Here is a 111,562-nt window from a genome sequence, read left to right as displayed (position 1 = left end):
AACGGCTTGCAACACCCGGCCACCTGCGTCAGCAGGTTGCCGACTCCCTGGATCTGGATATCGCCGCGCTTGCTCGGCTTGAAGCCCGTGGCCTTGCGCGGGATCAGCTCGAGCTGCTCGCTGCCGCGCTCCGGCTCGACCAACTGCTGCGCCAGATTGATCAGGTGGGCCAGGCGCAGGTCGCCGGCACCGAGGCTGGCGAACAGGTCTTCGGCATTTTTCAGGTTGGCCTTCTCGGCCAGTTTCTCGAAGTCCACATGCGGCAGCGCCAGACGGCCCAGCTCGCGCTCGAGCATGGCCTTGCCGGCGGCGACGTTCTGGTCGCGGTCCTGCAACTTGAACCAGTGGACAATCTTTGCCCGCGCCCGCGAGGTGGTGACATAACCCAGGTTGGAGTTCAGCCAGTCACGGCTTGGCGTGCCGTGCTTGCTGGTAATGATTTCTACCTGCTCACCGGTTTGCAGACTGTAGCTGAGCGGCACGATACGTCCATTGATCTTCGCGCCACGGCAGTTATGGCCGATCTCGGTGTGCACCCGGTAGGCGAAATCCAGCGGCGTAGAGTTTTTCGGCAGGTCGATGGCGTGACCGTCCGGGGTGAACACATAGACCCGGTCCGGCTCGATATCGACGCGCAACTGATCGGCCAGCCCACCGATATCACCCAGTTCCTCGTGCCACTCGAGCACCTGACGCAACCAGGAAATCTTCTCTTCGTAATGGTTGGAGCCGGATTTGACATCGGTGCCCTTGTAGCGCCAATGCGCACAGACACCCAGCTCGGCCTCCTCGTGCATGGCGTGAGTACGGATCTGTACCTCCAGCACCTTGCCTTCCGGACCGAGTACCGCAGTGTGCAACGAGCGATAGCCGTTTTCCTTGGGGTTGGCGATGTAGTCGTCGAACTCCCTGGGAATGTGCCGCCAGAGGGTGTGCACGATGCCCAGCGCGGTGTAGCAATCGCGCACCTCTGGCACCAGCACGCGGACCGCACGCACGTCATAGATCTGGCTGAATTGCAGGCCCTTTTTCTGCATTTTCCGCCAGATCGAATAGATGTGCTTGGCCCGCCCGCTGATATCGGCCTTGACCCCGGTGGCTTCCAGCTCCAGGCGCAGGTGGCCCATCACATCATTGATGTACTGCTCACGATCCAGCCGACGCTCATGCAGCAGCTTGGCGATCTGCTTGTACTGCTCGGGCTCCAGATAGCGGAAGGACAGGTCTTCCAGCTCCCACTTGATATGGCCGATGCCTAGACGGTGCGCCAGCGGCGCATAAATATCGAAGACTTCGCGGGCCACACGCTCACGTTTCTCGTCGTCGGCATGCTTGACCGCGCGGATTGCACAGGTCCGTTCGGCCAGCTTGATCAGCGCCACGCGCACGTCATCGACCATCGCCACCAACATCCTGCGCAGGTTTTCCACCTGGGCCTGGGAGCCGAGTACCAGCGAGTCGCGCGGATTGAGGCTGGCGCTGATCGCCGCCATGCGCAGCACGCCGTCGACCAGCTTGGTCACCACGGGGCCGAAGCGCTGCTCCACCGCGGCCAGGGTCACCTTGCCCTCACGTACGCCACGGTAGATGACCGCGGCAATCAGGGAGTCCTGATCGAGCTTGAGGTCGGCGAGAATCTCCGCGATCTCGAGGCCGGCGCGGAAGCTGGAAGCACCTTCCGACCATAGATTCTGTGCGGCGTTAGCCTGCTGCTCGGCCTCGCGGGCGAACTCGCAGGCGTCGAGCAAGGCATCGTGCTCCAGCGCCGGGTCGACGCTGAGTACATGGGCCAGCCAGGCCTCTAGGTTGATGCTGCCGTCATCGTTGATCGGCTGGTGCGCTCTAACCTGAACCATCTTGCTTACCTTCCCTAGGGTGCGCGCCACGCACACCAAACAGTCGCCGGATTTCTTCGACCCGGTCGGTTTAACCACTTTAAGGCACAATCCTTATGCGCCCCTGCACAGCGTAGATAAGGGCTGATGACGCCAAAGCCAAGTGCTTTGGCTGGCCGTTCATCCCTAGCTACGCTCTTTCAACCTATTGCCTGACAAACAACGCCATCGCCTCGACATGCGCCGTTTGCGGAAACATATCGAGGATGCCGGCCTTTTCCAGCCGATAACCCTGCGCCAGCAACTCGGCGCTGTCACGCGCCAGCGTAGTCGGGTTGCACGACACATAGACCAGGCGCTTGGCGCCCAGTGCGCCAATCTGCCTGACCACCTGCAACGCACCATCACGCGGCGGGTCGAGCAGCACGGCGGCAAAACCGCCTCGCGCCCAGCCACTCTCGATCAGCGGATTCGCCAGGTCGGCCTGGAAAAAATGCAGGTTGTCGATGCCGTTGCTCGCCGCATTCTGCGCCGCCCGCTCGACCATCGCCTGCACCCCCTCCACCGCCACTACTTCACGCGTCAGGCGCGCCAGCGGCAAGGCGAAATTACCCAGACCGCAGAACAGATCCAGTACCCGTTCATCCGCCTGCGGAGCCAGCCAGTCCAGCGCCTGGGCGATCATCGCCTCGTTCACCGGCGCATTGACCTGAACAAAGTCGCCGGGCCGATAGGCCAACTGCAAATCCCAGCGCTGCAGGCGGTAGCCCAGGCTTTGCTCTGGCTCGAACGGCTGCGGCTCACCGATACCATGCAGCCAGAGTTGCGCATCATGGGCCACGCAGAACGCCTGCAAGCGCGCCAGATCGGCCTCGCCAAAGGCGGCAGTGTGACGCACCAAGACAGCGCTGGCACTGCCATGGAATAACTCGACATGGCCAATGGCCTGGGGGCTATCCAGCTCAGCCAAGACCGCCGGCAACGCGCGCAGAATCGGCTGCAAGGGCGGGACCAGCACCAGGCAATCGACGATGGCGACGATGTCCTGGCTGGCCGCCGCGCGAAAGCCAACGTCCAGTCGTTTGTGTTTGACGTCCCAGCGCACGGCGATGCGCGCGCGGCGACGGTAGGCGAACTCCGGCCCGACCAATGGTGGTGCCCACTCATCCGGTTGCAAGTCAGCCAACCGGCTGAACTGTTCGCTGAGCATGCGCTGCTTGAGGGCCAACTGATCGGCATGGCTCATGTGCTGGACGCTGCAACCGCCACAGATGCGCGCATGGACACAAGGTTCCACCCGCCGCTCGGGGCTGGCGCTGAGAATCCGCTCGCTGCGGGCCTCGACCACCTGACTGCGTGCGCCCAGCACCCGGGCTTCGACCTGCTCGCCGGGCAGGGCGCCGCTGACGAACCAGGTGCGCCCCTCGACAAAGGCAATGCCGCGACCATCGTTGGCCAACCGTTCGATGTTGAGCTTCTGCTTCTTGCCGACCGGTATTTGCGCCGCGCGCACGCCGCCACTGGGCTGGAAGCGTAAACCGCTGATTTTCTTGGCCATCAGAGCTCCGGCGTGTCGTACACGCCCGTCGACAGGTAGCGATCGCCGCGATCGCAGATGATCGCCACCATCACCGCGTTTTCCACTTCAGCCGACAGGCGCAGCATCGCCGCCACCGCCCCACCGGAGGACACGCCGCAGAAGATGCCTTCTTCACGCGCCAGACGGCGCGTCGCATCCTCGGCTTCGCGCTGGGCCATGTCGATAATCCGGTCAACGCGGCTGGCCTGGTAGATCTTCGGCAGATACTCCTCGGGCCAGCGGCGGATACCGGGAATGGTCGCGCCTTCCATCGGCTGCAAACCGACGATCTGCACCTGCGGGTTCTGCTCCTTGAGGTAGCGCGATACCCCCATGATAGTCCCGGTGGTACCCATGGAACTGATGAAGTGGGTGATCTGCCCCTGGGTCTGGCGCCAGATTTCCGGGCCAGTACCTTGATAGTGCGCCTCGGGGTTGTCGCCATTGGCGAACTGATCGAGCACCTTGCCGCGCCCCCCGCGCTCGAGACTGTCGGCCAGGTCGCGAGCCCCTTCCATGCCCTCCTCGCGCGACACCAGCACCAACTCGGCACCGTAGGCGGTCATCGCCGCCTTGCGCTCGGCGGTGGAGTTGTCCGGCATGATCAGGATCATCTTGTAACCCTTGATCGCCGCGGCCATCGCCAGGGCAATACCGGTGTTACCGGAGGTGGCCTCGATCAGGGTATCGCCGGGGTGGATATCGCCGCGCAACTCGGCCCGGTTAATCATCGACAGCGCCGGCCGGTCCTTCACCGAGCCAGCAGGATTGTTACCTTCCAGCTTCAACAGCAAGGTATTGGACGTATTGCCGGGCAGGCGCTGCAAACGCACCAGCGGAGTGTTGCCGACGCAATCGGCGATAGTAGGGTATTGCAAGGTCATGGCGGCGATCAGGTCCAGGTAGCTGGAAGGGTCCCTATGATAGCGGCAAACGGGCAGTGGCCATAACCGCCGATGGGCCGCCTTGTTGCAGCATGCTGCCAGGGCGACGCCACTGTTGTTCCGTCAAGACCAGCCGCTACACTGCCAGCTTGAGTTCAGCCAACAGGCAACGAGGAAGGAAATTTGTGTTCAAGGATCTAGGCATTAAAGGCCGTGTGCTCATGCTCACCCTGCTGCCCACCAGCCTGTTGGCACTGGTGCTGGGTGGTTATTTCACCTGGGTGCAACTGTCTGATCTGCAGGCGCAACTGCTGCAACGCGGGCAGATGATCGCCGAACAACTGGCGCCGCTGGCAGCGCCCGCCTTGCAACAGCATGACGCCGCCCTGCTGCAACGCATTGCCACGCAGACACTCGAGCAGCCGGACGTAAGAGCCGTCAGCTTCCTCGGCGTTGAGCGCGAGAGCCTGGTCCATGCTGGCCCGAGCATGCTCGATCAACCGCCCAGCGATGAGCCGAGCCAAATGGTCCGGCGCAGCAGTGCGGATGCCACACGCTTTCTCCTGCCAGTGCTGGCACAACATCTAACACTTACTGGCGAGCCGCTGACACAACCTGACAGCGACTTGCTCGGCTGGGTCGAGTTGGAGCTGTCACACCACGGCACCCTGCTCAAGGGCTACCGCAGCCTGCTTGCCAGCCTGCTGCTGATCAGCACCGGACTGATTGTCACCGCCCTGCTCGCCCTGCGCATGAGCCGCAGCATCAACGGACCCTTGCGGCAGATCAAATACAGCGTCGCCCAGCTCAAGGATGGTCACCTGCACACCCGCCTGCCACCACTCGGCAGCCATGAACTGGATGAACTGGCCTCGGGCATCAACCGCATGGCCGAATCCCTGCTCAACGCCCAGGAAGAGTTGCAGCACAGCGTCGACCAAGCCACCGAAGACGTACGGCAGAATCTGGAGACCATCGAGATCCAGAATATCGAGTTGGACTTCGCCCGCCGGGAAGCCCTGGAGGCCAGCCGGATCAAATCCGAATTCCTCGCCAACATGAGCCACGAAATCCGCACCCCACTCAACGGCATTCTCGGCTTCACCAACCTGCTGCAGAAAAGCGAGCTGACCCCACGCCAACAGGATTACCTGGGCACCATTGAAAAATCCGCCGATAGCCTGCTTGGAATCATCAATGAGGTGCTCGACTTCTCCAAGATCGAGGCCGGAAAGCTGATCCTGGAAAACATCCCCTTCAACCTGCGCGACCTGCTGCAAGACACCCTGACCATTCTCGCCCCAGCCGCCCATGAAAAACGCCTGGAGCTGCTCAGCCTGGTCTACCGCGACACGCCACTGACGCTGCTCGGCGACCCGCAGCGGCTCAAGCAGATCCTCACCAACCTGGTCAGCAACGCGATCAAGTTCACCCGTGAAGGCAGCATCGTCATGCGCGCCATGCTCGAAGACGACAACGCCGACCGCGCCCAACTGCGCATCAGCGTGCGCGACACCGGTATCGGCCTGTCCAACGAAGACCTGCGCGCACTGTTCCAGGCCTTCAGTCAGGCCGACAATTCACTGTCGCGCCAGGCCGGCGGCACCGGCCTTGGCCTGGTGATATCCAAGCGCCTGATCGAGCAAATGGGCGGCGAGATCGGTGTCGACAGCACGCCTGGCGAGGGCTCGGAGTTCTGGATCAGTCTGAGCCTGCCGAAAGCCCGGGATGACGCCGAAGACCTGCCCCGCCCGCCACTGCTCGGTCGCCGCGCGGCCATCCTGGAAAGCCACGAGCTGTCACGCCAGGCCTTGCAGCATCAACTGGAAGATTGCGGCCTGCTGGTCAGCGCCTTCGACAATCTCGACAACCTGCTCGAGGCGGTCGCCAGCGCGCACCACAGCAGCCAACCGATGAGTATCGCCGTGCTCGGCGTCACCGCCCAGCACCTGCCGCCGGAGCGACTGGGCCAGCGCATCTGGGATCTCGAGCGCCTCGCCTGCAAGACCGTGGTGCTCTGCCCGACCACCGAACAGGCGCTCTATCACGAAGTACTGCCCGACGGACACAACCAGTTGCAGGCCAAACCCGCCTGCACACGCAAGCTGCAGCGCGCGCTGGCCGAACTGGTCAGCCCGCGCCAAGCACGCGCGGAAACCAGTCCGCCCGGGGCCAGCCGCCCACCGCGGGTGCTCTGCGTCGACGACAATCCGGCCAATCTGCTGCTGGTACAAACCCTGCTGGACGACATGGGCGCTCAAGTCAGCACCGCCAACAGCGGTTACGAAGCCCTGGAAAAATACCAGCAGCACAGCTTCGACCTGATTCTCATGGACGTGCAGATGCCTGGCATGGATGGCCGCCAAACCACCGAAGCGATTCGCCAGCATGAGGGCGAACACGGCCAGTCCCCCGTCCCCATAGTCGCCCTGACGGCCCATGCCCTGGCCAACGAAAAACGCGCCCTATTGCAAAGCGGCCTGGATGACTACCTGACCAAGCCCATCAGCGAACGGCAACTGGCCCAGGTCGTGCTCAAATGGACCGGGCTGGCGCTGCGCAACCAAGGCCCCGAGCAAACCAGCGAAAGCGCCAACGCAGACCGTGCCCTGCGGGTACTGGACAGCGAAGAAGGCCTGCGCCTGGCAGCTGGCAAAGCCGACCTGGCTGCCGACATGCTGAGCATGCTGCTGGCCGGGCTGCCGGCCGACCGCCAAGCCATCCGCCAGGCCCGCGGGGCGGGCGATCGTAATGCCCTGATCGAACGCGTGCACCGCCTGCACGGCGCGACCCGCTATTGCGGCGTACCACAACTGCGGGCCGCCTGTCAGCGCAGCGAAACCCTGTTGAAACAGAATGACCCCGTCGCGCCCAGCGCACTGGACCTGCTCGATGCCGCCATCGAACGATTGGCCAAAGAGGCGCAGATCAGTGCCTAGGCGCCTGATCGGTTAATCCGTTTATCCATGTTCCAGAGCCTTGCGGGAGGCCGTGACCGCTCGCGAAATGTACCCGACATTTTCCTACCCTCCCCACCCATGGGGGCGCCGGCGGCGCTTGCGGCATTTTCCACCTCCGGGTGGCTCGTGCGCCCCGCGGCGAATCCAGCCCACAGGACTGCCAGGCGGTACTGGCGCGGTGCAGGACAACCGAGGGCGGGCCACCCACAGATGCGGCTCAGACCGGCGAATTTGAGCTAACCAACTAACCGTACAGGCCACCTGGAGTCAGCATGCGAATCCTCTTTTTCAGTAGCAAGCCCTATGACAGCGACAGCTTTAATGCCGCCGGCGCGCCCGCTGACTATCAATTGCATTTCCAGCAGGCGCGCCTGACCACCGACAGCGCCACCCTGGCGGCGGGCCATGACGTGGTCTGCGCCTTTATCAATGATGAACTCTCGGCACCCGTGCTGGAGCGCCTGGCTGCCGGCGGCACACGCCTGATTGCCCTGCGCTCGGCGGGCTACAACCATGTCGACCTCAAGGCAGCGCAGCGGCTTGGCCTGTGCGTAGTCAGGGTGCCCGCCTACTCATCGCACGCGGTGGCCGAGCATGCGGTGGCGTTGATCCTGGCACTCAACCGGCGCATTCACCGCGCCTTCAACCGCACCCGCGAAGGTGATTTTTCCCTGCACGGCCTGACCGGCTTCGACCTGCACGGCAAGAACATTGGCATCATCGGCGGCGGCCAGATCGGCATGGTCTTCGCACGGATCATGGCCGGCTTTGGCTGCCGCCTGCAGGTGTTCGACCCGTTCCCCGTGGCTGGTTTGGGGGCATTGGGCGGTAGCCAGGTATCACTGGCGCAACTGTTGGCCGACAGCGACATCATCAGCCTGCATTGTCCGCTGACCGAGAGCAGCCACCATTTGATCAACGCCCAGAGCCTGCAGCAGATGAAACCTGGGGTCATGCTGATCAACACCGGACGCGGTGCCCTGATCGATACCCCGGCGCTGATCGGCGCATTGAAAAGCGGCCAGCTCGGCTTCCTGGGCCTAGATGTTTATGAGGAGGAGGCCGAGCTGTTTTTCGAGGACTGTTCCGACCTGCCGCTGCAGGACGACGTATTGGCGCGCCTGCTGAGCTTCCCCAACGTCATCATCACCGCCCACCAGGCCTTCCTCACCCAAGAAGCGCTGGCAGCTATCGCCCACACCACCCTGGACAACATCACCGCCTGGGCCGACGGCACACCGAGCAATCAGGTGCAGGCCGGCGCGTGATAGCATTTGCGCTGACTTGGAGGAACCATGGCCGAACACGACTTTCGCTACACCCTGCTCAATCCTGAACATACCCTGACTGAATGCCGCGCACTGGCACCGGGCCGCTACCAGGTCACCGGCAACGGCGGCTCGATGCGCAGCGGCGACAGCCTACTGGTCACCCTCAAAGGCAGCCGTGAGCTGAGCATGCGCTTAGAGGTCGAAAAGGTGCGCCACCTGATCAACCCTCACGGGCAATGGGTTGCAGTGGCCAAAGGCCCGGTCTTTGGCGAATTGGCAATCTTCAATTGGCAGGTCAAATGCGACGGCTGCGCCACCCAGCTCGACTTCGAGTTTGCCGTCGATGCCGCACTTGGCAAGAAAGCTCAGGCGCCAGCAGCCGAAGCACGGATCAACCAACTGGGCTGGCGCAGCCAGAACGGCCACCACCTGTGCCCTAAATGCCGAAAGGAAGCCGCATGAAACGCGCCCTCGCGGTCAGCCTGCTCAGCGTCAGCCTGTTCGGTTGCGCCAGCGCGCCACTGCAACTTGAGAGCGAACGCACCTATCAAGTGGAATGGATTGGCGAACGCCCGCTGATCGACCGCAGCCACCTGAGCATCACGTTCGGCGAGGATGGTCGCGCTTATGGCAACGCCGGCTGCAATCACTGGTTTGCCAGTTACAAGCTGACTGGCGCACAACTCAGTTTCGGCGCCGCCGGCAGCACCCGTAAAATGTGCGCCCCGGCACTGATGGAACAAGAAGCGCGCTTCCTCGATCGCCTGAGCAAGGTGCAGCGCTGGGATGTCTCGCCGATCGAGCAACTGCGTCTGTGGCCCGCAGAAGGCAAGCCGCTGCGCCTGTGGCCGGAACAAGGCTGACCTTGAGTAGGGTGGGCCGGGCGGCGACCCCAGCTCACCTCGATTACCGCTCCGGTGGGCTGAAGCCCACCCTACTCGCCCCTACCCATAGATCGTGGCACGCAGATGTATCCGCGGGGCCACCTACCGCGCAAACAACTCCAACTGCTCATGCCGCCCACGCAAGTCGTGCAGGCGCACGCCGACGCCCAACAAACGCACCGGCTTGTTGCCGCGCGCGAAAGCCGCGCTCAGCAGCAGCCGGTAACTGTCCAGATCCCAGCGCGCCCCGGCCTGCTCCAGGGTGGTCTGGGTGAAGTCGTGGAACTTGATCTTGACGAAGGGCTTGTCCGGCCGATAACTGGCATCCAGCCGCGTCATGCGCCTCGTCAACTCGTCGAGCAACTGCGGCAGTTGCGTCAGGCAGGCCGGCAGATCCGGCAGATCCTGGTCGTAGGTGGTTTCCACGCTGACCGTTTGCCGGCGGCTGTCGGTCTGCACCGGGCGCTCGTCGATGCCACGGGCCAGCCCCCAGAGGCGCTCGCCGAAGCTGCCGAACTCTTTCACCAAGCCCAACTTCTGCCACTCGCGCAGATCCGCGCAGGTGCGGATGCCGCGCCGCGCCAGCTTGTCGGCGGTTACCTTGCCGACCCCGTGCAATTTACTCACCGGCAAGGCAGCCACGAACGCCTCGACCTGATCCGGGGTGATCACGAACAAACCGTTGGGTTTCTTCCAGTCGCTAGCGATCTTGGCCAGGAACTTGTTCGGCGCCACGCCCGCCGAAACGGTGATGTGCAGTTCCTGCGAGACCCGCCGACGAATATCCTGGGCGATACGCGTGGCGCTACCGGCAAAGTGCGGGCTTTCCGAAACGTCCAGATAGGCTTCATCCAGCGACAATGGCTCGATCAGCTCGGTGTACTCACGGAAGATCGCCTGAATTTCGCGCGACACCGCCTTGTAGGCGTCCATCCGCGGCTTGACGATCAGCAAGTCGGGGCACAGTTTCAGCGCATGCCCGGAGGCCATCGCCGAACGTATCCCATAGGCACGGGCCTCGTAATTGCAAGTAGCGATCACCCCACGGCGGTCCGCAGCGCCCCCCACCGCCAACGGCTTGCCGGCCAGGCTCGGGTCGTCACGCATCTCGATAGCGGCATAGAAGCAGTCACAGTCAACGTGGATGATTTTTCTTTCACTCATAAATCATTGATTTTTCTTGTATAAATAAAAGAATTGCGCCAACCGATACCCGCCTTTATACCCGCTTTTTTCTCGACTGGATTTTCTGCGCTGGACACCACGAGAACCACTCATCAACCGACGAACGGTAGCTAAACATCATACCGTTTATCCCCTCTTTACAGACCAGGAGCCATCAAGACTTGTGGTCAAACTCCGACGTATCACGCCGCATTATCCACCCCGGCGTCGACGGCACGAAGCCTGAGCGCAAGGCGTCCCAACCCCAACCGCACTTCGCGCCCTCCGAATCGAGCACTGCCATCACCTTCTGCGATTCCTCTTGTTGGGTCTCGGGGTGCAGGTTGACGGTGTACTCGCCGAGCGGGCACAGGACGAGCAGCAGCACCTCGACCTTGGAGAAGGCGAAACCCGAACCGGTACACCTGCTCCAGGCAGGCCAGGGCGCCTGGGTAATCAGTTGAGTGTCATCGCTCGGGTATGGTAGCTCGCACAGCACGCCACTGGCACAGCCACGGTGCTGACGCGCAGCTACAGCCACCAGTGGCGATCTGCACACGCACTGCCGAGAGGCGTCTGCGTACCCCAGTTTTCGGCACCGCCGTCGAAGTGTGGGCAAACAGTCTGGCTAGGTGGTTCTTGAGCCTCCCAAGCTCATGACGATGGTTCGATTCCCTTCGCCTCCAACATTCTGTTTTTAGGTGCTCTGGGCCAAGCCGTCGATGCTGTTATTAGCCACGGTGATGCCGCGAAAGCTTTCGGGTAAAGTCGCGAGTCGCCGTATTGAACGACGGTACTGGCAGGGAAGACGTTGCCGGCTTTGATAACTGTATCCATGAACAATGAGTGGGCGATCAGATCGTTTTACCGCTTTCAAAATCGGCGCAGACTGACGTCAGCCAGAAATACATGACTACTTCAGATCATCCCTAGAGCAAGTCAACCTGACAGAGGCCTGAAGCTAGGATTACATTTTCGTAAGCTTCTGGTTGGACAGAGCGACACACATGGCAATCGCTGCGCATGCACACCACAGGCTCTTGGTGGGTGTCGATATCCATGCTCACCAGAACTAACAGGGAGTTATCGTCCATCGTCATCTCCAGTTAAGGCTTGCGTTTTGTCCCAGGCGGCGTTTGATGGCAGCTCCAGGGCTGGTGCGCGGCGTTGTCTTTGATGTTCTGATCGACAAAACGGTAGTGCCCCTCCTTGAAATGCGTCCACCAACCGTGACCCACCTCAATCTCGAACTTGCTCAACACTTCCTCAACGCAGTCGATGCTGACACGTGCGGCATTGTAGGCCAGGTTCAACACTTGTGTTGGCGCTGATGGAAAATTGACCCACCCTGCCGATTGAAATTTGACCCAGGGCGGATTGCTGATTTCTTTACCAGCAACTGTGGATAAGTCTATCAACGCAGCTGCTCTTGATCCCCCTCTTTCGTTAGCCCAGTTCAGTTGTTGAAAACCTGCCGCATGCTGTCATGCAGCAGGCCACTCGTTCGGCATGGTCAAAACGGTTCGTCGTCCTCCGGTTCCTGGCCAGCCTTACGTTTTCGTTCCCGTGATTTGATCTTTGCCTGGGCCGCCAAGCTGCTGTGTTGCAAGCGATAGGACTCGTTGCCGGTTTCGACGATGTGGCAGTGGTGGGTTAGCCGATCCAGTAGGGCGGTGGTCATCTTGGCGTCGCCGAACACGCTCGACCATTCGGCGAAGCTCAGGTTGGTGGTGATCACCACGCTGGTGTGTTCGTACAGCTTGGACAGCAGGTGAAACAACAGGGCGCCGCCGGCCTGGCTGAACGGCAGATAGCCCAGCTCGTCGAGGATGACCAGATCCATGCGCTGCAGGGCCTGAGCGATCCGCCCGGCTTTGCCGTCGTGCTTCTCGCGCTCCAGCAGATTGACCAGATCGACCGTGGAGTAGAAGCGCACGCGCTTGCCGTGCCGGGTGATGCCGGACACGGCCAGCGCGGTGGCCAGGTGGGTTTTACCGGTGCCTGGCCCACCGATCAGTACCACGTTCTGCGCGGTGTCGGTAAAGGCTAGGCTGGCCAGCTCGCTGATCAGGCGGGCGTCGGCGCTGGAGGAGCTGAAGTCGAAGCCGGCCAGATCGCGGTGCATCGGCAGCTTGGCCATGTTCATTTGGTGGCTCACCGAGCGCATGGCGCGATCTGTGTGTTCTTGTTCCAGCAGGTGTTCGAGCAGCCACTTGGACGAGGCTGTGTTCGACTCACCCTGCGCAGTCAACTCCGCCCAGGCAGTGGCCATGCCGTGCAGGCGCAGCTCCTTGAGTTCCGCCATGAGATCACGCATGACCGGTCTCCTCGGTCTGGCCACGCAGGCGGTCGTAGCGCGCCGTGTTGGCCATGGGGACTTCCTTGAGCGACAAGTGGGTCTCGACGCTGGGCGGTGGCTCAGCCGCTGTCAGGCGCGCCACGACATTGAGGATATGTTCGGCGCTCAGGCTGCCGCTCTCCAGTACCAGGTCAACGGCCACCAGCACGGCATCGAGACCGGCGACCGGTACGGCAGCCAGGACTTGCGCCATGATCCGGTCACCGCCGGCATGCCGGCCCAAACCGTGCTTGAGCTGACGCAGCGGCGCTGGCAGATCGGCAAAGGGCGCGCCGTTACGCAGCGCGCCGGGCTTGCGCTCGATCAGCGGGATGTAGTGCTGCCAGTCATAGCTGACCTGGTCGCGGTCCAGCAAACGCCCGTGGTTGGCGATCAGTGCGTCATCCGCGACTACTTCGATTCGGGTCGTATACAAACGGCTGCTGACCCACTTACCTGCGTACTCACAAGGCACCGAGTAGCGGTTGCGCCCGACGCTGACCAGGCAGGTGCTGGAAACCCGTGCCGCCCGCTCGACGTAACCATCGAAGGGCGCAGGCATAGGCATCAGTTCGGCCCGCTCCAACTCCAGCACCTCGGCCACGCTCAGGCCGCCGTATTGCGGGTGCGCCAGCTCGCTCCAGAGTGCCCGGCAGCGCTGGCCCAGCCAGGCATTGAGTTCTTCGAAGGAGTGAAATTGATGATCTTGGGCGTCTAACCAGATACGCCTGCGGCTGTCCTGCACGTTCTTTTCAACGATGCCCTTTTCCCAACCCGAGGCGACGTTGCAGAAGTCCGGGTCGAACAGGTAATGCGCGCACATCACCGCGAAGCGCGCATTCACCGTGCGGCCTTTGCCCTTGTTGACCTTGTCGACGGCGGTCTTCATGTTGTCGTAGATGCCCCGGCGCGGCACGCCACCCAACGCGCCGAACGCTCGCGTATGGGCGTCGAACAGCATCTCGTGGCCCTGGCTCGGATATGCCACCAGCCAGAACGCACGGCTGGCGCACAGCTTCAGGTGCGCCACCTGCATGCGCCGGTAAATGCCGCCGATCAGCAAACCCTCTTCGCTCCAGTCGAACTGAAACGCCTCGCCCAAGGCAAAGGTCAGCGGCACAAAGGCCTGCAACGCCTTGCCCTGCTCACCACGCCAGGCACGGACAAACGCGGTGAGCTGGCTATAGCCACCGTCGTACCCCTCGGCTTTGATTTGCGCCAACAGCGCCTTGGCACTGCGCCGCTGTTGCTTGGGCCGCAGCGAATCGGCTTTTAGCGCCTGCTCCAGCGTGGAGTGAAAAGCACTCAGCTTGTTGAAAATGGCCTTACGCAGGTACACCGGCTGCTTCGCCTCCGGTGCTCTGACCCACTTGCGAATCGTGTTGCGCGCCAACCCCGTGCGCTTGGCTATCTCATGCAGCGACAGCTTGTCGCGGAAGTACATCCGGCGAATTTTGCCCATCATTTCCATACTGATCACCCTGTGTTCTCCTGCTCAAAAATTGAGCAGGAGCAGTTGAACACCTGGGTCAGTTTTCAGTCGGCAGAACAGCCTCTACTGGGTCAGTTTTCGGTCAGCGGCAACAAACACTTGTGTTTTCTCGTCGAAGGACACGCCATCCAAGCCATAAATGTTATCGATTTCTTTAATCGCATCCCCAACTTGCCCTAGGTTCTGAGGTGCAAGCTTGAGATGACGCACAACCAAATTGGTTTCTGAAACGCCTAGACGATGCTTGTTTTCGCTCATCATTCATCTCCCATTGGACTCAATACGTATGACGTGTACGTCGCTGGCTGGCAGAGGCACTTGCGGGCGGATCGAGGCGCGCCAGCGGCACTTTGGTCAGCCGCGTCGGTATCCCTACCCATCAGGCATATCGGGGTGCAGCCGTCATTGCCGGCGCCCGGAAATACGACCGCCTGTGATTTTTCATGAGCAACAGCAGCCGCCTTTGCTCTTACCACTACCGGAACCGCACTGCCCTGCCTGGACGGGAACGGATTCAGGTTCGACATTGGTGCGGACCGAGTAACCAGCAGCCACGACTGCCGAGACAAGAGCGGTTGCACTGACGTGAGTCGGATCGTAGGTAACAGTCGCTTGCCCCGCCTCCAGCGAAACGGCGGCTGATTGCACGCCGTGTGCGTGGTTGAGCGCTTTTTTCACACCGGTCACGCAGCCGCCACAGTGCATGCCATCGATATTAATAATCAAAGTTTCCATAGATTTTCCCTCTGTCTCTTTCACGTCATTACCTCCATCTCTGCAGATAGCCTGCTGGTCGTCATCTTTCAGTCATGGGCATGGTCAGCCTGACTATTATTTTTCGTACCCATGGACATCATCATGTTCATATGGGCCTCCATTTCATTCAGGCCTTTTTCCATCAGCGCTTGGCGTACTTCCACATTCGTTTCTTGCTTTATTTCAGTCATCATTTTTTTCATTAAATTCATGTGCTCATGCATTTTCATCATCTGCGCCGGATCCATCATCATGGCACCAGACATGCCTTCGTTTGGCGCGCTATTGCCATGCTGATGATCCTCGCTGGCAACTACGGGGGTCGCTAGTGCGGCGGTGATGGCGATACCTGCAATTAATTTTTTCATAGTGGTCTCCTCAGACTTTATCGGCATTGGGTTGAAGGGTTTTGATAGTGGGAATCCAAGCTGGCGTGTTGTGCATATACCTGCGGTATTCGTCGCCAAACTCGGCTAGCGCCATTTGCTCTTCGCGTTTGGCCAGTCGCACATACACCACTACCAATATTGGAAACATCACCAGCGTGGGGAGCGTCGGCCACTGCAATAAGAAGCCGAACATAATCATAATAAAAGCGACGTATTGCGGGTGGCGGCAGCGGGCATACCAACCCGCGCTAGCCAGTGATCGGGTTTGTTGGGCCTTGTGCAATACCGCCCACGCCGAGGCGAGCATAAAAAACCCCAGTACGATGACTACGTTGCTGGCAATATGCAGTGGGTCCCAGTGGGCGTTACCTTCAAAGCCCAAGAGGGTATGCCACAGATGGCCGTTTTCATGGGAAAGGAAATCCACCCCCGGATATTTTTCAGTCAGCCAGCCCGACAAAAAAAAGATACTCAGTGGAAAGCCATACATTTCAGTGAACAGCGCGACCACAAACGCAGAGAATGCACCCAGGCTGCGCCAATCGGCCTTGGTTTTCGGCTTGGTAAAACTGAACGCAAAAAAAATGAAAATAGCGGAATTTAGTATGACTAAAGTCCAGAGACCATAAGAGGACTCACTGTGCATAGCCTAGCTCCTTAGTGTTGATGGTGGTCAGACTGGCGCTTGCCTACTTCCAGTCCACGCTGATAGGCAGCACGCTCGGCATCACTGCCGTCGGACATGACCTTGGGCGTATCTTCGCCGCCCTGCCCCTTCTCGCTATGCCCTCCATGCCCTCCATGCCCTCCATGCATAAAGATATGCATCAACGGGCATAGCAAAAAGATCAAGAACGGCAGAAATACAAACACATGCTGGCTATGTTCCATCAGCAGAAAGTAACTGACCGCTCCAATCAGACCCAGCGCGGCGAGCCCTTTAGGCGACCACCAGAAAGAGCCTTTTCCGTTACTCATAGTCCGCCTCCACTCTAAAATAACAATTCTTATCCAACCTCTGCCTTACTTAACGTGCAAGATACCCGATACATTAGAGAACCATAGTGCGTTACAGCAACTATTCAGTTGATGCAGATCAATTTACCGAGTCAAATCTAGGATTAACTGACTAACTCGCAACCAAGTCGTTTTTTACACCTGCGTGTAAGACACAGGCCAAGCACCGAGCCCTCTGTAAAAGATACTTAAGTACGAATCAGGACTGTGTGCAGCATCCAAAACAATGAATTCAGTCTCCTACCCAACAGCGGTGGTCGGCCCTCTTGCCAGAGGGCACCAGCATTTAATCAAATACTCATGGCTACAGCCTAGGCAACCTTTCCTTACAGGGGGCTTAGACCAAGATTACATTTCTGTAAGCTTCAAGTTGAGGTAGCCGATTCACCTACCTTTACAGCACCGAATGTAATTTCTGATAGCGGATGATAAATCCTAAACCGGAACGTCCTAAAAACACGGTTTCAGCGACGTAAATAGACTAGTGATCGGTACTAATGCCCTCCACATGCTCTCGGCGAAGCTTATGACTTGTTGTTCCTGGACATGATGATGCTGGGCCTGGAAGGCTGGTTAGTACTGCCGGAGGGGTGCCCAGGCGCTTTTGTGATCAAGGATCAGTCGAGGGGCTCGAATTAGGTACGGACGGCAGTGCTGCTGTCGCAACTGCTCATGCTGTTTCCGCTGCGTTTTGGCCAGCCGCGGCGAACAGCCAATACCACACATCCTGAAAGGAGCTTCTTCAGGAGGGAATGACTGACACAAAACTGGTTCTGAGTCCTGATATTCGTCGTCTTCATCTCGATGCACCTGTCCGGCCACGGTCATGGCGGCCAACGTGTCCCGCTCAGGTTCTGGCGAGCCGTACAACGTCGATAATGCCCGCTCTCTGACGTCGCTTTTGGATTTCTCCATCCTGTTAGTATTTCCGTACCGTCTGCTATCCAGCGATAGCAGCACACTGAATGTGTTGTCTACTCTGATGCTGGGTCTACTGATCGCCTGGCGCGTGCATCACCGCGGTCGTGATGGCTTGATCCTTGGTGTAGTGAGCTTGGGCGTGGCGTCAGCTCTGCACGAGGGTCTGATGCCTGGTGCATTTGGCACGTTGTTGCCTGCCGCCCTGGCGTTAGCCATATCGCACCCTGACTCGACGTGGTTGACGATGTGAGCCAACGTTCCCGGGTCGACTGTTGGATGCCTTTGAAAGGCATGAAAAAACTGCCCCACGTAACCAGTCGGGTAGTTCCGATCACGCAGCCCGACCTCCAAGCAGCCAGGCTTACTTGCGCCGCTATAGAAGGTTCCAAGCAACTGATCCCACACCAGCAAAAACTCTCCGAAATTGACCTGCGCATCCTCGAAGTCGCGCTTGTGATGCCAACGATGCATTTCTGCCACACCGATGACGCGACTTAGCCAGCCCAGCGAGTAGTTGAGGTTCGAGTGCTGAAAGGCCAAATGCACTGTCAGGATGCCGAACCAAGTGGCCACGAGTGCCGACGGAGCGCCCATCGCAAAGAGCACGAGCAGCCCGGGCCCCGCCATGATGGCCGCATGCAAAGGGTGCCGGCGCTCGCCGTTCATCCAGTAGAGCCGTTCCGCGCTGTGATGCGGCTCATGCAAGCGCCACAGCCACGGAACTCGATGGCTGATGCGATGCATGGCGTACAGGCTAAGATCCAGCACCGCGGCGACTATGAGTAGTTGAACCCACAGCGGCAACTCTGTTGGGAAGACACGCAACTCTGCCGGCACCCAATCTCCCAGCCTGGCCAAAACGGTTGCCGTAAACTGAATCACGGACAGGTTCACGACCATGTGGATGAGGTCGGTAAGGGTGTCGAGATGATCTTCCAGCCAGTCTTCACGAAACGGCTGCACGCGCTCCAGTAGCGCCAGCAACAGAATCCCTACGGCGGCGATGATTGGCGTGCTGGGCCAGTACGGGATACCCCTGTAGAGCAACCAGATCATGCTAGCTGCCGCGCCGCCGAATATAACTGGGTAACTGAACCAGCGAATCATGAACCTGAGTGCATTGCTCATCGTGAAGCCCTCCCTAAGATGACTCCACTTTGTGCCAATCAGCGGTGATGGCGCTTGAACGAAAAAGCTGAGTTCAGCCTTTCAGGCTGACATGACCTAACGCCGATGACGGGTCGAGGCCAAACAGCTCGCGGAAGGTACGGGAAAAGTGCGCCGCGTCGGAGAAGCCGGCAGCGTGGGCCGCTTCGGTCAGGTTGGCGCCGCTGGCGATATGCTGCAGCGCCATGACCAGGCGACTCCATTTTCGGTAGCTGCGCAGCGGCAGGCCGGTCTGCTCGACGAACCAGTGGGAGAACCGGGTCGGCGACAGGTGCACGCGTTTGGCCAGTGCTTGCCGGCCATTGATTGGCTCGCGCAACGCCTCGATGATCGACTGCAGGCGCGGATCGGATGGCGCTGGGGTCGAGAGGTTGAGGACGCGACGCACCCTCTGCCGAATATGCTGGGCCAAGGGGGCAGCACTACTCAGTAACTCTAGTAGAGGCCCGGTATCCCCCAGTTCGATCGGCACGATGGTTCCGGTGGTGTTGGGAAGGGCTCGCGCCTCATCCGACAGCGCATCGAGGTAGATCGACAACACTTCATCAGCTTCGATCTGATGGGTCACCCCTGCCCTGATGCAAATGGCCTCTGCCGTTACAGACTCGGATGGGGACTTAACAGTCAGGCGGGCATTCAAGCTGATGGTGATTTGATGCGCCATGTGGCTATGCCAATCATGGCTGCCGGCGTGCCCCAGAAAGATCCCGAGCCCAGGTGAGATCCAGGCTTTACCGCGCCAGCAGACCCCCTGAGGTGCGGTCATCGGCGGGCCCCCTCAAGCGTCCCCATCTCCAGACTCTCGACCTGCCGGAGTTCCGCTTGAAATGCGTCATTGAGCCGGCTAGGTGACTTTCGCCAAGGGCGCTTATCGGGCTTGGTCTGGGCGGCATACAGCGTTACTTCGCCACCGCCCCTGTCGATAAGGCTTTTAGCTTTTCGTTCCAGCTCTGCACGCAACTGTTCTTTAGTCATTCAGTTCCTGAGACAGTCCTGATTGGGGAACTCCATGTGGAAAGCCGTCCTGCCATTTGCCGAGGTGCACCAGATCCTGCCCTGGTGGGCCTCAACGATCGAGAGGGTGATTGCCAAGCCCAAGCCGGCATTGCTCGGGCTGCCCTCTCGGCGCGCAGGATCGGCACGGTAAAACCTGTCGAACAGCCGGTCGAGGTGCTCCGGCGGGATGGTTTCCCCAGGATTCTCCACGCTCAGTCGTGCAGAGGAACCCGACTGCTGGATCTTCACCGAGATGCTCTGCCCTTCGGGGGTGTAACGCAGCGCATTGGACAGCAGGTTCGATATGGCGCGGTGCAGCATCAGTACATCGCCCCGAACACAGGCAGAACCAGTGACTCTGAGCTCGATTCCACGGTCGTCGGCCAGCAGCTGATAATAGTCGAGCAGCTTGCCAACCACAGTTTCGAGGGCGATTTGCTGGTGCGCTGGGCTGATCAGCCCATTGTCCGATTTGGCCAGGAACAGCATGTCATCAATCATCCGCGCCATGCGCTTCAGATCTTCCAGATTCGAGTAGAGGTTTTCCTCGTAGGCGCCGACGTCGCGCTTTCTGCTGAGAATGACCTCGGTGTGGGTCATCAGGCTGCTAACCGGCGTTCGTAGCTCGTGGGCGATGTCGGCGGAGAAGTTAGAGAGCCGAACGAAGGCATCGTCCAGTCTGCCCAGCATGGCGTTGAACGAAGACACCAGTTGCTGCAACTCCAGCGGCACAGGCTCCAGCGGGATGCGTTCCTTGAGCGACTTGGCCGACACTGATGTGGCCATCTGGGTAACCTGGCGCAGCGGCCGCAGGCCGCTACGGGCAACGATCCAGCCCAGCCCCGCACTGACCAGGGCACTGATGATCAGGCCGATCCAAAACCAGCGCTGCAAGGTCTCGAAAAACGACATGTGATGAGTGACATCGAGAACCAGCATCACCGTGAGCGGCTGGTCCTGGCCTGGCGCAGCCACCTGTGCAGTGATGCCGCGGTACATCTGTTCTTGGCCACTCCACTCCCAAAGTCGTCTCTCAGGGTACGCGCGAAACTGTGCAGGGATGTTGACCGGAGCAGGGTCGGCGAACAGCACGCTGCCGTCGCCGGCCAAGATGATGCCCGTCAGATCGTGGTGCGCGCCAAGTAAGGCGCGCAGTTGCGGTTGCAGCTCAGCGAAGTTCACTCCACCTTCCGAGCCACCGAGAATGGCCTGAGTGGACTCGAGTTTCTCAACCAGGATCTGCCGATCCAATAGCATAAAGTGATGCTGGCTGAGTCGATTGAAACTTAGCGCTGCAACGCTCAAGACTACCGCCACTGCCAGCATGAACATCAAGCTCATGCGGGTGGTCAGGGACAGTCGGTTCATTGCGCCCCCGGCTCGTCGAGCATGTAGCCCATGCCTCGCACGGTGTGGATAAGCTTCACCGCGAAGTCGTCGTCGATTTTCGCGCGCAAGCGCCGGATCGCGACCTCGATGACGTTGGTGTCGCTGTCGAAGTTCATATCCCAGACTTGGGAGGCAATCAATGACTTCGGCAGCACCTCGCCACGCCGACGCAAGAGCAGCTCAAGCAGGGCAAATTCCTTGGCCGTCAGGTCGATACGCTTGCCGCTACGAATGGCCCTGCGCTTGAGCAAATCCACTTGCAGATCGGCAATCTGCATACTCGACAGGCTCGGCGCGCTGTTGCCGCGGCGCAGCAGCGTCCTGACCCGGGCTAGCAGTTCCGAGAAGGCGAATGGCTTGACCAGGTAGTCGTCCGCTCCCAATTCGAGTCCCTTGACCCGATCCTCGACCCCATCACGGGCTGTGAGGAATAGCACAGGGACATCCTTTCCGGCCGCCCGCACCCTGCGCAGCACTTCCCAGCCATCCAGGCCCGGCATCATGACGTCGAGGATCAACAGGTCATAGGCTTCGTCGATGGTGTACTGGAGGGCATCGGTGCCGGTCATTACCCGGTCTACATTGAACCCCGCTTCGCGCAGGCCCTGCTGCAAGTAAGTGCCGGTTTTGGGTTCATCTTCGGCTACTAAAATTTTCATGCGGCGATTCCCAGGTTGCAGAAGCCCTGAGTGTGCCGCTAATCCATCACACCAACCAGAAGCTTACAGAAATGTAATCTTGGCTTCAGGTGGCTGTCAGGGAACGCTGTCTAGGCTGTAGTAACGAGTACGGGATAAGTGAACAGCGCTTGTTTTCGTAAACCTTTTCAAGGCCTTTCTCCAATTGCTCCCTTGGCCTAGCGGCGCCTCAATGGCGCCGCTCTTTATTACTGAAACAAGCTGTAATCCACAGTCGGGAATGCTCGGCCAAGTCAAAGTGAAACGATGCTGGCTTAATTTGCATCAGCTGTTGGCAAAGGCGGCTGTCTATTCTGAGTGGCTCCGAACCGAGCAACGCGCACTATTGCTGCGGTAGGATTTGAATCATGCGAATACGCAGCATCACTCCCATGACCCAGCTCTGCCGTTCTGGAAAATCAAGGCAAGCATCGCCTTGATCACGCCGCCAGTTATCCGCCCGTTCTATCTGGCCCAGGGACAATATGCCCACACGCCCCTGACCCTACCTACCTGATACTGTTGCTGTGCCCGCTGATGTACCTGGCCACCACCATGGCGCCCATAGACTTCGTCACGGCGAAACCGATGCCCTGAGACGAGATAAGGAAATAACCCATGCCCTCCTCTGCCGGCCATCACGACCACAATCACAAGCATTCGGCGAATCAATCGCTGGAAAGTGCCCACGACCCGGTGTGCGGCATGCAGGTAGAATCCGACAGCCCGTTCAGCGAGCAGTGCGAGGGCGAGACCTATCGTTTCTGCAGCCAGAAATGCCAGGACAAATTTCACGCCGACCCGACCCGCTACCTGAACCAGCAGCACGCCGCCGAGCCGACCGAGCAACCGCCTGAGCAGGCCGGAGCAACCGAGTACACCTGCCCCATGCACCCCGAGATCCGTCAGCCAGGTCCGGGGGCGTGCCCCATCTGCGGCATGGCCCTAGAGCCGCTTATGCCGGAACTCGATGAAGAGGAAAATCCAGAACTGAAGGATTTCACCCGGCGTTTCTGGTGGACCCTGCCGCTGACAATCGTCGTGACAGTCCTGGCCATGGCCGGGCACGCGCTACAGTTGTTTCACGGCAGCACACAGAACTGGGTCGAACTGCTCATCGCCAGCCCGATAGTCCTTTGGGCGGGATGGCCATTCTTCGTCCGTGGGGTCGCCTCTATCCGTCAGCGCAGTCCGAACATGTGGACCCTGATCGGCCTCGGTACCTCCGCAGCCTACCTGTACAGCGTCGCCGCCACCCTGTTCCCGCAACTGTTCCCGCAGAATTTCATGCAGGACGGACGCATCGGCGTCTACTTCGAGGCTGCCGCGGTAATCATCTCCCTGACACTGCTGGGCCAGATGCTAGAACTCAAGGCACGCTCGCAGACCTCGGCCGCGATCAAATCCCTGCTAGGCCTGGCGCCCAAGACGGCACGTCGGATCAACCCGGATGGACAGGAAGAGGATGTGCCCCTGGGCGATGTGCACCAGGGTGACCACCTGCGGGTGCGTCCCGGCGAGAAGGTCCCGGTCGATGGCACCGTGCTGGAGGGCGAAAGTGCCGTCGACGAGTCGATGCTGACCGGCGAACCCGTGCCGGTGATGAAGAAACCAGGCGACCCACTGATCGGCGCCACCCTGAATGCCAACGGCAGCCTGGTGATGGAAGCGCAGAAGGTTGGCGGCGACACCACTCTCGCCCAGATCGTGCAGATGGTAGTTCGCGCACAACGCTCGAAAGCGCCAATGCAACGCATTGCCGATACCATTGCCGGCTACTTTGTGGTCGGCGTCATCAGCATCGCGCTGCTGACCTTTCTCGGCTGGGGGCTGTTCGGCCCAGAGCCCGGCTGGGTCTTCGGCCTGATCAACGCCGTGGCTGTGCTCATCATCGCCTGTCCCTGCGCCCTTGGCTTGGCCACCCCGATGTCGATCATGGTGGCTACCGGCAAGGCCGCCAGTAGCGGCGTGCTGTTCCGGGATGCCAGCGCCATCGAAAACCTGTGCAAGATCGATACCCTGATCGTCGACAAGACCGGCACCTTGACCGAGGGCCGTCCAGTCTTCCACAGCGTCGAAGGCACGCCATCGGTCGAAGCCAATGAAGTGCTGCGCCTGGCCGCCAGCCTCGACCAGGGCAGCGAGCACCCATTGGCCCACGCGATCGTCGAACACGCCCGAGCCGAAGGGCTGGAGCTGGCCAAGCCGGACAGTTTCGAATCCGGTTCGGGGATCGGTGTGCGCGGGCAGATCGAAGGCAAGCAGCTGCAGCTGGGCAATAGCGCCTTGATGGAAGACGCTGGCGTCAATATCAGCGCCTTGCAGGACCGCGCCGAACAATTGCGGGCCGATGCCATTAGTATTATCTACCTGGCGGTGAACGGTGCGCTGGCAGGCATACTGGCCGTATCGGACCCGATCAAGCCCACTTCCAAGGAAGCTGTCCGCAGACTGCAGGCCGAGGACGTCAAGGTCATCATGGCGACAGGCGATGGGTTGACCACGGCGCGCGCCGTGGCCAGGCAACTGGGTATCGAAGAGGTGCATGGCGAGGTAAAACCCCAGGACAAAGAGAAGCTGGTGGCGGACTTGCAAGGATACGGCCGGCGCGTGGCCATGGCCGGTGATGGCATTAATGACGCCCCGGCCTTGGCCCGATCCGATGTGGGCATCGCCATGGGAACAGGCACCGATGTGGCGATGAACAGCGCCCAGGTGACCCTGGTGAAAGGCGACTTGATGGGCATCCTACGGGCACGCACCCTGTCCGTCGCCACGGTGAAGAACATGCACCAGAACCTTGCTTTCGCCTTCCTCTATAACGCCATGGGCATACCGCTGGCAGCTGGCCTGCTGTATCCCCTTACTGGCCTTCTGCTTTCCCCGATGATCGCGGCGCTGGCCATGAGCGTGAGCTCTGCTTCGGTTGTGTTCAACGCCCTGCGCCTGCGCCGAGTGGTAATCGACTGATGACAGCAGTGAGCTCAGTTGACGTTTAGACTCGAGTTGAATTGATCAACAACACGGAGACACGCTATGCATGACTCAACGATGTGGCCGTTTGGGCCTTTGATGATGCTGGTCTTTGCAGCCCTGGTTACCCTGCCTTTTTGTTTAATATTCAAGAAGGCAGGGTATTCACAGTGGCTGGGACTGTTGATGCTGCTACCCATCGTCAACCTTGTCCTCCTTTACTTCCTGGCCTTCTCATCCTGGCCCAATCACAAGGCACAGAAAAATTTACGCGACTGAGCGGGTCGCCCAGCGACCGTCAGGGAGAGATATGCTGAACCACGTGCGAGCGAAATCAGAGGTGGTCGGTGAGAGTATCCACGAAACAAATAAATGAATACCCGTGGGCGTTACGTCCCTTCTTCTGGAAACAGAAAAGAAAGTACGGGGCAGTTCTGCAACCCGGTTTGCTGTGGGCGCGTGTGCCGCAACTATTCGGAGCGGTCGCCGTTCTTTATGGCGTACTGGACAGGAAAGGATCACCACTGAGCCCTGCCTTGCGCTCATTGGTCACCGTAAGAGTATCGCAAATCAATTGGTGCAATTTTTGTGTCGACATAAACTCTGCGACACTTGCCAAACGCACTGGCTCAATGGAAAAAGTTGAAAACCTATTGGAGTGGAGGGAAAGCAGTCTATTTGACGCAAAAGAGCAGGTGGTACTCGAATATACCGAGGCTATCACCTACTCGGATCGACAGGTGAGCGATGAGTTGATGGCAAGGCTTAACAACTTCTTTGACGAGGACAGCATTATTGAGCTCACTGGCCTTATTGCATTCCAGAACATGTCGAGCAAATTCAATAGTGCACTGGATGTGCCGTCTCAGGGCTTCTGCAAAGTTCCGCATGATCATTTCAACAGTTAAGGCCGGTCTGGCTTATCTGGCTCATACCCGCACAGCAAAACATCAGCCAATAGCTCTGCCAAGTAGGTGCTCCGCAATGCATAAGCGCCATACGCAGTGGATCATTGCCAAGGAAGGCTTTGATGACGCGCTTAATCATCGGCCTGAGAGCCGGCGGCACCACTGATGCTGACCGTCAATCTGGGGCCACTGACCCTGGCCGTACCCCACCTGCTGCTGATCGGCAGCCTGTTGCTGGCGATGCTGAGCGGCTGGTGGGTCGGCCGGGCCAGCGCGCACAACCCCGAACCGCAATTGTTCCGACTGCTGCTGGTGGCCTTGCTGGTGGCGCGCCTGGCCTTCGTGGTGGGTTATTTCGAGTACTACCAGGGCGCGCTCTGGCGGATGGTGGATATTCGCGACGGTGGTTTCATCGCCTGGCCCGGGGTGATCGCGGCTGTGCTGCTGGGCGGCTGGCAGGCCTGGCGCGACCGCGGCTTACGCAAACCGCTCGGCGTGGCGCTGGTGGTCGGCGTGCTGAGCTGGGGCTTCGCCAACCTCACCTGGCATGCCTTCGAGCAAGGCACTCGGCTGCCCGAGCTGGCACTGCGCGATAGTCGCGGTGCGCCGGTAGCACTGCAGGATTACGTTGGCAAGCCTCTGGTGATCAACCTCTGGGCGACTTGGTGCCCGCCCTGCCGGCGGGAAATGCCGGTGTTGGCCGAAGCCCAGGCCACGGAAGAGGCGCTGACCTTCTTGTTCGTCAATCAGGGGGAGGGTGAAGGCGAAATCCGTCGTTTCCTCGATGCCAGCGGGCTGGAGTTGCAGAACGTGCTGCTCGACAGCGACGGACGCCTCGGCCAGCAGGTCGGTTCCATGGCCCTGCCCACCACGCTGTTCTACGACGCCGAGGGTCACCAGGTCGGCAACCATCTCGGCGAGTTATCCCGCGCGAGCCTCGCTCGCGCCCTGGAAAACCTGAGAGAGGGTAGTCAGCCATGATGCACTTTAAACACCTGCCCTTTTTGCTGGCAGGCTTGAGCCTGTTGGCCTTGCCTGTTTCTATTACCCAGGCCGAGGAGCTGCCTGCCCCGATCAAGGCGGTCGAAGCTCGCGGCGCAGTAATCATCGGTTCCTTCGACGCACCGGGTGGCCTGCGAGGCTATGCCGCCCGCTACAAGGGTCAGGGCATAGCACTCTATCTCACCGCCGATGGCCAGCATGTGCTGATCGGCAACCTGCTCGACGCCCAAGGCGAGGACCTGACTCGTGCACCGCTGGACAAGCTGGTTTATCAACCGCTGAGCAAGGATATCTGGGCGCGCATGGAGAACAGCACCTGGATCGCCGATGGCCGCGACGACGCACCGCGCACTGTTTACATGTTCTCCGACCCGAACTGCCCCTACTGCAACATGTTCTGGCAGCAGGCGCGGCCCTGGGTCGAAGCCGGCAAGGTACAAGTGCGCCACATCATGGTCGGTATGCTGCGTCCCGACAGCGCCGGAAAATCCGCCGCGTTGCTGAGTGCGAAACAGCCGGAAGCTGCGCTGAACGAACATGAAGCCGCCGGCAAGGCCAGCAAGCTCAAGGCCCTGCCAAGCATTCCCGCTGCATTGCAGAAGCAGCTCGACGCCAATCTTGCGCTGATGAGCGAGCTTGGCGGCATGGCCACCCCCGCGATCTTCTATCTGGATGACAACGGCCGCCTGCAAATGCAGCAAGGGGTGCCGCAACCACAGCTACTGGCAGAGATCATGGGGCCTAAATAAGCTGTTTTCGCTCATCGTTCGCGATCCTGCGGCCTGGCTACGCCTCCCTTACGTCAGGCAAAACGCTGCCCGCGTGAGAGTAATGCACTGCGTTGAGCGTCAGGAATCTTGGGTCGAAACGGCATGACGCTGGCTCGCCACACTGAATGAAATCGCCAGCTCCATGCCCGACTTGACCTTCCCATGATGTCAGGGTCGATGCTGCAGCCGTGGCAATGACGCCATTCAATACGAGGGCAGACCATGTTCGTTTTGGAAGTTGCAGGAATGGGGTGTGGCAGTTGCGTCAGCAAGATCACCAAGGCCATCCAGACCTTGGATAGCCAGGCAAAAGTCGAAGTCGATCGAGCGGCTGGCAAGGTTCGGGTTGAGAGCGATGAACATCAGGAGGACATACGCTCGCTGATTGAAGAGCTGGGCTATCCCACCAAGATCGGCACCTGAGCCGGTAGCAAGTCCAGGGTTATGTTTACTGCTCGCCCAGGGTCATGAGAAAGGGAGTGGCACCCACTCCCCCGCCCGGTTTTACTCGCTGGTCTTGCCCCCCGCCTCATCGCACTTAGCCTGGGTCATTAGCTTGAAGCCTTGACCTTTGCATTCGCCCTGACCCTTGCAGGCATTCTGGGCGGTCATGCAGTCGTTCTGGCCTTTGCAGCCGTTGACACCGAAACACTGCACTTCAGCGGTTTGCGCATCCTGAGCCGCTTGCACCGGGAGGCTGGCAAAAAGGCTGGCGGCAACCAGTGCCAATGCTGCACCGGTAACTGCGTTAGATTTGCTCGACATGTGGCTATCTCTCTTGATCGTGTTGGATTGAGGTCAGCACCGGCATTGCCAAATCTGACCGAAATGGGCCAGACAGTGCTTCCTGGCATACCCGCTGGGCATGGCCGTGACACTACAGAGCAGGAAGGAGGTTCTTCAAGAATAAAAAGCATCCTGACAGAACTGTAATGTCCACCTCAGCGTTCTAACAGGGAGTACTGGCTAAGGTTAGCGGCAACAGCCCTGAGGCTCACCCCGCAGACGAAGTCCACACAAGTCGGCGGGACACCCAAACGCTTATAAGGATATCCACATGAACGCTCTGAAAACGCTCTTCGTCATCGGTGCCCTGACTCTTTCCTCCCTGGCCATGGCCGAGGGTGGTGGCGACCGTACCTTCTCCCGCATGCAACAGGCTGAAGAAGACTCCACGCTGGTCGCCCAGCAGCAGCAGAAGACGGCAACACCAGTGGCCGAAACCAATGTGAACAACACCGATCACACGAAATGCTGATCAACCCTCGCCGGCCAACCTTACAGAAATGTAATCACTCTGAAGGTTGGAATATGGCACTTTTACGCTCGTTGACGTCTGCACTCGCGTAGCGACAGCGGGCAAGCTGGCAGGGAGTCGGAAGCCCCCTGACTAAAGCTGTTTCAACCACAAGCAATATGGGTGGGATGCTCAGCGCTGGTTTCCTTTGATTGATTGGACATAAACGGCATGCAAGCGAAAACCTCGAGGCGGACATTCGTCAAAGGCCTGACCGCCGGCGGCATACTGGCGGGCCTCGGCCTGTGGCGTACACCGGTCTGGGCGGTCACCAGCCCAGGCCAACCGACGATGCTTTCTGGCAGCGACTTCGAGCTGTTCATCGGCGAAACCCCGGTGAACATCACCGGTAAAGCCCGTACCGCCATGACCATCAACGGCACCTTACCAGGCCCCATTCTGCGCTGGCGCGAGGGCGATACCGTCACCTTGCGCGTGCGCAATCGCCTGAGCGCAGACACCTCGATCCACTGGCACGGCATCATCCTGCCGGCCAACATGGATGGCGTGCCCGGCCTGAGCTTCCATGGCATCGCGCCAGATGGCATGTACGAATACACGTTCAAGGTTCATCAGAACGGCACCTACTGGTACCACAGCCACTCAGGCCTGCAGGAACAGGCCGGGGTCTACGGGCCTATTGTCATCGACGCCAAGGAGCCGGAGCCCTTCCAGTACGACCGCGACTATGTGGTGATGCTGTCCGACTGGACCGATGAAGACCCGAACCGGCTGATGGCCAAGCTGAAGAAGCAATCGGACTACTACAACTTCCACAAGCGCACGGTTGGCGACTTCATCAACGACGTCAGCGAGCAGGGTTGGGCCGCGACCGTGGCCGACCGCAAGATGTGGGCCGAGATGAAGATGAGCCCCACCGACCTGGCCGACGTCAGTGCTTACACCTACACCTACCTGATGAACGGCCAAGCGCCGGACGGCAACTGGACCGGCCTGTTCAAACCGGGCGAGAAGCTCCGCCTGCGTTTCATCAACGGCTCGGCCATGAGCTATTTCGACGTGCGCATCCCCGGTTTGAAGATGACCGTGGTGGCCGCCGACGGCCAGTACGTGAAACCGGTGAGCGTCGACGAGTTCCGCATCGCCGTGGCGGAAACCTATGACGTGATCGTTGAAACGTCCAGCGCCGAGGCCTACACCATCTTTGCCCAATCCATGGACCGCACCGGCTATGCCCGCGGCACCCTGGCCGTGCGTGAAGGGGTGAGCGCACCAGTGCCTGATCTCGATCCGCGCCCGTTGATCGGCATGGGCGACATGGGCATGGACCACGGCAGCATGGGTGGCATGGCCGGCATGGACCACAGCAAGATGGCTGGCATGGGCGACATGGCCGGCATGGACCACAGCAAGATGGCTGGCATGGACCACAGCAAGATGGCCGGTATGGGCGACATGGCCGGTATGGATCACAGCAAGATGGCCGGTATGGGCGACATGGCCGGTATGGATCACAGCAAGATGGCCGGTATGGGCGACATGGCCGGCATGGACCACAGCAAGATGGCAGGCATGGGTGGCATGGCGGGAATGAGCGGCCAGATGCAATCGCACCCGGCGTCCGAGACCAACAACCCGCTGGTCGACATGCAGACCATGATGCCAACCCATAAATTGAATGATCCGGGCATGGGCTTGCGCGACAACGGTCGTCGGGTGCTGACCTATGCCGACCTCAAGAGCACCTTCGCCGATCCGGACGGACGCGAGCCTGGCCGTACCATCGAGCTGCACCTGACCGGGCACATGGAGAAGTTCTCCTGGTCGTTCGACGGCATCGAGTTCTCCAGCTCCGAGCCTGTGCGGCTCAAGTACGGCGAGCGCCTGCGCATCACCCTGGTCAACGACACCATGATGACTCACCCGATTCACCTGCATGGCATGTGGAGCGACCTGGAAGATGAGAACGGCAACTTCATGGTGCGCAAGCACACCATCGACATGCCGCCCGGTTCCAAGCGCAGCTACCGGGTTACTGCAGACGCGCTAGGTCGCTGGGCCTACCACTGTCACCTGCTGTTGCACATGGAAATGGGCATGTTCCGTGAAGTCCGTGTGGATGAATAATTAGGGAGACCCATGATGAGCAAATTTCTCAATCGTAAAGCGCTGGTCGCTAGCGCCTTAGTGCTCGGTTTACTGAGTGTTGTACAGGTGCCCGGCGCGCTTGCATCCGGCGATCATGCTGAGCATGCGCGCGCCGCTGCGCCCGCGGCCGACAAGGCCGCCTCCCCGCATATGGGGCATGCCGCTGACGCCCAGAAAATGGATCACGCCGCGATGGCCAAGGGTTCCATGGGGGATGCCGCGATGGATCACAGCAAGATGGCGCATGGCACCATGAAGCATGAGCACAACGCCAACCCGGCTGCGGCGGATAACCATCATGACCAGTAGGTTTTCACGCCCGACCCTGATTGCCTTGGCAGTCTCGCTCGGCACAGTGACGGCCGGCATGGCCAGCGCTGCCGAGCCCATGGATCATTCGATGCACTCCTCTGCGGCCGCGCCGACGGCGATCGAGGCACAACCCGCATCGACGACGAAAACGCCCCCGGCCAAACAGTACGGCGGCGAAGGCGCCCCGATGGACCATGCGGCAATGGGGCATGGCGCCATGCAGTCCACGCAGTCCAGTGACATAGGCGCGATGGATCACAGCAAAATGAATCATGCGCAGATGGACCAGGGCTCAATGAGCTCGATGGATCACGGCGCCATGGATCACAGCAAGATGGACCAGGACAGCGCAGAAGGCGCGCCGCGCACCACCAGTCGCACGCCGATTCCGGTGCTGACCGATGCCGATCGTGAAGCCGCGTTCCCGCCGCTGGAGGGTCATGCCGTGCATGACGACGCGATTAACTCGTTCTTCCTGCTCGATCAGCTGGAGTATCAGGCTGCCGATGAAGGCAGCGTACTCAGTTGGGACGCTTCAGGCTGGATCGGCGGCGATATCGACCGCCTGTGGTTGCGCTCCGAAGGTGAGCGAACCAATGGCGTGACCGAAGATGCAGAAATCCAGGCGCTCTGGGGCCACGCCATCGGCCCTTGGTGGGATGTGGTCGGCGGGGTTCGCCAGGACTTCAAGCCCAGCTCGCCACAGACCTGGGCGGCCTTCGGTATCCAGGGCATGGCGCTCTATGCCTTCGAAGCTGAAGCCACGGCCTTTATTGGCGAGAACGGCCAGACTGCCGCGCGTCTGGAGGGCGATTACGACATCCTGCTGACCAACCGCCTGATCCTGCAGCCCACTGCTGAAGTGAACTTCTATGGCAAGAACGACCCTGAGCGCGGCATTGGCTCCGGCCTGGCAAATACTGAGGTGGGCCTCCGGTTGCGTTATGAAGTCCGCCGCGAGTTCGCCCCCTATATCGGGGTGACCTGGAATCGCACCTACGGCAATACCGCCGATCTGGTGCGCGATGAAGGCGGCGATGTGAGCGAGGCGCGCTTTGTCGCCGGTATTCGGATGTGGTTTTGAGAACCTGACATGAAAAGAACAATTAAAACCTTGCTTGCAGCCAGTGTCGTTGTTGGCACTGCGGTCACCGCCGGCGCCTACTTCGGTCTGGTCAACGTCGGTGCCGATGATCCCCACTTTCCTGCCGTGCATGCCTTCCTGACCATGGCCCGCGACCGCTCCATCGAGGTCCGTTCCCGGGATATCCCGGTGCCCGACCTGGAGGATAAGGCCCTGATCCGCGCCGGCGCCGGCAACTACAACTCGATGTGCATCGGCTGTCACCTGGCCCCCGGCGTTGCCGAAACCGAGTTGAGCCAAAGCCTCTACCCCGCGCCGCCGAATTTGACCAAGGCGGGTGTCGATGGCAATCCGGCGGCGGCCTTCTGGACCATCAAGCATGGCATCAAGGCTACTGGCATGCCCGCCTGGGGCAAGAGCATGGGTGATCCGTATATTTGGGGCATGGTCGCCTTCCTGCAGCAATTACCGACGCTCGATGCGCAGCAGTATCAAACGCTGGTCGCCTCCAGCAGCGGTCACCAGCATGGCGGTGGTGAGACCATCATGCACAACCATGAAGGCCAGCACGGCGGCGCAGAAGCGGCAGGCGAAGACCACCATGCCGGTGAGATGGCTGGCGCGAGTCACCATGACGCGGCAGTCGAAGATCACCACGCCGGTGAGGCGGCTGAGGCCGGTCACCATGACTCAGCAGCTGAAGGCCATCATGCTGGCGAAGCGGCTGGGGCAAGCCAGCATGATGCGGCAGTCGAAGATCATCACGCCGGCGAGGCGGCTGGGGCCAGTCATCATGACTCAGCAGCTGAAGACCAACATGCCGGCGAAATGGCTGGCATGAACCACCATGACGCCGAGCAAGCCGCTGACAAGCCTGCACCTAAGTCCAAACTGGCTGCCAATTCCCACACTCATGCCGATGGCAAGGAGCATGTCCATGCCGACTAAGGGACGCCTTCACGGGGCGCAATTACTGCGTGTCGTCGCACTGGCTGCATTGTTCAGCGGCTCTGCGGCGCAAGCGGCCGATCCCCTGAGCATCGATGTGCATCGCGACGCCAACTGCGGCTGCTGCAAGAAATGGGTCGCACACCTTGAGGCCAATGGCTTCAAGGTCATCGACCATGTCGAATCGAACATGACGGCAGTCAAGCAGCGCCTCGGCGTTGCTCCGCGCTTGGCCTCCTGTCACACCGCCGTGATCGATGGGAAGTTCGTAGAAGGGCACGTCCCCGCGGCACAGATCGTGGCGTTGAGTAAACGTTCCGATCTGCTTGGGATTGCTGTGCCGGGCATGCCGGCAGGTTCTCCCGGCATGGAGGTCGGTGGGAAACAGCAGGCCTATCAGGTGATCGGCTTGAGCAAGACCGGTACCGATCAAGTGGTAGCGGAGTATCCGGCACACTGACCTTTCCCGTCAGTTGCTGCTCGATCATCCGGATAGGGTGATCGAGCCTCCTCCACAGTTGCCTGCGGCTGAAGACGGTGTGTGCAGGGAATAAGGAGTTAGGCCTGCTGGCAGGGTTCCAAGGTTGAAGCAATAAACTGCTTCTTCCAGGCTATGAACACTGAGTGTTGAGTGCCTTAGTTTTACTTCTCCCCAAGGTGCGTGCGTGCAGGCGTTGCTCGCGTACTGATGGTGTACTTCGGCTTTGCCCGTCTCAGACAGTGTGCGGCCTAGTACACACGCAAACAGTAGCCTTTCGTTCAGTAGCCTTTCGTTCCTTTAGTCGCCGACTGCCACTCGTTCTGGAACAGCGCGTCGATTGCTCATCCCTCATGCATCGATTCGCCATGTTGCAATCCGCTTGGTGAGTAGCATGCACGTTGACTTTAATTAATCCATAAAAAAAGCGCCACGTAGGGCGCCCAGGGCCGCCTCCAAACCAAAGGAGTACAAAGGAGACGGCGGGGTTAATCAAAACGGGCTAGCTAAACATCTCCAGCAAGAGGTGTGGCTTAGAGGACTTCGAGCGGATACTCGACGATCAGTCGGTACTCATCCAGATCCGACTCAAAGTCAGTGGCCCGAGTGGTTGCCTGACGCACACGGAACGACATGTCCTTGAATGACCCGGATTGAACGACGTATTTTGCTTCGATATCGCGCTCCCAGCGCTTTTGATTGGTCAGCGGGTTGCCGTTGCCATCTCGGCGCATATAAACGGCGTTGGCATTGCTGTAGTCAGCATCCCAGCCGCGTGCGTAACGGGTCATGAAGGAGAGTCCAGGAATGCCGAACGATTCCATGCTCAGGTCATAGCGGGCCTGCCAGGATTTTTCCTGCGGAGAGTTGAAGTCGCTGTACTGGATGGAATTGTCCAGAAATATTGAGTCGGACTGGCGCAGATAGTCGAAGTCATCGTCACCGTTACTGCGCTGATATGAAACAGTAACGGCATGCGCACCAAACTGAACGCCAGCCTTACCGCTCCAAATATTGTTATCGAAACTCCCCAGCAGCTTTTTGCCTTCATCTACGGCGTTGTAGTAGTTAAGCCCGCCTATCAGGGTTACCCCGTCTGAGAGTGGATAGCTCAGCGTGGTTCCTGCGTAGTGTTGGTTCCACGTATCTTTGAGGCGGCTGGTATACAGGCTGATGCCGACATGGTCATTCAGTGTGTAATCACCGCCAAAGTAAGCAACCCAGGGAGCATCGACTGCGCCAGCGTAGAAGGTGGCGAAACCATCTCGCATGCTGCTGGAGTTGGGCTGGCTCATCGCATGCAGACGTCCGCCTTGCAGGCTGAGCCCTTCAATGCTGGTATTGGCAAGCGTCACGCCACGGAAGCTTTCAGGTAGCAGGCGGTTGTCGCCGTAATACACGACTGGGGTGGTGGGAAATACATCACCGACCTTGACGACGGTATCCATGAACCTGGCTTTGACTGCGCCTCCAACTTTCGAGTAATCGTCTTCAGGTTGGCCAGCGCTGTTGTGGGGCAGTACGTCGACCGAGCTGCGAGCGCCTGAGCGACCACCCCCTGAGTCGAGTTTAAGCCCGAGCATGGCAAAGGCATCGACTCCAACGCCTACGGTGCCCTGAGTGAAGCCTGACTCGAATCGACCAATGATCCCGTGCGCCCACTCTTCAGCGTATCCGTTCCCCGTCGCACTCGACTGCCCATGACGGAAGTCCCGGTTGAAGTAGAGATTACGGTTGAGAATGGTAAGGCTGCTCCCTTCGATGAAGCCTTCGGGTTCTGGCTCATCGGCTATGGCGGCTTGTCCAGCGCTCACGCCCAAGGCGACGAGCGATAGTTTTAGCCATTTGTTATTATTCATGTGTCACTCCTGGCATCTACTTGGCAGTGTTATTTATATGGTTTTTGTATGCTGGCTCAAGGGTGCGCACGGTATAGCCGTGCGCACTACGGCATACTTTCATAAATAACATTACGCCAGGGTGACTTGAATATTACATTTTCGTCATCAAGCTGTAACGTGGAGCTTAGGCTTGACTCGTTAGCTGGTGCGATGGAAGAAGTGCTCGTGCTAGCCACCAGTCGAGCAGCTGTTACTCAAGGCTCTATATTCCAGGGTATGAAGGGCGCCGCTTGAGTCCTTGTAAGTCATTTGCACGGGCCTTACGCCGCACCTGCCATCCGCAGGCGTAATATAGATGACCTCGGCAATATCCAACTGCATGCCGTACTTATAGTGAGTGACTTCAGGGGCTGCTTTACCTTGTGTAAGGGCATATTCTTGCATGCTCTTAGCGCTATTTTGTATCGCTTTGCCAAATGCTCGATCAGCGCCCCCTTCAGCCATTGCCAACGAGGACGACGCCAATGCAATGGCGGCGATTATTACGTTCAGTGCTTTCATGGTCTCACCTCAGTTAGCTAGTTGCTTGCCTTGAAATAGATGATAGGCAACTGTTGCTGTCGCTGAGCTGAGGTGAAAATTACAAATATGTAAGGGAGCTCTGAAATACTTCCCGAATCTGGTGAAATACGACGGCCATCCGGTTTTCAATTAACTCATGAAGCATATCTCCTTCACCGATGCTGAGTATGCTGGTAGCGTAAGAAAACCAGGCGTCGTGAATACTTCTGATCGAGATTGATCAGGTGGTGTCGGGGCGATTCATGATATGGCGCGTATACGAGCGGTAGCCAATCAGCAGAAAAGTGCTTCAAAGCTCGACGAGCTGTTGAGCTGTTGAGCTGTTGAGCTGTTGAGCAATTAGGGTGCCATCACCCGAAAGGCAGAACATTAAAAGCGGTAGCGAACGTTGGGCCGTTAAATACTTGGAAACTGCTGATGGAAGCGGCGATGTCATCGTCGAGCCACCAACAGATATTCTTGCCAAAGCAGGTCTAGGCTTGGGAGATGAGTTGACTATCGAAATGGAAGACGGAGCCGTGTATTCACCAGTGTGGCGCTCGATATGAGCTTGGCTCTTGTTCTTTGGGTTTTTCCTGCTGTCATTGCTCCGCTGTCGAGCCTGCTGGCCGAGGAAACTCCATATGGAATGCAGTCTGACCATTGGATGAGGTGCACCAGATCTTGCCCTGGTGCGCCTCGACGATGGAGCGGGTGATGGCCAGGCCGAGGCCAGCATTGCTGGGGCTGCCTTCGCGGCGGGCAGGATCCGCGCGGTAGAACCGGTCGAACAGCCGTTCAAGGCGTTCAGGCGAGATGGCCTCGCCCGGGTTCTTCACGGTCAGTAGGGTGCCCTGCTTGGTCTGACTGATATTCACCGTGATGGCATGGCGCTCCGGCGTATAGCGAAGGGCATTGGACAGCAGGTTAGAGATGGCGCGGCGGAGCATCAGTACATCTCCCTGAACCTCTCCAGAACCGGTCACCTTGAGCTCGATATCATGTTCGTCTGCCAGCAGGCGGTAATACTCGTACAGTTTGTCGATTACCTTCTCAAGGACAACCTTCTTATGCTCCGGGATGATCAACCCGTTATCCGCCTTGGCCAAAAAAAGCATGTCATCGATCATCCGCGACATGCGTTTCAAATCATCCAGATTCGAGTGCAGGTTGTCCTCGTAGTCCTCGATATTGCGCTTTCTCGACAGCACCACCTCGGTGTGGGTCATCAGGTTGCTGACGGGCGTGCGCAGCTCGTGCGCAATGTCGGCGGAGAAATTGGACAGCCGCACAAAGTCCTCGTCCAGGCGTGACAGCATGGCGTTGAAGGACGAGACCAGTTGCTGCAGTTCTAATGGCACCGGCGCCAGGGGAATGCGTTCTTTGAGCGACTTGGCTGACATGGAGGTCGCTACCGCAGTCACCTGACGCAAAGGGCCTAACCCACTCCGGGCCAACACCCAACCCAGCCCGGCGCTGACTAGGGCACTGATGATCAGGCCAATCGCAAACCAGCGCTCCAGCGCGTCGAAGAAGTCCATGTGCTGTGTTACGTCGAGTACCAGCATCAGGGTCAGAGGCGGCTCCTGCCCAGAGCCTGTTACCTGCTGGGTCAGACCACGAAACACCTGCTGCTGATCATGCCACTCCCAGATGGCGTTGCCGGCAATGACACTGAAACGATCTGGAAGATTGGCCGGTCCTGGGGCGGCAAACAGCACCCGGCCATCGCTGCTCTTGATGATTGCTTTCAAGTTTCTGTGGGCGGCCAACAAGGCGCTCAGTTGAGGCTTCAGTGTCGAAAAATTGTCGGAACCCGTCAGCTCCCCGAGAATGCCTTGGACCGCGTGGGCCTTTTCCCGCAGCTCTTGCCGATCCTGGGCTTGGAAATGATGCTGGCTGAGACGATTAAAGCTGAGCCCAGCAACGATCAGTACACCAGTCACTGCGAGCATGAACATCAGGCTCAAGCGTGTGGTCAGAGATAGTCGCCTCACTTGCTCTCCGGGGCGTCCAGCATGTAGCCCATGCCGCGAGCGGTGTGAATTAGTTTGGGTTCGAAGCTGTCATCTATTTTCGCGCGCAAGCGCCGGATGGCCACCTCGATGACGTTGGTGTCGCTATCGAAGTTCATGTCCCAGACTTGCGAGGCGATCAGCGACTTCGGCAGCACCTCGCCGCGTCGGCGCAGCAGCAATTCCAAGAGAGCGAACTCCTTGGCGGTCAGGTCAATGCGTTTGCCCGCCCGAATAGCTCTGCGTTTGAGTAGGTCGACATCAAGATCCGCAATTTTCATGTGAGTCTGGGTTGGCGTGTTGTTGCCGCGACGCATGAGGGTTCTGACCCGCGCGAGCAGCTCGGAAAAAGCGAAGGGTTTGATCAGGTAATCGTCAGCGCCCAGTTCGAGCCCTTTCACCCGGTCCTCCACCCGGTCGCGGGCAGTGAGAAACAGCACTGGAACATCCTTGCCCGCCGCACGCACCATGCGCAGCACTTCCCAGCCATCCAGACCCGGCATCATGACGTCGAGGATCAATAAGTCGTACGCCTCACTCAGTGCATGCTGCAGCGCATCCGTGCCGTTGGTAACCCGATCGACGTTGAACCCTGCTTCTCTGAGCCCCTGCTGCAAGTAGGTGCCGGTTTTCGGCTCATCCTCAGCGACCAATAGTCTCATGCGGCTTTACTCAAGCGAATTTCGGTCCGAGTGTGCCGTGAAAAGATCGAGCCAACCATAACCTGACAGAAATGTAATCCAGGCTTCAGGTCGCTGTCAGGGAGAACTATCTAAGGTGAGCTCATGAGCACTGGGTATGTGCTTCTCCGGTAACTATGCAGACAACTGTTTGTATGTTGGGAAACTTAAAACTAGGAGCATCCTATGAATCTTATGAAGTCTCTACTACTGATGGTTTCGATCTTGATGGCATCCGCAATTTGGGCAGAAGGCGGCGGCGACCGCACTTTTGAGCGGATAGCCGAGTTAAGGGATCGTGCTGAGGCCGTGCTGGTTCAAGCGGAACAGGCAGCACCAGGCCAGCGTCATGTGCACATGGCTGAACATATGGAAATGCTGGGCGATATGATGAACCAGTTGCATCAGAACCATCCCGATGCATCCATGACCACTGAACAGCATCTGGCTTGGATGGAACAGCACGACAAGCTGGTGGACGACGTGCTCAGCCAGATGATGCGTGAGCACAAGTTAATGATGACCGAGTACATGCATAAATAGGATTTCCCATCTTCTAGGCCTTCCGTGATTGCTCCTTTGGCCTGGCGGCGCCTGTACGGCGCCGTGCTTTTTTGTGCAGCTATGCAAATGTAAGTACGAGATAGGCTGGCTGACGGATTGCTTTAAGTGCGAGTCGCCTCGCTAGTCGCTCGAATTTATAGATATCGCCGCTGCGTCCAGTGCGGATGCTGACAGTAATGTAGTTTTCAGGTCAGTAAACTGGCAGTTCGCTGTCTTTAGCATCATTGGTGTTTACCCAATACGACTTGAGGTTTAACCATGAACACTCGACGCTCTTCCTTTCTCTTAGCCGTACTCACTTTGTCTGCTGCATCTTCGGCTTTGGCCGGAGGAAAGCATGCGCAAGAAGATATCGGTAAGCCTGGCTTAGTGTCAGCAGCGGACCGCACGATCGAAGTAAGAATGGGTGACATCTTCTTCGAGCCCCATGACATCGATGTCATGCCTGGAGAAACCGTTCGATTCGTGCTCAAGAACGAAGGCACGCTCTTGCATGAGTTCAACATTGGCAAAGCCGCAGCTCATGCCGCTCACCAGAAAGAGATGGCTGCCATGTTCCAGAACGGAGCGCTAACCGGCACAGGCCAGGACATGAGCAGCATGGAGCACGCAGTGGGCGGGATGAAAATGGTCGGAATGGCGCACAACGACCCGAACAGCGTGCTGATCGAGCCTGGAGCAACCAAAGAGCTGGTCTGGACGTTCACCAAGAGCACCAGTCTCGAATTTGCCTGCAATATGCCTGGTCACTATCAATCAGGAATGGTCGGAGAGTTCGTCATAAGGTAACAACGAATTGATCGGTATCAAATCGTCACAACGGGCGCTGTCGCATGTCAAACCTATTGCTGGCGAACGAGCGGCTTATCTGCATTACCTTGTTTCTCGGCATCCTCATCGTGATGGCGAGATGGTAGCGCCCCGGCGGCAGCGGGCAATTTTGCGCCTGCTGCGCTGGGCCAACAACCTCGGTTTGGTCGTAATCGATAGGGGCCTTCTACTAGCAGCCTGTCGGACTTGAATTCATGAGTGGGGCATCAATAGTGAGGCGAAGAAACTTGCCTCAGTATTTAGGTATTTTCAGGCATTCTTGCCCCGGACTTCCTGGGATCGAACGGGTTTAGTCCATTCTTACCCGCAGTGGACGGATTTGTGGCGCAAAACGGCCATGCGTTTCAAATTCCAGGCCAGACAAACCAGGCGCCATTCCCCGCTCACCTTGTCCTTGCCTCGCAGCAGAAACTGACGAAAACCCATCACCGACTTGATGATGCCGAACACCGGCTCCACCGTCTGTTTGCGCAGCGCATAGAGGCGGCGCCCCGGCTGAGCCTTGAGCTTGTGCGCCATGCGTTGCTGGGCCGTGGCGTCGATGTCGAGCGGTGCCGGTTCCGCGAAGCGCGCTCGCCAGCCGGGGTGGTGGTCTTCGCGCGCCACCGCCAGGTAGGGTTCGATTTCGGCCGTTTCGCAGGCGGCGATGTTGCTTTCGCTGCTGTAGCCACAGTCCCCGAGCAGCGCCTGCACCTGGCCCAACGAGGCCGGCAGTGCCTTGAGCTCGGCCAGCATGGGGACAACTTGTTGCTTGTCGTTGCCCGCCTGGGTGAGGCCCTGCGCCACTATTAGTAGCGTGTCGGTATCCACCGCCGCCTGGGCGTTGTAGCACTGTTCGAAGCCGCCGCCGGCCACCCGCATGATGCGCGAGTCTTCGTCGGTGAGGTTGATTTGGTCGTGCGCCGCAGGCCCCTCCACCGGTGCTTTTGGCTGCTTGCCGCCGGGCTTCTTGCCAGTTTCTGCCGTGCGTGCCGCACGCTTGGCGAGTTTTTCCTGGTAGACGGCCTGATCCTGCTCGAAGCGCACGCGGGCGCGCGCCTCGATCTTGGCCTTCGCCGCGTCCATGGCGACCAATCGATCTTGCCGGCGTTTAATCTCGTCCGGCAGGTCGATGCCATCGGGGCGTTCTGTCTGGTCGGCGTTTTCTGCCAGCGCCAGGAGCTCCTGCACTTCGGTCTTGAGCTGGCGTTCGAGTGCCTGGATATGGCCATAGGAAAGTGCGCTATGGCGTGAGGCGTTGGCATGCAACTTGGTGCCGTCGAGGCTGATGGTGCCGAGCTTGAGCAGCTTCATTTCCCCCGCCAGCGCCAGCACCTGGAGGAAGATGTCGGCCAACTCGTCGAGGAAGCGCCGGCGGAAGCTCGCCAGGGTGTCGTGATCGGGGTGGCTGCCGGCTGCGAGGTAGCGAAAGGCGAGCGAGTCGTAAGTGGCGCGCTCAATCTTACGGCTGGAAAAGGTGCCGCTGGCATAGCCATAGACCAGCAGGCTGAGCAGCACCTCGGGGTGGTAGGCGGCGCTGCCGCGTCCGCCGTAGGCGCGGGTGAGCGCGCTCAGGTCGAGCCGTTCGATGGCTTCGAGAATGAAGCGAGCCAGGTGATCTTCTGGCAGCCAGTCATCCAGCGATGGCGGGAGCAGGTAGTCAGTCTTGCGGTCGATCGGGCGAAAGCGGTTCATACGGGGGCATCGGCTGGGCGGTGCCGGGATTATCCTGGAATACAGCGATTAAGTCCGACAGGCTGCTAGCCAACTGGACCTCTCCTTCCCCGTCTTTGCGGTCGGTCTTGCCACCCTTACTGAGGAGCATGGCTGGGAGCTGTTTAACCTGTTTGAGGTGCCTCTCTGGCTCACCATGCTGGTGTCGCTACTGGCGCTAGATCTGGCAATCTATCTTCAGCATGTGAAGCTGCATGCGGTTCCCGTCCTCTGGCCGGAAACTCTCGTTTGAGCCAGCCGCTGGGCACGAAGTGATGGTCGAGGTGCGCTGCAGTGGGTGACCGTCTCCGCTCGCGCAGAGCATCACATGGATTTCTGAGTCGTCGCGGGTCATCGCGGCTGGAATGAAGACAATATCCACGCCGCTGATCCCAAAGGATCGCCGCCATTCGGGATAGCGCTTCTGCTCAGGGTTGGATACGGCAAACCAGTGAACCCTGTTCATCTATCGGGCCTCGAAGGCTAGCAAGGTCGAATGCGGAAGGGGGCATGCCGAGACAAGGGTAAACTCATTCACCCTAACCTCAACGCCTCGGACCACGGTGACTACAATGGGCAATAGAGGCCCCATCGGGTGGCGTCCTCGGTTTAACTGATGCCAGCCCAAGGGAGCGAACGGCAATGAACGCATTGTGACCGCAGAGCGACGCCTGCTTTGGCAATGCCTACGCACCGGTGAGGCAAATTGAGTAGTCGGACTTCAACTGAGCGTACTGCCTACAGTACTTCCTAAGGCACGGCGCCCAGCCAGTGGAACGCCTTCAGCAGGCAATCCAAGCCGTGTCCTCAATGATCCGCAACGCGACGAGGCTGAACGATGAACTGCCAAGTACTGACGCCAAGAGCGCTTGGACGCTGCAAGCGTCCAGACCGAGCCTGGGTCTGGCGGTTGGCGATTGCCGGCCTCTTGACCCTCTTACTTCAGGCCGGCAGCCAGGCAGCGCAACAGACCGCCGATTCCGGTACCCGTGCCGGCCTGACTATCTGGCCTGAGCCGAAGCCGGTGCCGGAAATCGATTTCGTCGATGGCGTGGGCAAACCGCACACCTTGGCTGACTTCAAGGGCAAGGTCGTGCTGCTCAACGTCTGGGCAACCTGGTGCGGCCCGTGTCGTGAAGAAATGCCGACCCTGGACCGGTTACAGTCCCAGCTCGGTGGATCCGACTTCCAGGTGCTGGCACTCTCCATCGACCAAGGCGGGATACAGGTCGTGCGGGACTTCTATCGTGAGATCGGCATCCAGCACCTCGAGCTCTATATCGACGAAAGCGCCGAAGCGAACCGCAGCCTCAACGCCTTCGGTTTACCGGTCACCCTGCTGCTGGATCGCCAGGGCCGGGAGCTGGCTCGTAAGCTCGGCGCCGCCGAATGGGACAGCCCGGAGGTCATCGAGTACCTGAAGGAAGTCATAACTCCCCAGGGGAATTAGTCGGTGCTAACGCTGAGCAACGTCGGCATCCTGAGCGCCTTTGCCGCCGGGATGATCTCCTTTATTTCACCCTGCGTGCTGCCGCTAGTGCCCGGCTACCTGTCTTATATAGCCGGCCGCTCGGTGGACGAACTGCAATCGATGCAGAGCCGACGCGAACGTATCGCCGTGGTAGGCATGAGTCTGACCTTCGTGCTCGGCTTCACGACCGTGTTCGTCGCGCTGGGCGCCAGCGCCACGGCTATCGGCCAACTGTTACTGACCTACCAGCAAGAAGCAAATCTGATCGGCGGACTCATGGTGATCGCCTTCGGTCTGTTTATGAGCGGCTTGATCAACCCGCGTTGGCTGCACCTGGACCTGCGCTTGGTCCATCGCTTCAATGCCAAGCTCGGGCCCTTGGCCACTTATGCCCTGGGCATGGCCTTCGCCTTCGGCTGGACACCGTGTATCGGCCCCATCCTGGGTAGCATTTTGACGGTGAGCGCCTCCAGCACCAATGTTAATGGCATCGCACTGCTGTCCATCTACTCGCTGGGCCTGGGCGTGCCGTTCCTGCTGACCGCCCTGTTCACCAACCATTTCCTGGCGCACCTGAAGCGGCTGCGCCGTTGGAGCCGGATCATTCATCTTGGGGCGGGTGTCGTCATGATCCTCATGGGGCTGGCTATGGTCACTGGCCAGCTGACGGCCTTGTCTTACTGGTTTTTACAGATGTTTCCGGCGCTGGGCAGGATCGGCTAACCCAGCCCATGGAGATGTAAAGTCCTAACGGGCTGTTGGCAAGGATCTCTTGCGCATGTCAGAACTATTGCTGGCGAACGAGCAGCTTATCCGCATTACCTTGTTTCTCGGCATCCTCATCGTGATAGCGAGATGGTAGCGCCTCGGCGGCAGCAGGAAATTTCGCGCCTGCTGCGCTGGACCAACAACCTCGGCCTGGTCGTAATCGATAGGGGTCTTCTACACCTCACCTTCCCCGTCTTTGCGGTCGGTCTTGCCACCCTTGCTGAGGAGCATGGCTGGGGGCTGTTTAACCTGTTTGAAGTGCCTCTCTGGGTTGCCATGCTGGTGTCGCTACTGGCGCTCGATCTGGCAATCTATCTTCAGCATGTGCAGCTGCATGCGGTTCCCGTCCTCTGGCGGCTGCACCGTGGAAACTCTCGCTTGAGCCAGCCGCTGGGCACGACGTGATGGTCGAGGTGCACCGCAGTGGGTGACCGTCTCCGCTCGCGCAGAGCATCACATGGATTTCTGAATCGTCGCGGGTCATCGCGGCTGGAATGAAGACAATACCCACGTCGCTTATCCCAAAGGATCGCCACCATTCGGGATAGCGCTTCTGCTCAGGGTTGGATACGGAAAACCAGTGAACCCTGTTCATCTATCGGGCCTCGAAGGGTAGTGTCGTGGAGCCGTGAACTGGACACTACGCAAGGAGCCAAGAAGCCATGAAAACCTCCGCACACTTCTGCGCCTGCCCTCTGCTGCTGGCCATGCTGGTTGGCTGCGCCAGCCAGAGCGAACCGCCGGTTATCGCCCTGGACGAGCCAGTGGAGGCGCAGCGCCTACCAGAGCCAGCCAAACCGATCGAAGTGGTGGCAGTGCCGCAACCACTGGCCTTGCCGGCGCAGTTGAAACCACTGCCGGACGCCAAGGCGAGCAAGCCGATCAAGGAGCCGGCCGACGAGCGCGTACGAGTCTCGCGCGCCAACCGCGACGCCCGAGTCGCCCCCACTCGGGAGGGTTACATCAACGCCATCCAGGTCTGGCCCTACTCCGATGGAGCCCTGTATCAGCTGTACACCATCCCAGGTCGGGTGACGGCGATCAACCTGCAGGCCGGCGAGGAGCTGGTCACCGTGGCCGCCGGCGACACCGTGCGCTGGATCGTCGGCGACACCTCGAGTGGTAGCGGTGAGCAGTTGCGGGTCAGCGTGCTGGTCAAGCCGACGCGGGTCGAGCTCAAAACCAACCTAGTCATCACCACCACGCGGCGAACCTACCTGATCGAGCTGACCTCCACCGAGCAAGCCTGGATGGCCTCGGTATCCTGGGACTATCCGAAGGACCGCATGCTCGCCCTGCAGCGCCGCGCGAGTGCTGCCCAGGCGGCGGCACCGGTGGATGTCGGCCTGGCGTTGGAGCAGTTGCGTTTTCGCTATGCAATCAGTGGCAGCAATCCGCCCTGGAAGCCGCTACGTGCCTTCGACGATGGCCGCAAGGTGTATATCCAGTTCCCCGCCGGTATCGCCCAGGGCGAGTTGCCGCCGTTGTTCGTGATCGGCCCAGAAGGCGACGGGCAACTGGTCAACTACCGCTTCCGCTCGCCCTACTACATCGTCGACCGGCTGTTCGGCGCCGCCGAGTTGCGCCTGGGCGCGGACAAGGGCGACGTGGTACGGATCGAGCGCACCGATGGTGTGGTACGGAGGCCCTGAGTATGAGCGCTACGGACAACCGCCAGAACGGAAAACCCTCGGAGCTGCCGCCCAAGGTCGCGCCGGAAACCCTCGAGTTGCGTGCACAGCCGCGCCCGGTAACCCGCCTCAATCCGCGGATGCTGGCCGTGCTCGCCGGAGGTCTGGCCAGCGCGGTGCTCGGCGCCATGCTGTGGTCGCTGCAGCCCCAGCAGCGCCGTAATGGTGCGGAGCAAAGCGAGCTGTACAACGTCGACCGCATAGCTCGCTCTGAGGGACTGGAACAGCTGCCGGCGGACTACTCGCAGTTGCCGCCACCCGTTGCGCCAGAGGTGCCGCAGTTGGGCCGCCTCTACCTGGTGATCTTGGGGGGGCGATCCTCAGGGCGGAGCAGCAGGCCCAGGGCTACGACTACCGCCATGCTGGCCCTGATCCAGCTGAGGCAGAGCGCTTGGCCAGGCTCAAAGAGGCCGAGGAAGCGGCTTTGTCTTCGGTGTTTTTCCGCTCGGGTGGTGGGAGGACAACTGGCGCTGAAAGTCCCGGTCAAGGCCTGCCTGGGCATGCACAGCTGGCCGGGTTCGACCCCATGGAGGGTGGCTCCGCATCGACCGCAAAGACACCTGCAGATTTCGCATCCACGCAGAACCGACAAGACCAGAAAGAAGCGTTTCTCAGTAAATCCGTAGATACGCAGATCCGTAATTCCGGATTTCTGCAGATGCCAGATTCCCCCTACCAGGTGATGGCCGGCACCGTCATCGCGGCAGCACTGGTCACCGGGATCAAGTCGGATCTGCCCGGCGATGTGATCGCCACGGTGACCGAACCGGTCTACGACAGCGCTACCGGCCAACATGTGCTGATACCCCAAGGCTCGCGCCTGCTCGGCCGCTACAACAGCCAGGTGAGCTACGGGCAGAGTCGCGTGCAGGTGGTGTGGCAACGGGTGATCCTCCCAGACACCTCATCCTTTCAGTTGGACAACCTGGTCGGCAGCGATACCGCCGGCTATGCCGGCCTGGAAGATGGCGTCGACTGGCACTGGGATCGCATCGTTGCCGGCGCAGCCATGACTAGCCTTCTCGGTATCGGTGCCGAGCTTGCAGCGCCTTCCAGCCGCACCGACGGCGACCGGATCATCATCGCCGGGCGCGACAGCCTGCAGGACACGGTGAATCAGGTCGGTCAGGAGGTCACCCGTCGCAATCTCGATATCCAGCCCACGCTGACCCAGCGTCCCGGCCTGCCCCTGCGCGTGATCGTCAACCGCGACTTGGTACTGCGCCCCTACCAACCCTTGTTCATTCAACAGAGGAACCTGCAATGAGCACGAACAAGCTGCGCCTCGGCCCCTTGCCGAAAACCGAGAACCTTAAGGTGACCTTTACCTGCCCGGCGAGTCTGAAAGCCGACCTCGAGCGCTACGCGGCATTGCATTCGCAAGCATATGGAGAAGAGATTGATGCTTTGACGCTGATTCCCCACATGCTGGAGGCGTTCATGGCGCGAGACCGGGCATTCCGAAGAGCCGCTACTGGCTGAGGACATACAGTTGCGTCGCTGTTAGGCTTCGCCACCATAAGCTCCACCAAAGCGAAGGTTCGATGACTCAAGAAGAATTGGAGATTGAGCAGAGGGCAATTGCCTTTGCGAAAGCAAACAGAACGCGGATTGCCAGGGAGTTGGCAAACGTCAAGGCATATCCAGGAGAGGACACGCCCGTCTCAGTTTTCATGGCTGGTTCCCCTGGTGCGGGCAAGACGGAGGTGTCCAAAGCACTAATCTCAGGATTCGAAGACATCGGCGCAAAAGCCCTACGAATAGATCCAGATGACTTGCGGGCCTACTTCCCCGAGTACACAGGTAACAACTCCAGGCTTTTTCAACGTGCAGTGAACAGCATCGTCGAACGATTGCACGATTTGGTACTTGAGCAGCGCCAATCATTTCTGCTGGATGGAACGTTCGCCAACGAGCAGGTAGCTCGCAGAAACGTTGAGCGTTCCTTGAGACGAAACAGGGACATCACCATCGTGTATGTCTATCAAGATCCTCTGCTAGCCTGGGAGTTTGTGAAAGCTCGGGAACTGACTGAAGGCAGGAATATCCCCAAAGCCGAGTTCATCAGGCAGCTTTTCGCAGCAAAAGAAGTTGTCAAGGGATTGAAACGCAGCTTTCGCCTGCAGCTAAAGGTTGATCTCATCGTCAAAGACACAGACGGTAGCAACCAAGCAGTCGAACTGAACGTCGACCCCGACAAAATTGACGCTCTCGTCACCTTTGGATACTCTGCCACTGAGCTTGATCAATTTTTAACCGAGGCCTAATCGATGAAAAAAGTTCTCGCGGGCAGCTCCAGCCCCCTGTCGAGCTTTTTCAGAAGCAATTCTGATGCTGCCAAGCGCGCTGCTTATGGCGCCGCTTCTGCGCGCGCCATCGAAAGCCAGCGCAAGGTACTCGAAGAAGCAAAAAGCATCAGGGAGAGCCGGGATCTGACCTGAAGCGCTCGCCTCCCTGCCGAAAGCCGCCGTTCTCAGGTGGCTTAATGTGATGCTCATCCCAAACACCCTGCGAAGGCTAGCCTTCGCAGGGTGTTTTCTTTCCGATGGCCATCGTCATGAGCAATGCAGCACTGATCGGTACCCAACTGGGCAAACACAGCTTTCACCTTCACGCCCATGATGAGCACGACGCGAGCTGTTCCGCAAAAAGACCACCCGCCCGCAACTGATCCGGCTGCTGGCACAGTAGCTGCCGTGCACGGTGACCATGGCGGCCTGTGCCGATGACCATTGCCTGGCCCGGGAGCTCCAGGCGCAGACGTCGTTGAAAGCTAGCTGCCCGCCAGAGACGCCGCCCGCCCCCAACGGCGCCAGCACCCACCCAGAATCGTACCCTCCTCCACGCCATCCTACGACACAGATGGTTTGTCATTGAGAATCTTGCCCATAGGCTAAACCTACCTCGCGGCGCAACTGACGGGCGTGATCAAGGCCTATTACCGCGAGCTGAACGCCGGCTGCCACACAAAGCAGCTGGTTGACTCGGGCTGGATCGCCATTCCCAACAACGTGAGCCTGGACGAGGTCCAGGCCACTCGTCTCTTCGGCGCATGGCCGGCAAAGGAAGCAGCATGAACAAGCCACTCGACCGCCTAATCAAGATCGAGGAAGTGCTGGACCAAGTAGGATGCGGCCGGTCCAAGCTCTACGACATGATCCAGCTTGAGGAGTTTCCCGCACCCGTGAAGCTGGGCCGGTACTCACGATGGTCGCAGCTGGAAGTGCAGAACTGGATCGAACAGATGAAACGAAACAGGGCGGCCTGAGCCGCCCTTCATCAGTTCCCAGCAGCCAACACATACTCCTGCCACCACCGCATCAACTCTCGCCTCTCCTGCAGATATTCGGCATGGTTGTATGCTGCCTTCGTCCTGTTCTCCTCCGCATGCGCGAGCTGCATCTCGATTACTTCGGTCCTGAAAAGCCCAGACTCATAGAGGTGAGTTGAGGCAGTAGCGCGGAAGTCGTGGCACGTAAACCCTTTCATCCTCAGTCGCTCCAGCGCCCTATTGAACGTCGAGCCATCAACTGGCTTATCAGGGTGCCTCAACCCGGGGAACATCAGCTCACCACCACCCGTGATGCCCTTCAGCTCCCGCAGCAACTGAACAGCCCTCGGCGGAAGCGGCACCAAGTGCCGACGCCCCTTCTTCATCAATTCGACCGGGATATCCCAAAGCCCAACATCCAGGTCAACATGCTCCCAGCGCCCTCGGCGGATCTCCACCGTCCTGAGGAAGAGTAGCTGCAGCAACTCCAGGGCTATAGTGTTCGTTCGAAACCCGCCGTAGGACTGTAGGCCTTCCCTAAACTTGGCGATATCCGCGGCGGACATTGGCTGGCTATGCTGGATTGGCTTGCGCACGAACGCCCCGTAAAGCACCGCTGCGGGATCAGCATCCGCGCGTAGCGTCCGGACACCAAACCGGAACATCTGGGAAAGCCAGTTGCACAGGGCAATGGCATAGTACGTTGCCCCCCTGCTCTCCATACGCCGCAAGCACTCCAGCAGTTGAGCAGCGGTTACCTCTCGAACCGGCAGCCGACCGATGTAAGGGAACAGGTTCTTGGCAAAGGCCCTGGTCAGTTGGTTGCGATAGCTCTCGCTGACATTGCTCTTGGTTGCTATCCACTCCAAGGCGACCACCTTGAAGGAGGACTGATTCTCCACTTTCTGCCTCGCCCGTTCGAGTCGGCGAACATGGGCCGGATGCCGCCCCTGCTTCACCAGCGCTCGGGCACGATCACGCTCCGCTCGAGCATCGGCCAGCCCCATTTCTGGGTACTCGCCAATGGCGAAAACGTTCTCGACACCGTCTATTTTGTACCGGTAGCGCCAGAGCTTGCTCCCTGTAGGGCGAATCTCAATGAAGAGTCCCCGCTCATCGCTGAACTTACGGGGTTTGGGGCCTGGCTTGGCTTGGCGGATTTGGACATCGGTCAAAGGCATGGCGGGTATCTCCTAGCGGCTAACGAACCCCGCTTTAATACCCGCTTTTCTCACGACTGGGCCAGCACGCAAGCGGACGCTAGCGGACGCAAAATGCCCAGGCGCCGCGCCATTCAGGCACCAGTCGGACGCAAAAAAACATCCGCGGACGGTGTGTGCAGTCAACGTGGATGATTTTTCTGGCAGTCATTATTCGCAGTCGTTAGCCGGCCATGCACTACTGCCCGGCATTACTGGCCGCTGGCGCAGGCTCGACAACCTCCACCTCGGGCTCAGGCTTGTTCATATACGCCTGGATCACCAGAATGACGATCAGCATGAAGGCTGCCAGCGGCAGCAGCTTGGTCTTCTTCGGCGCTAGCTGCGGTACTTCGGCGCCACAGGCCGGACAGGTCGTTGCCTGGCTCGGTAACGACGCACCGCAGGCTTTGCATTCAAGTCCCATGATCATTCTCCAGTTCAATAGCCGCCGACTCTAGCCCAACAGCGGGTTGATGGGCTACGCCAACGATCACCGGCCGCACAGAACCCCATACAGCAGGCCAGCTCAGTCAACCCGCGCGCCCAGCCTCAGCCCTCGCCAAACCCCGGCCAGCCAGGCCTGAGGCCTGATTCAAGTACCTGATACAACGCTAAGCATTTGAACAAACAACAGTTTTTCTCAAGACAAGCGTTGACAGGCAGTTTTTTGGCGATAGAATTGGCGCCGCGGGATGGAGCAGTCTGGTAGCTCGTCGGGCTCATAACCCGAAGGTCGTAGGTTCAAATCCTGCTCCCGCAACCAGATACTCAAAAAAGGCCACTCAATCGAGTGGCCTTTTTTGTTGGTGCCCGCCAAGCGGACTTAAGCAATTGATTGAAAAGCAGAAATAAATTGACAAGAGCGCCTATTCAGATAGAATCTTCGGCGCGGGATGGAGCAGTCTGGTAGCTCGTCGGGCTCATAACCCGAAGGTCGTAGGTTCAAATCCTGCTCCCGCAACCAGATACTCAAAAAAGGCCACTCAATTGAGTGGCCTTTTTTGTTGGTGCCCGCCAAGCGGACTTAAGCAATTGATTGAAAAGCAGAAATAAATTGACAAGAGCGCCTATTCAGATAGAATCTTCGGCGCGGGATGGAGCAGTCTGGTAGCTCGTCGGGCTCATAACCCGAAGGTCGTAGGTTCAAATCCTGCTCCCGCAACCAGATACTCAAAAAAGGCCACTCAATCGAGTGGCCTTTTTTGTTTCTGCGCGCGCAACGCTCATTAAAACAATTGATTAGAAAGCAGAAATCAATTGACAAAATCACCTATTCGGATAGAATCTTCGGCGCGGGATGGAGCAGTCTGGTAGCTCGTCGGGCTCATAACCCGAAGGTCGTAGGTTCAAATCCTGCTCCCGCAACCAGATACTCAAAAAGGCCACTCAATCGAGTGGCCTTTTTTGTTTGTGACTTCGGGGGCTCTGCTCAGCAATGCTTAAGGTTCGCCCCTTAAGCTAGGCGCAGTTTGAATCAACCACGCCGGAGCCACCCCGAACATGACCTGGAAAAATACCGCATCCCATTACGGCAAGCTGTCCATCGGCTTGCACTGGTTGATGCTGCTGCTGATTGCTACGGTCTACTTCACCATGGAGTACCGCGGCCTGTTTCCCAAAGGCAGTGATGGCCGCGCGCTGATGAAGCAACTGCACTTCATGCTCGGGCTGTCGATCCTGGCGCTGGTCTGGTTGCGCATCCTGACACGGCTGATCGCACCTGCCCCCCTGATTCAGCCTACCCCGCCTAAGGTGCAGACGAAACTTGCCAAGCTGATGTACCTGGCGCTCTACCTGCTAATGATTTGCACCCCACTGCTGGGCTGGCTGCTCCTCAGCGCCGAAGCCAAGCCAATCCCGTTCTTCGGCCTGGAACTACCTGCACTGCTCAGCAAGGACCATGCACTGGCCAAGCTATTTGAACACTGGCACGTATGGATCGCCCAAGCCGGCTATTGGCTGATCGGCCTGCATGCCTCAGCCGGGCTGTTTCATCATTACGTACGCGGCGACAATGCCCTGAGAATGATGCTGCCCAGCCGCAAGTAATACTCTTACCAGCACGCCACCTTTAGAGAAGAAGGGCTCGCCACTAGCTGGCAAGCCTTTCTTTTCTATAGGTCCGAACTCGCGTCGCTGAGCGCTCAACGCAACACCCGCCCGCGCCCACCCAACAGTGCAGAATTTCTTGGCGAATCCACTGCCAGCGCCCGCTAATTGCCTCGCTCGTCCAAGAGTACTGGCGAAGTTTGCGGGGCGCCGCTAGAATTGCGCACTTTTTGATCAGCGGCGCCTCCAGCGCCCATCCTTCAAAGTCTGAGGTTCGCCGCATGTCCACCCCCGCCACGCCGAAAGTCGGATTCGTCAGCCTCGGTTGCCCGAAAGCCCTGGTCGATTCCGAACGCATCCTCACCCAACTGCGCATGGAAGGTTACGAAGTCGTGTCGACCTACCAGGACGCCGACGTGGTGGTGGTCAACACCTGTGGCTTTATTGACAGCGCCAAGGCCGAATCCCTCGAAGTGATCGGTGAGGCCCTGGCCGAAAACGGCAAGGTCATCGTCACCGGCTGCATGGGCGTGGAAGAAAGCGCGATCCGCAACGTGCACCCCAGCGTGCTCTCCGTCACTGGCCCGCAGCAGTACGAGCAAGTGCTGAATGCCGTGCATGAAGTGGTACCACCGAACAAAGAACACAACCCGCTGATCGACCTGGTGCCACCGCAAGGCATCAAGCTGACGCCGCGCCACTACGCCTACCTGAAGATTTCCGAAGGCTGCAACCACAGCTGTAGCTTCTGCATCATCCCCTCGATGCGAGGCAAGCTGGTCAGCCGTCCGGTCGGCGAAGTGCTCAGCGAAGCCGAGCGCCTGGTCAAGGCCGGGGTCAAGGAGCTGCTGGTGATCAGCCAGGACACCAGCGCCTATGGCGTGGATATGAAGTACAAAACCGACTTCTGGAACGGCCAACCGGTGAAAACCCGCATGACCGAACTCTGCGAAGCGCTCTCGAGCATGGGCATCTGGGTGCGCCTGCACTATGTCTATCCGTACCCGCACGTCGACGAGCTGATCCCGCTGATGGCCGCCGGCAAGCTACTGCCGTACCTGGACATCCCCTTCCAGCACGCCAGCCCGAAAGTACTGAAAGCCATGAAGCGTCCGGCCTTCGAAGACAAGACCCTGGCGCGGATCAAGAACTGGCGCGAGATCTGCCCGGAACTGACCATCCGCTCGACCTTCATCGTCGGTTTCCCCGGTGAAACCGAGGAAGACTTCCAGTACCTGCTCGACTGGCTGACCGAAGCCCAGCTCGACCGCGTCGGCTGCTTCCAGTACTCCCCGGTAGAAGGCGCATCGGCCAACCTGCTGGATAACCATGTACCCGATGACATCAAACAGGATCGCTGGGATCGCTTCATGGCGCATCAGCAGGCGATCAGCGCCGCACGCCTGCAGTTGAAAGTCGGCAAGGAGCTTGAGGTATTGATCGACGAAGTCGACGACCAGGGCGCCGTAGCGCGCTGCTATGCCGACGCCCCGGAAATCGACGGCAGCGTGTTTATCGCCAGCACCGAGGTCAAACCCGGAGACAAGGTGCGCGTACGCATCGTCGACGCCGACGAATACGACATGTGGGCCGAACTGATCTAAAACGCCGCGCCCCTCGCTCGAGGGGCGCGCGCTTCTTCTAAACTGCTAATAAACGCCCAACCAGGCCAGCCCCATGGCCAGACTCAAAGTCTATTACGACGGCGCCTGCCCGCGCTGCGTGGCCGATCGTCGCCGCTATGAAAAGCTGCGCACGCTTAGCGACGACAGCGTGGAGTGGCTGGACATCACCGGCAAGGCAGAGCAACTGCGTGCGGCCGGCATCGACCCGCACCTGGCACTGACTGAACTGCACGTCGAAGATGCCCAAGGCCGCATCCACCGCGAACTGGACGCCTACATCCTGCTGATGGCGCGCACCCCTGCCCTGCGCCCGCTGGCCTGGCTACTCGGCCTGCCCGGCCTCAAACCCATGTTCTCCTGGAGCTACCGCCACTGGGTGTTGCGCCGCCTGCACCAGGAAGGCCGACTGTAGCAGTGCGCAAAATCCATCAGCGCCATCGCCCGCCTTGCTGGGTACGCGAAGCGGCCATGACCGTGGCGTAGACCTCCTTGACCCCCGCCGCGAACTGTTCGATGGAGTGCTCCTCGGCCACCAACAGGGCATGGTTGGACATTTCTTCGCGCAGCCGATCATCCTCGAGCAGCAGGATCACCCGCGCGCACCACTGGCCAATATTTTCCGGCGTCTTGAAGCCGTTATAGCCCTGCCTGACCACATCATCGATACCACTCGAGCGTACCGCCACCACTGGCAAGCCGGCAGCCATGGCCTCCAGAACAACCATGCCCTGGGTCTCCGATTTTGAGGCGAACAGAAACAGCTCGCCCAGCCGGTAGTACAGCGCCATGTCCTCTGGCGGGACGGCGCCGAGCAACCTGAAATGACGACCGAGACCCAGCTCGTCGATACGCCCGTGCAGCCGCTCGCGCTGATGACCATCACCGATCATCAGGACCAGGAAGGGCCGCTCGGTCTGCCCGCGCAGACTGGCGATCGCATCGATCAGGAAATCGATATTTTTTTCATTGGAAAGCCGCGAAACACTGATCAGGACCTGCTCCTCGCCAATGCCCAGCGCCGCCCTCAGGCGGGCGACTTGCTCCCCTGTCACTTCGTGAAAGCGCCGGTAGTCGATGCCCGTGGGTTGCACGAAAACGGGCGTCTTCACGCCGATCATGCGCAAATATTCTTCGGCGGAGTTAGTGGGCACGATCACCGCATCGCATTTATTGGCAAAGCGCTTGATCAGCGCATGGGAGATCAAGTTGCGGAAGAGCGTGCCAGGCAGCGGCACGAAGTGAGCATAGTGTTCCAGCCGGGTGTGGTAGGTAAAAACCGCCGGCACCCGCAGCCGATGCGCCAGCAGCAGACCCAACGAGCCGAGCCAGAAAGGATGGTGCAGGTGGATCAGGTCGGGACGAAAGTCTCTGACCGCCTGACCGATACGCCTTAGAAAAATATTGGCCAAGCGGAGTTCCCGCTTCTCGCCCATGGCCAGGAGCGACGGCACCCGGACGACATGTGCCTCCTCGCGCGGCTGATCCCGATATCCTGGCGCGATGACCAGAACAGCGTTGCCCATGGCGTCCAGCCCTCGCCGCAGCCGCTCGATCGAGATGGGGACACCACCGATGAAAGGCAGGTAGTTGTTGGTGAACATCACGACCCGCAGCGGTTTCTCCACCCAGGGTGAGGGATCCAGATCGAAATTCGGGTAATAGTCGCGTTCGGCGAAGGCCAGCGTGTAGAGCTTGATCGCGGCGATGGTCAGGCCGCAGACCAGCAGGATGAAGTTCAGGTAACCCACGTAGAACAGCGAATAGATGAAGAACCAGAGACTCTCGAGTTGCTTGAAGAGCGGGTGCTGGCCCACGTCGAGACGCTGCAACTGGATACCGATGCCCTGTGCAGATACCGACACCTGCACATAGTGATGAAAACTGGCCTGATCGCTCAGGAGCAGACCACCCGCCCCGCCGCTGGTGATAAACCGGGTATTGCCGCGCCGCTGCTCGGAAAACAGAGGCAGGTTGGCGGCAAATATCGCATCGATAGGGTGTTCAGCGAACAGCCCCAACAGCGCTTCACGGAACGCTGCGGGCTGCAGGTAATCCTGTTCGTCGGCAAAGCGGGCAGGCACTTCGCCGTGCAGCAGCGGCTGGCCGGTAAAGACAAAGGTTTGTTGTGCATCACTCTGACGCAGGAGATCCCTGAGCCAGAGAATCTGCCAGCGCCAAGGCGTTTTACCGGTGCTGTCGAGAAAGATGAAGTGGCTGCTGCCGGCGCGGAAGCTGAAAAAATGCGGGCCGAAATGCTCGTAGAACCGATAGCTGCCGAACGCTTGGTATTCATGGGCGCCAAAGGTCAGCAGATAGGGCATCTGCAAATGACTCAGGGTGCCGTGCAACGCCCGGTACTTGTCCTCGCCGCCACCGCTGACCGCGTTGCCGGCGGAGATGATGAAATCGACGCCGGACGCGTTGAGCATGGGAATAATCCGTCGCTCGAAAATGCCTACGGAATTATTGATATTGCCCACCACCGCGAAACTGAAGCTATTCCGGCTCTCCAGCCGCGCCTGAATCGCCTCTATCTGGCCGGTGTGCTCGGCCTCGAAATCAGACAGCACAACGTTCAGATAGGCCTTGTAGCCCAGCAGCAGGCAGACAATCAGCACATTGCAATAGAAAAGGATCTTGAGTGGGCGGCGCACTGTCATTGAGGACTGATCCGGCTACGTGCCTGGACGCACTGCTCCACCGCCCAGCTGATGATTGTGCCGCGAGCGAGGGCGACAAATAGCCCGTGCAGCCTCGCCCACCGCCAGGCGACTGGGCAGCAAAATCCTGCAAGGTTGAGCCGCCTACGATGCGCTAAGCATAGACGGCCGCAGCCCCATCATGCAGAAGGCTCAACGGCGCGAGCGGGTAAAGTCAGTGCTTGCGCCTCATGCATCACTGCAAAGCCTGACGAATCTCCGAAAGCAGGGCCTGGTCCGCGACGGGCTTGAGCACTGTGCTGCTGGCAATAACCTGACCGGACGCACTCAACAAGCTGACCCTGGTGTTGTGGCTTATTTCACCATTGTCCAGCGCCCGATACTTGATCTTCAACACCGCCGCCATGGCCCGGGTTTGCCCCTCATCGGCCGCCACCGCCAGGCGGAAAAACCGCTCATCGAGCTGATGCGTGTGACTCATGTGTGCCAGCGAGGCCGGCGTGTCGTGCTGCGGATTCAGGCTGACCATCAGCACCTTGAGCGCACCCTCCTCGGGCTGGAGCTCGGCGATGGTGCGCTGCAGGCTCTGCATGAGCACTGGACAGGCCGATGCACAATCACCATAGAACATGGTGACCAGCAGCGGCTTGCCAGCCATTTCACGCCAATCAAAATGCTCGCCCTGTGCATCGGTGAGGGGCATCGCCAACCCATACAAGGAGTCAGCGGGCACGCTGGCGAGCGCGGCATTGACAGGTGCCTCCTGCGCCCACGGCATTACTCCGGGGGTCAGCAACAAGACAGCGGACAACAAGGCGCCAGGCAGCGCCAGTCTCAGACGTTTGACGCTATTCATTAGGGGTTCCCGATAAATGAGGGGCGGGGTCACGCGCGCAGCGAAAACCCAGATAGTTGCCGCCCTGATTGGCCTCCATGGCCGCCAGCAGGGACAAACGAATCAGAACCGCGTAGTTGTTTTTGTCGCTGAGCGACAGCGCCGCGCCACCGCAGAACGCCAACTGTTTCTGCTCGCCCTGAGTCCGACTGTCGGCGCTGACGAACAGACCATTGAAGTCCTCGACCCACTCCCACGTCAGTTCATGCAGATCATGGATGCCGTAGTAATTGGCCGGTTGCAGACCTATGGCTTGGGGCGGCTGGCTGGCCGGCCGCGAATACCAGGAGAGAATTCGCGCCAGCCAGACCGGATCCCCCCGCGCATCGGCGCGCTGCTCGTCGGCGGCGGCGGCAAACTCCCACTCGTACCAGGTTGGCAACCGCGCCTGTTCACTTGCGCAGTAAGCCTGGGCGGCATGCCAGCTAACCTGGGTTACCGGTGCGCCTGCCTGCAACGGCGCAAACACCAGCGGCCCAGCCCACAGCGCCAGATAGTCCGCGCCCGCCAGCACCCCAGGCACCGTGCCGCGCCGCCACTGCGGGTGTGCCTGGAGAAACTCAAGGTACTCGGCATTGCTCACCAGCGTGCTACGCAGCCAGAACGGCTGAATGCTGGCCGGCGAGCTTTCACCATCGGCCGGCAACACGCTGCGAAACTCACCACCCTCCAGCAACCGGTAATCGGCGGCCCACGTACTGCCGGCGATGGCCGTGCCGCACAACAGCACGGCACGAATCGCCCAGGCGCACGTCAGCGTCAGGTTCACAACTTCTTGATCTGACGCATCTTGCTGACCATCTCCGGGGTCAGCACGGACTTGCCTTGGTTCAGTGCCACATTGATGTAATTGATCACCGCAGAGACATCGTTGTCGTTCAGATCTTGCGGCGGCATCACACCGTTGTAGCGCTCACCATTGACCACCAACTCGCCACTGCGACCGTGCAAGACGATATAGGCCATTTCATACGGCCGTTCCTGGAAGAAATCGGAGTCGGCCAACGGCGGGAACACCCCGGCCACACCCGTACCATCGGGCAAGTGGCAAGCCGCACAAACCCGCTCATAAACGGCCTTGCCGCGCGTCAGCACTGCATCGCCAGCCGGCACCTGCGGCGCCTCAACTTTGGCCACGGCTACTTGACCCGTTACCGCAGGCAAAGGCTTCTTCACCCCTTCGCCATAAATTTCCGGCTGTGGAGCACCACTGACAGCCAGCAAACCTACTGCCCCCTTGTTGAAGGCACGGGTCAACGAGTGGTCGACGAGGGTCAGGTTGCCCGGCACCTTGGGTACGAATTCGACAATAGTCGAGCCGCCTGGGGGCACCATGGTGGTTTGCACATTTTCCTGATAATGGCTACCACCGTCGCTGTACACACGGTCGAAGATCGCGCCTATCACATGAAAACTGGAGGTCAGGTTGGGGCCGCCGACGCCGAAGTACATCCGGACCTTTTCACCGATGTTGGCGGTCAGCGAGTTCTCGCCAGTGAGGGCGCCATCGGCACCGTTGAACAACACATAAGTGGGCTTTTCATCGACCGCTTTCTGCATGTCAAAATTCTGCAGACCCTCGGCGCGGTATGCACCCGAGGTGTAGAAATCGCCCTGCATTACATAGAGTTCACGGTCAACCTTGGACATGCCCTCTTTGGGCTCGACCAGGATCATGCCGTACATGCCATTGGCCACGTGCATGCCCACGGGCGCCGTGGCGCAGTGATAGACATACAGCCCGGGAGACAGGGCTTTAAAGCTAAAGGTCGCTTCATTTCCCGGCGCAATCAGGGTTTGCTCCGCGCCGCCACCCGGGCCGCTAACGGCATGCAAATCGATATTGTGCGGCAGTTTGTTGCTGGCCAGGTTCTGCAGATGCAGTTCGACAGTATCGCCTTCACGCACACGGATCATTTTGCCCGGCACGGTGCCGCCAAACGTCCAGAACATATAGCGCGTACCGGGCGCTATTTCTTTCTCGACCTCTTCCACGGTCAGATTGACCACCACCCGCGCCGGACTTTTACGGGTAATTGGCGCTGGTACCGCCGGGGGCGCGACCAGCTCCTGAACGATCACCGGCAGATCCGCTGCGGTCGCAGCGACTGCGGCTGTCGAGGTTAGTCCCAACAGGCAAGAAGCCAGCACGAATTCCGTTATTGCTCGTGTGTAAGTACGTTCTTTCATGTGCCTGTCCTCACCCTCACTGGCAGAAGTATTGATAAATCCAGGCGAAATAGTTGCATACCTAACGAATTGTTGATTGACCATGATCAACGCCCTGAAAATCAGTTGAAATACTGATTGCAGCGGACCGGAGCATGAAGAAGGTAGTTTTTCCGAGCGCTATTCGTCCCTGCATTCAGGCGGGCAGTATTTCCCGTCGCCGATTTCCAGCCCCCAAACAAGCTGCAGGGGCATGGTCGCCCCCTGCCAACCCCATACCCGGAACAAGCCAATCCGGCTTCGCCGTGGGCTGCAGAAGACAGAGCTATAGTTGCTGATGACATCGTTCTGGCGTGCAGCCGGCCAGACAAGCGGCGGCAGGACGGACGTTCGTTTACCACGTCGCCGCGCCAACTTCTGATGTGTGCGGACGGTTACCGTCCAGCGCGGCATCCAGGCTAATGGAGGCTTACCATGACTTCAGTCAGCGAAATTGCGCCGGATTTGTATCGCCTATCAACCTACGTGCCGGAAGCAAACCTGCAGTTCAACCAGTTCCTGCTACGTGACGAGCAGCCCTTGTTACTGCATACCGGCATGCGTGGCCTCTTTCCATCCGTCAAGGAGGCCGTGGCTCGCCTGATCGACCCGACGACGCTGCGTTGGATCGCCTTCAGTCACTTCGAGGCCGATGAGTGCGGCTCACTGCGCGAGTGGCAGACCCTGGCGCCAGAGGCCTGCGCCCTGTGCAGTTTGGTTGGCAAGGTGGTGAGTGTCGACGATGTGGTGGCCGCCAGGCCGGCTCAGGCGCTCGACGACGGAGAACTGATCAGCACCGGCAAATATCGTTTGCGCTTCCTGCGTACACCGCACGTGCCCCACTGCTGGGATGCCGGATTGTTCTTCGAGGAAACCCAAGGCACCCTGCTCTGTTCCGACCTCTTCCACCAGAACGGCGATGTCGAGCCGATCACCTCCTCGGACGTGATCGGCAGGGCCAGGCAAACACTGCTGGACTATGAGAACAGCCCGCTCGCCGCCTACATGCCTTACACCCGACAAACCGCGCCGACGCTGGAGCGCCTGGCGCAACTCAAGCCCAGTACGCTCGCGACCATGCATGGTTCGACCTTTACCGGCAACGGTGAACAAGCTATCCGCGACCTCGCCGCTGTCCTGAAGGAAATTCTCGACACAGATTGACCAGCCGGATTGGTATGGCTATCACCCTCTACCCCCGTACTCCCTGGTGACAGGATTGTCGCCTGCGACCAGCAAGGACAAGACACCCAGGGTGAACACTCAACCGCTGACTTCGACCGGACTGGCCAACAATTTGCGTCGTCAAGCGTACAAGAGGGCTTCGATCACACTCAGGCTTGCTCGAAGCGAGTAGAATGCGCGCCCGTCGCGCTTGGAGCGCGGGTTGGCCACACATGGACGCTGTCATCGAGGAGTTTTATCTTGCGCCTACTCATCACCCTGGCCACCTGCCTGTTGCTCGGCGCCTGCGCCGGGAACCCGCAGTCGACCTATGAACACGCCGTGCGCTCGGCGCATGGCCCGATCGCCAAAAGCAATCTCGAAGCCACCCATAATGTCCAGGCGATCCCCCTGCCATTGAATCCCGGACTGCTGCCGCCAACCTGGCAGATCGGCGCGGATCAGCCGCGCCTGGACTTCGGCAGCTCGATCTCCAATTATCGGGTGTTCTCCCTGGAACTGAAAAAGGGCGAGCGCTATGCGCTCAACGTCAATTCGCTGTGCCACGACGCCTGCCTGGGCTTCAACAAGTTCGCCCTCAAACCGCGAGCGCTGCTGCTCGACGCCTACGGCACGGTGATCGCCAGCCAACCAACGCGCGCCACCGGCGTAGTCGGCCAGGTCAGCCTGGGCTGGGATGGCGAAGCGCCGGAAGATGGGACTTATTACCTACTGGTGGCTGCGGACAATGAAGACATCGGCAAAACCATCGTGATCGACAACATCTGGATCAACAATTCACCATTGATGGCGATAAATGTCGGCATGCACAGCGCACCTTTCGGCCAGATCAGCGCCTTTTCCACGTCCAAGGACCAGTAAAAATAGCGCCTGCCGGGCCTGCCCCCCGGCAAACAGCCGCCCTGCCTACCCGCTCGCCGCCGCGCCTCGTATGGGCGCCAATCAGGCAGCCGAACGCCTGCAACACAGTGGTTAACCCTGCGCGCCGCACATGGCAGCATTCGACGGTAGTGCTAGCCGGCCAAAACCAACATGCACCTCGCCAGCGCGGATTCACGGCTAACCGTCGGCCTATTGATCAGAAGCAAGGCACGTTGCGCGTAACGCCTTAGCCTGTAGCGACCACCCCCAAGGGTCTAAACAGTCGTAACGCGCGAGGTTCATATGAGTATCACGTCCGCCAGCATCTGCGAGGCTGCCGACCAGCTGCAGGGTTTTGTCGGTTTCAATGCCAGGACCGGCCAACATATCGTGCGCTTCAGCGAGGATTCTTTAGGTCTGGATGTGCCGCAAGACAGCATCACCCCGAGCTGCGAGTTCGTCTGGGCCGCCGGCCAAGATCAACTGATGACCCTCAAGCGCGAACGCCTGCAATTGCTCCTCGACCTGCGCATCGACGAACGCCTGAATATCGGCGAACCGCTGCGGGTGTATATGCAGCGCCAGGATCTAGCGGAGATCACTGCCGAACGCCTACTTCGCCACGCCTGACGCCGTGACGCCGGCCCAATGCCCTCGAGCAACAAACAGATTGGAGTACCCAGGGTGCGCGGCCTTACCGCGCGACTGACCGGCTATTGTTCAGTTATGGGCGTAGACTTTGATCCATGCAGGCTCATGCAGTTGGGAGGTGCTAATGACTGAAACCCCTACGCTCCACGCAGCACTCAACCGCAATCTAGACCGAGGTTAAGATCATGAGCAAAGGCATGGACTCAAAGAAACAAGCGAAAAAGAAACCGCTTAAAACCGCGCAAGAAAAGCGCATGACGAAAAAGGGTAAACACGCCGATAAAACTCTGCTCGGCAGCCACGCAACCGTCTGAACCAATCGCCCAACAGCAGGCCAACGACCTGCTGTTGGGCAGATAAACGCCGAACCCGCCACTCTCGCTAGACGACTTGCCCAGCATGGACGATCTGCACTGCCGTGCCCTACCTGTCCCATTGCTACCGCTGGTGGATGAGTTCTATCGCGCCCATCGCTCCCCCATGCGCGTCGACCGCCAGGCCCAGGTGTGGGTCATGCAACACACCGAAATTGTCGCCGCCCTGTGCCTGCGCCCGCTGACACATGGGCATTGGCTTAGCGGCCTGCTCGTCGCACCGAGCCAACGCCGCCAAGGGCTGGCGCGCCAATTGATCGAACAGGCCCTGGCACTTACCAGCGAACCGGTCTGGTTGTTCTGTCACCCCGAACTACACAGCTTCTATGCAAGCCTGGGCTTTCTGCCCGGCACCAGCCTACCCGCGGCACTCGCCGAGCGGCTGTCGCGCTATCAGCGCAAGAAAAACTTGATCGCCCTGTGCCGTTAGCGAGCACACTGACCACAGCCTCGGCAGACAGATGCCGCACTATTTATCAGCTTGGCGTAAATGCTGGCACTTTGTTCAGCTTTTGCCCTTGCCGGTTCAGGCAAAGCTCTGCATCCTTCCGCCATAACAACGACAAGAGCCTTTCATGGCCAGACTGACTCAGCAACTGCTCAAGCGGCTGCGCAATGACTTCCAGTTGTCCATCATTACCCTGATGAGCCTGTTCGGCATCATGGGCATCTCGCCCTACGCCGTGTATCGACTGGCCGAAGGCAATTACCTGGTCAGCGCCGCCGACACCACCATCGTGTTCTCCACCGTCTGTGCCGTGCTCTATGCCTGGCGCACCGGCGACACGGTCAAACCCGGCATCTATCTGGCGATCATTTTCTCACTGGGTGCGACGCTGATCGCCATCAACTTGGGGGTCAACGGGCTGTTCTGGATCTACCCACTGATCCTGTTCAACTTCTTCATGGTCTCCCCGGGGAAAGCCATGGTGGCCACCGTATTGGTGCTGTCGACCCTGGTCGGCTACGCACTGCTGGTACCGGGCACGATATTCGAGAGCAGCTACCAGATGATGTCGTTCCTGGTCACCGGCCTGTTGGCCAGCGTCATGACCTTCATCTTCGCCTACCGGACCCGCAGCCAGCGCGACCAGTTGCAGATCCTGGCGATCCAGGATCCGCTGACCGGCGCGCGCAATCGCCGAGCGATGAATGAAGAACTGAAGATCGCCGTGTCCACCCATCGCCGGCACGGCAACAGCTATGGCGCACTGGTGATGGACCTGGATCACTTCAAACAGATCAATGACAGGTTCGGTCACCAGGCTGGCGATCAGGTGCTGGTGGCCTTTGTCGACCTGATCAAGTGCTGCTCACGCCAGGAAGATCGCCTGTTTCGCTTCGGCGGCGAAGAATTCCTGCTGCTCTTGCCCAACACCGACGAACGCGGCCTCAAAACCGCGTCGACTCATCTGCAACAGCAAATCGCACAAAGCCTGCCAGGCCCGGGCGGCCCCGTGACCGTCTCGATCGGCGGCGCCATCCTGCGCGACGACGAGCACTGGGAATCCTGGCTGGAACGCGCCGATCAATGTCTGTATCAAGCCAAAAGTGCCGGGCGCAACCGCACCATCATTGATGGCGCACTGCACAACCCAGAGCAACTGCCCGCACAATAGCGAGCCGGCCGCACGAACAGGCCCTGCATCGGACACAGCGCCTCTGGCGAAACACTTGCTCTCGCAAGTACGCTAGCGCTGTAGCTGCGTCCCGTCCCGGCCATGAGGATGACGCGCCCAATCACGCGCAAAAGATCGGCCTGCGGCTGTAACAAGCCGAGCCTCAGCCAGTCTATTGAACACATCACCGCGCAGAGAACAGCCATGAAACGTCGTTCATTCATTCAGGGCATGGCCTTGTTGCCCACCCTGCCGCTACTCGCCAGCCATGCACCGTTCAGCCAGGCCGCGACTGTCGTGCCGCTGGACAAAGCGCACAGCGAGTGGCGCGAACTGTTGTCGCCAGAGGCCTATGCGGTCCTTTTCGAAGAGGACACCGAACGGGCAGGCAGTAGCCCGTTCAACCAGGAAAAGCGCGCGGGCACCTACATCTGCGCCGCCTGCTACTTGCCGCTGTTCGACAGTCAGCACAAATTCGAAAGCGGCACCGGCTGGCCCAGCTTTACCCAGGCGATTGCCGGTAACACCGAATTCAAGCGCGACTTCAAACTGATCTTCCCGCGCACCGAATACCACTGCGCTCGCTGCGAGGGACACCAGGGCCACCTGTTCGACGACGGCCCGCAGCCTCGCGGCGAACGCTGGTGCAACAACGGTGTAGCGTTACGCTTCATCCCCCAGGGTGAAGCCTTGCCCGCCCTGAGGAGTTGAACATGACCACTACGCCCCTACTCTGGCTCTCCCGCGGGTCGCAGAGCGCTGCCGCGCTGCTCTTGGCTGGGCTACTCAGCGCCTGCGGACCGACCTCGGCCGAAACGACCCAGGCCGCCACACCAATGCCGAACGACGCCAGCACACAGGATGCAGGCGTGGCGGTATTCGCCGGGGGCTGCTTCTGGTGCACCGAGTCGGACTTCGACAAGGTGCCCGGCGTACTGTCCACCACCTCCGGCTACATCGGCGGCACCGTCGACAATCCCAGCTATGAACAGGTATCGGCCGGCACCACCGGCCATATCGAAGCCGTGCAAGTGCACTATGACGCCAGCAAAACCAACTACGCCAAGTTGCTGAAAGCTTACTGGCCAACCATCGACCCCATCACCGCCAACGCCCAGTTCTGCGATCACGGCTCGCAGTACCGCAGTGCGATCTTCTCTGCCAACGCCGAGGAACAGGCTCAGGCCCAAGCGTCGAAAGCCGCGCTGCAAGCCTCCGGGCGCTTCAAGCAGGAGATCGTTACCGAAATACTGCCGATGACCACCTTCTATCCGGCCGAGGACTACCACCAGGACTACTACCAACGGAACCCGCTGCGCTACACCTACTACCGCAACGGCTGCGGCCGCGATGCACGGCTGGAAAAGCTCTGGGGCAAGAAGCACTGAAATATCGAGCACAGCCGGCGAATCGCCGGCTGATGCCGAGGTATTCAGATATTGATTAGAAGCGGCAACGCGCTCGCGCATCGGCTAATTTGATTCCCTTCCCGTTCGCGAGCAGCACTTATGACACCCTTGAAGCCCTTGTTCAAACTGGCCACGCTGATCGCCTTTGGCGGCTGGCTGCTGCTGGTCTGCCTACCTTTCTGGCAACTCACCGACGAAGTGGTACTGGGCGTTGTCGTGGTGCTGCTCGGGATGATCTACAGCGGGCTATTGCTCGCGGCAATGCGCCAGCGACCGGAGCCAGGCAGCGGCAGGCCAGGTTTCTTCAGCCTCGGCGGGGTACTCGCACTGCTGCGCCAACCCACAGCCGCGCTCGCCGCCTGGGTGCATATCCTGGCGTTCGATCTGATGGTCGGTTTGTATATCCGCAGCGAAGGCGCCATTGCCGATATCAGCCACTGGGCCCTGTTGCCCTGCTACCTGCTGACCCTGATGTTCGGCCCGCTGGGCCTGCTGGCATTTCTGGCGCTGCGTTACTGGTTGGCCTAGCGGCTAACGACTGCGCTGATAGTGCTGGCTGCTCTGCCCGGGCAAGGTCTGCACCTCATAACCGCCGGGATACTCGATGCTCTGACGAATAGCGCCACGGCTTTCGCTGGACTGACTGCCGTATTGGCTTTGATAACGCCTGAGCACACCATCGCCCGGCAAGCGTTGACCGCCATACAGGTTGTGTTGCTCATAATATTGCGAGCCACCAATGCTGCCGCTGGCACCTGGACTGATATAGGTTTTCGGGATCACCCGAATCGTCTGGGGAGCCTGCGGCTCGGCGCAAACCTGAGCCGCCAGCACCAGCCCCAGCATAACGGCAGTGCATGTGAATCGCGTCATAACCACCTCTACGTCCCGAATAGCGGGGCAAGCCTAGCTAATGAGGCAGCTGGCTGGCTCACAGGTTCAAGCACCTGCCCAATAGCGGGCAGGTGGTGTCGCGCAAGATGAGAGGAATAGCCCCCATATTTACTGGCCCGCAAGATATTCAGGCATACCAGCACAGGCTGCGGGAGGCGATATCGAGTATTTTTCGATCAGCTCTTTTTGTCGACCGCCCTGAACGTACTGTCGACATGGCATATGACTTTTCCCAGACTGAAAAGGCCTATCATTAATCAGATCCCGCCAAGGCAATCCTACTCACCCGCCTCTACACATACCCATCCAACCATTTCACGCCATAGCGGTCAGATGCACTGAGTTCACCCAAAGGATCGGAGACATTTATGCTCAAGCACCTGTGCGCCTTGGCCCTTGCAGGCCTGATCGGCATAACCGCTGGCTGCGTCTATCACGACCATGATCGCGGTCATGACAGATCCAGGGACAACGACAGAGACTCGCGGCATGATCGCGATCATGATCGTGATGACCGCGACCACAAAAAACGCGGTCATCGTTGAGGTGAGCCCCGCCACCCAGCGGGGCTTTTTCGTGAAGGTCTGATTTTCAGGTCTCACTCAGAGTGAGACTCGCCATGCCGAAAGCCAGAACACAGAAGAAAGTCATACTCTCAGGGTTGCCCATGAGGCAGTGTTTGCCGCTGCGGCTAAGGTGGTTCAGATGTCCAGCGTCGGTGAAATCGAAACGGGCAATGAACGGGGGGCACACGACATCCATGTACCCCCACACATACCAGCTAAGCACTTGATTTTATTGGTGCCGTTGAGAGGAATCGAACCCCCGACCCCATCATTACGAATGACGTGCTCTACCAACTGAGCTACAACGGCAAAATGCCTGGGCATTATTCAATGGAGTCTAAGGCCGCTCGAGCAGGTTTTCAAAAAACTGGCATCCGGCGCCCACCTCGACCACTCTCTCGCGTCCGCTGTCAGAGCACAAGCCAGCGCCCCGCAACTGCGGGGCAGGCGCCTTACTTGGCGGGCAACTCAATGCGGTCGTCGTGAATCACGATGCGACCCTGTTTGTACAAGCCGCCGATAGCCTTCTTGAAGTTGCCTTTGCTGACGCGAAACAGGGCGCTGATGGCTTCTGGCGAACTCTTGTCATTGAGGGGCAGCACGCCATCGTGCTCGCGCAGCTTGGCCAGGATCTGCTCGCCCAGGCTGCTCGCCGCTTCCTGTCCAATCGCTTGCAGACTGAGGCTGATCTTGCCGTCTGCGCGCACTTCCTTGATGAAGCCCTTCTCCTGCATGCCGCTGCGCACGAACTTGAACAGTTCGTTTTTGTGGATCAGGCCCCAGTGCTTGCCGTTGATGATCGCCTTGAAGCCCATGTCGGTGGACTCGACCACCAGCAGATCGACTTCCTGACCCGTCGTGTAGGTGGCCGGCACGGTGTCCAGGTAACGATCCAGGCGCGCAGTGGCGGTGATGCGCTTGCTGCGCTTGTCGACAAACACGTAGACCACGCAGTAGTCGCCGACTTGCAGCGGTCGCTTTTCTTCCGAGTGGGGCAACAGCAGATCTTTCGGCAAACCCCAGTCGAGGAATAAACCGACGCGGTTGATATCCACCACTTTCAGGCTGGCAAATTGGCCGACCTGCACTTTCGGTGTTTCTGTGGTGGCAATTAACTTGTCATCGCTGTCCAGGTAAATGAATACATTCAGCCAGTCCTCCACCTCACTTGGCGTGTCTTTAGGGATATAGCGCTTGGGCAGCAAGATTTCGCCGTCCGCACCGCCATCCAGATACAGACCAAAGTCGATGTGTTTCACGACCTGCAAACTATTCATTCGTCCAATTACAGCCATGGTGCCCTACCCTCTTTGCGAGCCGGACATTCTACCTGAGTTGCGGCCTGGATTCTCGACGCCAACACGTGAACGCGCAGGGCCTCGCCAGGGAACCTAGAACCGAACCGACCAGTGGAGACCACCCGCTAAGCAAACCGCTGGACGGCGCATTCCTCTGACAGAAACTTGATAAACAATGACTTACTCAGCGCCATCAGCGCTATCCACACCCTTGGCCAGTCACTGACCTAGCCGCAATTTGAGTTGCCAGCGTTATTTACCAAGCATTTGTCAAGCCGTTCATGTACAATCTCTGCCCAAATTAATTTTTTAATAGGTTAATGGCCGCCATGCGTGTAAAAGCATCAAACAGCAAGCCCAAACCAGCTCCCGCCGTTGAAACCAGCGCCTCGATTGATGCGCAGATCGCCGCCTTCTTGACCTCCGGCGGTGAAATCCAGCAGATCGCCAAAGGCGTCAGTGGCCAGGTCTACGGCGCGTCCAAGCAGATCACCATCGGCAAGAAATAGCCGAGTTCCCTTAGCCCCGCAGCGCTTTGCTCCCCCAGACAAGGCGCTGGGCTAATGCTTCATCCCTCCCCTCTATTTCAGTGTATTCAACTGCCCCTACTGGCGGTTAGCACAAGCATGTTTCAGAATCATGTCTAACTGCGCTCCGCGGTGAATTCGGCATTGCCGTCGATCAGTTGTGACAACTGCTTCTGGAGTATCCGTGCGCCCATTCAGCCATTGGCTGCAGCACCCGGCCAGCGCCTCGCTGACATTGGCCCTGGTATTGATTGTGATCCCACTGGCCAGCCGCTACGGGCTGGGCTGGTCGAACCCGTTCGGTTATCTGTCGGATCTGGCCGTCGGCAGCCTGCTGCTGATCCTGCTGCATGGCCGCAGTTGGTTGTTGCGCCTGCCGGTGCTGCTGGCCTGGGGCATCTTCAGTCTGAGCAACGCTGAACTGATCAGCGCAGTCGGACGCATGCCCGAGCCGGCGGACCTGCACTACCTGGGCGACGCCCAATTCGTCCGCCACTCGACCCAGGGCGCGGGCCTCAGCCACCCTTGGTTAGCCCTGACCCTGACGTTCGGTATCGCCCTGCACCTGCTGCTGAGCAGGCGGCCAAGCGCGCCGGCGCGGCAACGCCTCAACCTGGTCTGGCTGCTGGCCCCGCTGTCATTGCTGCTGACGCATGCCATCTACCAGTACCGCAGCCCCAGCGAAGCCGCCCAATGGCTGCAATTCAACCTGCCGCACAAGATGCTGGCGGAAAGCCTGAGCGCCGGCCAGTTGCGCCTCGCGGACTGGCTGGCCGGCGACCAGCCCGCCAGCCCACCGGACATCCGCACGTTCAACCAGCTCGACCTCGCCGGCATACCGCTGCTCGACCACCCAGGGCAGGCGCGCAATGTGCTGATCATCACCCTGGAAGGCATCCCGGGCGCCTATATCGACGCCAGCCGCAAGGCCCTGCACAGCAGCTACCAGCAAGCGCTGATGCCGCGGCTCAGTCAGTGGGCCGAGCGCGGCATGCTTACTCCGGACTATGTGTTGCACAGCCACCAGACCATTCGCGGCCTGTACGCCATGCTCTGCGGCGATTACAGCAAGCTCGACTCCGGCACGCCGAAAGGCCTCGAACTGCTCGGCAACCCCAAGCGCAGCGAGCAGTGCCTGCCGGCGCAGCTGCGCCAGCGCGGTTTCAGCACCCATTACCTGCAAGGCGCCGGGCTACGCTTCATGGCCAAGGATCAGATCATGCCGCGCATGGGCTTCGACCAGACCCTGGGGCGAGACTGGTTCAAGAACAAGCCCTACCTGGACTTCGGCTGGGGTGTGGACGACAAGACCTATTTCGAAGGCGCCCTGGACTATGTGAAGCAGCTGCGCCAGCAGAAACACCCCTGGATGCTCACCCTGCTCACCGTCGGCACCCACCAACCCTACTCGGCGCCGCAGGACTACCTCGCCCGCTACCCGACCGCCAAGCAAGCGGTGGTCGCCTACCTGGACGACGCCGTGGCGGACTTCCTCACCGGGCTGGAGAAACAGGGCGTGCTCAAGGACACGCTGGTGCTGATCACCTCCGACGAATCCCATGGCGTGGAAAACGTACGCCTGGCGTCGGCCTGGGGCTTCAACCTGCTGCTGGCGCCGGAACAGGCACAACTGCCGGCGCTGAAGAGCGGCGTCTACGGCCACGTCGACCTGACGGCTTCAGTGCTCGACTATTTCGCCCTACCGATACCGGAAAATATCGCCGGCCGCTCGCTGCTGCGCGACTACGCCAGCGGGCGCGCCATGCTGTCCTACACCAACGGCATGCTGCGCCAGCACGACGGCCAGGGCACCTTCACCGAATGCGACTTCCAGCAGGTCTGCCGGCGCTACGCCAGCACCGGATTCATTGCCGATAGCGCGGCCTACCTCGGCCGCATCAGCGGCCGCGAGGCGCGCCTGGTCAGCCAGCGCGCCGCCCTGCTCGACCAATCCCTGCGCAACGGCCAGGCGCAACTGCACTACCAGTTCGCCAACCGCAGACCCATCAAGCTGAAACGCAAAATCGGCGACGACTGGGCGGACAGCCTGGTCGGCGCCCAGTACCTAGAGCTGCCCCGCGGCACGCGCACCACCGTCACCCTGAAAGTGCGCGGCGTGGGCATGGATAGTGGAGGCGCCACGCTGCAGTTGAAAACCAAGGAATTCGAGCGCGACGTGGCCTTGTCGGTCCCCGAACTGCCGCGCCTGACCCAGGACCAACCGATTGAGGTCAGCTTCAGCTTCAACAACCTGGCCGCACGCAAGGCGTTCTCCTTCCACCTGCTCGGCGAGGGTAAAGGCGCCATCGAGATCCTCGATTTCAGCGTGACCAGCAGGCCGCTGAAACCCAAGCTGTTGGCGGCCAAGACCGTCGAGAACGACGCCCAGAAGACCCGCTGAGCGACGTCAGCCCGGCGCTTACTCCTGTGGCTGCAGGGCCAGGCGCAGCAACTCTCCGCTGCGGGCGTCGGTCAGCACATAGAGATAGCCATCCGGCCCCTGGCGCACATCGCGGATGCGCGCATCGAGCTGCTCCAGCAGACGCTCCTCGTGCACCACCTGATCGCCGCGCAACTCCAGGCGAATCAACGCCTGCCCGGCCAACGCACCGATGAACAGGTTGCCCCGCCAGGCGGCAAAGCGCTCGCTGTCATAAAACGCCATGCCGCTGATTGCCGGCGACTTTTCCCAGACATAGTGCGGCGGTTCGGTTCCGGCGACCGCCTTGCCCTGGGCTTCCGGAATCGCCAGGAACGAATAGTTGACCCCATGGGTGGCGAGCGGCCAGCCGTAGTTCTTGCCGGCTTGCGGGATGTTGATCTCATCACCGCCGCGCGGGCCATGCTCGTGGGTCCATAACTGCCCGGTCTGGGGATTGAGTGCGGCCCCTTGCTGGTTGCGATGGCCGTAAGACCAGATTTCCGCTCGAACGCCTGGCTGGCCGACAAAGGGGTTGTCGGCCGGTACTTTGCCGTCCGGGTGCAGGCGCACCACCTTGCCTTGCAACTTGTCGAGGTTCTGCGCGGTCGAGCGCTGGTTGTTTTCGCCCAGGGCGACAAACAAATAACCGTCGCGGTCGAACACCAACCGCGAGCCAAAATGCGCGCCGCTGGACAGCTTCGGCAGCTGCCGGAAGATCACCTCGAAACCTTCCAGCTTGCGCTTATCCAGCGACAACCTGGCGCGCCCGACCGCGGTACCGCTGTACTCACCGTCGCCGGCCTCGGCATAGGACAGATAAACCAGACGATCCTGGGCAAACTCGGGCGACAACGCCACATCGAGCAAGCCGCCCTGGCCTCTGGCATAGACCGCTGGCACCCCTCCGATCGGCTCGGACAGCCCACCCTGCAGGTCAACCAGGCGCAAACGCCCAGGCCGTTCGGTGACCAGCAGGCCTTGTCGCTCAGGCAGAAAGGCCATGCTCCAGGGATGCTCCAGCCCCGCGACCAGCTGGCTGACCTGCAGGGTGCCCTGTTCGCTGGGAAATTCACGGACCGGCGCGGCAGCCAGCGCTGACATCTGGACGGCGGCCAAACCCAGAATCACCAGCATGCGGGTGCGCAACATACTTCTCTCCTTAGCGTCGGATAGTGGCGGAGCCGGATGGCCGAGTCATGCAACCGCGCAGCCGGCTTGCAGCCCAGCGCGCATTACTTTAGCTGTCGAGCTCAATACATCGCGTAACGCCGCTCGATTGCGCGGTACTCGCCATTCGCGTGAATGGCCGCCAGCCCGCGATTGAAGCGGTCGCGCTGAGCCTCACGGCGGAAGCCGACCTGATAGGGGGTGGCTGCGAATATCCGATATTCGCTCAGTGGCTGGCTGACATCGACCTGATCGAGCACTTCACGATTGAGGTAGCGCAGGATCCGCATATCCGCCACCACCACCTCGATCCGCCCGCTGTAGAGCAGGCGGTTACGCGCGATCTGCTGCGCCTCTTCGCGATAACGCGGGTTGTTCTGCGCCATCCGCTGAAATTCGCTACCGAGCAAAAATCGTGCACGTTGAAAGGCGCTGACCGAGTAATTTTCCAGATCGGCAATCCGCTCGATTTTGTAGTTGCGCGCGCGCAATGCCAGGGCAACATTCTGGTAATAGATATGCGGCTCGGAATAGAAGGCATCAATGCCGCTCCGCTCGTTAGTGGTGGCAATGGCGTCGATTTCGCCACGACGCAGGCGCAGATGCAGGCGCTCCATGGGCGCATAGGTGACTTGAACCGTGAAGCCTGCATGTTTTGCCGCAGCCACAACTATCTCGTATTCCAGCCCACGTGCTTCGCCTTGAAACACATAAGGCGGCTTGTGCGTTCCAATACCCAGGCGCAGCGGTTCGGCCGCGATTGCGAAACTGAACCAGAGCAGCACCATTCCCCACATCCACTGCATGCCAATCTCCTTCGTTCCGCAGACGTACAGCATAACCGGGCAAAATTGTGAACGGGTAGCCAGGTGCGGCCCTCAGGTGGCCGCAACCCATGCAGCGGCCAAGGTAATGGATTGCATGAGGCTGGCCGGTTCGTCGAGATTGTCTGCCTGCTCGCCCGCTACAATTCTTCGGCGGCGGCGAAAGGTCTGTCCGCACTGTCATGGACTTCATGCGGCAAGCGCTCGATCAGATCCCCGTTGCCAGTCATCTCATCCTCTCCAGTCAGCGTATTGCTCGATCAATGCCGGGCACACGACGCCCTGTAGATCCGACCCACAAGAGCAAGCCAAGGTTCACGGACGCTGGTGCAGAAGCCGAGGGCAATCACCACCATCGATTTAACGGCATTCGTGCCGCCCTACCCACTCGGGTCTAGACTCTGTCCTCTTGATGCGCCGCGACCAACCGGAGAACCTTCATGCTCAAAGCCGAATACCAAAGCCGTGGCCCCGTGCCGCAAGACGTGATCGAGGCCGTCGATCTGCAACTACCAGCACCTGCCGTGGGCCAGGTACGGATCAAGGTGGAGGCCGCACCGATCAATCCTTCCGACGTGCTCACCCTGACCGGCGAATACGGCATGCTGCCGCCGCTGCCGGCGATTGGCGGCAACGAAGGGGTCGGCCGCATCGAGGAGCTGGGGCCCGAGGTGAGCAACCTGAAGGTCGGCCAACTGGTACTACTGCCGGTCGGCTGCGGCACCTGGGTCAGCCACCTCAATGCACCGGCGAACAAGTTGATCCCGCTGCCGGAAGGCGACCCGGTGCAACTGGCGATGCTGACCGTCAACCCGCCGACTGCCTCCCTGCTGCTCAGCGAGTTCGTCGACCTCAAGCCGGGCGACTGGGTGATCCAGAACGCCGCCAACTCGGGCGTCGGCAGCTACCTGATCCAGCTGGCCAAGCTGCGTGGCTTCAAGACCATCAACGTGGTGCGCCGTGAATCGGCAGTGGCTGGCGTGCCGGCCGAAGGCGGTGACGTGGTGCTGGTGGATGGTGCCGATCTGGCCAAGCGCGTGCGCGCGGCCATCGGCGGCGAAGCCGTGCGCCTGGGCATCGATGCGGTGGGCGGCGAGTCTACAGACCATCTGGCCGCGAGCCTCAGCGAGGGCGGCGTACTGGTCAACTACGGCATGATGAGCCGCCAGCCTTGTCAGGTCTCACCGGCGTCCATCGTGTTCCGCGACGTGAGCCTGCGCGGCTTCTGGCTGGCCAAATGGTTCCAGAAAGCCACCCCGGCCGAGCAGATGAAGGTGTTCGGTGAGCTGACCCAATTGATTGCCAGCGGCAAGTTGCAGACCCGCGTGGCCGCCACCTATGACGTCAGTCAGATCAAGGAAGCGGTGGCCGCAGCGGCCAGTGGTGGACGCGACGGCAAGATCCTGATTGTGCCGAAGTAAATGGCTCTGTACCCGTTAGGTGTTGTATCACCAGGCGCGAATTGCCTGCGGTCCGTAGGCTCGGGGCGAGCTTTCGCTATATCCGCGAAACGATCAGCAGGCAGCCCTGCGGGCTGCATTCGCCGCGGGGTCGCGCCTCCTACAAGAGATCGCGCAGGCAACACGCAATGGGGACATAGCCAAGTAAATTGGGCTAACAGCGTGGGTCGGGTGGCGATCCGTTTCAACCCACCGCAGACCGTAGCCCGGATGCAATCCGGGGAAAATGTTCGAAGCACTCAACACTCTCCCGGATTGCATCCGGGCTACGGATTTACTCAGCCGCAGGCGTACGACGCTTAAGCGGCGCCAAACCATCCTGGCTGACCAACTCCGCCGCTGCGACCTTGGGCTTGTTGATGGTATTGCGCTTGCTTGGCGCCTTGGCGGCCGGCTTCTTCGCAGCAAGCTTCTTGCCGGTCTTGGGGTCGACCTTTTTCTTCTTCGGACCGACCGCCTTGCCAGACGCCTTGAGGTTCTTCGGCCCCTGGTAGATGCCTTTCATATCCTTGATATTGCGCCGCTCGAAACGCTGCTTGAGGTAGCGTTCGATGCTCGACATTAGCGACCAGTCGTTGTGGCAGATCAGTGAAATCGCCAGGCCTTCGGCACCCGCACGGCCGGTACGGCCAATGCGGTGCACGTATTCGTCACCCGAACGCGGCATGTCGAAGTTGATCACCAGATCCAGACCGTCGACATCCAGACCGCGCGCGGCCACATCGGTGGCGACCAGGATTTTCACGGCGCCTTGCTTGAGACGGTCGATGGCCAGCTTGCGGTCTTTCTGATCCTTCTCGCCGTGCAACACGAAGGTTTTGAAGTCGTGGGCAACCAACTTGCCATACAGGCGGTCAGCCTGAACCCGGGTATTGGTGAAAATGATCGCCTTGTCGTAGGTCTCGTTCTTCAGCAACCACTCGACCATACGTTCCTTATGGTGGTTGTGGTCGGCGGTGATGATCTGCTGGCGCGTGCCTTCATTGAGCTGGCTGACGCGGTTGAGCTGCAGGTGCTCGGGTTCTTTGAGCACCTTGGCGACGATCTCACGCAAGCTTGCACCGCCGCTGGTCGCGGAGAACAGCAGGGTCTGGCGCGCGGCATTGCACAGTTCGCCCAGACGCTGCACGTCTTCGGCAAAGCCCATATCGAGCATGCGGTCGGCTTCGTCGAGGACCAGCACTTCCACTTCATCGAGTAGCAGGTTGCCGGCGTTGGCGTGTTCGATCAGGCGACCCGGCGTGCCAATCAGGATGTCGACCCGGCGCAGCATCGCGGCCTGCATCTTGAAATCCTCACCGCCGGTAATCAAACCAGCCTTGAGAAAGGTGAACTGGGCAAAGCGCTCGACTTCCTTGAGCGTTTGCTGGGCCAGTTCACGGGTGGGCAGCATAATCATCGCGCGCACACTCATGCGCGGCGAGGAAGCACCATCGCCTAACAGGCGATTCAGCATCGGCAGGACGAAGGCCGCCGTCTTGCCGCTGCCGGTCTGCGCCGTCACCCGCAAATCCCGCCCTTGCAGCGCCAGCGGAATAGCCGCCAGCTGCACCGGGGTGGGCTCGGTAAAGTTCAGCGCAGCCACGGCTTTCAGCAGACGTTCATGCAGGGCGAATTGGGAAAACACGGAGGTAACCTCGACGAAAAACGGAAATCAGCTGTATAGCGTAACGGTTTCCCGCGCTGCGGCCGAATTTCTTTGTGCCGATCCGCACAGAGCAGGCATTTCGACACTTGAAAAAACCGCCATTAAAGCGCTCAAATCAGGCCGTACAACCGCCCCAAAGCCCCGGAGAATTGCATGCCCAACCCGTCTCGCAGCCTGCTGATCTGTAGCGCCCTGACCATCGCTCTGGCCACGCAAAGCGCCATCGCCGCGCCGAAAACCGATAGCAAGCATGGTACTGGCCATGACAGCGACGTTAGCGTCCACGTCAATGGCCCCACCATTGATATTGGCCGCGTGCGCATCGTGCTGGGCGACAACCGGCAACTGATCGGCCCGACCCGCTCACTGCCGCCAGGCATCGCCAAGAACCTGGCACGCGGCAAACCACTGCCACCCGGCATCGCCAAGAATTTCAACAGCCGCGTGGCCAGCCAACTGCCGCACTATGAAGGCTACCAATGGAAGCAGGCCGGCACCGACGTGGTGCTGGTGGCGATTGCCAGCGGGATTGTCTACGAAGTGCTGAGAAACGTACTGGACTGATCCGTTGCACTTGCTTCTACAAGATGGCCGACTTTTACATAAATCAGACAACCGTCACGGGAAAACGGTGTGTGCGTTGAGCCGTGCGGGTTACGCAGCCAGGTGCCGGCGGGATAGTCGCCGAACTCATCCTGAAATACCCCCTCCAGCACCAAGATTTCTTCCCCACCCAGATGCCGGTGGGCATGGAACTCGGTGCCTGGCGCCCAGCGCACCAATGCCGTGTGCACCGTGGCGAAGCTGGCCAGTGGCAAGACCCTCAACCCCGGCACCAGGCCTGGCTGCCATTGCGCCTTGTGCGTATCGATACGCAGTGCTTGCTGATCCTGCGGCTCCTGATAACACAGCTTGACGAACAACAGGCAGCCGTCTGGACTGGACGGCGCATGGCTGCTGCCGGGCGGATTCTTCAGCCAGTAGCCGGCTGGATAGGCGCCATGTTCATCGGCAAAGACACCTTCAAGCACCAGAATCTCCTCGCCGCCCGGATGCTGATGACTGCGGAACTGCGAACCCGGCGCGTAACGCACAATCGAGGTGGCGCGCCCGCTTTCCGCGGCAAACCGTTCCAGCGGACGCCGTTCGACGCCAGGCAATGGTGAGGCCTGCCAGTCGATAGCCTGGATATCGAGCACTACACGCTCGGCCAGGTCAGCATGGATCTGCATGTTACCTCCTGTCAGATACGCCGTTGCTTGATCAGCAGCCGCGCACTGTCCCAGCCGACCAGCAGCACCGCCAGCCAGATCGGCAGATAGGTCAGCCACTGCTCGGCATTGAAGTTTTCGCCAAGAAACAACAGTGCCACCAGAAACAACAGCACCGGTTCGACATAACTGAGAATGCCAAACAGCCCCAGCGGCAACAACCGACTGGACGCCATCATCGCGGCAAAGGCCAGGGCGCCGAGCAAGCCCAGACCCGGCAACAGCCACCACAACTGCGGCGCCTGGGTGAACACCGCCACCGGCCCCCAGGCGACGATCAACCACACTGCCAAAGGCGCCAGCACCAGCATTTCCAGAATAAACCCGGACAGGGCATCCAGGCGCATCCAGCGGCGCAACATGAAATACGGTGGATAACCCAGCGCGGTGACCAGGGTGACCCAGGAAAACGCCTGCAGGCGCCACAGCTCATGCAACACACCGAGCAAGGCACAGCACACCGCCAACTGCTGCAACGGGCGCAAGCGCTCGCCGTAGAACACCCGCCCGGCCAGCACCATCGCCAAGGGCAGCAAGAAGTAGCCCAGTGACACATCCAGCATACGCCCGGCCAGCGGTGCCCAGACAAACAAGGCCCACTGCACGCCAATCAATGCTGCCGAGAGCGGCAAGGCCGCCAGCAATAACGGCTCACGGCGCAAACGGTCGACGGCCACAGCCAGCACCGTCCATTGCCGGGCCACGGCGACCAGCAGCAACACCGCTGGAATCGACCAGAGCACCCGTTGGGCGAACACCTGCACGCCGTCCAGCGGCGCCAGTTGCTGCACATAGCCGGGAATCAGGGCAAACAGCATCGAAGCGCCAATCGATAGCGCCACGCCACGCCCGGACAGCGTCATCGCATCTCCTTCGCCACCAGTAGCTGCCGGCTGCCGACCCGGGTCAACAGCAGGGAACTCGCAATCACCGCCCCACCCAGGCTCAACCGCCACAGATCGGCATCACGGTTCCACAGCAATAGATTGACCAACAGACCGGCCGGCACCAACGCGTTGTTCATCACCGCCAGGGTACCGCCATCGACCAGGCTCGCGCCCTTGTTCCACCAGTAAAGACCAAGCCCGGACGCCACCATACCGAGCCAGGCCAAGACCCACCACTGGATGGCGCTGGTGGGCAAGCGGGCGGCGTTACCGAACAGCAAAAAGGCCGGCAAGGCGACGGCCAGCGCGCCTAGGTAGAAATAACCGAAGCGCCGGTACTGCGGAATGCCCGAAGGATGCCGGGCGAGCAGATGCTTGTAGAACACCTGCCCCGCGGCAAAGGTGGCGTTGGCGATTTGCAGCAGGAAGAAGCCGACATAGAAGTCAGTGCCGAGCTGGTCGTAGCGAATGATCGCCGCGCCCGCCACCGCGACCAGCGCGGCGAGCAAGGCCCAGGGATTGAAACGCCGATTGAACGCATCCTCGATCAGAGTCACGTGTAACGGCGTAAGAATGGTGAACAGCAGCACTTCCGGCACCGTCAGCACGCTGAAACTCAGGTACAGGCAGACATAGGTGACGCCGAACTGCAACGCGCCGATCAGCAACATGCCACGCATGAACGCTGGCGCCACGCCGTGCCAGCGGGTCAGGGGCAGAAACACCAGACCGGCGATCAGTACCCGCGTCAGCACGGCAAAATAACTGTCCACCTGACCGGCCAGGTACTCGCCGATCAGACTGAAAGAAAAGGCCCATAACAGGGTCACGATTACTAGATAACGCATGGCCACCTCGCAGCAGGCCGGCGACCTTAGCCTGTCGCGAGGTTTCGAACAATCGCCGCACAACCCGCACAAAAAAACCCGGCCAATCGCCAAAGCGATCGACCGGGCATATGCGCCCCAGGAGCAAAGGGACGCCAAGGGAGTCGCCTGTTACTTGAACACTAGCAGGCCGTTGAAAACGTCGCGAACGCAGTAGCTTTTTCAACGACTCTGTCTCAATTTCGTGTTGCGCGCAGCTTTTGCAGGGTGGGTTAGGCGCATGCGCACTGGCTATTGGCTGGCACGCCGTCAGTTGCGCCGTAACCCAGCCGATGGAGCACACCGATCATCGCTTGGTGAGTTACGCGGCGCACCAACTCCACAGTTGATTTTCAGACCTTGCTCTGCACCACTAACCTGCGCGGCCCGCCCTACGCATTATCGCGCCCCAGGCATCACCTGGCTGATCTGCACGTTTCAACCCATAACCGGGTCTTAGCCTTTTCAACGGCCTGTTAAGCCACTTGCGCTAATTGCGCCTTGGCCTCGGCCAGACCTTTCTCCATGAACTCGCCGCCCAGGTTGAGGCCTTCGGCATGGATGAAGCTGACGTCGTGGATGCCGATGAAGGCCAATGCCTGACGCAGGTAGGGTTCCTGATGATCCATGTTGCCACCGGCATAGATACCACCACGGGCGGTCAGGACGAAGGCACGCTTGCCAGTGAGCAGGCCCTGCGGGCCGGTTTCGGTGTACTTGAAGGTGACGCCGGCACGCAGCACATGATCCAGCCAGGCCTTCAGGGTGCTGGGGATGGCGAAGTTGTACATGGGCGCGGCTAGCACCAGCACATCGGCAGCCAGCACTTCATCGGTGAGTGTGTTGGACAGGGCCAATGCACGTTGCTCCGCGACGCTCTGCTGGTCGGCCGGGGTCATCCAGCCCCCCAGCAGATTGGCGTCCAGGTGCGGTACTTGCTCGACCGCCAGGTCGCGCACCTGGATTTGATCGGCTGGGTGAGCGACTTGCCACTGGGCAATGAATTGCTCGGTGAGCTGACGAGAAACCGAGCCTTGTTGGCGGGCGCTGCTTTCGATTACCAGAACATTGGACATATTTTTGCTCCATCGAGGGGTTGATTAACGTCGATGGAGCAAAGAGTAGAGACACGACAGCCGATTAAAAAGCGCAATTAATCGCTTTTACCTATCGATAAAATTGATTTACAAACCACCTCGCACTAAGCTCGGCAATGGCCATGATGTCGGCGGTCATTTCAGGCCGCAGGTCAACTGCACGCGCAGCTTGATGATGCTGCGGGCGAATTTCATGGTCAGGTTGCTGCTCTGCCCCGGCGCCAACAATACTTTACGGGCGCGCGGCGCCTCGGGGCCGTTGCGGAACACTCCAGTGCACTCGGCTTCCGTCTGACCGTAGTTGTAGAGCAGCACGGCGCCCATGTTGTGATCAATTTCCTGGGTCGTGACCGACACTTCGGTACCGTTGAGCTGTTTTTCCACCTCGATCGGATAAGCGCAAGCAACCAGCGGCAACCAGGCGATCAGGGCACAGCAAAAAATCTTCATGTGGCAGTCTCCAACAAAGGACTGCCAGTTTAGAGCGAGTTCGCCTCAGCGTGCACCCAACGGCTCGCGTGAATAGGAGAGAATAATGAAAGCGCCCCGCGTGACCCTCGATCAATGGCGTACTTTGCAGGCCGTAGTCGATCAGGGCGGCTTTGCCCAAGCCGCCGAGGTGCTGCATCGCTCGCAATCCTCAGTCAGCTACACCATTGCGCGGATGCAGGAACAACTCGGCGTGCCGTTGCTGCGCATCGACGGGCGCAAGGCCGTACTCACCGAGGCCGGCGACGTGCTGCTGCGCCGTTCGCGGCAACTGGTCAAGCAGGCCAGCCAGCTGGAAGACCTGGCCTACAACATGGATCAGGGCTGGGAAGCCGAGGTACGCCTGGTGGTTGACGCCGCCTACCCGACCGCACGGCTGATCAGGGCACTGGCCGCCTTCATCCCGCAGAGCCGCGGTTGCCGCGTGCGCCTGCGCGAGGAAGTGCTGTCGGGGGTAGAAGAAGTGCTGCTGGAAGGCACCGCGGACTTGGCCATCAGCAGCCTGTCCATGGTCGGTTATCTGGGCCATGAACTCAGCGAAGTGGAATTCGTGGCGGTTGCCCACCCCGACCATCAGCTGCACAAGATGCAACGCAAGCTGACCTTCGAGGATTTGCAGAACCAGTTGCAGGTGGTCATACGCGACTCGGGCCCCAGCAAACCGCGCGACGTCGGCTGGCTGGGTGCCGAGCAACGCTGGACGGTCAGCAGCCTTTCAACCGCCGCCAACTTCGTCAGCAGCGGCCTCGGTTTCGCCTGGCTGCCGCGCCACCTGATCGACCGGGAGTTGAGTGATGGAATACTCAAGCCCCTGGTGCTGGCACAGGGCGGCACCAGCCACCCACGCTTTACCCTCTATAGCCACAAGGACAAGACCCTGGGCCCAGCCAGCCAGATTCTCGTTGATCTGATCAAGAACTTCGACGCGGCACCACTCAATACCCCCTTCGCCGCCCCCCAATCAGCCAGCTGAAAGGAGTCACTCATGTCCTACTACGATAACGATGGTTGCCAGTTGCACTACGAGGACTACGGCAAGGGCGCGCCGGTGCTGCTGGTGCACGGCCTGGGCTCAAGCACCCGCGACTGGGAATATCAGATCCCCGAACTGGCTGCGCACTACCGGGTGATCGCCCTCGACGTACGCGGTCACGGTCGCTCGGACAAGCCGCGCGAACGCTACAGCATCGCCGGTTTTGCCGAAGATGTGAGCGCACTGATCGAGCACTTGGGGCTCGACAGGGTGCATTTTGTTGGCATCTCCATGGGCGGCATGATCGGCTTCCAGTTGGGCGTCGACCGTCCCGAACTGCTAAAAAGCCTGACCATCGTCAACAGCGGTCCCGAAGTGAAGGCGAAAAGTCCGCGCGACTACCTGGAAATCGCCAAACGCTGGAGCCTGTCGCGCCTGCTCAGCCTCAATACGATTGCCAAGGCACTGGGTAAGCTGCTGTTCCCCAAGCCCGAACAAGCCGAACTGCGGCGCAAGATCGAGGAGCGCTGGCCGCAGAACGACAAGCGCGCCTACCTCGCCAGCCTCGACGCGATCATCGGCTGGGGGGTGCGCGAACGCCTGGCGCGCATAACCTGCCCTACCCTGGTGATCAGCGCCGACCGCGACTACACCCCAATCGCGCAGAAAGAGGCCTACGTCAAGGAAATGCCCAACGCACGCTTGCTGGTGATCGAAGATTCGCGTCACGCCACACCGCTGGATCAACCGCAGCGCTTCAACAGCAGCCTGCTGGCCTTCCTCGAGGAAGTCGAACAAACTGCCGCCACTGCCCTCAACAAGGATCAACAAGCATGCTGAAAACACTCGCCCTCGCCGCCTGCTCCGTACTGTTTGCCAGCAGCCTGCTGGCTGCGGAGAACCCGAAAGTGCTGCTGACCACCAGTCTCGGTGACATCGAAATCGAGCTGAACGCGGAAAAAGCCCCGATCAGCGTGGAAAACTTCCTCGGCTACGTGGACAGCGGCTACTACGCTGGCACCCAGTTTCACCGGGTGATTCCGGGGTTCATGGTGCAAGGCGGCGGCTTCGATGCCGACCTGCAGCAGAAGCAGCCGCAAGCATCGATCAAGAACGAAGCCGACAATGGCCTGCACAACGTGCGCGGCACCCTGGCCATGGCGCGTACCCAGGTACGCGACTCGGCCACCAGCCAGTTCTTTATCAACCACAAGGACAACGCCTTCCTCGACCACAGCTCGCGCGACTTCGGTTACGCGGTATTCGGTAAGGTGCTGCGCGGCATGGAAGTAGTCGACAAGATCGCCCAGGTAGCGACCGGCAATCGCGGCGGCCAGCAGAACGTACCGCGCGAACCGGTGCTGATCATCGAAGCCAAGCGCCTATAAGCAGTGGGCGGCGCACGACGCCCGTCCTCTGCGCCGCCGTCACCGCATGACCGCCGCCGAGGCCCTGCAACACACAGAGTCTCGCCAACGTCTCACCCCGCAGCGGTCTGCTTGGCCCGCACGCACCCCGCGCCTTGGGGGCTATGGCGCTAGCGCCGCGGTTTCAAGCCGGGAGACCGACAGCGCACACCCGGCAGGATTACCGCTTACTGCCCGTACTTATCCTCGGCCGGGGCAGGCTCAGCTGGCATGGGCTCCGCCGGTGCGGGAGCCTGCTGCTCCTGTACCGGTGGCGCCGGTGGAACACTAGGCTGTTCCGGTTCTTTGTCGCACCCTACCAACGCCAGGGCGAAAACTGCGGGTAACAGAAATAAAATACGCATGCATGACCTCAATCACTAGTGGCTATCCGAACTCGGGCAAGGCGGGTGAAGCCGCCCCTCATCCTTATGGACCGGTATCAGGCGCAAGAGTGCCGTAACGGCCGACAGGGCTCAGCCGCGCAACCCTGACCGCCCGGACCACAACCCTTGTCGATAATCGACAGCAGACGCCTGCGCGCCCAGGTACGGCCTTCACCCTGCGGCATTGCCTGGCGGTCGAGCGCCTGCGGGTTAAGGGATAGAATCAGGTTCTTCTCCCTGACTTAGGCGGATGCCTGACATGCTGTTCCGCCGCTTCGAAGCCCTGATCGACGCATTCAAAGCCACGCCGGACGTCGAGCCGCCAGCGGGCATCCTGCCGTTCTACGCCCATTACCTGCGCCAGGTCTGGCCGCTGATGATCGCCGTGCTGGTGGTCGGTTTCTTCGCGGCCTTGATCGAAGTGGCGCTGTTCAGTTTCCTCGGCCGGCTGATCGACATGACCCAGGCCACGCCGAGCCGCGAATTTTTCAGCCAGTACCAGGGCGAGCTGCTGTGGATGCTCCTGGTAGCGCTGATCATCCGCCCGCTGGTGTTCGGCCTGCACAACCTGCTGACGCACCAGTCCATCAACCCCGGCCTGACCAACCTGATCCGCTGGCAGAACCACCGCTACGTGCTCAAGCAGAGCCTGAGCTTCTTCCAGAACGATTTCGCCGGACGCATCGCCCAGCGCATCATGCAGACCGGCCCGGCCCTGCGCGACTCGGCCATGCAGGTGGTCGACGCGCTCTGGCACGTGCTGGTCTACGCCGGCAGCGCGCTGTACCTGTTCGCCGCCGCCGACCTGCGCCTGGTCCTGCCGCTGCTGCTGTGGATCGTCGGCTACTGCGCGGCGCTCTGGTACTTCGTGCCACGCATCAAGGAACGCGCCGCCGCCGCTTCGGCGGCGCGCTCGAAAGTCATGGGCCGGGTGGTCGACGGCTATAGCAACATCGCCACCCTCAAGCTCTTCGCCCACACCCAGGTTGAAGAGCGCTACGCCCGCGAGGCCATGCAGGAACTGCTCGAAAAATTCCGCCTGCAATCGCGCATCATCACCACCCTGGACCTCCTCATCACCGGCCTCAACGGCCTACTGATCGTCGGCACCGCCGCCCTGGCGCTGTGGCTGTGGAGCCAGGCGATGATCAGCAGCGGTGCCATCGCCCTGGCCATCGGCCTGGTGATCCGCATCAACAACATGGCCGAATGGATCATGTGGGTGGTCAACGGCATCTTCGAGAACGTCGGCACCGTGCAGGACGGCATGCGCACCATCGTCCAGCCGCGCCAGGTGTGCGACCGGGCGGACGCCAGGCCACTGCGGGTCAGCAGGGGCGCGGTGCACTTCGACAACATTCACTTCCACTACGGCAAAAGCCACGGGGTCATCGGCGGCCTGAACCTTGAGGTCGCACCCGGCGAGAAGATCGGCTTGGTCGGTCCTTCCGGCGCGGGTAAATCGACCCTGGTCAGCCTGCTGCTGCGCCTCTACGACCTGGAGAGCGGGCGCATCCTGATCGACGGCCAGAACATCGCCGAGGTGGCCCAGGAAAGCCTGCGCGCACAGATCGGCGTGGTAACCCAGGACACCTCGCTGCTGCACCGCTCGATTCGCGACAACCTGCTGTACGGCAAACCCGAGGCCAGCGAAGCCGAACTGCTCGAAGCCGTGCGCAAGGCCCGCGCCGACAGCTTCATCCCGCAGCTCGACGACGGCCAGGGCGGCCACGGCTTCGATGCCTGGGTCGGCGAACGCGGGGTCAAGCTCTCCGGTGGCCAGCGCCAGCGCATCGCCATCGCCCGGGTACTGCTCAAAGACGCGCCGATCCTGATGCTCGACGAAGCCACCTCGGCGCTCGACTCGGAGGTTGAGGCGGTGATCCAGGACAGCCTGGATACCCTGATGCAGGGCAAGACAGTGATCGCCATCGCCCACCGCCTGTCGACCATCGCGCGCATGGACCGCCTGGTGGTCATCGACCAGGGCCGCATCGTCGAAACAGGCAGCCACCGCCAGTTGATCGAACGCGGCGGCCTCTACGCCCGCCTCTGGCAGCACCAGACTGGTGGTTTTGTCGGGGTAGAGTGATCGCACCCTTGGCGGACACTCCACTGGCCCCGTAGGAGTGGCCCATGGCCGCGAAACGATGTTGAATACACCAACCATCGCCGATCCGGATCAAAGCCAGATGGCATTCCAGAACGGATAATCCCCGATTCGCTTGACCAGTCCCGCACGCAGCGGATTGGCCACGATGTAACGGGCGACGGCTTGCAAGTCTTCCTCTTTGCGCAGGGCATGATCATGAAAGGCTTTCGACCAAAGCGGTCCCGTTCGATTCAGGGTCCGATTGGTGTGGCGGGAACTGGCGGATTTGAGCCGACCAATCACATCGCCGAGGCTGTCGGTCTCTCCAAGCTGAAGCAGCCAGTGCGCATGATCCGGCATCAACACCCAGGCCAGCATGCGGCTTTCCCTGAGCAAGGTGGCGTCTTCGAAACGGCGCGCGACCGAACTGGCGGCTGGAAAGTGGGTGAACACCGGTTCGCGGTTTTCGCTGGTTGCGGTGATTAGATAGGCCGTATTGCTCAGGGAAACCCGGCCTCTACGCAAGGCCGCGTGCCCCGGTGTTTTGTAGCTGTAGCGCTCGTCCATAAGCGTTCTCCTTGAGAAATTCGCGGGCATGGCCCGCTCCTACAATAGCAGCGCGTGCCTCCATACCTTAGGAGCGGGGGACGCTCAGCCCCATGCCCGCGAAAAACCTTATGCCTGCCGATACGGCAACAAGCCGCGCGCCTCTTCGGCATAGCCCTGCACACCCTGGCGCTCGTCCTGGAGAAAATTCGCCACCGCCGTGCGCAAGCCCGGATGGCAGAGGTAGTGCCAGGAGTGGGTGATCACCGGCTCGAAGCCGCGGATCAGCTTGTGCTCGCCCTGGGCACCGGCATCGAAACGCTGCACCCCCTGAGCAATCGCATACTCCATGCCCTGGTAGAAACAGGTCTCGAAGTGCAGCCGATCGAACTCCGCCAGACAGCCCCAGTAGCGACCATACAAACTATCGCCACCGATCAAACTGAACGCCATCGCCACCGGCCGGCCACCTTGGCGTGCCAACACCACGCGGATCATCTGCGGCATCCGCTCGGCCAGCAAGCTGAAGAACGTCCGGGTCAGATAGGGCAACTGGCCGCGCACCCGGTAGGTATTGGCGTAACACAGGTAGACGAAATCCCACTCGGCCTCGCTGAGCTGATGGCCTTCGCGCCAGTCGAACTCGATGCCCTGCCCCGCCACCTGCTCACGCTCCTTGCGCATCTGCTTGCGCTTGCGCGAGCTGAGGGCATCGAGAAAATCCTGGAAATCCCGGTAGCCGCGGTTGTGCCAATGATATTGGCAGCCAAGGCGCTGCAACCACCCGTCACGCCCCTGCAGCAGCGCATCGTCGGCCGGGCTGGTGAAGTTGATATGCAGGCTCGACAAGCCCTGCTGCGCCAGGCTGGCGCTCAGCTCATCGAGCAATTGCCCGGCGGCGAGCGGATCGCCGAGCAGGCGCTGCCCGCCCACCGGAGAAAAGGGAATGGCCCCCAGTAACTTGGGGTAATAGTCGATGCCCGCTCGGTGGCAGGCATCGGCCCAGCCATGATCGAACACGTACTCGCCATAGGAATGACTTTTTATATAGCCCGGCATGGCCGCCAGCACCCGCCCCTGGCCGTCCAGCAACAGCCGATGCGCCGCCTGCCAGCCGCTACGGCCGCCGACGCTGCCGCTGTCTTCCAATGCCGAGAGAAAGGCGTGGCACAGAAAAGGCTGCTGATCGATGCGCAAGGCATCCCAGCTCGAGGCATCCAACTCGTTCAACGCAGACAAGGTTGATATAGGCATGGCCGCAGTCTGGCCTGTTGTCCTGACGAAAAAAAGCCCCGCACGAGGCGGGGCTTGCAGGGAGCAGCGTTGTATTGCTGGTGCGTTTACTTAGAACACGTACTGGGCGCGCAGGCTGATGGCATCGCCATCATCGTCGCCATTGGCGTTGACAATGTCGTCAACGCTGGTGGTCAGGTAGTTGGCGGATATCTTCACGGCTTCGTTGGCATACCAGTTCACACCAACAGTGTGGGTCTTGGCGCTGGCTTCAGCGGTATCGGCAGTCAGGCCGAGCAAAACGGAGTTGGAGGGCGCAACCGCAGTCTCATCAACCGTGATGTCGTCGTAGCGGTAGAAGACTTCCCAAGCACCGATCCGCTTGTTCTCTGGCTTGATCTTGTCGAACTTGCCGCCATCGAGCTTGTAGCTGCGCGATTCGCCGGTCAGGGTGTAGGCAACTTGTACGTTGTAGCCGCTGGCTTCCAGATCGTTGTCGTTGCCATTGGCCACTGCATCGCCATCGGCGGTGCGAGCCAGGTACTCACCCTGGATGGAGAACGGACCCATCATATAGGCCGCTTCCGCCCCCCATGCCTGATCGGTGCCATCCAGCGTAGCGCCACCGAAGGTGCCACGGTTGCCGTTGACGCTATCTTCGGTAGTGCCGCGAACCGACAACCGCGACTTGATCGAGTCACTGAAACCCGCTTCTACTTCACGGGTCGCGTAGTTCAGGCCGAAGTGCAGAACCTGCTTATCCTGAACGATCGGGGCAAATACACCGCGCGCGACGAAAGTGGTGTTGTTCTGGCCATCTTCGTCCTGGTTGCCGTCTTGACGATAACCACCGACTTCACCGTGGAACATGTCGCCCAGCGTGGCGCGCAGACGGATGCCTTCACCATTCTCATGGCTGTTGAGCCAGGGGGCGAGGTCATAAATGGCCGAACGCTCGATGGCAGTGATCCACTTGGAACTGACGGCTTCTTCCAGACCGAAGGTCGGATTGATGCGGCCGACTGACAGTTGGACCGGTTTCCAGCCATTGTAGTGAATGGCCAGTTCATCCCAGTCGCTGGCGTTGTCGCTGAAGTTACGGTTGAAGGTATAGCCCCAGTCAGTGAAGGCTACACCGGAAATTTCCAAGCGGGCACGACGGAAATAGGTTTCATCGGCACGATTGCCATTCTTGGTGTAGAAGCCGTCGAAGCTGTCCGCATCCGCCTGGATACGGCCATTGATCTTGAAGGAAAATTCCTTGTCGGTGGTCGCCACTTCCAGACCACCCTTGGTCTTGACCACGATATCGGCGCCGTCGGTGGTGACGGTGCCCGCGAAAGCCTGGGCGGAAACGGCCAGAGCCAGGGTGCTGGCTGCGAAACCGACCATTGCTCCACGGAAGCTGTGCTTACGGATCATCGAAGATTCCTCTAATAGACTTTTAGTGTTGAAAACACCCGAGCGATCGCGCTCGTTTGTGCTGCAGGGAATCTTGGCGACGGGTTATGTCAGCGCGACTGCTGATATATAAAGTTTTGATGACAGCGGAACTTTTTTACTTCGAATATCTATAAGCAGTAATGGGTGGCCCTGAGTCTCGAGGGCGAGTCGCTGCAGAGCAGGCTGCTCGTGTGAGGGGGCTTTAGCCGCGAAGCCGAGCCGGAGAGCGCCACCGCTCTGGCGCAAAGAACACCGCATTGCTCTTGTGGCAGGGGACCTTGACTGCGACGGGAGCGGCCGCCAAAGCATCGCGGCTAAAGCGGAACACCGCCCGACCGCCGCTACCGCGGTGGTCGAGACGTTGCTCAGAGGGTGTGAAAAATCGAGCGCCGTCGCGAGGCCGCTTCCAGGCATTCGCGGCAAGGCATAGCAGCGTTCCGTTCGGGCCGTAGGCCGGTCCGGGCGCCGATCCGTTCGGAGCGAAGGAACAGCTCGCCGGATGGATAGCGTACCGCTGATCGACGGTGCGCTGCCGGCGGCGAGTGACGTCCCCTACGGATCGCGAATTGCTCGAGGTAATTGGTCGCCGCGTAGGGCGTTTGGAGACGGTCACAGTAGCGAGTGTTGTTTCACAGGCTCTCAGCCCTCGCGTTTAGCCCCCCGCGCGGCGATCTGAGCGTACCAGGCCTCCAGCACTTCGCTGCGCTCACCGGCTACCACCCGCAGCAGCTCGCGCCGCGCCTGCGCCCGCTCGGCTCCGTGGAGCTGCAAATAGCCGAGCAAGTCGTCGAACAGCCGCCGCCGGCTATGCCCGGCCGCCGAATCATCGCGCCGCGACATGCAGTTGACCAACAAGGTGGAGCCGCATACGCAGTTACGGAAGACTTCGACCAGCGTCCCCTCTTCGTCGTCGTAGACGGCCTTCAGACCGGTGATATCGGGGCGAATCGCCTGGGTCTGCTGGAAGTAGTCCGCCTCGCTGGCAAATTCCCGCCCGCAACTGCGACAGCGCTTGGGAAAACTGTCATGGCTGAGCGCCCTGAGACCGACGAACCAGGCATCGTGGCTGGTAATTGATGACATCTCGCGCTCCCGCACCGAAATGGTGATTTGGCCAAGTCAGCATAGGCGCTGGCGCCAGTCGCGCTGGCTGGCAAAGCCCGAGACTGCAATGAGATAAGCACGCTCAGCCCCGATCAGCGCTGCGAGCGGACCTGTTCGGCCAGCCGTGCAGCCAACTCCTCCAACTCGGGAATGGCCGTTTCCGGCAACCCGCGCAACACCCGCTGACTCAGGCGCATCTGTTTGATGAAGCGCCTGCAGCGAAAACACATGGCCAGATGCATCTGCACAGCCAGACGCTGGCGCAGATTCAACTGGCTATCCAATAAATCGCTGGAATTCGCCACCAGCTCCTTACAACTCAGCATTGGCCGGTCTCCTCGAAATGCTCCAGGGTGGCGAACACCTTCAACCGTGCCCTATGCAACAACACCCGGACATTGGAGAGCGAGATCTGCAAAAGATTACAGATTTCCTCCAATTCCAGACCTTGGCGCTCGCGCAGCAACAACACGCTGCTCTGCAACTCCGACAGGCTGGTCAGGGTTATTTCCAGGCATTCACGCAGTTCTTCCTCCGTGAGCAGCGCTTCCGGGGTGTCCTGATGCCAGGCGTGCGGCGCCAGCAACCAGTGGCCGTCGTCCGCGAAGCGCTCCTCGCCAATCGATCCGTGCGGTCCCGGCAGATCGTCCAGCAGTACTTCACGACGGTTGTGCTTGAGGCGCGTCTTGGCGGTATTGGCAGTGATGGTCAGCAGCCAGGTCTTCAGGCTGGAGCGGCCCTGAAAGCCGCCCAGGTTGCGCACCACCGCGAGCCAGGCATCCTGCACCACCTCATCGGCATTGCGACTGCCAACGATGGCGAAGGCCACCGCCCGCATCGCCCCCTGATAGGTAGCGACCAATTCGCGGAAGGCCTTCTGCTCACCGGCCAGCAGGCGGGCGATCAGCGCGCTATCGGACGGGTAGTCCATTAACGCTTACGCAGAATCACGCTGCCAATCGAGTAACCGGCGCCGAACGAGCTGAGCACACCCAGTGCACCGCTCGGCAGATCGTCCTGATGCTTGTGCAGGGCGATCACCGAACCGGCCGAGCTGGTGTTGGCATAGCTGTCGAGGATCACCGGCGCCTCGCCCGGCTCGGCATCGCGCCCGAGCAGCTTGCGGGCAATCAGCAGGTTCATGTTGAGGTTGGCCTGGTGCAGCCAGAAGCGCTTGATGTCGCTGACATTCAACTGATTTTCCGCCAGATGGCTGGCAATCAGCTCGGCGACCATTGGGCAGACTTCCTTGAACACCTTGCGGCCTTCCTGGACGAACAGCTTGTCCGACGCGCCAACACCCTCTTGCGCTGCACGGTTGAGGAAGCCGAAGTTGTTGCGAATATTGTTGCTGAACTGGGTGATCAGCTTGGTGCTGACGATGTCGAACTGGTGCGCCGAGCTAGCCAGGTCGGCCCGTTCGACGATCACCGCGGTGCAGGCATCGCCGAAGATGAAGTGGCTGTCGCGGTCGCGGAAGTTCAGGTGACCGGTGCAGATTTCCGGGTTGACCATCAGGATCGCCCGCGCCTGGCCGAGCTGCACGGCGTTGGTCGCGGCCTGCAGGCCAAAGGTGGCCGAGGAGCAGGCCACGTTCATGTCGTAGCCGAAACCCTGAATCCCCAGCGCCGCCTGTACTTCGATGGCCACTGCCGGATAGGCGCGCTGCAGATGCGAGCAGGCGACTATCACCCCGTCGATATCCGCTGCGGTCTTGCCCGCACGGGCCAGTGCTTCCTGGGCGGCGCCGATAGCCATCTCGCAGAGGATGCCCCACTGCTCGTTGCTACGCTCGGCGATACGAGGAGTCATGCGTTTAGGATCGAGGATGCCGTCCTTGTCGACGACAAAGCGGCTCTTGATCCCCGAGGCCCGCTCGATAAAGGCGCTGCTCGATTCGACCAGCGCCTCGACCTCACCCTTGGCGATCGCCGCTGCGTTGTCCGCATTGAACTGCTGGACGAAAGCATTGAAGGACTCCACCAGCTCGTCGTTGGAAATGCTGTTCGCCGGTGTGTACAGGCCGGTACCACTGATCACGACGTTGTGCACGGTCATTCCTCTCGTTATGTGCCGCGCATCGCGGCCATTTCAGCGTAAGCCCCTGGCCGGCGGGCCACAGACAGAATTATATGAGTGCCAACAGGGCGTTATCACCGAGTAATAGCACAGTCGTTGCAAAGCGCAGAGTGTGCCACAACCGGCCGAGACTCGTCCGCACGTCAGTCAGTGCGTGCGTGCGTGCGTGCGAGCCTGTTCAGTGCTCCGCTTAGCCGGCTGCCGCCCGGATACGACATTGCAGCGCCACTACATAAGCATGCGAGTCTGCCCGGTACCCCGCAGTGCCGAAGCGGGGGATCTTGCGAGTGGACGCCTGGATAAAGCGCCTATCAGACCCTAAAAAGGCCGCCCTGCAGTTGACTGGCGTGTGGTGTGAGTTATCTTCCACTAACTTTCGAGCCGTGCAGTGACGCATCCACCGACCAGAAGACTCTCCCTCCCTCACCAGTTTTTGATTGCCAGCATGCACGTATATTTCGCCCGATAGCACCCGTTCGCTGCCGCCGATTACTGCTGCCCTGCTTGAATAAGAGCGGAGCCTGACTCTGCAATAAACGCCACATGAGTTGAACAACCCGTTCAACGGAGTCTTTCAGTCTATGCAGACTGCACCCTTTGCCGCAGTGCCACTGCCTGTAAAAATACTGCTGCTCGCTCTGGCCTATGCCGGAGCAGGTCATCTGGCGCTGATGCTGGCCATTCCGCCCGGGTTCGCCAGTGCCATCTTTCCGCCAGTGGGGATCGCCCTGGCCGCCGTACTGATCTGGGGCTACCCGATGCTCGCCGGGGTGTTTCTCGGCTCGACCTTGCTGAACCTCAGCATCGGCTTTATCAGCTTCGAGCAACTGAGCCTCGCGGGCCTGCCGATCGCCATGGGCATCGCGCTCGGCACCTCTCTGCAGAGCCTGATCGGCAGCTGGCTGATACGTCATTTCGTCGGTTTCCCCACTTCGCTCACCGATGAGCGAAGCATTTTCCTCCTGCTCTTTATTGGCGGGCCGCTCGCCTGTCTGATCAGCGCCAGCGGCGGCGCTGGCGTGCTGTACCTGAGCCAGGTCATCACGGCCGCGCAATTGCCCTTCAGCTGGTGGACCTGGTGGGTCGGCGACAGCATTGGCGTGCTGATCGCCACCCCGCTGATGTTCATCCTCTTCGCCCAGCCCCGCGCCCTCTGGCGCAGCCGCGCTGGCAGCGTGGGCCTGCCGCTGCTGATCAGCTGCACCATTATGGTTGTGATCTTCATCCGTGCCAGCGAGGCCGAGCAGGACAATCTGCGCCTGCGCTTTCACGAACAAGCCAAGATGATGACCGCTACCCTACAGTTCCGCTTCGAGCTCTACGGCAAGGCGGCGCAGTCCATAGAGCGTTTATTTTCAGCGTCGAATCAGGTGTCTCGAAAAGACTTTGCCCGTTTCGTGGCTAACCTGCCGAGTACCTATCCGGGCATCACCGCTGTCAGTTGGGACCCTGTGATCAGCGCAGACCAGCGTACGCGTTATGAGGCGCAGATGGTTGCCGAAGGCTTTCCCGGGTTCCGCATTCGCGAACACAACGACTCTGGCGAGCTGGTTCTCGCCGCACAGCGAGAGACCTATACACCGGTCACCTTTGTCGAGCCCTTTGCGGCAAACGCCAAGGCACTGGGTTTCGACGTGCAATCCAAGCGGCACAGACGTCAAGCCTTGAACAAGGCTCGCGATAGCGCCAGGGCGATGATGACGGCGCCGATCACCCTCATCCCGGACAACGAGGCGCCGCAACCCGGCGTGCTCTTGGTGTACCCGGTCTACAAGGGCGATCCGCCCCTCAGCACCGGCGAGCGTAAACGTGAGATACGCGGCTATGCGGTGGCGGTTATCCGGATGGCCGACCTTATTGAAAATGCCCTCCAGGCCTACCCGGCGGACAGCTTCCAGTTGCAGTTGCTCGATATCACCGACGCCACGCCGCAGCCCCTGTATGGCCAAACCAGCGCTGCGCTGCCGTCCTATGCGGCAGGGTTGGTCTGGCAGGAATCATTTCAAGTGGCCGGGCGAATGCTGCAGCTGTCGATCTCGCCAACCGAGGCATTCATGCAACGCAACCATGGCCTGCAGCCTTGGGCGGTGCTGGCCGGCGGCCTGTTGTTATGCAGCCTGCTCGGCGGCTATCTGCTGACCATCACCGGTCGCGCCGATCAGATTCGCCATCAGGTCCAGCAACGCACCCTGGAGCTGAGTGCCATCCTGGAAAATGCCGCCGAAGGCATTCTCATATTCGATCAACACGGCCTGATCGAACGCGCCAACCCGGCCAGCAGCCGCCTGTTCGGCTATGCCTCTAGTGAGCTGCTCGGGCGCCAGATAGCCAGCCTGATCCCAGCGTTGCAGCTGCGCTCCGAGGAAGGATTGCAGGGCATGCTTGGCAAGCCACTGGAGGTCACTGCGACTAACGCCGATGGTGTGCAGTTGGAACTTGAGATCAGCCTGAGCCGTTATGAGCTGCCGGGCCGTCAGCGCTATATCTGCATGGCCCGTGACATCAGTGCGCGTAAGCAGGTCGAACGCCTGAAGAGTGAATTCATTGCCACCGTCAGCCACGAGTTACGCACCCCGCTCACCTCGATCAAGGGCTCGTTAGGCCTGTTGGCGGCGGGTGCTGTGGGCGAGCTGCCGGAGAAGGTGCGCGAGCTGGTCTGCATCGCGCAAAGCAATTCGGAACGTCTGGTCAACCTGGTCAACGACATTCTGGATATCGAGAAACTCGAATACAGTCAAACCAGCATCCAGCTCAGCCGCACCGACCTGCGGCCCTTGTTGCATGAAGCGCTGCTGCACAACCAGGGCTACGCCGACAGTTTCGAGGTGCATCTCAGCCTGGATGACCAGGCACTGCCGGAGCAGGTACCGGTTGCAATCGACAGCCTGCGTCTGCAACAGGTGTTGAGCAACCTGATATCCAATGCGGTGAAATTCTCCGAACCACGAAACCAGGTGCGGATATCCGCCGAGATCATCGCGAGTGAAGTCAGGGTCCAGGTGCACGACCAGGGGTCCGGCATCGCCGAGGAGTTCCGTGAACGCATCTTCCAGAAATTCGCCCAGGCCGATGGTTCAGACAGTCGCCGCAAAGGCGGCACCGGACTCGGCCTGAGCATCTGCAAGACCCTGGTGGAGCGGATGAACGGCAAAATTGGCTATAGCAGTGTGCTGGGCGAAGGCAGCACCTTCTATTTCACCCTGCCGCTGACCGAGGCCTGAGTTTGTTTCTTTCGGCCTACGCCCCGGAGTGAGTACGCCCGGTTGCCCGCTCCAGTAATATGCGATCAGACGATGGCCAGACGTCATCGACGAACATGCGCACGGCCGTCTACATTAACGCCTCGCCCAACCTTGCCATTTGGAACCCGCATGACCTTGTCGCTGCTCAGCCGTTACGCCTTCTTCGCTTTCTGCGTGCTCTTCACCCTGGTTAGCCTGGCGTTCCTGCAGCACGAATGGCTGTGGCCCTTGACCCTGATTAGCGCCGTGCTCAGCCTGATCGGCATCAGCGACCTGCTGCAGACGCGTCAGGCGGTGCGGCGCAATTACCCGATCCTTGGCAACATCCGCTACCTGGTCGAAGGCATCCGCCCGGAAATTCGCCAGTACCTGCTGGAAGCCGACGGCGAGCGACTGCCGTTCTCCCGCGCGCAGCGCACTCTGGTCTATGCCCGGGCCAAGAATGAGGGCGCCGACAAACCTTTCGGCACCCTGCTGGACGTCTACCAGAACGGTTTCGAGTTCATCAGCCACTCCATGCGCCCGGCACCGTTGAGCGATCCTGAGAGTTTTCGCGTGGTCATCGGTGGAGCGCAATGCACTCAGCCCTACTCGGCCTCGCTATTGAATATCTCGGCGATGAGTTTCGGCTCGCTGAGTGCCAACGCCATTCGCGCCCTGAACAAGGGCGCGAAACTCGGCAACTTCGCCCACGACACCGGCGAGGGCAGCATCAGCGCCTATCACCGCGAGCATGACGGCGACCTGATCTGGGAACTAGGCAGTGGCTACTTCGGTTGCCGTACCAGCGATGGCCGGTTCGACCCGCAGCGCTTCGCCGTCCAGGCGCAACTGCCACAAGTACGGATGATCGAGATCAAGCTGAGCCAAGGCGCCAAACCCGGTCACGGCGGCATATTGCCGAAGCACAAGGTCACCGCTGAGATCTCCACGACCCGTGGCGTGCCGATGGGCGAAGACTGTGTATCGCCGTCACGGCATAGCGCTTTCTCCACGCCGACCGAACTGTTGCAGTTCATCGCCCAGTTACGCGAGCTGTCCGGCGGCAAGCCGGTCGGCTTCAAGCTGTGTCTCGGTCACCCCTGGGAATTCATGGGCATCGCCAAGGCCATGCTGGAGACCGGCATCCTGCCGGACTTCATCGTCGTCGACGGCAAGGAAGGCGGCACCGGCGCCGCGCCGCTGGAATTCACCGACCATATTGGCGTACCCATGCGCGAAGGCCTGCTGTTCGTGCACAACACCCTGGTCGGTTGCGGCCTGCGCGAACAGATCAAGCTCGGCGCCAGCGGCAAGATCGTCAGCGCCTTCGACATCGCCTGCGTGCTGGCCATCGGCGCCGACTGGGCCAACTCGGCGCGCGGCTTCATGTTCGCCATCGGCTGCATCCAGAGTCGCAGCTGTCACACCAACAAATGCCCAACCGGCGTCGCCACCCAGGACCCGCTGCGTCAACGCGCCCTGGTGCCCGAGGACAAGGCCCAACGGGTGTGCAACTTCCACCGCAACACCCTCAAGGCGCTGGCGGAGATGCTCGCCGCCGCAGGTCTCGAGCACCCGGCGCAACTGGACGCCCGCCACCTGGTGCGACGCATTTCCGCCAGCGAGATCAAACTGTTCTCCCAGCAACACGTCTACCTCCAACCTGGCGAGTTGCTCGACGAGCAGATCGAAGGTGAGTTCTACCAACGGATGTGGCAAATGGCCCGCGCCGACAGCTTCGAAGCGGCGTCCTGAGCACAGCCGCTTGACCGATACCCCTACATAAAAGAGCATCCGCCAACACGAGCGCAACAAACGCCCTCCTCTCCCCCGGAAACCCATATGGCCCTGCACAGCTGGTTACTTTATCTCGCCGCCGTCATCGGCCTATCGCTGACACCCGGTCCCAATGGCCTGCTGGCATTGACCCACGGCGCCCTCTATGGCCACCGCAAAACCCTGTGGACCGTGGCGGGCGGGGTGATTGGTTTCGCCGTACTGATGGCCCTGTCGATGTTCGGCATCGGCGCTCTGCTGCAAGCCTCGGCCAACGCCCTTAACATCCTCAAATGGATCGGCGGCGGCTACCTGATCTGGCTCGGCATCCAGCTCTGGCGCGCCCCGCCGCTGCACCTCAGCGCCCCTGTCCTGGCCGTCGCAAAACCGGGCCGTGCGCTGTTTCGCCAGGGCCTGCTGTCGGCACTGTCCAACCCCAAGGTGATCCTGTTCTTCGGCGCCTTTTTGCCGCAGTTCCTCGACCCACAAGGCGACCTCTGGCTGCAATTTGCCGTGATGGCATTGACCTTCGCCGTGGTGGAAGGCCTCGTCGAATACCTGCTGGCCCGCGCCGCCCACCGCATCCGCCCCTGGTTGGAGCGCAGCGGCAAAGGCTTCAACCGCTGCTGTGGTGGCCTGTTCGCGCTGATGGGCGCGGCTTTGCCGATGGCGCGCTAACCGCTCGTTGACACACTACTGCGCTTGGCTATGCGGCGTTGAAATCAGCCGCTGATCTGGATTGCATTGCAACTACTTGTGCCAAAAGCATTTTTTCGGTGCACGTATTGTCCAATCCCGAAGAATTCATGGGTTGCATGTAGTAGCAATACAACCCATGAGGTCTACCCAGCGCTCGAAGCCTGGATGCAATCCGGGGGCAGTGCTGATAGCCACTGCCGATGCCCCGGATTGAGCTACATCTCTGCGTGGATTAGCGCCGGCTGATTCGCACATGAGCCTGGAGCTCAAGCCTGCTTGATCAAACCGGCGATATCGGCAACTCTGGCGCTGACTGCGCCCTCGATACGCTCGATGTTTTGCCGATGGCGCTGCTCCAGCTCGACCTGCTGCGCACACAACTTCAACGCCGTGAGCACCAGCAGGCGCTCGCCGGTCAGGGTCGCCGACTGGGCCTTGGTCTCCGCCAGCAGGCGCTTGAGCAGCAGCGCCGACGCGGCTAAATCCGCTTCTTGGCCGACAGGCACCTTGATGCTGTAGTCATTGCCCAGGACTGAAATGACCTGGATCGTTACATCGTCACCACTCATACGTTAGCCGGGCTCGCCTTGACAGTGCTGCTGCCGGTGGCCAGTTCGACCAGGGCCTGGATCCGCACGATAGTGGCGCTGTGCAGTTCTTCCTGCTCAATCGCGCTCAACTGCAGGGTCTCGTTTTCATCCTTGATTTGCGCCAGTTCGCTGCTCATTTGCGCATTTGCGCTCTGCAGCGCCTTGTTCGCCTGCACAAGGTCACTGACCAGTTGTTCCAACTGACTTAGGCTATTTTCCAACATATTGATTACTCGAGCTTTTTGGCGGGCCGCCACAATAAAGAAAAGCCCCGGGAGAAGCCAGGTGTCGCCAAACACCATTTTCGGCCAGACGTCACCCCATATCGACAATGGCCCCCTATAGAGGTCAGAGCCCTGGAGTCGCCACCCCCCGCGGGACCAGCACAATTCAGTCGGTCCGACAGCTCCGGCCTAGCGTGAGTTCCCCTTGACCGGCAGACGGTTGCCAATGTGTCGGGCAGCAACCGCATGTGTTCGTCGCCGCGCCGGAGTCAGTTGACCTTGCCGCACTACGCTGATGAGTGATCGATTGGTTAACTGAGGTGCGTCATGGGATCCCCAGTCGAAATAGTCAAGCGTTCGTCCGCGCAGGCGACCGACCTGCCGGATGTGCACAGCAGCGCCTTCGCCGATCTGTTCGACCGCTGCGGCGATACCCGCCTGGTGCTGCTCGGCGAAGCCAGTCAGCGCTGTCAGGTTGTAGTGTCGAGGTGCCGCGGGTAGCAGCAGGTAACACGACTCACTGGGCTTTATCGCCAGGTGCCGGCGCAACTGCAGGAAGAGCAGGAAGAGCAGCGCAAAACGCGCCAGCACGCCCCGCCACGCATATAGATGTGCGTTACCAGGTCGCAGCGCCTTGGCTTGGCTCGGGTGGCACACTGCACTATGCTCGGCCACACCAAGGGACTGTCAGCCAACCCCGCCTATCCGGCATGGATCGCCGTCGCTCCCTGTCTTTCTTGCCATTCAGTCGCCAGCCCCGTTGCGCGCAGAGGACGGCGGTAGCCTGCCTGTATCACCGCTAGCCCAAAGGGCTCTGCACCCCGGCAAAACCCTGGCCCAGCACATGCGTATAGATCTGCGTGGTCCGCACATCCGCATGTCCCAGCAGCGTCTGCACGGTACGAATGTCGCTGCCGCGCCTGAGCAACTCAGTGGCAAAGGTGTGCCTGAAGGTATGACAGCTGGCGGGCTTGTGCACGCAAGAGCGATGCAGCGCCTGCTTGACCGCTTTCTGGATGGAGCTGACGTGAATGTGATGGCGCACGATCTGGCCATCCTCGTCCGGGCACAGGCTGGTGGAAGGAAACAGCCATTGCCACTCGAACGAGCGCGGTGCGTTCGGATACTTGCGGCGCAGCGCAAACGGTAGGCTGACCGGCGCTTGATAGAAAGGCTCATGGCTTTTCCAGGCGTTGAAGATACGTTGCTTGCGCTCAAGCAAACTGCTGATCAGTGTGGCGGGCAATAAGGTTGTCCGGTCTTTGCCACCTTTACCGTCATGAATGGTGATCACCTGCCTGTCGAAGTCAAGATCCTTCATCCGTAGGCGGGCCGCCTCGACCACCCGGAGCCCGGCTCCGTACATCAGCGAAGCCAGCAACTGATAGGGCTGCCTGAGCAAGGCAAGAATCTCGGTGGCCTCGGCATGGGTCAGCACCGTGGGGATACGCGTAGACCGCTTGGCCCGCACAACTTCGCCAACCTGCCCCAATGGCTGCTGCAACACCCTCGCATACAAAAACACCAACGCATTGAGCGCCAGATTCTGCGTAGCAGCCGCCACCTTGCGCTCAACCGCCAGCCAACTGAGAAAGGCATTGACCTCCACCGCCCCCATCTCCAACGGGTGGCGCAACTGATGGAAGCGGATAAAGTAACGAATCCAGTACCAGTAGGATTTCTCGGTACGAATACTGTAATGATGCAGCCGCATCACCACCCGCACCTGCTCGCGCAGACGGGGTTTGGAGGTTGAACTGTCCATGCCGACTCCCGACCACTGTTTTTTCATACAGTAGTAATGGTAGCGTAGAATGCGGAAGTCAAGCGAATACAGAAAAACACCTGACGCACTGGCTTAATATGCTGATCTGTAAGGTTTAATGGATTTTCGAATTCAAAATTAGTGCTTGCTTATGCGGAATTCACTACCATCGGATTAACGAAGAATTCCATCTAATCACTGTTAGAGGCAACCATGCTAGAAACAGTTATCTCCGTAATTGGCGTATTAATAGCGCTCGGTAGTTTTTGGTTTACGGAAAAGCAATGGCGCAAAATAAACAAGAAGATAGCCATGATTACAGATGCCGGAGCAGCTATTGAAGTTTTGCCAGCCTGGTATACGGCTCGAATGATGCAAGATCAATGGTATTTCGGCTTAAGAACAGTTGATGGCCATGTAATCGCTATCAGCAACATAACCGCCATATCCGACGACGGAAAATGGATGGATGTAAATCTATTAACCGATGATGAAATACCTAATTGCAAGAAAACAAATTTCATCACTGCTGTCGCAGACGATAGAAGAGCTGCATCTATCCAGATAGATAAAATCGTTCTTGCATACGACATTATCACGAGTTAGGTATGCCTCTAACAAGGCGCTCAAATCGCTCACTTCGTTCGCTGGGACTTGCTAAAGCAAGCCCCTTAGCTTAATCGTTAGGAACCAAAGCATGGATGCGTGCGATCTTCATCTTGAGCAGTTGATTAAAAGTGCAATGAATGAATGCCGTTGCATCCAAAAAAGCGCGGAATCAAATGGGCCTGTGTGGCTAGCAGGCTCAACGAATGAAGCCATTTCAGCAATGACTGGGTATTTAGAGTCGGTGCGCACAACTCGACTACCCCGCCCATCTAATGGTGCTGGTTTAGGTTTTAGCCGTGGCATCGGCGAATGGGCCGATGACTACAAACACCTTATGGGTCTGGCATATGAGATTGATCGTTACTATTCCGACAACTGTAATTGTGCGCGTATTGTTTCCTAACAAGGCGCTCAAATCGCTCACTTCGTTCGCTGGGACGGCGTGCCGCCGCCCCTTAGCTTAATCGTTATGTTTCACAGGCGAAGTCATGGAAGAAATCAATAATCTTTGGCTAAGATACAACGACTACGCAAATAAACTTAGCGCAGCGTTAGGCCGAACAAACAACATAGTTGGCGAGTATGCAGAATATCTTGCTCATAGGCATTACGGCGGGCGGCTATTAAGAGCCTCAGAGTCAAGCGCAGACATTGAGGCTGATGACGGCACCAAATACCAGGTAAAGGCTAGAAAAATAAAAGGCACCACTGCAACCCAGCTTAATGTTATACGCTCATGGAATTTTGACTACCTTGTTGTCATATTATTCGAAGCCGACGGAAAAATTTTTAAAGCACTCGAAGTCCCTGTAGCAGTCGCTAAGAAATACGGCGCAGACAATCAACATCAGAATGGAAAAGTTATAACAACAAGTCGCAAATTTTTATTGGATCCACAGTCAAAAGACATCACGCTTTCAATCATAGGGTTGAGTCAGTGAAACATAACAAATGGTTCAAACCGCTCGCTTCGCTCTCTGGGACTTGCTAAAGCAAGCCCCTTAACCAAACGTTATGCACCATAAGGAGTATGTAAGTTGCCTGACCAAACAAGCAAATGCGCAACTGAGCTATGGAGCTGGGTAAAAGCAATATCAACCTTGCTTATTGTTTTTGTTTTTTCGTACAAGGTTTACTTAACACCAATAGCTCTAAGGATCCTCTGAAGTAGCCATGCATTTCTGGCCGACTTCAGCCCCCGCTGATTTTGAAAGCGGCAAATCGATCAAAAACGATCAGATCACCCGCTCATTTCGGTGTTTCTAGCCGCCGCGAGCACCTCGCGGCGGCTATTGCCCATATTACGGGCGCACCTCTCCTGCATTTGTCAGTAAATGCCTGCGCGCCATCCACAGATTTGACAGCGCGAATAGCGTCACCAGTTGTGCCGTGTTCTTGGCCAGGCCACGGAAGCGCGTCTTCACATAACCGAACTGGCGCTTGATCACCCGGAACGGATGTTCGACCTTGGCGCGCACCTGAGCCTTGGCCTTCTCGATCTTGCGCTTGGCTTTGTACAGCACGCTGCGCTTATCGAGCTTCTTGTAGGTGCTGCGACGTGCTGCAACCTGCCAGATCACTTGACGGCCTTCATGCTCGGGGCGCTTCTCGACACCGGTATAGCCGGCATCGGCCCCGACCATGTTTTCATCGCCGTGCAGCAGCTTATCGACCTGGGTGACATCCGCCACATTGGCTGCCGTGCCCACCACGCTGTGCACCAAGCCCGACTCGTCATCCACGCCGATGTGGGCCTTCATGCCGAAGTAGTACTGCTGGCCTTTCTTGGTCTGGTGCATTTCCGGGTCGCGTTTACCTTCTTTGTTCTTGGTCGAGCTGGGCGCATTGATCAGCGTGGCATCGACGATGGTGCCCTGGCGCAGTGACAGACCTCGGTCGCCCAGGTAGCCATTGATCACAGCGAGGATGCCAGCAGCCAGTTCGTGTTTCTCCAACAGCCGACGGAAGTTGAGGATGGTGGTTTCGTCAGGGATACGCTCAAGGCTCAACCCCGAGAACTGGCGCAGAATGGTCGTCTCGTACAGCGCCTCTTCCATCGCCGGATCGCTGTAACCGAACCAGTTTTGCATCAGATGTACCCGCAACATCGCCATCAGCGGGTAGGACGGACGACCGCCTTCACCCTTGGGGTAATGCGGCTCGATCAGGGCAATCAAACCCTTCCACGGCACCACCCGATCCATCTCGATCAGGAACAACTCTCTGCGGGTCTGCTTGCGCTTGCCAGCGTACTCGGCGTCGGCGAAGGTCATCTGCTTCATCGGAAAACTCGGCGGGTGGTGTCCGGCTATTTTGCCAAAATCGGGAAGTCTTTTTCAGAGTTTCCCTAACCGTAGACTTTCCTACACTTCTCTCATTGCTTTTGGCACTTTTTTCAGTAGCCTTAGCAGCCTTGTTCTACTTCAAGGCAACCGACACCAGTAACACTTTTTACGATAATACTTATAATTTTACGAAAGACATCGCGCAGCTTTTAGTGAAAATGGAAAGTGGCTTTGGTGAACGCCTTCGAAACCTCGACGAAGGCTATTCATCAATGAGAGATTCATTACAACATTACAATGACAGACCAGGGATAGATGTTGAGGCAACAAAGAAACAAATTGAAAGTGAAAAATCCGAAATGGAAAAGGTAGTTCAAGAACGAAACCAAATTATTGAATCACTAATCGAGCGCTCCAGCCTACAGCAAGAGGAAAGATCTACAATTATTGAAGAGTTAAAAGGAAAGGAAATCGAGCTAGCCGAGGCTCAAAAAGAGCTAGGGAGAATGAACAAACGCTTACTCATGGAGCGCATGGAAAAGAAGCGCCTAAGGAGCGTACCTTTTGATTTAGACTCTGGAGCTATTGGTTTCACTAAATCTCAAGTCATTCCAAAAATCGGAATTGAAAGAATAATCAACGCTCCTCGCTCATACATTCAAAAAAGATTTGACATGATGATCAATGATCTTCCACGAGGATATATTGACGATCTGGAGCGAGAAGGCTTCTTCGACAACGGCCTAACTATTAAAGGGTATAATCTCTTAAAGGAACTGGCCGTGCGCGATGATGCATAACAAGGCGCTCAAATCGTTCGCTTCGCTCACTGGGACTGGCTAAAGCCAGCCCCTTAGCTTAATCGTTATATTTTTTGAGGTCGCATGATTCCAATTCAAGATTTTTTAAAATACGTCGACATGTCCGATCTACATGAGAAAATATGTCGTTTCAGGAATCTAGACTTCAAGAAACTATCTTACCAAGAAGTTCAATCCGAAATATCGAAGGTAATTACCTTCGGAACGCCTCATGGCAACATATCTGTTTTAACCCCCAGTAACGGAAGCTATCCTTCCGGCACACGATTCTACCGTGTCAGAGCAATTGACGAAGACGACAGAGTTTTACCACTAAAATCAATGAGCAAAATAAGTGACTGCTGGGAAGCTCCCAATAGCATTACAAAGCCGGGCCGACTCAATAAAGATAAAGAAGCACTTCTATATACATCACCAATGCACCCTCATATAGCCGTCGAGGAGATAAAAATCCAAGACGGCGTGCTTTTCTCACTAATAGTTTATGAAGCAATAGAACAAGTTAATGTTACGATTATTGGTGAACCAACAGCTCATGAAGGCCTATCAAAAGATGAGGCCTTGAAAAGCAGAATGATTCAGGATTTCTTACGCCACGAGTTCATCCGGGATGTAGGCACAGGAACTGAGTACCTTTATCGAATATCCGAATCAATCGCAAAAGACTATTTCGACCTCCCTCCACATGTTCAAGACGCATGGTGTTATCCATCCATTGCCAAGAAAGGTGGTTACAATACTTGTTTTCGTGTCGAAAGCAGGTCAAAACTCCGGCTATGCGGTGTCCAAATAGCCTCAGTCTCCCGGCAAAATGATGACTATCTATTTAACATTAAATTAATTGCGAAAGATTCTGGTGATGGAAGCACCTTGAGCTATCACCAAATTGGCTCAGAAGAGCAGTTAAAGATATTCCCAGAAATCTCCACAGAAAAAATATAACAACTGGTTCAAATCGTTCGCTGCGCTCTCTGGGACTTGCTAAAGCAAGCCCCTTAACCAAACGTTAGGCATACAAAGCAAAGGAATGCGGGCACATGGAAAATCGCGGATTCAATAGTTCAAAACCGTGTATTTCTCATGAGAGGAATTTTGGGCGATTTGAAATCGCGGGCGGGCCAAAAAATCCTGGTTCAGCAATATCCGGCACACCGGCCATGGCATCGCGCTGGCGCTGAGGCGCTCCAAAATCGCCAAACAGAAAAAGCACATGAAACGGCACAAACAGCATGAAAGATCAGACACAGCACTTAAAAGCAAAAGCATTGCCAGCTATCGTGCTGTTTCCGCTTACAGCGCTCGGCTCAAGCGCGAGCCTAACAAGCGGTTCAAGTCGTTCGCTTCGCTCACTCGGGACGGGCTAAAGCCCGCCCCTTAACCTGAACGTTATGCATTAAGGGCTGCTAATGCGTATGCCAGTAATACAAGAAGAATCCAGTGGTTGCGGAATTGCATCGGTTGCTAACATCCTTGGCAAAACGTACCGAGAAATGAAGGTCATAGCCAACGGCATGGATATTCATGCTTCGGATGAAGCACTGTGGTCCGACACTCAGTATGTTCGCCATATGCTGGCCTACGCAGGCGTTCAAACATCAAAGAGCGAAATTACGTTTGTATCTTGGGAGGCATTGCCTGATCTAGCGTTGCTGTCCATCAAGCATCATCAAGAAAATGGCAAAAAATTCTGGCACTGGGTTGTATTCAAACGCGTGGATGGCCAGCCTTTCGTGCTGGATTCAGCCAGCTACCTGCCCTCCAATATTCGCCATGACTTCGAGGCCATGCAGCCCAAGTGGTTTATCGAGGTCATTAATGCATAACAAGCGGTTCAAATCGTTCGCTTCGCTCTCTGGGACGGCGTGCCGCCGCCCCTTAACCTAAACGTTATACGTTTAAGGAGTATTCATCATGGCCAGAGTAGAAAATAAAATTGCTTTAGTCACTGGTGCCGCAAGAGGCATTGGTCAAGCTATTGCAGAATTACTAGCTTTGGAAGGGGCGAAAGTAATTGTTACAGATATTAATGATGAATTAGGTCAGTCAGTGACTAAAAATATAGGTAAAAATGCAGAGTATTTTCACCTTGATGTATCGCAAGAATCAGAGTGGTCAGCTTTATCAAACATCATTAGTGAAAAATATGGGAACATAGATATTCTCGTAAACAATGCAGGTATTACAGGCTTTCTTGAATCCACTGGCCCACATGATCCAGAAAATCTGGACATGGAAAGTTGGCATAAAGTTCATGCTACTAATATTGATGGTGCAGCATTAGGGTGTAAATATGGCATCCGTTTAATGAAATCTTCTAAAGCTGGCAGTATTATCAATATTTCTTCGCGCTCTGGTATTGTTGGAATTCCCGGTGCGGTTGCTTATGCTTCAAGTAAAGCTGCTTTGCGTAATCATACAAAATCTGTCGCGCTGTATTGTGCTGAAAAAAGCTATCCTATTCGTTGTAATTCTATACACCCCGCAGCAATATTAACGCCAATGTGGGATGCAATGCTGGGAGAGGGAGAGCAGCGGCGTTTTGCAAGGTAGTTGTCGCGTCAGCCGTGTTTTTAAGCTGCTATTTTCAGTGCCGGTTGCTCTCTGTCTGGATTGAGTGTGACAGCGCCGATAGGTTGCCAATTTCGAGTCGCGCCCGACCAGCGATGCGGGTGTTGATTGCGAGCATGCTGGTACAGCGCATGACGCTTGGCCAGCACCTCTTGATCCTCGCCACGATGCCGCTGCGCCGGGGTCACGAAGCGGATGCGGCTATGCCGGTGTTCGTGGTTGTACCAGCGCATAAAGTCGCGCACCCAGCTGCGTGCTGCGTCCAGATCGGCAAAACCATCCTGCGGCCATTGCGGGCAGTATTTCAGGGTTCTAAACAGCGACTCTGAGTACGGATTGTCGTTGCTCACCCGCGGCCTCCCGCGCGATGGGGTGATGCCTAAATCGTACAATTTGCTCAGCAGCGTCACTGATTTCATCGGCGCGCCGTTATCCGAGTGCAACACCAAGGGCCGGCCGGCGCAGCGCTCAGTCAGTACGGTGCGCTGCATCAGTTCGGCCGCCAGTTCGCCGCTTTCTTGTTCGTAGACTTCCCAGCCCACGCCCTTGCGGCTGTAGATATCCTCGATCAAATACAGGTAGTAATACTTCCCGCGCACCTTTGAAGCCAGGTAGGTGATGTCCCACGACCAGACCTGGTTGGCCTTCGTAGCGTTGTGCGTGGTCGGCGCGGCATGCTTGTGCGGTGTATGACTGCGGCCACGTCGATGCTGCTGATCGGCTGCTTTAAGGACGCGATAAAAGGTCGCCTCCGAGGCCAGGTAGCGGCCTTGATCGGCCAACCTTGGCACGACCTGGCTGGGCGGCAGGCTGGCGAATTCCGGGCTGTTGCAGGCAGCCAAGATCGCGCTGCGCTCGCACTCACTCAGGGCGTTCAACGGTCGTGGGCGTAGCGTGGTGGTACGCACATCAGCCTGCACCACCGGCGTAGACGCCCAGCGTTGCAGGCTGCGTAGCGACAGCCCGATCTCAGCGCAGGCAACCGCCTTGCGCGCACCCGAAACCACCGCATGGTTAAAACGCTCAACGAGTTGTTGCCGTTCTGGCAACGAGGTCAGACGTCCTCGCTGTCGTTTCCCCAGAAGGCATTCATCTTTTTTCGTAGCACCAAGATGGCGGCGGTTTCTGCCAGCGCCTTGTCCTTGCGCCGCAGTTCGCGCTCTAGCTCTGCGATGCGCTTCTTGTCGGCACGCGCTTGTTCGCGCTCGGCTTGACGCTGAGCCTGGGCCGACTGCTGGCCGCTGATGCACGCTTGGCGCCATGCGCTGATTTGCTCAGGGTACAAACCCTTGCTGCGGCAGTACTCACTGAGCTCAATCTCACTCAAGGACGCCGCGTGCAGCACCGCTGCAAACTTGGCTTCAGCCGGCCAATTATCGGTTTGTTTCTTGTCTCCAGGCACCACCGCACCTCCTGCTTTGAGCTTGGTGCGCCAAGCATACAGCGTCGCTTCGGGGATGCCTTCTTGGCGCGACAACGCCGCCACAGACATGTTTTGTGGCGGGAGTAATTTGTTCAGCAGGGCAGCTTTACGTTCAGGTGAATAACTCGACATATCAGCTCTCTTTGACGCCCCCGATCTACCGTTTTGATAAATCAGCCGAAGCGACAACTAGCCTGACACCGGGGGGCAGAGAGAGGTCGCAATCAAAGCTATAGCTGCTGATGTTCCCCTTGGTGAAATGGGTGAACCTAATGATGTGGCTTATGCTGCTTTGTATTTAGCATCAAGTGAGTCTAAATACGTAACAGGTATAGAAATAAATATAGATGGCGGTATTCTTGCTGGTAGTGCAGCGGCTCCATCAAAGTAACGTATAACAAGGTGCTGCTACGGAAAATTTACTCGCTGGCGCTCCTAAATTTCCACAGAGCACGGCGTTAGGTTTACAACATGGAAGCATCATCAACTTCATCTCCTCGCCAAAAAATAAGCTTCATCGGAGGGAGTCAACCGCTATGGAAGGCATTCTGGTTTTTGTATGTTCTAGGTAGTCTTTCTTTCACGGCCATTTCTGTAGTACTAATAAAACTTCTCTCAGCAAGCCATGTGCTATTACAAGCAAGTCATATTTTAAATCTACGAACAGAGGAAACTTTAGTGTTGTTCGCCACTACAATTGCAGTGGTTTATATTATGTATTTTTTATTTTGTTCAATTTCCATCTGGCGCTGCTCCATAAACACCATGAAAAGACATTGGGCGCTTCTCGCAAAACTCATAATTTCAATAAATTTTGCTTGGATTTCTTGGAAAGCATTTTCCGCCTTCGGCTCTTTAGTAATGTACTTTTCCAATCATTATTTTTTCAGCACATAGCGCTGCGTAAAAACCTAACAAATGGTTCAAATCGTTCGCTTCGCTCACTGGGACGGGCTAAAGCCCAATGTCATCAACTTAAGCTCCCAGCCCTGCCTGGAGCAAGCAAATCCAGGGCTTGAGCGCTCGGTTGCAGCAGCACCGCCACCGGTTTTGCTCCCCGATTCAGCGCATGTGTAACCTTGGCGGCAGCTTAATGGGCGCCAATTCGCCTTAGCGAGCGGGTTTCTCTTTTTCCGGGCGAGCGCGTACCGACCGCTTCTGGCCAGCTTTTTTGCACGGCGTTTTTGGCGGTAGTGCGGGTTCTCAGCGCGTCGGTTTGGCCCCCTCGCAGCCGCGGCTGGCCGGGCGCTTGCGCTTACGCGGGAAGCTGCGCCCTGGACGCACGGCGCTGAGACTGTTGGTCATCAGCGCCAGCACGTTGGCCAGCCCCTGAGCACAGGGGCGCACCAGCAGCTCAACCAAGGTGTTCTTGAGGCGCGACACCCCTTGGGTGAAGTTGACCTTCCAGCGCAACTTGCGGCCTTTGTGGCGCTGCTCGATGACCGGTTGCAGCAGGTAGTTCATCAGCAGCCCCAGATTCTTCAGCAGTTGCCCGGCATGAAAGTCCTGCTTCACCGCTACCACGCTGCGACCGCTGAAGTTGTCCAGACTCAGGGTCTGCTTGACGCGGCGGTAGTCCGTCTCGATGCCCCATCGGCGGTGGTAGAGATCCGCAAACACCTCGGCCGGGAAGGCCTGCCGGTCCAGCAGAGAGGTCAGCAACACTTCGCTTTCACCGCTCGCCAGCTCGACCCGAACCAAGCGTAATTCGACCTGGCCCGTGGGATCGACGCCGGCCTCGGTACAAAACAAGCGCGCTTCTGGATGACTGGCCGCGAAGAACAGCGTGTCCTCGACCTGACCCGACCGGAGAAACTGTTTGACCTGCGCGTTGTAGCCACAAGGCAGGCGCATCAGGAAATGCCGCCGTTGCTGCTCGAACAGCGCGAACAACCAGTGCCCAGGGTAGCCGCGATCAAACAGCGTCAGGCTGTCAGGGGGCAGATGCGCGAGATGCAAGTGGGTGCAATCACGCTCGCCGACTTCGAATGGCACGATCAGGCTGTGCAGCGTTTGGCCGTCGGCGACGTCGTAGAGCATGGACAGGCGGGCAACGGGAAACTCGCTGTGGCTGCCAAAGAAGCGCGTCATGGCCGGCTCCAGCGGTAAATGTACGGTGGAGCCATCCACGGCGAGTACGCGTAGCCCGCACCACGTCTGGCGCAGCCCGAGGCTGTCGATCTGGTGCTGAAGGACTTGGTTAAGGCTCTCGAAGACCTCGGGCTTGAGCTTGCTGCGAGCCTTGCTGAAGGCTTGCGCGGTAACCACCTGGGTCTCGGCCGAGGCCTGATTTAGCACGCGATAGAACTGATCGAGTTCGGTCTGCAAGGCGGTGCGCGGCTGATTGAGCAAGAACAGGACGAGGTTCTTGAAGGTCAGCTGACGTCGGCGGGTAAAGTCTTGAGGGTGCTGGCGGTGGGTATCGATGAAGGCGGGACAATCAAGCTGGCTGGTTATTTTTTGTACAATTTTCAGGCCAGGGTTTGCTGGGCGGTGTCAAACGGTGTGGAATGAGAGGCCATAAGGAGTTTTCCTATGCGCTAATTTGAGCGCTAATTATATGATATTTATAGAGAAACTGCTTAAGTTGATGACATTGGGCTAAAGCCCGCCCCTTAACCAAACGTTAGCCCACTCTTGGAGGAGATTTAGACAATGAAAAAAAACATAATATTTTGGGCAGTATGTGCCGTAGCCTTTATTGCATGGAAATTTATATTTTCAACCGATACGGCAAAAGACACCTTGAGAGCTATTGTTGTGCCTAACAATGAACTCAATGCCGCACAAATAAAGCAAATCGAGGATATCGCGGGAAACATAGCCGCGCAAAGTAATGCAAACAAGCAGGCAATGCTGGATGATATGACAGTTTCATTTAACGCGGTTGCAGTCGGTAGGAATGTTCGCTTCGAGAATGTAATACGTGTAAAGAAAGGTTTGCCGCCCAACACAATTAAAGAATGGCTGGACGCAACAGCAAGCGAAATTATTCCAAAAATTTGTGCCCAGAACGCGAAGAACCCAGCATTCGACAGAGGCTTGTCATATACATTCGCATACAGCAACGCGTATAACGAAAAACTAGGTGACGTATTCATAGATCAGACTACTTGCAAAAATAAGGGGCTGTGAGTCATTTCGGTTGCCGGGCTAACAAACGGTTGAAATCGTTCG

At 59.1% G+C, this 111,562-nt stretch carries 114 protein-coding genes, 5 tRNA genes and 3 pseudogenes (1 of these 122 running past the window's edge); 66 read left to right on the top strand and 56 right to left on the bottom strand.

The genetic code is table 11. The features are described from left to right. From relA to cysM, 3 genes are all read right to left on the bottom strand, one after another. A protein-coding gene (gene relA, locus VCJ09_RS07665) for a GTP diphosphokinase (RefSeq protein WP_324733817.1) crosses the window boundary here: on the bottom strand, positions 1-1,856 show its 5' portion. The gene continues 388 nt to the left of window position 1, outside the view; the window shows 1,856 of its 2,244 coding nt (coding positions 1-1,856); it begins with the start codon at positions 1,854-1,856; its stop codon lies off the left edge, out of view. A 184-nt stretch (positions 1,857-2,040) separates the two neighbouring features. Beyond that, a complete protein-coding gene (gene rlmD / locus VCJ09_RS07660; protein ID WP_324733816.1) occupies positions 2,041-3,393 on the bottom strand; it encodes a 23S rRNA (uracil(1939)-C(5))-methyltransferase RlmD in 1,353 nt (450 codons plus the stop codon). Then, positions 3,393-4,298 carry a cysteine synthase CysM gene (gene cysM, locus VCJ09_RS07655; protein ID WP_324733815.1) on the bottom strand — a complete coding sequence of 302 codons (906 nt, stop codon included), beginning with the start codon at positions 4,296-4,298 and terminating at the stop codon, positions 3,393-3,395. Before cysM ends, rlmD begins: the two co-directional genes overlap by 1 nt. Before the next feature lie 185 nt (positions 4,299-4,483). Between cysM and VCJ09_RS07650 the strand changes: the two genes are divergently transcribed. The 4 genes from VCJ09_RS07650 (at position 4,484) to VCJ09_RS07635 (ending at position 9,392) form a co-directional block, all read left to right on the top strand. Further along, positions 4,484-7,237: a response regulator gene (locus tag VCJ09_RS07650; protein WP_324733814.1), complete on the top strand. Its 2,754-nt coding sequence runs from the start codon at positions 4,484-4,486 to the stop codon at positions 7,235-7,237. Between the two features lie 293 nt (positions 7,238-7,530). After that, positions 7,531-8,526, top strand: a complete 996-nt coding sequence (locus VCJ09_RS07645) for a 2-hydroxyacid dehydrogenase (protein WP_324733813.1) — start codon at positions 7,531-7,533, stop codon at positions 8,524-8,526. Between the two features lie 27 nt (positions 8,527-8,553). Continuing rightward, positions 8,554-8,991, top strand: a complete 438-nt coding sequence (locus VCJ09_RS07640; RefSeq protein WP_079201282.1) for a hypothetical protein — start codon at positions 8,554-8,556, stop codon at positions 8,989-8,991. Further along, positions 8,988-9,392, top strand: coding sequence for an META domain-containing protein (locus tag VCJ09_RS07635; protein ID WP_324733812.1), 405 nt, complete (start codon positions 8,988-8,990; stop codon positions 9,390-9,392). The genes VCJ09_RS07640 and VCJ09_RS07635 overlap by 4 nt, the downstream gene beginning before the upstream one ends. A gap of 123 nt (positions 9,393-9,515) precedes the next feature. Here the strand turns inward: VCJ09_RS07635 and dinB are convergent, their stop codons facing one another. The 11 genes and pseudogenes from dinB to VCJ09_RS07585 all read right to left on the bottom strand — a co-directional run bounded on the left by dinB (position 9,516) and on the right by VCJ09_RS07585 (position 16,530). Then, positions 9,516-10,577 carry a DNA polymerase IV gene (gene dinB / locus VCJ09_RS07630; RefSeq protein ID WP_324733811.1) on the bottom strand — a complete coding sequence of 354 codons (1,062 nt, stop codon included), beginning with the start codon at positions 10,575-10,577 and terminating at the stop codon, positions 9,516-9,518. Positions 10,578-10,752: 175 nt separating this feature from the next. Continuing rightward, positions 10,753-11,118, bottom strand: a complete 366-nt coding sequence (locus tag VCJ09_RS07625; RefSeq protein ID WP_324733810.1) for a hypothetical protein — start codon at positions 11,116-11,118, stop codon at positions 10,753-10,755. Positions 11,119-11,286: 168 nt separating this feature from the next. Then, a pseudogene (locus VCJ09_RS24745) lies at positions 11,287-11,417 on the bottom strand (OprD family outer membrane porin); the annotation flags it as partial. Between the two features lie 266 nt (positions 11,418-11,683). Next, entirely contained in the window at positions 11,684-11,995 is a 312-nt protein-coding gene (locus VCJ09_RS07620; protein WP_324733809.1) for a hypothetical protein, read from the bottom strand. Between the two features lie 95 nt (positions 11,996-12,090). Then, positions 12,091-12,894, bottom strand: coding sequence for an IS21-like element ISPst3 family helper ATPase IstB (gene istB, locus VCJ09_RS07615; protein ID WP_324731820.1), 804 nt, complete (start codon positions 12,892-12,894; stop codon positions 12,091-12,093). Next, positions 12,887-14,386: an IS21 family transposase gene (gene istA / locus VCJ09_RS07610; protein WP_324734623.1), complete on the bottom strand. Its 1,500-nt coding sequence runs from the start codon at positions 14,384-14,386 to the stop codon at positions 12,887-12,889. The genes istB and istA overlap by 8 nt, the downstream gene beginning before the upstream one ends. An 84-nt stretch (positions 14,387-14,470) precedes the next feature. After that, positions 14,471-14,665, bottom strand: a complete 195-nt coding sequence (locus VCJ09_RS07605; protein WP_324733808.1) for a hypothetical protein — start codon at positions 14,663-14,665, stop codon at positions 14,471-14,473. Positions 14,666-14,848: 183 nt separating this feature from the next. After that, positions 14,849-15,142, bottom strand: a complete 294-nt coding sequence (locus VCJ09_RS07600) for a heavy-metal-associated domain-containing protein (RefSeq protein ID WP_324733807.1) — start codon at positions 15,140-15,142, stop codon at positions 14,849-14,851. A gap of 68 nt (positions 15,143-15,210) precedes the next feature. Further along, complete coding sequence (locus VCJ09_RS07595; RefSeq protein WP_324733806.1) at positions 15,211-15,531, bottom strand: hypothetical protein; 321 nt, start codon at positions 15,529-15,531, stop codon at positions 15,211-15,213. Positions 15,532-15,541: 10 nt separating this feature from the next. Beyond that, entirely contained in the window at positions 15,542-16,198 is a 657-nt protein-coding gene (locus VCJ09_RS07590) for a methyltransferase family protein (protein ID WP_324733805.1), read from the bottom strand. A gap of 11 nt (positions 16,199-16,209) precedes the next feature. Continuing rightward, complete coding sequence (locus VCJ09_RS07585; protein WP_324733804.1) at positions 16,210-16,530, bottom strand: DUF2933 domain-containing protein; 321 nt, start codon at positions 16,528-16,530, stop codon at positions 16,210-16,212. A gap of 865 nt (positions 16,531-17,395) precedes the next feature. On the opposite strand from VCJ09_RS07585, the pseudogene VCJ09_RS24740 reads away from it, so the two are divergent. After that, positions 17,396-17,656 (top strand): annotated as a pseudogene (locus VCJ09_RS24740) (TraX family protein); the annotation flags it as partial. On the opposite strand, the gene VCJ09_RS07575 reads toward VCJ09_RS24740, so the two are convergent. From VCJ09_RS07575 to VCJ09_RS07560, 4 genes are all read right to left on the bottom strand, one after another. Next, a complete protein-coding gene (locus tag VCJ09_RS07575) occupies positions 17,584-18,618 on the bottom strand; it encodes a sterol desaturase family protein (RefSeq protein WP_324733803.1) in 1,035 nt (344 codons plus the stop codon). The pseudogene VCJ09_RS24740 and the gene VCJ09_RS07575 sit on opposite strands and share 73 nt — an antisense overlap. A 73-nt stretch (positions 18,619-18,691) precedes the next feature. Next, positions 18,692-19,225, bottom strand: a complete 534-nt coding sequence (locus VCJ09_RS07570; RefSeq protein WP_324733802.1) for a helix-turn-helix domain-containing protein — start codon at positions 19,223-19,225, stop codon at positions 18,692-18,694. A 407-nt stretch (positions 19,226-19,632) separates the two neighbouring features. Then, on the bottom strand, positions 19,633-21,021 hold the full coding sequence (locus tag VCJ09_RS07565) for a heavy metal sensor histidine kinase (RefSeq protein ID WP_324733801.1): 1,389 nt from the start codon (positions 21,019-21,021) through the stop codon (positions 19,633-19,635). Beyond that, positions 21,018-21,701: a heavy metal response regulator transcription factor gene (locus VCJ09_RS07560; protein ID WP_324733800.1), complete on the bottom strand. Its 684-nt coding sequence runs from the start codon at positions 21,699-21,701 to the stop codon at positions 21,018-21,020. The genes VCJ09_RS07565 and VCJ09_RS07560 overlap by 4 nt, the downstream gene beginning before the upstream one ends. Positions 21,702-22,337: 636 nt before the next feature. Here VCJ09_RS07560 and VCJ09_RS07555 point away from each other — a divergent pair. The 6 genes from VCJ09_RS07555 (at position 22,338) to VCJ09_RS07530 (ending at position 27,795) form a co-directional block, all read left to right on the top strand. Next, positions 22,338-24,689: a heavy metal translocating P-type ATPase gene (locus VCJ09_RS07555; RefSeq protein WP_324733799.1), complete on the top strand. Its 2,352-nt coding sequence runs from the start codon at positions 22,338-22,340 to the stop codon at positions 24,687-24,689. Positions 24,690-24,755: 66 nt separating this feature from the next. After that, a complete protein-coding gene (locus VCJ09_RS07550; RefSeq protein WP_324733798.1) occupies positions 24,756-24,971 on the top strand; it encodes a hypothetical protein in 216 nt (71 codons plus the stop codon). A gap of 68 nt (positions 24,972-25,039) precedes the next feature. Then, positions 25,040-25,600 (top strand): carboxymuconolactone decarboxylase family protein, encoded by a 561-nt coding sequence (locus VCJ09_RS07545; RefSeq protein WP_324733797.1) that lies wholly within the window; start codon positions 25,040-25,042, stop codon positions 25,598-25,600. Between the two features lie 165 nt (positions 25,601-25,765). Further along, positions 25,766-26,581 carry a TlpA family protein disulfide reductase gene (locus tag VCJ09_RS07540; protein ID WP_324733796.1) on the top strand — a complete coding sequence of 272 codons (816 nt, stop codon included), beginning with the start codon at positions 25,766-25,768 and terminating at the stop codon, positions 26,579-26,581. Then, positions 26,578-27,351 (top strand): thiol:disulfide interchange protein DsbG, encoded by a 774-nt coding sequence (dsbG, locus tag VCJ09_RS07535; protein WP_324733795.1) that lies wholly within the window; start codon positions 26,578-26,580, stop codon positions 27,349-27,351. The genes VCJ09_RS07540 and dsbG overlap by 4 nt, the downstream gene beginning before the upstream one ends. Before the next feature lie 243 nt (positions 27,352-27,594). Then, complete coding sequence (locus VCJ09_RS07530) at positions 27,595-27,795, top strand: heavy-metal-associated domain-containing protein (protein ID WP_324733794.1); 201 nt, start codon at positions 27,595-27,597, stop codon at positions 27,793-27,795. Positions 27,796-27,876: 81 nt separating this feature from the next. Here the strand turns inward: VCJ09_RS07530 and bufA2 are convergent, their stop codons facing one another. After that, a complete protein-coding gene (gene bufA2, locus VCJ09_RS07525; RefSeq protein ID WP_324733793.1) occupies positions 27,877-28,137 on the bottom strand; it encodes a BufA2 family periplasmic bufferin-type metallophore in 261 nt (86 codons plus the stop codon). Between the two features lie 292 nt (positions 28,138-28,429). Between bufA2 and VCJ09_RS07520 the strand changes: the two genes are divergently transcribed. From VCJ09_RS07520 to VCJ09_RS07495, 6 genes are all read left to right on the top strand, one after another. Continuing rightward, the gene (locus VCJ09_RS07520) at positions 28,430-28,630 is read left to right on the top strand and encodes a co-regulatory protein PtrA N-terminal domain-containing protein (RefSeq protein ID WP_324733792.1); all 201 of its coding nucleotides are present in this window, start codon (positions 28,430-28,432) and stop codon (positions 28,628-28,630) included. Between the two features lie 210 nt (positions 28,631-28,840). Next, positions 28,841-30,757, top strand: a complete 1,917-nt coding sequence (locus VCJ09_RS07515; RefSeq protein WP_324733791.1) for a copper resistance system multicopper oxidase — start codon at positions 28,841-28,843, stop codon at positions 30,755-30,757. Positions 30,758-30,772: 15 nt separating this feature from the next. Beyond that, positions 30,773-31,087, top strand: a complete 315-nt coding sequence (locus VCJ09_RS07510) for a hypothetical protein (protein ID WP_324733790.1) — start codon at positions 30,773-30,775, stop codon at positions 31,085-31,087. After that, a complete protein-coding gene (locus VCJ09_RS07505; protein ID WP_324733789.1) occupies positions 31,077-32,174 on the top strand; it encodes a copper resistance protein B in 1,098 nt (365 codons plus the stop codon). The genes VCJ09_RS07510 and VCJ09_RS07505 overlap by 11 nt, the downstream gene beginning before the upstream one ends. Positions 32,175-32,183: 9 nt before the next feature. Continuing rightward, on the top strand, positions 32,184-33,122 hold the full coding sequence (locus VCJ09_RS07500; RefSeq protein ID WP_324733788.1) for a c-type cytochrome: 939 nt from the start codon (positions 32,184-32,186) through the stop codon (positions 33,120-33,122). Then, positions 33,112-33,582 carry a DUF411 domain-containing protein gene (locus VCJ09_RS07495; RefSeq protein ID WP_324733787.1) on the top strand — a complete coding sequence of 157 codons (471 nt, stop codon included), beginning with the start codon at positions 33,112-33,114 and terminating at the stop codon, positions 33,580-33,582. The genes VCJ09_RS07500 and VCJ09_RS07495 overlap by 11 nt, the downstream gene beginning before the upstream one ends. 551 nt (positions 33,583-34,133) lie before the next feature. On the opposite strand, the gene VCJ09_RS07490 is transcribed toward VCJ09_RS07495, so the two are convergent. The 4 genes from VCJ09_RS07490 to VCJ09_RS07475 form a co-directional block, all read right to left on the bottom strand. Next, complete coding sequence (locus VCJ09_RS07490; protein WP_324733786.1) at positions 34,134-35,459, bottom strand: OprD family porin; 1,326 nt, start codon at positions 35,457-35,459, stop codon at positions 34,134-34,136. A gap of 210 nt (positions 35,460-35,669) precedes the next feature. Next, positions 35,670-36,002, bottom strand: coding sequence for a DUF2790 domain-containing protein (locus VCJ09_RS07485; protein ID WP_324733785.1), 333 nt, complete (start codon positions 36,000-36,002; stop codon positions 35,670-35,672). A gap of 602 nt (positions 36,003-36,604) precedes the next feature. Further along, on the bottom strand, positions 36,605-37,999 hold the full coding sequence (locus VCJ09_RS07480; RefSeq protein ID WP_324733784.1) for a heavy metal sensor histidine kinase: 1,395 nt from the start codon (positions 37,997-37,999) through the stop codon (positions 36,605-36,607). Then, positions 37,996-38,679: a heavy metal response regulator transcription factor gene (locus VCJ09_RS07475; RefSeq protein WP_324733783.1), complete on the bottom strand. Its 684-nt coding sequence runs from the start codon at positions 38,677-38,679 to the stop codon at positions 37,996-37,998. The genes VCJ09_RS07480 and VCJ09_RS07475 overlap by 4 nt, the downstream gene beginning before the upstream one ends. A 204-nt stretch (positions 38,680-38,883) precedes the next feature. Between VCJ09_RS07475 and VCJ09_RS07470 the strand changes: the two genes are divergently transcribed. Both VCJ09_RS07470 and VCJ09_RS07465 read left to right on the top strand, forming a co-directional pair. Further along, positions 38,884-39,240 carry a co-regulatory protein PtrA N-terminal domain-containing protein gene (locus tag VCJ09_RS07470; protein WP_324733782.1) on the top strand — a complete coding sequence of 119 codons (357 nt, stop codon included), beginning with the start codon at positions 38,884-38,886 and terminating at the stop codon, positions 39,238-39,240. Between the two features lie 279 nt (positions 39,241-39,519). Beyond that, complete coding sequence (locus tag VCJ09_RS07465; RefSeq protein WP_324733781.1) at positions 39,520-40,050, top strand: cupredoxin domain-containing protein; 531 nt, start codon at positions 39,520-39,522, stop codon at positions 40,048-40,050. 342 nt (positions 40,051-40,392) lie between these two features. On the opposite strand, the gene VCJ09_RS07460 is transcribed toward VCJ09_RS07465, so the two are convergent. Both VCJ09_RS07460 and VCJ09_RS07455 read right to left on the bottom strand, forming a co-directional pair. Next, on the bottom strand, positions 40,393-41,766 hold the full coding sequence (locus VCJ09_RS07460) for an IS1182 family transposase (RefSeq protein ID WP_324733780.1): 1,374 nt from the start codon (positions 41,764-41,766) through the stop codon (positions 40,393-40,395). A gap of 196 nt (positions 41,767-41,962) precedes the next feature. Beyond that, positions 41,963-42,250, bottom strand: coding sequence for a hypothetical protein (locus VCJ09_RS07455; protein WP_324733779.1), 288 nt, complete (start codon positions 42,248-42,250; stop codon positions 41,963-41,965). Positions 42,251-42,712: 462 nt separating this feature from the next. Between VCJ09_RS07455 and VCJ09_RS07450 the strand changes: the two genes are divergently transcribed. From VCJ09_RS07450 to VCJ09_RS07405, 10 genes and pseudogenes are all read left to right on the top strand, one after another. Beyond that, entirely contained in the window at positions 42,713-43,234 is a 522-nt protein-coding gene (locus tag VCJ09_RS07450; RefSeq protein WP_324733778.1) for a TlpA family protein disulfide reductase, read from the top strand. Positions 43,235-43,237: 3 nt separating this feature from the next. Continuing rightward, positions 43,238-43,978 (top strand): cytochrome c biogenesis CcdA family protein, encoded by a 741-nt coding sequence (locus VCJ09_RS07445; RefSeq protein ID WP_324733777.1) that lies wholly within the window; start codon positions 43,238-43,240, stop codon positions 43,976-43,978. Positions 43,979-44,110: 132 nt separating this feature from the next. Beyond that, positions 44,111-44,428, top strand: a complete 318-nt coding sequence (locus VCJ09_RS07440; RefSeq protein WP_324733776.1) for a hypothetical protein — start codon at positions 44,111-44,113, stop codon at positions 44,426-44,428. A 257-nt stretch (positions 44,429-44,685) separates the two neighbouring features. Next, positions 44,686-45,675 (top strand): P-type conjugative transfer protein TrbG, encoded by a 990-nt coding sequence (gene trbG, locus VCJ09_RS07435; protein WP_324733775.1) that lies wholly within the window; start codon positions 44,686-44,688, stop codon positions 45,673-45,675. Between the two features lie 2 nt (positions 45,676-45,677). Continuing rightward, positions 45,678-46,981 (top strand): annotated as a pseudogene (locus VCJ09_RS07430) (TrbI/VirB10 family protein). Further along, positions 46,978-47,196 (top strand): DUF2274 domain-containing protein, encoded by a 219-nt coding sequence (locus tag VCJ09_RS07425; protein ID WP_324733774.1) that lies wholly within the window; start codon positions 46,978-46,980, stop codon positions 47,194-47,196. Before VCJ09_RS07430 ends, VCJ09_RS07425 begins: the two are co-directional and overlap by 4 nt. A 62-nt stretch (positions 47,197-47,258) precedes the next feature. Continuing rightward, positions 47,259-47,981, top strand: a complete 723-nt coding sequence (locus VCJ09_RS07420) for a zeta toxin family protein (RefSeq protein WP_324733773.1) — start codon at positions 47,259-47,261, stop codon at positions 47,979-47,981. Between the two features lie 3 nt (positions 47,982-47,984). Further along, positions 47,985-48,155, top strand: coding sequence for a hypothetical protein (locus VCJ09_RS07415; RefSeq protein ID WP_324733772.1), 171 nt, complete (start codon positions 47,985-47,987; stop codon positions 48,153-48,155). Positions 48,156-48,638: 483 nt separating this feature from the next. Then, positions 48,639-48,791, top strand: coding sequence for a hypothetical protein (locus VCJ09_RS07410; RefSeq protein ID WP_324733771.1), 153 nt, complete (start codon positions 48,639-48,641; stop codon positions 48,789-48,791). Continuing rightward, positions 48,788-48,982, top strand: coding sequence for a helix-turn-helix transcriptional regulator (locus VCJ09_RS07405; protein WP_324733770.1), 195 nt, complete (start codon positions 48,788-48,790; stop codon positions 48,980-48,982). The genes VCJ09_RS07410 and VCJ09_RS07405 overlap by 4 nt, the downstream gene beginning before the upstream one ends. An 11-nt stretch (positions 48,983-48,993) precedes the next feature. Here VCJ09_RS07405 and VCJ09_RS07400 read toward each other — a convergent pair whose 3' ends face one another. Next, the gene (locus VCJ09_RS07400) at positions 48,994-50,166 is read right to left on the bottom strand and encodes a tyrosine-type recombinase/integrase (protein ID WP_324733769.1); all 1,173 of its coding nucleotides are present in this window, start codon (positions 50,164-50,166) and stop codon (positions 48,994-48,996) included. 217 nt (positions 50,167-50,383) lie between these two features. After that, positions 50,384-50,611 carry a hypothetical protein gene (locus VCJ09_RS07395; protein ID WP_324733768.1) on the bottom strand — a complete coding sequence of 76 codons (228 nt, stop codon included), beginning with the start codon at positions 50,609-50,611 and terminating at the stop codon, positions 50,384-50,386. 262 nt (positions 50,612-50,873) lie between these two features. On the opposite strand from VCJ09_RS07395, the gene VCJ09_RS07390 reads away from it, so the two are divergent. From VCJ09_RS07390 to VCJ09_RS07360, 7 genes are all read left to right on the top strand, one after another. Next, positions 50,874-50,950, top strand: a tRNA-Met gene (locus VCJ09_RS07390). Positions 50,951-51,074: 124 nt separating this feature from the next. Further along, positions 51,075-51,151: transfer RNA gene (locus VCJ09_RS07385), tRNA-Met, on the top strand. A gap of 124 nt (positions 51,152-51,275) precedes the next feature. Further along, positions 51,276-51,352: transfer RNA gene (locus VCJ09_RS07380), tRNA-Met, on the top strand. 126 nt (positions 51,353-51,478) lie between these two features. Then, positions 51,479-51,555 (top strand) — tRNA-Met (locus tag VCJ09_RS07375). Positions 51,556-51,687: 132 nt separating this feature from the next. Continuing rightward, on the top strand, positions 51,688-52,236 hold the full coding sequence (locus VCJ09_RS07370; RefSeq protein ID WP_324733767.1) for a cytochrome b: 549 nt from the start codon (positions 51,688-51,690) through the stop codon (positions 52,234-52,236). A 281-nt stretch (positions 52,237-52,517) separates the two neighbouring features. Further along, positions 52,518-53,840 (top strand): 30S ribosomal protein S12 methylthiotransferase RimO, encoded by a 1,323-nt coding sequence (gene rimO / locus VCJ09_RS07365; RefSeq protein ID WP_324733766.1) that lies wholly within the window; start codon positions 52,518-52,520, stop codon positions 53,838-53,840. 73 nt (positions 53,841-53,913) lie between these two features. Continuing rightward, positions 53,914-54,273 (top strand): thiol-disulfide oxidoreductase DCC family protein, encoded by a 360-nt coding sequence (locus VCJ09_RS07360; RefSeq protein WP_324733765.1) that lies wholly within the window; start codon positions 53,914-53,916, stop codon positions 54,271-54,273. Positions 54,274-54,289: 16 nt separating this feature from the next. On the opposite strand, the gene VCJ09_RS07355 is transcribed toward VCJ09_RS07360, so the two are convergent. The 4 genes from VCJ09_RS07355 to nirK form a co-directional block, all read right to left on the bottom strand. Further along, a complete protein-coding gene (locus tag VCJ09_RS07355) occupies positions 54,290-56,521 on the bottom strand; it encodes a glycosyltransferase (protein ID WP_324733764.1) in 2,232 nt (743 codons plus the stop codon). A gap of 235 nt (positions 56,522-56,756) precedes the next feature. Further along, positions 56,757-57,377, bottom strand: a complete 621-nt coding sequence (locus tag VCJ09_RS07350; RefSeq protein WP_324733763.1) for an SCO family protein — start codon at positions 57,375-57,377, stop codon at positions 56,757-56,759. After that, positions 57,370-58,185, bottom strand: a complete 816-nt coding sequence (locus tag VCJ09_RS07345; protein ID WP_324733762.1) for a formylglycine-generating enzyme family protein — start codon at positions 58,183-58,185, stop codon at positions 57,370-57,372. Before VCJ09_RS07345 ends, VCJ09_RS07350 begins: the two co-directional genes overlap by 8 nt. Continuing rightward, the gene (gene nirK, locus VCJ09_RS07340) at positions 58,182-59,606 is read right to left on the bottom strand and encodes a copper-containing nitrite reductase (RefSeq protein WP_324733761.1); all 1,425 of its coding nucleotides are present in this window, start codon (positions 59,604-59,606) and stop codon (positions 58,182-58,184) included. Before nirK ends, VCJ09_RS07345 begins: the two co-directional genes overlap by 4 nt. 453 nt (positions 59,607-60,059) lie before the next feature. Here nirK and VCJ09_RS07335 point away from each other — a divergent pair, with 453 nt between their 5' ends. From VCJ09_RS07335 to VCJ09_RS07295, 9 genes are all read left to right on the top strand, one after another. Continuing rightward, positions 60,060-60,788, top strand: coding sequence for an oxygen-binding di-iron domain-containing protein (locus VCJ09_RS07335; RefSeq protein WP_324733760.1), 729 nt, complete (start codon positions 60,060-60,062; stop codon positions 60,786-60,788). 261 nt (positions 60,789-61,049) lie between these two features. After that, positions 61,050-61,670 carry a hypothetical protein gene (locus tag VCJ09_RS07330; protein WP_324733759.1) on the top strand — a complete coding sequence of 207 codons (621 nt, stop codon included), beginning with the start codon at positions 61,050-61,052 and terminating at the stop codon, positions 61,668-61,670. A gap of 303 nt (positions 61,671-61,973) precedes the next feature. After that, the gene (locus VCJ09_RS07325; protein ID WP_324733758.1) at positions 61,974-62,300 is read left to right on the top strand and encodes a DUF2025 family protein; all 327 of its coding nucleotides are present in this window, start codon (positions 61,974-61,976) and stop codon (positions 62,298-62,300) included. A gap of 206 nt (positions 62,301-62,506) precedes the next feature. After that, positions 62,507-62,635 carry a hypothetical protein gene (locus VCJ09_RS07320; protein WP_256573141.1) on the top strand — a complete coding sequence of 43 codons (129 nt, stop codon included), beginning with the start codon at positions 62,507-62,509 and terminating at the stop codon, positions 62,633-62,635. Between the two features lie 85 nt (positions 62,636-62,720). Then, positions 62,721-63,125 (top strand): GNAT family N-acetyltransferase, encoded by a 405-nt coding sequence (locus tag VCJ09_RS07315; protein WP_324733757.1) that lies wholly within the window; start codon positions 62,721-62,723, stop codon positions 63,123-63,125. A 145-nt stretch (positions 63,126-63,270) separates the two neighbouring features. Beyond that, positions 63,271-64,314: a GGDEF domain-containing protein gene (locus VCJ09_RS07310; RefSeq protein ID WP_324733756.1), complete on the top strand. Its 1,044-nt coding sequence runs from the start codon at positions 63,271-63,273 to the stop codon at positions 64,312-64,314. A gap of 204 nt (positions 64,315-64,518) precedes the next feature. Beyond that, positions 64,519-65,025 (top strand): peptide-methionine (R)-S-oxide reductase MsrB, encoded by a 507-nt coding sequence (gene msrB / locus VCJ09_RS07305; protein WP_324733755.1) that lies wholly within the window; start codon positions 64,519-64,521, stop codon positions 65,023-65,025. Between the two features lie 2 nt (positions 65,026-65,027). Then, complete coding sequence (gene msrA / locus VCJ09_RS07300) at positions 65,028-65,702, top strand: peptide-methionine (S)-S-oxide reductase MsrA (protein WP_324733754.1); 675 nt, start codon at positions 65,028-65,030, stop codon at positions 65,700-65,702. Between the two features lie 120 nt (positions 65,703-65,822). Then, positions 65,823-66,251, top strand: coding sequence for an abscisic acid-deficient protein Aba4 family protein (locus VCJ09_RS07295; protein ID WP_324733753.1), 429 nt, complete (start codon positions 65,823-65,825; stop codon positions 66,249-66,251). Between the two features lie 3 nt (positions 66,252-66,254). Here VCJ09_RS07295 and VCJ09_RS07290 read toward each other — a convergent pair whose 3' ends face one another. The 3 genes from VCJ09_RS07290 to VCJ09_RS07280 all read right to left on the bottom strand — a co-directional run bounded on the left by VCJ09_RS07290 (position 66,255) and on the right by VCJ09_RS07280 (position 68,478). Further along, positions 66,255-66,596, bottom strand: coding sequence for a hypothetical protein (locus tag VCJ09_RS07290; protein ID WP_324733752.1), 342 nt, complete (start codon positions 66,594-66,596; stop codon positions 66,255-66,257). A gap of 820 nt (positions 66,597-67,416) precedes the next feature. Further along, a tRNA-Thr gene (locus VCJ09_RS07285) sits at positions 67,417-67,492 on the bottom strand. 143 nt (positions 67,493-67,635) lie between these two features. Next, the gene (locus VCJ09_RS07280; RefSeq protein ID WP_324733751.1) at positions 67,636-68,478 is read right to left on the bottom strand and encodes a CvfB family protein; all 843 of its coding nucleotides are present in this window, start codon (positions 68,476-68,478) and stop codon (positions 67,636-67,638) included. Between the two features lie 323 nt (positions 68,479-68,801). On the opposite strand from VCJ09_RS07280, the gene VCJ09_RS07275 reads away from it, so the two are divergent. Both VCJ09_RS07275 and VCJ09_RS07270 read left to right on the top strand, forming a co-directional pair. Next, positions 68,802-68,990 (top strand): hypothetical protein, encoded by a 189-nt coding sequence (locus VCJ09_RS07275; RefSeq protein WP_177345175.1) that lies wholly within the window; start codon positions 68,802-68,804, stop codon positions 68,988-68,990. Between the two features lie 202 nt (positions 68,991-69,192). Then, the gene (locus tag VCJ09_RS07270) at positions 69,193-71,409 is read left to right on the top strand and encodes an LTA synthase family protein (protein WP_324733750.1); all 2,217 of its coding nucleotides are present in this window, start codon (positions 69,193-69,195) and stop codon (positions 71,407-71,409) included. An 18-nt stretch (positions 71,410-71,427) separates the two neighbouring features. Here VCJ09_RS07270 and VCJ09_RS07265 read toward each other — a convergent pair whose 3' ends face one another. Together VCJ09_RS07265 and VCJ09_RS07260 are read right to left on the bottom strand one after the other, a co-directional pair. After that, the gene (locus VCJ09_RS07265) at positions 71,428-72,579 is read right to left on the bottom strand and encodes a PQQ-dependent sugar dehydrogenase (protein ID WP_407693018.1); all 1,152 of its coding nucleotides are present in this window, start codon (positions 72,577-72,579) and stop codon (positions 71,428-71,430) included. A 101-nt stretch (positions 72,580-72,680) separates the two neighbouring features. Beyond that, positions 72,681-73,403, bottom strand: coding sequence for a substrate-binding periplasmic protein (locus tag VCJ09_RS07260; protein ID WP_324733749.1), 723 nt, complete (start codon positions 73,401-73,403; stop codon positions 72,681-72,683). Positions 73,404-73,861: 458 nt separating this feature from the next. On the opposite strand from VCJ09_RS07260, the gene VCJ09_RS07255 reads away from it, so the two are divergent. Further along, on the top strand, positions 73,862-74,842 hold the full coding sequence (locus VCJ09_RS07255; RefSeq protein ID WP_324733748.1) for a zinc-dependent alcohol dehydrogenase family protein: 981 nt from the start codon (positions 73,862-73,864) through the stop codon (positions 74,840-74,842). Positions 74,843-75,155: 313 nt separating this feature from the next. Here the strand turns inward: VCJ09_RS07255 and VCJ09_RS07250 are convergent, their stop codons facing one another. Beyond that, positions 75,156-76,508 (bottom strand): DEAD/DEAH box helicase, encoded by a 1,353-nt coding sequence (locus VCJ09_RS07250; RefSeq protein WP_324733747.1) that lies wholly within the window; start codon positions 76,506-76,508, stop codon positions 75,156-75,158. A gap of 174 nt (positions 76,509-76,682) precedes the next feature. On the opposite strand from VCJ09_RS07250, the gene VCJ09_RS07245 reads away from it, so the two are divergent. After that, positions 76,683-77,093 carry an anti-virulence regulator CigR family protein gene (locus tag VCJ09_RS07245; RefSeq protein ID WP_324733746.1) on the top strand — a complete coding sequence of 137 codons (411 nt, stop codon included), beginning with the start codon at positions 76,683-76,685 and terminating at the stop codon, positions 77,091-77,093. Here the strand turns inward: VCJ09_RS07245 and VCJ09_RS07240 are convergent. From VCJ09_RS07240 to VCJ09_RS07220, 5 genes are all read right to left on the bottom strand, one after another. Then, entirely contained in the window at positions 77,063-77,761 is a 699-nt protein-coding gene (locus VCJ09_RS07240; RefSeq protein WP_324733745.1) for a cupin domain-containing protein, read from the bottom strand. The two genes, VCJ09_RS07245 and VCJ09_RS07240, sit on opposite strands and share 31 nt — an antisense overlap. A gap of 11 nt (positions 77,762-77,772) precedes the next feature. Continuing rightward, the gene (gene rarD, locus VCJ09_RS07235) at positions 77,773-78,663 is read right to left on the bottom strand and encodes an EamA family transporter RarD (protein WP_324733744.1); all 891 of its coding nucleotides are present in this window, start codon (positions 78,661-78,663) and stop codon (positions 77,773-77,775) included. Beyond that, complete coding sequence (locus tag VCJ09_RS07230) at positions 78,660-79,535, bottom strand: carboxylate/amino acid/amine transporter (protein WP_324733743.1); 876 nt, start codon at positions 79,533-79,535, stop codon at positions 78,660-78,662. The genes rarD and VCJ09_RS07230 overlap by 4 nt, the downstream gene beginning before the upstream one ends. 494 nt (positions 79,536-80,029) lie before the next feature. Further along, entirely contained in the window at positions 80,030-80,629 is a 600-nt protein-coding gene (locus VCJ09_RS07225; RefSeq protein WP_324733742.1) for an FMN-dependent NADH-azoreductase, read from the bottom strand. A 156-nt stretch (positions 80,630-80,785) separates the two neighbouring features. Further along, on the bottom strand, positions 80,786-81,100 hold the full coding sequence (locus VCJ09_RS07220; protein ID WP_324733741.1) for a 3-phosphoglycerate kinase: 315 nt from the start codon (positions 81,098-81,100) through the stop codon (positions 80,786-80,788). Positions 81,101-81,185: 85 nt separating this feature from the next. Between VCJ09_RS07220 and VCJ09_RS07215 the strand changes: the two genes are divergently transcribed. From VCJ09_RS07215 to VCJ09_RS07200, 4 genes are all read left to right on the top strand, one after another. Continuing rightward, the gene (locus VCJ09_RS07215) at positions 81,186-82,112 is read left to right on the top strand and encodes a LysR family transcriptional regulator (RefSeq protein ID WP_324733740.1); all 927 of its coding nucleotides are present in this window, start codon (positions 81,186-81,188) and stop codon (positions 82,110-82,112) included. A 12-nt stretch (positions 82,113-82,124) separates the two neighbouring features. Next, entirely contained in the window at positions 82,125-82,952 is an 828-nt protein-coding gene (locus VCJ09_RS07210) for an alpha/beta fold hydrolase (RefSeq protein WP_324733739.1), read from the top strand. Continuing rightward, complete coding sequence (locus VCJ09_RS07205) at positions 82,946-83,500, top strand: peptidylprolyl isomerase (protein WP_324733738.1); 555 nt, start codon at positions 82,946-82,948, stop codon at positions 83,498-83,500. The genes VCJ09_RS07210 and VCJ09_RS07205 overlap by 7 nt, the downstream gene beginning before the upstream one ends. A gap of 663 nt (positions 83,501-84,163) precedes the next feature. Continuing rightward, the gene (locus tag VCJ09_RS07200) at positions 84,164-85,996 is read left to right on the top strand and encodes an ABC transporter ATP-binding protein (protein ID WP_324733737.1); all 1,833 of its coding nucleotides are present in this window, start codon (positions 84,164-84,166) and stop codon (positions 85,994-85,996) included. A 90-nt stretch (positions 85,997-86,086) separates the two neighbouring features. On the opposite strand, the gene VCJ09_RS07195 is transcribed toward VCJ09_RS07200, so the two are convergent. From VCJ09_RS07195 to VCJ09_RS07165, 7 genes are all read right to left on the bottom strand, one after another. Next, entirely contained in the window at positions 86,087-86,563 is a 477-nt protein-coding gene (locus VCJ09_RS07195) for an REP-associated tyrosine transposase (RefSeq protein ID WP_324733736.1), read from the bottom strand. 108 nt (positions 86,564-86,671) lie between these two features. Next, a complete protein-coding gene (locus VCJ09_RS07190) occupies positions 86,672-87,796 on the bottom strand; it encodes a GNAT family N-acetyltransferase (protein WP_324733735.1) in 1,125 nt (374 codons plus the stop codon). Between the two features lie 90 nt (positions 87,797-87,886). Beyond that, positions 87,887-89,197 (bottom strand): OprO/OprP family phosphate-selective porin, encoded by a 1,311-nt coding sequence (locus tag VCJ09_RS07185; protein ID WP_324733734.1) that lies wholly within the window; start codon positions 89,195-89,197, stop codon positions 87,887-87,889. 660 nt (positions 89,198-89,857) lie between these two features. Next, entirely contained in the window at positions 89,858-90,301 is a 444-nt protein-coding gene (locus tag VCJ09_RS07180; protein ID WP_324733733.1) for a hypothetical protein, read from the bottom strand. A gap of 113 nt (positions 90,302-90,414) precedes the next feature. Next, on the bottom strand, positions 90,415-90,648 hold the full coding sequence (locus tag VCJ09_RS07175) for an anti-sigma factor family protein (RefSeq protein ID WP_079201240.1): 234 nt from the start codon (positions 90,646-90,648) through the stop codon (positions 90,415-90,417). Beyond that, the gene (locus tag VCJ09_RS07170) at positions 90,642-91,253 is read right to left on the bottom strand and encodes an RNA polymerase sigma factor (protein WP_079201239.1); all 612 of its coding nucleotides are present in this window, start codon (positions 91,251-91,253) and stop codon (positions 90,642-90,644) included. The genes VCJ09_RS07175 and VCJ09_RS07170 overlap by 7 nt, the downstream gene beginning before the upstream one ends. Next, on the bottom strand, positions 91,253-92,374 hold the full coding sequence (locus tag VCJ09_RS07165) for a beta-ketoacyl-ACP synthase III (RefSeq protein ID WP_324733732.1): 1,122 nt from the start codon (positions 92,372-92,374) through the stop codon (positions 91,253-91,255). Before VCJ09_RS07165 ends, VCJ09_RS07170 begins: the two co-directional genes overlap by 1 nt. A gap of 608 nt (positions 92,375-92,982) precedes the next feature. On the opposite strand from VCJ09_RS07165, the gene VCJ09_RS07160 reads away from it, so the two are divergent. The 3 genes from VCJ09_RS07160 (at position 92,983) to VCJ09_RS07150 (ending at position 98,079) form a co-directional block, all read left to right on the top strand. Continuing rightward, positions 92,983-95,622, top strand: coding sequence for a CHASE domain-containing protein (locus VCJ09_RS07160; protein ID WP_324733731.1), 2,640 nt, complete (start codon positions 92,983-92,985; stop codon positions 95,620-95,622). A gap of 150 nt (positions 95,623-95,772) precedes the next feature. Continuing rightward, entirely contained in the window at positions 95,773-97,380 is a 1,608-nt protein-coding gene (locus tag VCJ09_RS07155) for an FMN-binding glutamate synthase family protein (protein WP_324733730.1), read from the top strand. 87 nt (positions 97,381-97,467) lie between these two features. Continuing rightward, positions 97,468-98,079, top strand: a complete 612-nt coding sequence (locus tag VCJ09_RS07150; RefSeq protein ID WP_271347025.1) for a LysE family translocator — start codon at positions 97,468-97,470, stop codon at positions 98,077-98,079. 287 nt (positions 98,080-98,366) lie between these two features. Here the strand turns inward: VCJ09_RS07150 and zapA are convergent, their stop codons facing one another. Then, a complete protein-coding gene (zapA, locus tag VCJ09_RS07145; RefSeq protein WP_079201233.1) occupies positions 98,367-98,669 on the bottom strand; it encodes a cell division protein ZapA in 303 nt (100 codons plus the stop codon). After that, a complete protein-coding gene (locus tag VCJ09_RS07140) occupies positions 98,666-98,914 on the bottom strand; it encodes a hypothetical protein (RefSeq protein ID WP_324733729.1) in 249 nt (82 codons plus the stop codon). The genes zapA and VCJ09_RS07140 overlap by 4 nt, the downstream gene beginning before the upstream one ends. A gap of 327 nt (positions 98,915-99,241) precedes the next feature. Here VCJ09_RS07140 and VCJ09_RS07135 point away from each other — a divergent pair, with 327 nt between their 5' ends. Continuing rightward, positions 99,242-99,415 carry a hypothetical protein gene (locus VCJ09_RS07135; protein WP_324733728.1) on the top strand — a complete coding sequence of 58 codons (174 nt, stop codon included), beginning with the start codon at positions 99,242-99,244 and terminating at the stop codon, positions 99,413-99,415. Positions 99,416-99,713: 298 nt separating this feature from the next. Here VCJ09_RS07135 and VCJ09_RS07130 read toward each other — a convergent pair whose 3' ends face one another. Continuing rightward, complete coding sequence (locus tag VCJ09_RS07130) at positions 99,714-100,679, bottom strand: integron integrase (protein WP_324733727.1); 966 nt, start codon at positions 100,677-100,679, stop codon at positions 99,714-99,716. Positions 100,680-100,892: 213 nt separating this feature from the next. On the opposite strand from VCJ09_RS07130, the gene VCJ09_RS07125 reads away from it, so the two are divergent. The 3 genes from VCJ09_RS07125 (at position 100,893) to VCJ09_RS07115 (ending at position 102,229) form a co-directional block, all read left to right on the top strand. Continuing rightward, positions 100,893-101,285, top strand: coding sequence for a hypothetical protein (locus tag VCJ09_RS07125; RefSeq protein WP_324733726.1), 393 nt, complete (start codon positions 100,893-100,895; stop codon positions 101,283-101,285). Positions 101,286-101,376: 91 nt separating this feature from the next. Then, positions 101,377-101,691, top strand: coding sequence for a hypothetical protein (locus VCJ09_RS07120; RefSeq protein WP_324733725.1), 315 nt, complete (start codon positions 101,377-101,379; stop codon positions 101,689-101,691). Between the two features lie 85 nt (positions 101,692-101,776). Beyond that, entirely contained in the window at positions 101,777-102,229 is a 453-nt protein-coding gene (locus VCJ09_RS07115; RefSeq protein ID WP_324733724.1) for a DUF6998 domain-containing protein, read from the top strand. Positions 102,230-102,589: 360 nt separating this feature from the next. Here VCJ09_RS07115 and VCJ09_RS07110 read toward each other — a convergent pair whose 3' ends face one another. Further along, positions 102,590-103,570 carry an IS5 family transposase gene (locus VCJ09_RS07110; protein ID WP_324733723.1) on the bottom strand — a complete coding sequence of 327 codons (981 nt, stop codon included), beginning with the start codon at positions 103,568-103,570 and terminating at the stop codon, positions 102,590-102,592. 131 nt (positions 103,571-103,701) lie between these two features. On the opposite strand from VCJ09_RS07110, the gene VCJ09_RS07105 reads away from it, so the two are divergent. Then, on the top strand, positions 103,702-104,373 hold the full coding sequence (locus VCJ09_RS07105) for a coiled-coil domain-containing protein (protein ID WP_324733722.1): 672 nt from the start codon (positions 103,702-103,704) through the stop codon (positions 104,371-104,373). A gap of 84 nt (positions 104,374-104,457) precedes the next feature. Next, on the top strand, positions 104,458-105,336 hold the full coding sequence (locus VCJ09_RS07100) for a hypothetical protein (protein WP_324733721.1): 879 nt from the start codon (positions 104,458-104,460) through the stop codon (positions 105,334-105,336). A gap of 136 nt (positions 105,337-105,472) precedes the next feature. Here the strand turns inward: VCJ09_RS07100 and VCJ09_RS07095 are convergent, their stop codons facing one another. After that, entirely contained in the window at positions 105,473-105,625 is a 153-nt protein-coding gene (locus tag VCJ09_RS07095; protein ID WP_324733720.1) for a hypothetical protein, read from the bottom strand. Positions 105,626-105,800: 175 nt separating this feature from the next. Here VCJ09_RS07095 and VCJ09_RS07090 point away from each other — a divergent pair, with 175 nt between their 5' ends. Continuing rightward, entirely contained in the window at positions 105,801-106,217 is a 417-nt protein-coding gene (locus tag VCJ09_RS07090; RefSeq protein WP_324733719.1) for a hypothetical protein, read from the top strand. Positions 106,218-106,305: 88 nt separating this feature from the next. Continuing rightward, entirely contained in the window at positions 106,306-106,944 is a 639-nt protein-coding gene (locus VCJ09_RS07085; protein ID WP_324733718.1) for an SDR family NAD(P)-dependent oxidoreductase, read from the top strand. A gap of 20 nt (positions 106,945-106,964) precedes the next feature. On the opposite strand, the gene VCJ09_RS07080 is transcribed toward VCJ09_RS07085, so the two are convergent. Continuing rightward, a protein-coding gene (locus VCJ09_RS07080) for an IS3 family transposase (protein WP_324730516.1) occupies positions 106,965-108,517 on the bottom strand; the annotation gives its coding sequence in 2 pieces (ribosomal slippage) (positions 106,965-108,055 and positions 108,055-108,517; 1,554 coding nt in all). A 91-nt stretch (positions 108,518-108,608) separates the two neighbouring features. Between VCJ09_RS07080 and VCJ09_RS07075 the strand changes: the two genes are divergently transcribed. Then, positions 108,609-108,776: an SDR family oxidoreductase gene (locus VCJ09_RS07075; RefSeq protein ID WP_324734621.1), complete on the top strand. Its 168-nt coding sequence runs from the start codon at positions 108,609-108,611 to the stop codon at positions 108,774-108,776. 812 nt (positions 108,777-109,588) lie between these two features. Here the strand turns inward: VCJ09_RS07075 and VCJ09_RS07070 are convergent. Next, entirely contained in the window at positions 109,589-110,860 is a 1,272-nt protein-coding gene (locus VCJ09_RS07070; RefSeq protein ID WP_324734620.1) for an IS4 family transposase, read from the bottom strand. 180 nt (positions 110,861-111,040) lie between these two features. Between VCJ09_RS07070 and VCJ09_RS07065 the strand changes: the two genes are divergently transcribed. Beyond that, positions 111,041-111,520 (top strand): hypothetical protein, encoded by a 480-nt coding sequence (locus tag VCJ09_RS07065; protein ID WP_324733717.1) that lies wholly within the window; start codon positions 111,041-111,043, stop codon positions 111,518-111,520. Positions 111,521-111,562 lie beyond the last annotated feature (42 nt).

Origin of the sequence: Pseudomonas paeninsulae (assembly GCF_035621475.1) — a bacterium.
Taxonomy (GTDB): domain Bacteria; phylum Pseudomonadota; class Gammaproteobacteria; order Pseudomonadales; family Pseudomonadaceae; genus Aquipseudomonas; species Aquipseudomonas paeninsulae.
This window is presented reverse-complemented; position numbering and strand designations above follow the sequence as displayed.

Coding starts and splice junctions, on each gene's coding strand:
- rlmD (WP_324733816.1), bottom strand. CDS start 3,393: ATGGCCAAGAAAATCAGCGGTTTACGCTTCCAGCCCAGTGGCGGCGTG.
- cysM (WP_324733815.1), bottom strand. CDS start 4,298: ATGACCTTGCAATACCCTACTATCGCCGATTGCGTCGGCAACACTCCG.
- VCJ09_RS07645 (WP_324733813.1), top strand. CDS start 7,531: ATGCGAATCCTCTTTTTCAGTAGCAAGCCCTATGACAGCGACAGCTTT.
- VCJ09_RS07640 (WP_079201282.1), top strand. CDS start 8,554: ATGGCCGAACACGACTTTCGCTACACCCTGCTCAATCCTGAACATACC.
- VCJ09_RS07635 (WP_324733812.1), top strand. CDS start 8,988: ATGAAACGCGCCCTCGCGGTCAGCCTGCTCAGCGTCAGCCTGTTCGGT.
- dinB (WP_324733811.1), bottom strand. CDS start 10,577: ATGAGTGAAAGAAAAATCATCCACGTTGACTGTGACTGCTTCTATGCC.
- istB (WP_324731820.1), bottom strand. CDS start 12,894: ATGCGTGATCTCATGGCGGAACTCAAGGAGCTGCGCCTGCACGGCATG.
- istA (WP_324734623.1), bottom strand. CDS start 14,386: ATGGAAATGATGGGCAAAATTCGCCGGATGTACTTCCGCGACAAGCTG.
- VCJ09_RS07605 (WP_324733808.1), bottom strand. CDS start 14,665: ATGAGCGAAAACAAGCATCGTCTAGGCGTTTCAGAAACCAATTTGGTT.
- VCJ09_RS07600 (WP_324733807.1), bottom strand. CDS start 15,142: ATGGAAACTTTGATTATTAATATCGATGGCATGCACTGTGGCGGCTGC.
- VCJ09_RS07595 (WP_324733806.1), bottom strand. CDS start 15,531: ATGAAAAAATTAATTGCAGGTATCGCCATCACCGCCGCACTAGCGACC.
- VCJ09_RS07590 (WP_324733805.1), bottom strand. CDS start 16,198: ATGCACAGTGAGTCCTCTTATGGTCTCTGGACTTTAGTCATACTAAAT.
- VCJ09_RS07585 (WP_324733804.1), bottom strand. CDS start 16,530: ATGAGTAACGGAAAAGGCTCTTTCTGGTGGTCGCCTAAAGGGCTCGCC.
- VCJ09_RS07575 (WP_324733803.1), bottom strand. CDS start 18,618: ATGAGCAATGCACTCAGGTTCATGATTCGCTGGTTCAGTTACCCAGTT.
- VCJ09_RS07565 (WP_324733801.1), bottom strand. CDS start 21,021: ATGAACCGACTGTCCCTGACCACCCGCATGAGCTTGATGTTCATGCTG.
- VCJ09_RS07560 (WP_324733800.1), bottom strand. CDS start 21,701: ATGAAAATTTTAGTAGCCGAAGATGAACCCAAAACCGGCACTTACTTG.
- VCJ09_RS07555 (WP_324733799.1), top strand. CDS start 22,338: ATGCCCTCCTCTGCCGGCCATCACGACCACAATCACAAGCATTCGGCG.
- VCJ09_RS07550 (WP_324733798.1), top strand. CDS start 24,756: ATGCATGACTCAACGATGTGGCCGTTTGGGCCTTTGATGATGCTGGTC.
- VCJ09_RS07540 (WP_324733796.1), top strand. CDS start 25,766: ATGCTGACCGTCAATCTGGGGCCACTGACCCTGGCCGTACCCCACCTG.
- dsbG (WP_324733795.1), top strand. CDS start 26,578: ATGATGCACTTTAAACACCTGCCCTTTTTGCTGGCAGGCTTGAGCCTG.
- VCJ09_RS07530 (WP_324733794.1), top strand. CDS start 27,595: ATGTTCGTTTTGGAAGTTGCAGGAATGGGGTGTGGCAGTTGCGTCAGC.
- bufA2 (WP_324733793.1), bottom strand. CDS start 28,137: ATGTCGAGCAAATCTAACGCAGTTACCGGTGCAGCATTGGCACTGGTT.
- VCJ09_RS07520 (WP_324733792.1), top strand. CDS start 28,430: ATGAACGCTCTGAAAACGCTCTTCGTCATCGGTGCCCTGACTCTTTCC.
- VCJ09_RS07515 (WP_324733791.1), top strand. CDS start 28,841: ATGCAAGCGAAAACCTCGAGGCGGACATTCGTCAAAGGCCTGACCGCC.
- VCJ09_RS07510 (WP_324733790.1), top strand. CDS start 30,773: ATGAGCAAATTTCTCAATCGTAAAGCGCTGGTCGCTAGCGCCTTAGTG.
- VCJ09_RS07505 (WP_324733789.1), top strand. CDS start 31,077: ATGACCAGTAGGTTTTCACGCCCGACCCTGATTGCCTTGGCAGTCTCG.
- VCJ09_RS07500 (WP_324733788.1), top strand. CDS start 32,184: ATGAAAAGAACAATTAAAACCTTGCTTGCAGCCAGTGTCGTTGTTGGC.
- VCJ09_RS07495 (WP_324733787.1), top strand. CDS start 33,112: ATGCCGACTAAGGGACGCCTTCACGGGGCGCAATTACTGCGTGTCGTC.
- VCJ09_RS07490 (WP_324733786.1), bottom strand. CDS start 35,459: ATGAATAATAACAAATGGCTAAAACTATCGCTCGTCGCCTTGGGCGTG.
- VCJ09_RS07485 (WP_324733785.1), bottom strand. CDS start 36,002: ATGAAAGCACTGAACGTAATAATCGCCGCCATTGCATTGGCGTCGTCC.
- VCJ09_RS07475 (WP_324733783.1), bottom strand. CDS start 38,679: ATGAGACTATTGGTCGCTGAGGATGAGCCGAAAACCGGCACCTACTTG.
- VCJ09_RS07470 (WP_324733782.1), top strand. CDS start 38,884: ATGAATCTTATGAAGTCTCTACTACTGATGGTTTCGATCTTGATGGCA.
- VCJ09_RS07465 (WP_324733781.1), top strand. CDS start 39,520: ATGAACACTCGACGCTCTTCCTTTCTCTTAGCCGTACTCACTTTGTCT.
- VCJ09_RS07460 (WP_324733780.1), bottom strand. CDS start 41,766: ATGAACCGCTTTCGCCCGATCGACCGCAAGACTGACTACCTGCTCCCG.
- VCJ09_RS07455 (WP_324733779.1), bottom strand. CDS start 42,250: ATGAACAGGGTTCACTGGTTTGCCGTATCCAACCCTGAGCAGAAGCGC.
- VCJ09_RS07440 (WP_324733776.1), top strand. CDS start 44,111: ATGGTAGCGCCTCGGCGGCAGCAGGAAATTTCGCGCCTGCTGCGCTGG.
- trbG (WP_324733775.1), top strand. CDS start 44,686: ATGAAAACCTCCGCACACTTCTGCGCCTGCCCTCTGCTGCTGGCCATG.
- VCJ09_RS07425 (WP_324733774.1), top strand. CDS start 46,978: ATGAGCACGAACAAGCTGCGCCTCGGCCCCTTGCCGAAAACCGAGAAC.
- VCJ09_RS07420 (WP_324733773.1), top strand. CDS start 47,259: ATGACTCAAGAAGAATTGGAGATTGAGCAGAGGGCAATTGCCTTTGCG.
- VCJ09_RS07415 (WP_324733772.1), top strand. CDS start 47,985: ATGAAAAAAGTTCTCGCGGGCAGCTCCAGCCCCCTGTCGAGCTTTTTC.
- VCJ09_RS07405 (WP_324733770.1), top strand. CDS start 48,788: ATGAACAAGCCACTCGACCGCCTAATCAAGATCGAGGAAGTGCTGGAC.
- VCJ09_RS07400 (WP_324733769.1), bottom strand. CDS start 50,166: ATGCCTTTGACCGATGTCCAAATCCGCCAAGCCAAGCCAGGCCCCAAA.
- VCJ09_RS07395 (WP_324733768.1), bottom strand. CDS start 50,611: ATGGGACTTGAATGCAAAGCCTGCGGTGCGTCGTTACCGAGCCAGGCA.
- VCJ09_RS07370 (WP_324733767.1), top strand. CDS start 51,688: ATGACCTGGAAAAATACCGCATCCCATTACGGCAAGCTGTCCATCGGC.
- rimO (WP_324733766.1), top strand. CDS start 52,518: ATGTCCACCCCCGCCACGCCGAAAGTCGGATTCGTCAGCCTCGGTTGC.
- VCJ09_RS07360 (WP_324733765.1), top strand. CDS start 53,914: ATGGCCAGACTCAAAGTCTATTACGACGGCGCCTGCCCGCGCTGCGTG.
- VCJ09_RS07355 (WP_324733764.1), bottom strand. CDS start 56,521: ATGACAGTGCGCCGCCCACTCAAGATCCTTTTCTATTGCAATGTGCTG.
- VCJ09_RS07350 (WP_324733763.1), bottom strand. CDS start 57,377: ATGAATAGCGTCAAACGTCTGAGACTGGCGCTGCCTGGCGCCTTGTTG.
- nirK (WP_324733761.1), bottom strand. CDS start 59,606: ATGAAAGAACGTACTTACACACGAGCAATAACGGAATTCGTGCTGGCT.
- VCJ09_RS07335 (WP_324733760.1), top strand. CDS start 60,060: ATGACTTCAGTCAGCGAAATTGCGCCGGATTTGTATCGCCTATCAACC.
- VCJ09_RS07325 (WP_324733758.1), top strand. CDS start 61,974: ATGAGTATCACGTCCGCCAGCATCTGCGAGGCTGCCGACCAGCTGCAG.
- VCJ09_RS07320 (WP_256573141.1), top strand. CDS start 62,507: ATGAGCAAAGGCATGGACTCAAAGAAACAAGCGAAAAAGAAACCGCTT.
- VCJ09_RS07315 (WP_324733757.1), top strand. CDS start 62,721: ATGGACGATCTGCACTGCCGTGCCCTACCTGTCCCATTGCTACCGCTG.
- VCJ09_RS07310 (WP_324733756.1), top strand. CDS start 63,271: ATGGCCAGACTGACTCAGCAACTGCTCAAGCGGCTGCGCAATGACTTC.
- msrB (WP_324733755.1), top strand. CDS start 64,519: ATGAAACGTCGTTCATTCATTCAGGGCATGGCCTTGTTGCCCACCCTG.
- msrA (WP_324733754.1), top strand. CDS start 65,028: ATGACCACTACGCCCCTACTCTGGCTCTCCCGCGGGTCGCAGAGCGCT.
- VCJ09_RS07295 (WP_324733753.1), top strand. CDS start 65,823: ATGACACCCTTGAAGCCCTTGTTCAAACTGGCCACGCTGATCGCCTTT.
- VCJ09_RS07290 (WP_324733752.1), bottom strand. CDS start 66,596: ATGACGCGATTCACATGCACTGCCGTTATGCTGGGGCTGGTGCTGGCG.
- VCJ09_RS07280 (WP_324733751.1), bottom strand. CDS start 68,478: ATGGCTGTAATTGGACGAATGAATAGTTTGCAGGTCGTGAAACACATC.
- VCJ09_RS07275 (WP_177345175.1), top strand. CDS start 68,802: ATGGCCGCCATGCGTGTAAAAGCATCAAACAGCAAGCCCAAACCAGCT.
- VCJ09_RS07265 (WP_407693018.1), bottom strand. CDS start 72,579: ATGTTGCGCACCCGCATGCTGGTGATTCTGGGTTTGGCCGCCGTCCAG.
- VCJ09_RS07260 (WP_324733749.1), bottom strand. CDS start 73,403: ATGCAGTGGATGTGGGGAATGGTGCTGCTCTGGTTCAGTTTCGCAATC.
- VCJ09_RS07255 (WP_324733748.1), top strand. CDS start 73,862: ATGCTCAAAGCCGAATACCAAAGCCGTGGCCCCGTGCCGCAAGACGTG.
- VCJ09_RS07245 (WP_324733746.1), top strand. CDS start 76,683: ATGCCCAACCCGTCTCGCAGCCTGCTGATCTGTAGCGCCCTGACCATC.
- VCJ09_RS07240 (WP_324733745.1), bottom strand. CDS start 77,761: ATGCAGATCCATGCTGACCTGGCCGAGCGTGTAGTGCTCGATATCCAG.
- rarD (WP_324733744.1), bottom strand. CDS start 78,663: ATGACGCTGTCCGGGCGTGGCGTGGCGCTATCGATTGGCGCTTCGATG.
- VCJ09_RS07230 (WP_324733743.1), bottom strand. CDS start 79,535: ATGCGTTATCTAGTAATCGTGACCCTGTTATGGGCCTTTTCTTTCAGT.
- VCJ09_RS07225 (WP_324733742.1), bottom strand. CDS start 80,629: ATGTCCAATGTTCTGGTAATCGAAAGCAGCGCCCGCCAACAAGGCTCG.
- VCJ09_RS07220 (WP_324733741.1), bottom strand. CDS start 81,100: ATGAAGATTTTTTGCTGTGCCCTGATCGCCTGGTTGCCGCTGGTTGCT.
- VCJ09_RS07215 (WP_324733740.1), top strand. CDS start 81,186: ATGAAAGCGCCCCGCGTGACCCTCGATCAATGGCGTACTTTGCAGGCC.
- VCJ09_RS07210 (WP_324733739.1), top strand. CDS start 82,125: ATGTCCTACTACGATAACGATGGTTGCCAGTTGCACTACGAGGACTAC.
- VCJ09_RS07205 (WP_324733738.1), top strand. CDS start 82,946: ATGCTGAAAACACTCGCCCTCGCCGCCTGCTCCGTACTGTTTGCCAGC.
- VCJ09_RS07200 (WP_324733737.1), top strand. CDS start 84,164: ATGCTGTTCCGCCGCTTCGAAGCCCTGATCGACGCATTCAAAGCCACG.
- VCJ09_RS07195 (WP_324733736.1), bottom strand. CDS start 86,563: ATGGACGAGCGCTACAGCTACAAAACACCGGGGCACGCGGCCTTGCGT.
- VCJ09_RS07190 (WP_324733735.1), bottom strand. CDS start 87,796: ATGCCTATATCAACCTTGTCTGCGTTGAACGAGTTGGATGCCTCGAGC.
- VCJ09_RS07185 (WP_324733734.1), bottom strand. CDS start 89,197: ATGATCCGTAAGCACAGCTTCCGTGGAGCAATGGTCGGTTTCGCAGCC.
- VCJ09_RS07180 (WP_324733733.1), bottom strand. CDS start 90,301: ATGTCATCAATTACCAGCCACGATGCCTGGTTCGTCGGTCTCAGGGCG.
- VCJ09_RS07175 (WP_079201240.1), bottom strand. CDS start 90,648: ATGCTGAGTTGTAAGGAGCTGGTGGCGAATTCCAGCGATTTATTGGAT.
- VCJ09_RS07170 (WP_079201239.1), bottom strand. CDS start 91,253: ATGGACTACCCGTCCGATAGCGCGCTGATCGCCCGCCTGCTGGCCGGT.
- VCJ09_RS07160 (WP_324733731.1), top strand. CDS start 92,983: ATGCAGACTGCACCCTTTGCCGCAGTGCCACTGCCTGTAAAAATACTG.
- VCJ09_RS07155 (WP_324733730.1), top strand. CDS start 95,773: ATGACCTTGTCGCTGCTCAGCCGTTACGCCTTCTTCGCTTTCTGCGTG.
- VCJ09_RS07150 (WP_271347025.1), top strand. CDS start 97,468: ATGGCCCTGCACAGCTGGTTACTTTATCTCGCCGCCGTCATCGGCCTA.
- zapA (WP_079201233.1), bottom strand. CDS start 98,669: ATGAGTGGTGACGATGTAACGATCCAGGTCATTTCAGTCCTGGGCAAT.
- VCJ09_RS07140 (WP_324733729.1), bottom strand. CDS start 98,914: ATGTTGGAAAATAGCCTAAGTCAGTTGGAACAACTGGTCAGTGACCTT.
- VCJ09_RS07135 (WP_324733728.1), top strand. CDS start 99,242: ATGGGATCCCCAGTCGAAATAGTCAAGCGTTCGTCCGCGCAGGCGACC.
- VCJ09_RS07130 (WP_324733727.1), bottom strand. CDS start 100,679: ATGGACAGTTCAACCTCCAAACCCCGTCTGCGCGAGCAGGTGCGGGTG.
- VCJ09_RS07125 (WP_324733726.1), top strand. CDS start 100,893: ATGCTAGAAACAGTTATCTCCGTAATTGGCGTATTAATAGCGCTCGGT.
- VCJ09_RS07120 (WP_324733725.1), top strand. CDS start 101,377: ATGGATGCGTGCGATCTTCATCTTGAGCAGTTGATTAAAAGTGCAATG.
- VCJ09_RS07115 (WP_324733724.1), top strand. CDS start 101,777: ATGGAAGAAATCAATAATCTTTGGCTAAGATACAACGACTACGCAAAT.
- VCJ09_RS07110 (WP_324733723.1), bottom strand. CDS start 103,570: ATGAAGCAGATGACCTTCGCCGACGCCGAGTACGCTGGCAAGCGCAAG.
- VCJ09_RS07100 (WP_324733721.1), top strand. CDS start 104,458: ATGATTCCAATTCAAGATTTTTTAAAATACGTCGACATGTCCGATCTA.
- VCJ09_RS07095 (WP_324733720.1), bottom strand. CDS start 105,625: ATGCTGTTTGTGCCGTTTCATGTGCTTTTTCTGTTTGGCGATTTTGGA.
- VCJ09_RS07090 (WP_324733719.1), top strand. CDS start 105,801: ATGCGTATGCCAGTAATACAAGAAGAATCCAGTGGTTGCGGAATTGCA.
- VCJ09_RS07085 (WP_324733718.1), top strand. CDS start 106,306: ATGGCCAGAGTAGAAAATAAAATTGCTTTAGTCACTGGTGCCGCAAGA.
- VCJ09_RS07065 (WP_324733717.1), top strand. CDS start 111,041: ATGAAAAAAAACATAATATTTTGGGCAGTATGTGCCGTAGCCTTTATT.